General features: G+C 29.1%; 117 protein-coding genes, 1 riboswitch and 1 other annotated feature (2 of these 119 running past the window's edge). Of the genes, 6 read left to right on the forward strand and 111 right to left on the reverse strand.

Features of this window, described 5'->3' with window-relative positions; translation table 11 throughout:
• From ltrA to pta, 19 genes are all read right to left on the reverse strand, one after another.
• Window positions 1-956, reverse strand: the 5' portion of a protein-coding gene (gene ltrA / locus MTX53_RS07850; protein ID WP_244833187.1) for a group II intron reverse transcriptase/maturase. It extends 460 nt beyond the left edge of the window; the window shows 956 of its 1,416 coding nt (coding positions 1-956); the start codon lies at window positions 954-956; the stop codon falls past the left edge of the window.
• 464 nt (window positions 957-1,420) lie between these two features.
• Window positions 1,421-1,771 carry a 50S ribosomal protein L19 gene (rplS, locus tag MTX53_RS07855; RefSeq protein WP_244833188.1) on the reverse strand — a complete coding sequence of 117 codons (351 nt, stop codon included), beginning with the start codon at window positions 1,769-1,771 and terminating at the stop codon, window positions 1,421-1,423.
• A 116-nt stretch (window positions 1,772-1,887) separates the two neighbouring features.
• The gene (gene trmD / locus MTX53_RS07860) at window positions 1,888-2,604 is read right to left on the reverse strand and encodes a tRNA (guanosine(37)-N1)-methyltransferase TrmD (protein ID WP_244833189.1); all 717 of its coding nucleotides are present in this window, start codon (window positions 2,602-2,604) and stop codon (window positions 1,888-1,890) included.
• Window positions 2,594-3,091, reverse strand: a complete 498-nt coding sequence (gene rimM, locus MTX53_RS07865; RefSeq protein WP_244833190.1) for a ribosome maturation factor RimM — start codon at window positions 3,089-3,091, stop codon at window positions 2,594-2,596. The genes trmD and rimM overlap by 11 nt, the downstream gene beginning before the upstream one ends.
• A gap of 58 nt (window positions 3,092-3,149) precedes the next feature.
• Window positions 3,150-3,377: a KH domain-containing protein gene (locus tag MTX53_RS07870; protein WP_244833191.1), complete on the reverse strand. Its 228-nt coding sequence runs from the start codon at window positions 3,375-3,377 to the stop codon at window positions 3,150-3,152.
• A gap of 49 nt (window positions 3,378-3,426) precedes the next feature.
• Window positions 3,427-3,672 (reverse strand): 30S ribosomal protein S16, encoded by a 246-nt coding sequence (rpsP, locus tag MTX53_RS07875; RefSeq protein ID WP_244833192.1) that lies wholly within the window; start codon window positions 3,670-3,672, stop codon window positions 3,427-3,429.
• 34 nt (window positions 3,673-3,706) lie between these two features.
• Window positions 3,707-5,056, reverse strand: a complete 1,350-nt coding sequence (gene ffh, locus MTX53_RS07880) for a signal recognition particle protein (protein WP_244833193.1) — start codon at window positions 5,054-5,056, stop codon at window positions 3,707-3,709.
• 15 nt (window positions 5,057-5,071) lie between these two features.
• The gene (locus MTX53_RS07885) at window positions 5,072-5,404 is read right to left on the reverse strand and encodes a putative DNA-binding protein (protein ID WP_244833194.1); all 333 of its coding nucleotides are present in this window, start codon (window positions 5,402-5,404) and stop codon (window positions 5,072-5,074) included.
• A gap of 73 nt (window positions 5,405-5,477) precedes the next feature.
• On the reverse strand, window positions 5,478-6,386 hold the full coding sequence (ftsY, locus tag MTX53_RS07890; RefSeq protein ID WP_244833195.1) for a signal recognition particle-docking protein FtsY: 909 nt from the start codon (window positions 6,384-6,386) through the stop codon (window positions 5,478-5,480).
• 15 nt (window positions 6,387-6,401) lie between these two features.
• Entirely contained in the window at window positions 6,402-9,959 is a 3,558-nt protein-coding gene (gene smc / locus MTX53_RS07895; RefSeq protein WP_244833196.1) for a chromosome segregation protein SMC, read from the reverse strand.
• A 16-nt stretch (window positions 9,960-9,975) separates the two neighbouring features.
• Entirely contained in the window at window positions 9,976-10,071 is a 96-nt protein-coding gene (locus tag MTX53_RS07900; RefSeq protein ID WP_244833197.1) for a DUF4044 domain-containing protein, read from the reverse strand.
• 97 nt (window positions 10,072-10,168) lie between these two features.
• Window positions 10,169-11,200, reverse strand: a complete 1,032-nt coding sequence (locus tag MTX53_RS07905; RefSeq protein WP_244833198.1) for a radical SAM protein — start codon at window positions 11,198-11,200, stop codon at window positions 10,169-10,171.
• On the reverse strand, window positions 11,201-11,893 hold the full coding sequence (gene rnc / locus MTX53_RS07910; RefSeq protein ID WP_244833199.1) for a ribonuclease III: 693 nt from the start codon (window positions 11,891-11,893) through the stop codon (window positions 11,201-11,203).
• Window positions 11,894-11,992: 99 nt separating this feature from the next.
• A complete protein-coding gene (acpP, locus tag MTX53_RS07915; protein WP_244833200.1) occupies window positions 11,993-12,223 on the reverse strand; it encodes an acyl carrier protein in 231 nt (76 codons plus the stop codon).
• Window positions 12,224-12,311: 88 nt separating this feature from the next.
• Window positions 12,312-13,304, reverse strand: coding sequence for a phosphate acyltransferase PlsX (gene plsX, locus MTX53_RS07920; protein ID WP_244833201.1), 993 nt, complete (start codon window positions 13,302-13,304; stop codon window positions 12,312-12,314).
• Between the two features lie 103 nt (window positions 13,305-13,407).
• A complete protein-coding gene (rpmF, locus tag MTX53_RS07925; RefSeq protein ID WP_244833202.1) occupies window positions 13,408-13,590 on the reverse strand; it encodes a 50S ribosomal protein L32 in 183 nt (60 codons plus the stop codon).
• Between the two features lie 5 nt (window positions 13,591-13,595).
• Window positions 13,596-14,105 carry a DUF177 domain-containing protein gene (locus MTX53_RS07930; RefSeq protein WP_244833203.1) on the reverse strand — a complete coding sequence of 170 codons (510 nt, stop codon included), beginning with the start codon at window positions 14,103-14,105 and terminating at the stop codon, window positions 13,596-13,598.
• Between the two features lie 88 nt (window positions 14,106-14,193).
• Complete coding sequence (locus MTX53_RS07935; RefSeq protein ID WP_244833204.1) at window positions 14,194-15,396, reverse strand: acetate kinase; 1,203 nt, start codon at window positions 15,394-15,396, stop codon at window positions 14,194-14,196.
• Window positions 15,397-15,428: 32 nt separating this feature from the next.
• Window positions 15,429-16,433 (reverse strand): phosphate acetyltransferase, encoded by a 1,005-nt coding sequence (pta, locus tag MTX53_RS07940; RefSeq protein ID WP_244833205.1) that lies wholly within the window; start codon window positions 16,431-16,433, stop codon window positions 15,429-15,431.
• A 266-nt stretch (window positions 16,434-16,699) separates the two neighbouring features.
• Between pta and MTX53_RS07945 the strand changes: the two genes are divergently transcribed.
• Together MTX53_RS07945 and ylbJ are read left to right on the forward strand one after the other, a co-directional pair.
• The gene (locus tag MTX53_RS07945; protein ID WP_244835479.1) at window positions 16,700-17,896 is read left to right on the forward strand and encodes a nucleotidyltransferase; all 1,197 of its coding nucleotides are present in this window, start codon (window positions 16,700-16,702) and stop codon (window positions 17,894-17,896) included.
• A 59-nt stretch (window positions 17,897-17,955) separates the two neighbouring features.
• Window positions 17,956-19,128 (forward strand): sporulation integral membrane protein YlbJ, encoded by a 1,173-nt coding sequence (gene ylbJ / locus MTX53_RS07950; RefSeq protein WP_244833206.1) that lies wholly within the window; start codon window positions 17,956-17,958, stop codon window positions 19,126-19,128.
• Here the strand turns inward: ylbJ and MTX53_RS07955 are convergent.
• The 6 genes from MTX53_RS07955 to MTX53_RS07980 form a co-directional block, all read right to left on the reverse strand.
• Entirely contained in the window at window positions 19,108-19,650 is a 543-nt protein-coding gene (locus tag MTX53_RS07955; RefSeq protein WP_244833207.1) for an ATPase, read from the reverse strand. The genes ylbJ and MTX53_RS07955 overlap by 21 nt on opposite strands.
• 19 nt (window positions 19,651-19,669) lie before the next feature.
• Window positions 19,670-20,146, reverse strand: a complete 477-nt coding sequence (gene coaD / locus MTX53_RS07960; protein WP_244833208.1) for a pantetheine-phosphate adenylyltransferase — start codon at window positions 20,144-20,146, stop codon at window positions 19,670-19,672.
• Between the two features lie 2 nt (window positions 20,147-20,148).
• Window positions 20,149-20,706 (reverse strand): 16S rRNA (guanine(966)-N(2))-methyltransferase RsmD, encoded by a 558-nt coding sequence (gene rsmD / locus MTX53_RS07965; protein ID WP_244833209.1) that lies wholly within the window; start codon window positions 20,704-20,706, stop codon window positions 20,149-20,151.
• A 60-nt stretch (window positions 20,707-20,766) separates the two neighbouring features.
• A complete protein-coding gene (gene recG, locus MTX53_RS07970) occupies window positions 20,767-22,800 on the reverse strand; it encodes an ATP-dependent DNA helicase RecG (protein WP_244833210.1) in 2,034 nt (677 codons plus the stop codon).
• 76 nt (window positions 22,801-22,876) lie between these two features.
• Window positions 22,877-24,508 carry a DAK2 domain-containing protein gene (locus tag MTX53_RS07975; protein WP_244833211.1) on the reverse strand — a complete coding sequence of 544 codons (1,632 nt, stop codon included), beginning with the start codon at window positions 24,506-24,508 and terminating at the stop codon, window positions 22,877-22,879.
• A 14-nt stretch (window positions 24,509-24,522) separates the two neighbouring features.
• The gene (locus MTX53_RS07980) at window positions 24,523-24,873 is read right to left on the reverse strand and encodes an Asp23/Gls24 family envelope stress response protein (RefSeq protein WP_244833212.1); all 351 of its coding nucleotides are present in this window, start codon (window positions 24,871-24,873) and stop codon (window positions 24,523-24,525) included.
• Window positions 24,874-25,069: 196 nt separating this feature from the next.
• Here MTX53_RS07980 and rpmB point away from each other — a divergent pair, with 196 nt between their 5' ends.
• Entirely contained in the window at window positions 25,070-25,261 is a 192-nt protein-coding gene (rpmB, locus tag MTX53_RS07985; RefSeq protein WP_244833213.1) for a 50S ribosomal protein L28, read from the forward strand.
• 221 nt (window positions 25,262-25,482) lie between these two features.
• Here the strand turns inward: rpmB and MTX53_RS07990 are convergent, their stop codons facing one another.
• The 15 genes from MTX53_RS07990 to MTX53_RS08060 form a co-directional block, all read right to left on the reverse strand.
• Window positions 25,483-26,127: a thiamine diphosphokinase gene (locus tag MTX53_RS07990; RefSeq protein WP_244833214.1), complete on the reverse strand. Its 645-nt coding sequence runs from the start codon at window positions 26,125-26,127 to the stop codon at window positions 25,483-25,485.
• The gene (rpe, locus tag MTX53_RS07995; RefSeq protein ID WP_244833215.1) at window positions 26,127-26,777 is read right to left on the reverse strand and encodes a ribulose-phosphate 3-epimerase; all 651 of its coding nucleotides are present in this window, start codon (window positions 26,775-26,777) and stop codon (window positions 26,127-26,129) included. Before rpe ends, MTX53_RS07990 begins: the two co-directional genes overlap by 1 nt.
• Window positions 26,771-27,643 (reverse strand): ribosome small subunit-dependent GTPase A, encoded by an 873-nt coding sequence (gene rsgA / locus MTX53_RS08000; RefSeq protein ID WP_244833216.1) that lies wholly within the window; start codon window positions 27,641-27,643, stop codon window positions 26,771-26,773. Before rsgA ends, rpe begins: the two co-directional genes overlap by 7 nt.
• 72 nt (window positions 27,644-27,715) lie before the next feature.
• Complete coding sequence (gene pknB, locus MTX53_RS08005) at window positions 27,716-29,602, reverse strand: Stk1 family PASTA domain-containing Ser/Thr kinase (protein ID WP_244833217.1); 1,887 nt, start codon at window positions 29,600-29,602, stop codon at window positions 27,716-27,718.
• Window positions 29,603-29,605: 3 nt separating this feature from the next.
• The gene (locus MTX53_RS08010; RefSeq protein ID WP_244833218.1) at window positions 29,606-30,325 is read right to left on the reverse strand and encodes a Stp1/IreP family PP2C-type Ser/Thr phosphatase; all 720 of its coding nucleotides are present in this window, start codon (window positions 30,323-30,325) and stop codon (window positions 29,606-29,608) included.
• The gene (gene rlmN, locus MTX53_RS08015) at window positions 30,306-31,364 is read right to left on the reverse strand and encodes a 23S rRNA (adenine(2503)-C(2))-methyltransferase RlmN (protein ID WP_244833219.1); all 1,059 of its coding nucleotides are present in this window, start codon (window positions 31,362-31,364) and stop codon (window positions 30,306-30,308) included. The genes MTX53_RS08010 and rlmN overlap by 20 nt, the downstream gene beginning before the upstream one ends.
• Window positions 31,361-32,692 carry a 16S rRNA (cytosine(967)-C(5))-methyltransferase RsmB gene (gene rsmB, locus MTX53_RS08020; RefSeq protein ID WP_244833220.1) on the reverse strand — a complete coding sequence of 444 codons (1,332 nt, stop codon included), beginning with the start codon at window positions 32,690-32,692 and terminating at the stop codon, window positions 31,361-31,363. The genes rlmN and rsmB overlap by 4 nt, the downstream gene beginning before the upstream one ends.
• A gap of 192 nt (window positions 32,693-32,884) precedes the next feature.
• Window positions 32,885-33,814: a methionyl-tRNA formyltransferase gene (fmt, locus tag MTX53_RS08025; protein ID WP_244833221.1), complete on the reverse strand. Its 930-nt coding sequence runs from the start codon at window positions 33,812-33,814 to the stop codon at window positions 32,885-32,887.
• Between the two features lie 10 nt (window positions 33,815-33,824).
• Window positions 33,825-34,265 carry a peptide deformylase gene (gene def, locus MTX53_RS08030; RefSeq protein ID WP_244833222.1) on the reverse strand — a complete coding sequence of 147 codons (441 nt, stop codon included), beginning with the start codon at window positions 34,263-34,265 and terminating at the stop codon, window positions 33,825-33,827.
• Window positions 34,266-34,278: 13 nt separating this feature from the next.
• Window positions 34,279-36,480, reverse strand: coding sequence for a primosomal protein N' (priA, locus tag MTX53_RS08035; protein WP_244833223.1), 2,202 nt, complete (start codon window positions 36,478-36,480; stop codon window positions 34,279-34,281).
• Window positions 36,481-36,514: 34 nt separating this feature from the next.
• A complete protein-coding gene (coaBC, locus tag MTX53_RS08040) occupies window positions 36,515-37,711 on the reverse strand; it encodes a bifunctional phosphopantothenoylcysteine decarboxylase/phosphopantothenate--cysteine ligase CoaBC (protein ID WP_244833224.1) in 1,197 nt (398 codons plus the stop codon).
• A 1-nt stretch (window position 37,712) separates the two neighbouring features.
• Window positions 37,713-37,916 (reverse strand): DNA-directed RNA polymerase subunit omega, encoded by a 204-nt coding sequence (gene rpoZ / locus MTX53_RS08045; RefSeq protein ID WP_244833225.1) that lies wholly within the window; start codon window positions 37,914-37,916, stop codon window positions 37,713-37,715.
• On the reverse strand, window positions 37,897-38,535 hold the full coding sequence (gmk, locus tag MTX53_RS08050) for a guanylate kinase (RefSeq protein WP_244833226.1): 639 nt from the start codon (window positions 38,533-38,535) through the stop codon (window positions 37,897-37,899). Before gmk ends, rpoZ begins: the two co-directional genes overlap by 20 nt.
• Entirely contained in the window at window positions 38,525-38,800 is a 276-nt protein-coding gene (locus MTX53_RS08055) for a DUF370 domain-containing protein (RefSeq protein ID WP_244833227.1), read from the reverse strand. Before MTX53_RS08055 ends, gmk begins: the two co-directional genes overlap by 11 nt.
• A gap of 15 nt (window positions 38,801-38,815) precedes the next feature.
• Window positions 38,816-39,700 carry a YicC/YloC family endoribonuclease gene (locus MTX53_RS08060; RefSeq protein ID WP_244833228.1) on the reverse strand — a complete coding sequence of 295 codons (885 nt, stop codon included), beginning with the start codon at window positions 39,698-39,700 and terminating at the stop codon, window positions 38,816-38,818.
• Window positions 39,701-39,864: 164 nt separating this feature from the next.
• Here MTX53_RS08060 and MTX53_RS08065 point away from each other — a divergent pair, with 164 nt between their 5' ends.
• Window positions 39,865-40,572, forward strand: a complete 708-nt coding sequence (locus tag MTX53_RS08065) for an MgtC/SapB family protein (protein ID WP_244833229.1) — start codon at window positions 39,865-39,867, stop codon at window positions 40,570-40,572.
• Window positions 40,573-40,645: 73 nt separating this feature from the next.
• Here MTX53_RS08065 and MTX53_RS08070 read toward each other — a convergent pair whose 3' ends face one another.
• The 44 genes from MTX53_RS08070 to dnaG all read right to left on the reverse strand — a co-directional run bounded on the left by MTX53_RS08070 (window position 40,646) and on the right by dnaG (window position 86,148).
• A complete protein-coding gene (locus tag MTX53_RS08070; RefSeq protein WP_244833230.1) occupies window positions 40,646-42,016 on the reverse strand; it encodes an NCS2 family permease in 1,371 nt (456 codons plus the stop codon).
• Window positions 42,017-42,075: 59 nt separating this feature from the next.
• Window positions 42,076-42,174: riboswitch (purine riboswitch) on the reverse strand.
• Between the two features lie 98 nt (window positions 42,175-42,272).
• The gene (locus MTX53_RS08075; protein WP_244833231.1) at window positions 42,273-42,704 is read right to left on the reverse strand and encodes a PBECR2 nuclease fold domain-containing protein; all 432 of its coding nucleotides are present in this window, start codon (window positions 42,702-42,704) and stop codon (window positions 42,273-42,275) included.
• Between the two features lie 125 nt (window positions 42,705-42,829).
• Window positions 42,830-44,308: a stage IV sporulation protein A gene (gene spoIVA, locus MTX53_RS08080; RefSeq protein WP_244833232.1), complete on the reverse strand. Its 1,479-nt coding sequence runs from the start codon at window positions 44,306-44,308 to the stop codon at window positions 42,830-42,832.
• A gap of 121 nt (window positions 44,309-44,429) precedes the next feature.
• A complete protein-coding gene (locus tag MTX53_RS08085) occupies window positions 44,430-45,422 on the reverse strand; it encodes an NAD(P)H-dependent glycerol-3-phosphate dehydrogenase (RefSeq protein WP_244833233.1) in 993 nt (330 codons plus the stop codon).
• 2 nt (window positions 45,423-45,424) lie between these two features.
• Window positions 45,425-46,741, reverse strand: a complete 1,317-nt coding sequence (gene der, locus MTX53_RS08090) for a ribosome biogenesis GTPase Der (RefSeq protein ID WP_244833234.1) — start codon at window positions 46,739-46,741, stop codon at window positions 45,425-45,427.
• Window position 46,742: 1 nt separating this feature from the next.
• On the reverse strand, window positions 46,743-48,080 hold the full coding sequence (locus MTX53_RS08095) for a DUF512 domain-containing protein (RefSeq protein ID WP_244833235.1): 1,338 nt from the start codon (window positions 48,078-48,080) through the stop codon (window positions 46,743-46,745).
• A 163-nt stretch (window positions 48,081-48,243) separates the two neighbouring features.
• The gene (gene phoU, locus MTX53_RS08100) at window positions 48,244-48,909 is read right to left on the reverse strand and encodes a phosphate signaling complex protein PhoU (RefSeq protein WP_244833236.1); all 666 of its coding nucleotides are present in this window, start codon (window positions 48,907-48,909) and stop codon (window positions 48,244-48,246) included.
• 16 nt (window positions 48,910-48,925) lie between these two features.
• The gene (gene pstB, locus MTX53_RS08105; protein WP_244833237.1) at window positions 48,926-49,675 is read right to left on the reverse strand and encodes a phosphate ABC transporter ATP-binding protein PstB; all 750 of its coding nucleotides are present in this window, start codon (window positions 49,673-49,675) and stop codon (window positions 48,926-48,928) included.
• A 7-nt stretch (window positions 49,676-49,682) separates the two neighbouring features.
• Window positions 49,683-50,567: a phosphate ABC transporter permease PstA gene (gene pstA / locus MTX53_RS08110; protein ID WP_244833238.1), complete on the reverse strand. Its 885-nt coding sequence runs from the start codon at window positions 50,565-50,567 to the stop codon at window positions 49,683-49,685.
• 1 nt (window position 50,568) lies between these two features.
• Window positions 50,569-51,456 carry a phosphate ABC transporter permease subunit PstC gene (pstC, locus tag MTX53_RS08115; protein ID WP_244833239.1) on the reverse strand — a complete coding sequence of 296 codons (888 nt, stop codon included), beginning with the start codon at window positions 51,454-51,456 and terminating at the stop codon, window positions 50,569-50,571.
• A gap of 17 nt (window positions 51,457-51,473) precedes the next feature.
• The gene (locus tag MTX53_RS08120; RefSeq protein WP_244833240.1) at window positions 51,474-52,391 is read right to left on the reverse strand and encodes a phosphate ABC transporter substrate-binding protein; all 918 of its coding nucleotides are present in this window, start codon (window positions 52,389-52,391) and stop codon (window positions 51,474-51,476) included.
• A gap of 318 nt (window positions 52,392-52,709) precedes the next feature.
• Window positions 52,710-54,422 (reverse strand): HAMP domain-containing sensor histidine kinase, encoded by a 1,713-nt coding sequence (locus tag MTX53_RS08125; protein ID WP_244833241.1) that lies wholly within the window; start codon window positions 54,420-54,422, stop codon window positions 52,710-52,712.
• A gap of 5 nt (window positions 54,423-54,427) precedes the next feature.
• Complete coding sequence (locus MTX53_RS08130) at window positions 54,428-55,126, reverse strand: response regulator transcription factor (protein ID WP_244833242.1); 699 nt, start codon at window positions 55,124-55,126, stop codon at window positions 54,428-54,430.
• Between the two features lie 12 nt (window positions 55,127-55,138).
• Window positions 55,139-55,882 carry a peptidoglycan editing factor PgeF gene (gene pgeF / locus MTX53_RS08135; protein WP_244833243.1) on the reverse strand — a complete coding sequence of 248 codons (744 nt, stop codon included), beginning with the start codon at window positions 55,880-55,882 and terminating at the stop codon, window positions 55,139-55,141.
• A 109-nt stretch (window positions 55,883-55,991) separates the two neighbouring features.
• Window positions 55,992-56,447 (reverse strand): transcriptional regulator NrdR, encoded by a 456-nt coding sequence (gene nrdR / locus MTX53_RS08140; RefSeq protein ID WP_244833244.1) that lies wholly within the window; start codon window positions 56,445-56,447, stop codon window positions 55,992-55,994.
• Between the two features lie 66 nt (window positions 56,448-56,513).
• Window positions 56,514-56,780, reverse strand: a complete 267-nt coding sequence (locus MTX53_RS08145) for a YlmC/YmxH family sporulation protein (RefSeq protein WP_244833245.1) — start codon at window positions 56,778-56,780, stop codon at window positions 56,514-56,516.
• A 64-nt stretch (window positions 56,781-56,844) separates the two neighbouring features.
• Window positions 56,845-57,618 carry an RNA polymerase sporulation sigma factor SigG gene (gene sigG / locus MTX53_RS08150; protein ID WP_244833246.1) on the reverse strand — a complete coding sequence of 258 codons (774 nt, stop codon included), beginning with the start codon at window positions 57,616-57,618 and terminating at the stop codon, window positions 56,845-56,847.
• An 82-nt stretch (window positions 57,619-57,700) separates the two neighbouring features.
• Window positions 57,701-58,405 (reverse strand): RNA polymerase sporulation sigma factor SigE, encoded by a 705-nt coding sequence (gene sigE / locus MTX53_RS08155; protein WP_244833247.1) that lies wholly within the window; start codon window positions 58,403-58,405, stop codon window positions 57,701-57,703.
• Between the two features lie 9 nt (window positions 58,406-58,414).
• On the reverse strand, window positions 58,415-59,212 hold the full coding sequence (locus tag MTX53_RS08160) for a sigma-E processing peptidase SpoIIGA (protein ID WP_244833248.1): 798 nt from the start codon (window positions 59,210-59,212) through the stop codon (window positions 58,415-58,417).
• A gap of 219 nt (window positions 59,213-59,431) precedes the next feature.
• On the reverse strand, window positions 59,432-60,562 hold the full coding sequence (ftsZ, locus tag MTX53_RS08165) for a cell division protein FtsZ (RefSeq protein ID WP_244833249.1): 1,131 nt from the start codon (window positions 60,560-60,562) through the stop codon (window positions 59,432-59,434).
• 13 nt (window positions 60,563-60,575) lie between these two features.
• Window positions 60,576-61,850 carry a cell division FtsA domain-containing protein gene (locus MTX53_RS08170; protein ID WP_244833250.1) on the reverse strand — a complete coding sequence of 425 codons (1,275 nt, stop codon included), beginning with the start codon at window positions 61,848-61,850 and terminating at the stop codon, window positions 60,576-60,578.
• 44 nt (window positions 61,851-61,894) lie between these two features.
• A complete protein-coding gene (locus tag MTX53_RS08175; protein WP_244833251.1) occupies window positions 61,895-62,929 on the reverse strand; it encodes a PilT/PilU family type 4a pilus ATPase in 1,035 nt (344 codons plus the stop codon).
• A 173-nt stretch (window positions 62,930-63,102) separates the two neighbouring features.
• Window positions 63,103-63,801: an RNA polymerase sporulation sigma factor SigK gene (gene sigK, locus MTX53_RS08180; RefSeq protein ID WP_244833252.1), complete on the reverse strand. Its 699-nt coding sequence runs from the start codon at window positions 63,799-63,801 to the stop codon at window positions 63,103-63,105.
• Between the two features lie 67 nt (window positions 63,802-63,868).
• Window positions 63,869-65,476, reverse strand: a complete 1,608-nt coding sequence (locus tag MTX53_RS08185; RefSeq protein ID WP_244833253.1) for a penicillin-binding transpeptidase domain-containing protein — start codon at window positions 65,474-65,476, stop codon at window positions 63,869-63,871.
• A gap of 49 nt (window positions 65,477-65,525) precedes the next feature.
• Window positions 65,526-66,746 (reverse strand): U32 family peptidase, encoded by a 1,221-nt coding sequence (locus tag MTX53_RS08190; RefSeq protein WP_244833254.1) that lies wholly within the window; start codon window positions 66,744-66,746, stop codon window positions 65,526-65,528.
• Window positions 66,747-66,751: 5 nt separating this feature from the next.
• On the reverse strand, window positions 66,752-67,396 hold the full coding sequence (locus MTX53_RS08195) for an O-methyltransferase (protein ID WP_244833255.1): 645 nt from the start codon (window positions 67,394-67,396) through the stop codon (window positions 66,752-66,754).
• Between the two features lie 10 nt (window positions 67,397-67,406).
• Window positions 67,407-68,417: an endolytic transglycosylase MltG gene (gene mltG, locus MTX53_RS08200; RefSeq protein WP_244833256.1), complete on the reverse strand. Its 1,011-nt coding sequence runs from the start codon at window positions 68,415-68,417 to the stop codon at window positions 67,407-67,409.
• An 89-nt stretch (window positions 68,418-68,506) separates the two neighbouring features.
• Window positions 68,507-70,333, reverse strand: a complete 1,827-nt coding sequence (gene typA / locus MTX53_RS08205; protein ID WP_244833257.1) for a translational GTPase TypA — start codon at window positions 70,331-70,333, stop codon at window positions 68,507-68,509.
• Between the two features lie 172 nt (window positions 70,334-70,505).
• Entirely contained in the window at window positions 70,506-72,176 is a 1,671-nt protein-coding gene (locus tag MTX53_RS08210; protein WP_244833258.1) for a ribonuclease J, read from the reverse strand.
• A gap of 52 nt (window positions 72,177-72,228) precedes the next feature.
• A complete protein-coding gene (locus MTX53_RS08215; RefSeq protein ID WP_244833259.1) occupies window positions 72,229-72,693 on the reverse strand; it encodes a Fur family transcriptional regulator in 465 nt (154 codons plus the stop codon).
• A 37-nt stretch (window positions 72,694-72,730) separates the two neighbouring features.
• The gene (locus MTX53_RS08220; protein ID WP_244833260.1) at window positions 72,731-72,994 is read right to left on the reverse strand and encodes a DUF1292 domain-containing protein; all 264 of its coding nucleotides are present in this window, start codon (window positions 72,992-72,994) and stop codon (window positions 72,731-72,733) included.
• A gap of 21 nt (window positions 72,995-73,015) precedes the next feature.
• Entirely contained in the window at window positions 73,016-73,429 is a 414-nt protein-coding gene (gene ruvX, locus MTX53_RS08225) for a Holliday junction resolvase RuvX (RefSeq protein WP_244833261.1), read from the reverse strand.
• A 67-nt stretch (window positions 73,430-73,496) separates the two neighbouring features.
• On the reverse strand, window positions 73,497-73,754 hold the full coding sequence (locus MTX53_RS08230) for an IreB family regulatory phosphoprotein (RefSeq protein WP_244833262.1): 258 nt from the start codon (window positions 73,752-73,754) through the stop codon (window positions 73,497-73,499).
• 140 nt (window positions 73,755-73,894) lie between these two features.
• Window positions 73,895-76,534, reverse strand: coding sequence for an alanine--tRNA ligase (alaS, locus tag MTX53_RS08235; RefSeq protein WP_244833263.1), 2,640 nt, complete (start codon window positions 76,532-76,534; stop codon window positions 73,895-73,897).
• Between the two features lie 50 nt (window positions 76,535-76,584).
• Window positions 76,585-76,759, reverse strand: a binding site (T-box leader).
• A gap of 99 nt (window positions 76,760-76,858) precedes the next feature.
• Window positions 76,859-77,227, reverse strand: coding sequence for a TIGR04086 family membrane protein (locus MTX53_RS08240; protein ID WP_244833264.1), 369 nt, complete (start codon window positions 77,225-77,227; stop codon window positions 76,859-76,861).
• 62 nt (window positions 77,228-77,289) lie between these two features.
• Window positions 77,290-77,574, reverse strand: coding sequence for a preprotein translocase subunit YajC (gene yajC / locus MTX53_RS08245; protein ID WP_244833265.1), 285 nt, complete (start codon window positions 77,572-77,574; stop codon window positions 77,290-77,292).
• A 95-nt stretch (window positions 77,575-77,669) separates the two neighbouring features.
• Window positions 77,670-78,809, reverse strand: coding sequence for a tRNA guanosine(34) transglycosylase Tgt (gene tgt, locus MTX53_RS08250; protein ID WP_244833266.1), 1,140 nt, complete (start codon window positions 78,807-78,809; stop codon window positions 77,670-77,672).
• A gap of 64 nt (window positions 78,810-78,873) precedes the next feature.
• Window positions 78,874-79,899, reverse strand: coding sequence for a tRNA preQ1(34) S-adenosylmethionine ribosyltransferase-isomerase QueA (gene queA, locus MTX53_RS08255; protein WP_244833267.1), 1,026 nt, complete (start codon window positions 79,897-79,899; stop codon window positions 78,874-78,876).
• Between the two features lie 36 nt (window positions 79,900-79,935).
• The gene (ruvB, locus tag MTX53_RS08260; protein WP_244833268.1) at window positions 79,936-80,931 is read right to left on the reverse strand and encodes a Holliday junction branch migration DNA helicase RuvB; all 996 of its coding nucleotides are present in this window, start codon (window positions 80,929-80,931) and stop codon (window positions 79,936-79,938) included.
• Between the two features lie 11 nt (window positions 80,932-80,942).
• Entirely contained in the window at window positions 80,943-81,536 is a 594-nt protein-coding gene (ruvA, locus tag MTX53_RS08265; RefSeq protein WP_244833269.1) for a Holliday junction branch migration protein RuvA, read from the reverse strand.
• A 101-nt stretch (window positions 81,537-81,637) separates the two neighbouring features.
• Window positions 81,638-82,204: a hypothetical protein gene (locus MTX53_RS08270; protein ID WP_244833270.1), complete on the reverse strand. Its 567-nt coding sequence runs from the start codon at window positions 82,202-82,204 to the stop codon at window positions 81,638-81,640.
• 317 nt (window positions 82,205-82,521) lie between these two features.
• Window positions 82,522-83,154, reverse strand: coding sequence for an FAD-dependent thymidylate synthase (gene thyX, locus MTX53_RS08275; RefSeq protein ID WP_244833271.1), 633 nt, complete (start codon window positions 83,152-83,154; stop codon window positions 82,522-82,524).
• Between the two features lie 97 nt (window positions 83,155-83,251).
• Complete coding sequence (rpoD, locus tag MTX53_RS08280) at window positions 83,252-84,346, reverse strand: RNA polymerase sigma factor RpoD (protein WP_244833272.1); 1,095 nt, start codon at window positions 84,344-84,346, stop codon at window positions 83,252-83,254.
• Between the two features lie 38 nt (window positions 84,347-84,384).
• Window positions 84,385-86,148: a DNA primase gene (gene dnaG, locus MTX53_RS08285; protein WP_244833273.1), complete on the reverse strand. Its 1,764-nt coding sequence runs from the start codon at window positions 86,146-86,148 to the stop codon at window positions 84,385-84,387.
• Between the two features lie 339 nt (window positions 86,149-86,487).
• Here dnaG and MTX53_RS08290 point away from each other — a divergent pair, with 339 nt between their 5' ends.
• Window positions 86,488-87,537, forward strand: coding sequence for a CotS family spore coat protein (locus MTX53_RS08290; RefSeq protein ID WP_244833274.1), 1,050 nt, complete (start codon window positions 86,488-86,490; stop codon window positions 87,535-87,537).
• A gap of 68 nt (window positions 87,538-87,605) precedes the next feature.
• Here the strand turns inward: MTX53_RS08290 and ppdK are convergent, their stop codons facing one another.
• The 26 genes from ppdK to gpr all read right to left on the reverse strand — a co-directional run bounded on the left by ppdK (window position 87,606) and on the right by gpr (window position 113,931).
• Window positions 87,606-90,233 carry a pyruvate, phosphate dikinase gene (gene ppdK, locus MTX53_RS08295; RefSeq protein ID WP_244833275.1) on the reverse strand — a complete coding sequence of 876 codons (2,628 nt, stop codon included), beginning with the start codon at window positions 90,231-90,233 and terminating at the stop codon, window positions 87,606-87,608.
• A 68-nt stretch (window positions 90,234-90,301) separates the two neighbouring features.
• A complete protein-coding gene (locus MTX53_RS08300) occupies window positions 90,302-90,937 on the reverse strand; it encodes a helix-turn-helix transcriptional regulator (protein WP_244833276.1) in 636 nt (211 codons plus the stop codon).
• A gap of 144 nt (window positions 90,938-91,081) precedes the next feature.
• The gene (locus MTX53_RS08305; protein WP_244833277.1) at window positions 91,082-91,714 is read right to left on the reverse strand and encodes a DUF4342 domain-containing protein; all 633 of its coding nucleotides are present in this window, start codon (window positions 91,712-91,714) and stop codon (window positions 91,082-91,084) included.
• 6 nt (window positions 91,715-91,720) lie between these two features.
• Window positions 91,721-92,461 carry a DNA repair protein RecO gene (gene recO, locus MTX53_RS08310; protein WP_244835480.1) on the reverse strand — a complete coding sequence of 247 codons (741 nt, stop codon included), beginning with the start codon at window positions 92,459-92,461 and terminating at the stop codon, window positions 91,721-91,723.
• A gap of 13 nt (window positions 92,462-92,474) precedes the next feature.
• Window positions 92,475-93,365 (reverse strand): GTPase Era, encoded by an 891-nt coding sequence (era, locus tag MTX53_RS08315; protein ID WP_244833278.1) that lies wholly within the window; start codon window positions 93,363-93,365, stop codon window positions 92,475-92,477.
• 71 nt (window positions 93,366-93,436) lie between these two features.
• On the reverse strand, window positions 93,437-94,138 hold the full coding sequence (locus MTX53_RS08320; protein ID WP_244833279.1) for a diacylglycerol kinase: 702 nt from the start codon (window positions 94,136-94,138) through the stop codon (window positions 93,437-93,439).
• Window positions 94,139-94,166: 28 nt separating this feature from the next.
• Window positions 94,167-94,670: an rRNA maturation RNase YbeY gene (gene ybeY, locus MTX53_RS08325; protein WP_244833280.1), complete on the reverse strand. Its 504-nt coding sequence runs from the start codon at window positions 94,668-94,670 to the stop codon at window positions 94,167-94,169.
• A 29-nt stretch (window positions 94,671-94,699) separates the two neighbouring features.
• Window positions 94,700-96,760, reverse strand: a complete 2,061-nt coding sequence (locus MTX53_RS08330) for an HDIG domain-containing metalloprotein (RefSeq protein WP_244833281.1) — start codon at window positions 96,758-96,760, stop codon at window positions 94,700-94,702.
• Between the two features lie 27 nt (window positions 96,761-96,787).
• Entirely contained in the window at window positions 96,788-97,909 is a 1,122-nt protein-coding gene (yqfD, locus tag MTX53_RS08335) for a sporulation protein YqfD (protein WP_244833282.1), read from the reverse strand.
• Window positions 97,899-98,153, reverse strand: coding sequence for a sporulation protein YqfC (gene yqfC / locus MTX53_RS08340; protein ID WP_244833283.1), 255 nt, complete (start codon window positions 98,151-98,153; stop codon window positions 97,899-97,901). The genes yqfD and yqfC overlap by 11 nt, the downstream gene beginning before the upstream one ends.
• 99 nt (window positions 98,154-98,252) lie before the next feature.
• Window positions 98,253-98,702, reverse strand: a complete 450-nt coding sequence (locus tag MTX53_RS08345; protein WP_244833284.1) for a GatB/YqeY domain-containing protein — start codon at window positions 98,700-98,702, stop codon at window positions 98,253-98,255.
• A 31-nt stretch (window positions 98,703-98,733) separates the two neighbouring features.
• A complete protein-coding gene (rpsU, locus tag MTX53_RS08350) occupies window positions 98,734-98,910 on the reverse strand; it encodes a 30S ribosomal protein S21 (RefSeq protein WP_008429643.1) in 177 nt (58 codons plus the stop codon).
• Between the two features lie 105 nt (window positions 98,911-99,015).
• Window positions 99,016-99,360 carry a histidine triad nucleotide-binding protein gene (locus MTX53_RS08355; protein ID WP_244833285.1) on the reverse strand — a complete coding sequence of 115 codons (345 nt, stop codon included), beginning with the start codon at window positions 99,358-99,360 and terminating at the stop codon, window positions 99,016-99,018.
• Between the two features lie 36 nt (window positions 99,361-99,396).
• Complete coding sequence (gene mtaB, locus MTX53_RS08360; RefSeq protein WP_244835481.1) at window positions 99,397-100,662, reverse strand: tRNA (N(6)-L-threonylcarbamoyladenosine(37)-C(2))-methylthiotransferase MtaB; 1,266 nt, start codon at window positions 100,660-100,662, stop codon at window positions 99,397-99,399.
• A 132-nt stretch (window positions 100,663-100,794) separates the two neighbouring features.
• Window positions 100,795-101,532 (reverse strand): 16S rRNA (uracil(1498)-N(3))-methyltransferase, encoded by a 738-nt coding sequence (locus MTX53_RS08365; protein WP_244833286.1) that lies wholly within the window; start codon window positions 101,530-101,532, stop codon window positions 100,795-100,797.
• 18 nt (window positions 101,533-101,550) lie between these two features.
• Window positions 101,551-102,501 (reverse strand): 50S ribosomal protein L11 methyltransferase, encoded by a 951-nt coding sequence (prmA, locus tag MTX53_RS08370; protein ID WP_244833287.1) that lies wholly within the window; start codon window positions 102,499-102,501, stop codon window positions 101,551-101,553.
• Between the two features lie 20 nt (window positions 102,502-102,521).
• Window positions 102,522-103,184, reverse strand: coding sequence for a tRNA (guanosine(46)-N7)-methyltransferase TrmB (trmB, locus tag MTX53_RS08375; RefSeq protein ID WP_244833288.1), 663 nt, complete (start codon window positions 103,182-103,184; stop codon window positions 102,522-102,524).
• Window positions 103,185-103,320: 136 nt separating this feature from the next.
• On the reverse strand, window positions 103,321-104,457 hold the full coding sequence (dnaJ, locus tag MTX53_RS08380; RefSeq protein WP_244833289.1) for a molecular chaperone DnaJ: 1,137 nt from the start codon (window positions 104,455-104,457) through the stop codon (window positions 103,321-103,323).
• A gap of 131 nt (window positions 104,458-104,588) precedes the next feature.
• Window positions 104,589-106,451 (reverse strand): molecular chaperone DnaK, encoded by a 1,863-nt coding sequence (dnaK, locus tag MTX53_RS08385; RefSeq protein WP_244833290.1) that lies wholly within the window; start codon window positions 106,449-106,451, stop codon window positions 104,589-104,591.
• Window positions 106,452-106,519: 68 nt separating this feature from the next.
• On the reverse strand, window positions 106,520-107,110 hold the full coding sequence (gene grpE, locus MTX53_RS08390; protein WP_244833291.1) for a nucleotide exchange factor GrpE: 591 nt from the start codon (window positions 107,108-107,110) through the stop codon (window positions 106,520-106,522).
• A gap of 29 nt (window positions 107,111-107,139) precedes the next feature.
• Window positions 107,140-108,168, reverse strand: coding sequence for a heat-inducible transcriptional repressor HrcA (gene hrcA / locus MTX53_RS08395; protein WP_244833292.1), 1,029 nt, complete (start codon window positions 108,166-108,168; stop codon window positions 107,140-107,142).
• 184 nt (window positions 108,169-108,352) lie between these two features.
• Window positions 108,353-109,477, reverse strand: coding sequence for a radical SAM family heme chaperone HemW (hemW, locus tag MTX53_RS08400; RefSeq protein WP_244833293.1), 1,125 nt, complete (start codon window positions 109,475-109,477; stop codon window positions 108,353-108,355).
• Between the two features lie 96 nt (window positions 109,478-109,573).
• The gene (lepA, locus tag MTX53_RS08405) at window positions 109,574-111,379 is read right to left on the reverse strand and encodes a translation elongation factor 4 (RefSeq protein ID WP_244833294.1); all 1,806 of its coding nucleotides are present in this window, start codon (window positions 111,377-111,379) and stop codon (window positions 109,574-109,576) included.
• A gap of 91 nt (window positions 111,380-111,470) precedes the next feature.
• Window positions 111,471-111,782: a hypothetical protein gene (locus MTX53_RS08410; protein WP_244833295.1), complete on the reverse strand. Its 312-nt coding sequence runs from the start codon at window positions 111,780-111,782 to the stop codon at window positions 111,471-111,473.
• Window positions 111,783-111,849: 67 nt separating this feature from the next.
• Entirely contained in the window at window positions 111,850-112,857 is a 1,008-nt protein-coding gene (locus MTX53_RS08415) for a stage II sporulation protein P (RefSeq protein ID WP_244833296.1), read from the reverse strand.
• A 63-nt stretch (window positions 112,858-112,920) separates the two neighbouring features.
• Entirely contained in the window at window positions 112,921-113,931 is a 1,011-nt protein-coding gene (gene gpr, locus MTX53_RS08420; protein ID WP_244833297.1) for a GPR endopeptidase, read from the reverse strand.
• 171 nt (window positions 113,932-114,102) lie between these two features.
• Between gpr and rpsT the strand changes: the two genes are divergently transcribed.
• The gene (gene rpsT, locus MTX53_RS08425) at window positions 114,103-114,366 is read left to right on the forward strand and encodes a 30S ribosomal protein S20 (RefSeq protein ID WP_244833298.1); all 264 of its coding nucleotides are present in this window, start codon (window positions 114,103-114,105) and stop codon (window positions 114,364-114,366) included.
• Between the two features lie 42 nt (window positions 114,367-114,408).
• Here the strand turns inward: rpsT and holA are convergent, their stop codons facing one another.
• Window positions 114,409-115,343, reverse strand: partial view of a DNA polymerase III subunit delta gene (holA, locus tag MTX53_RS08430; protein WP_244833299.1) — the 3' portion only. Its footprint extends 91 nt past the window's final position; only the last 935 of its 1,026 coding nucleotides appear in the window; its start codon lies beyond the right edge, outside the window; the stop codon is at window positions 114,409-114,411.

Consider the following 115,343-nt stretch of genomic DNA (forward strand, 5'->3'; position numbering starts at 1 on the left):
CGTTTAGATACAAAGTCTACTGCACTTTTATCCTTATTTACTTTAAGCTTTAAATTATTTTCAATTATATTTGTCATAGATTTCATTACTCTAAGTCCTGCTCTTTTACTTTTGACATATACATTATTATCATCTGCATATCTGCAAAATTTGTGACCTCGTCTTTCAAGTTCTTTATCTAATTCATCTAACATTATATTAGCTAATAATGGACTTAACGGACCACCTTGCGGTGTTCCTTCTTCACTTGTTACTGAAACCCCATTAATGAGAATTCCGCTTTTGAGGTATTTTCTTATTAATGCTAACAATCTTTTGTCTTGTATCTTCTTTTCAAGTTTACTCATAAGAATATCATGATTAACTTTATCAAAGAATTTCTCTAAATCCATATCTACAACCCATCTATTTCCTTGATTTATATATTGTTTTGATTTTGTTATAGCATCCTTTGCTCCTCTACGAGGACGGAATCCGAAACTATTTTCAGAAAATAAAGGTTCATATATTTTAGATAAAACTTGAGCAATAGCCTGTTGAATCAATCTATCTTGTACAGTTGGTATCCCTAATAATCTAATTCCACCATCTGGCTTGGATATTTCTTTTCTCCTTACAGGTGATGGGTTATATCTATTTTCTAGTAGTTTAGCTTTAATTGTTTCCCAGTGTTTCTTGATATGCTCACGAAGTTCATCGGTCTTCATTCCATCGACACCATGGCTACCTTTATTGCTAATTACTCTTTTAAGTGCTGAAAGCATATTATTTCTTTCTAGAACTTCTTCAAGTAATCTACTAGTATCAAATGCTCCATCGTTTACGCTTTCTCTATTTGGTAAAACCATAGGATTGCTCGGCACCTTTGATTTACCTTGAAGTTCCACTTCTACTTCCATCAATTGGTCTCTATATTGAGTTTTCTGCTTTCTTTGCAATTTCTTTGATTTATCCAAAGTTGTAAACCTCCTAACGTTCAGTCCTTCATCCGCTATCGCGATTAGCGGAGTTACTATGACTTCTGCTGACTTCTGATAGTTCAGCTATATATCACTATATAGGTTGTACCTAGAAACTTAATTTCTTTAGGCACTTATCTATCAGACCTCCCCAGGTAAGAACACGTACTTTCACCTCATCTATCTGCCACATTTACTCTTTCCGTTTCGGATAGTTATTGGGCTTTACTTTGTATAGCAAGTTCACCCACGGAATTGAGCCTCAGATGTGGTTCGTATTCCTCAGACCAAGGCTTTGCCGCCGACTTCCTTCAGATTCCACCTTGCGATGGACACCCTTGTCTTAAGCTAATGGTTGGCACTATCAGCCCCCATTACGGACTTTCACCGATTAGCACGTGCCCATGCTGGGCACACTATATAAAAAAAAGGACTTTTAAAAAGTCCCCCTTTTTTTGCTACTATCTAGTTAATAATTCTTTAACCTTTGCAGCCTTACCAACTCTGTCTCTTAAGTAGTAAAGTTTAGATCTTCTAACTTTTCCTCTTCTAGAGATTTCAATCTTATCGATTATTGGTGCATTCATTGGGAATGTTCTTTCAACTCCACATCCGTAAGCAACTCTTCTTACAGTAAATGTTTCTCTTAATCCACCATTTTGTTTCTTAATTACTGTTCCTTCGAACATCTGGATTCTTTCTTTTCCACCTTCTTGAATTTTAACGTAGACTTTAACATTATCTCCTACTCTAAATTCAGGTAAATCTGTTCTTAATTGTTCAGCTTCAATAGCTTTTATTATTTCGTTCATGTGCATTCCCTCCTTAACGATAATTTGACGTTCTTAACATATAAAAAATGACAGAGGACCGCCCGTACTAGCACAAAGTTAATAATAACATATTATCTTTACTTTTTCAACATAATTTATATTTTTTTATCTTTTAAAATCTTTAAATCTTCTTTTGTCAATTTAATTTTCTCATACATATCTTTTCTTTTTTCTTTAGTAATAAGAATTGCCTTTTTTCTTCTCCATTTTCGTATATTTTCATGATGCCCTGATAAAAGAACATCTGGTACACTTTCTCCTTCAAAAATTTCAGGTCTTGTATACTGAGGATATTCCAAAAGGCCATTATAAAATGATTCTTCTTTAAAGCTTTCTTCTTTATTTAAAACTCCAGGTATCATTCTAAGCATAGAATCTATTATAGGAATAGCTGCCATTTCTCCACCTGTTAAAACAAAATCTCCAAGTGAAATTTCTTCATCTATATATTTAAAAGCTCTCTCGTCTATTCCTTCATAATGCCCACATAAAAATATAAGTTCTTTTTCTTTTGAAAGTTCTATAGCTTTTTTTTGTGTGAACTTTTTACCTTTAGGTCCTAAGAAAATAACTTTTCCAGAATTATTTTCTTTAGCTTTTTTTATAGCTGATACTATAGGCTGTGCTGCCATAACCATTCCATGACCTCCGCCATATGGATAGTCATCAACTTTTCTATGTTTATCCTCTGTATAATCTCTTATATCTATTAAATCAAATGAAACTATATTATTTTTTACAGCTCTACCAATTATGCTAACATCAAATAGAGAAAACATTTCAGGAAATAATGTAAGAATGCTAATCTTCATCCTGCCAGCTCCTTACATTAGCAATTAGAATCTTTTTATTTTTTATATCTACATCAAGAACTATATCGTTAAGAACTGGTATAAGAAGTTCTTTTGGCTCTTTAATCCAATATACATCATTATTACGTGTCTTTATAACATCAAAAACTTTTCCTAAATTATTAGAATCTTCATCGTACACATAACACTCTTTTATATCTGATATGTAATATGTATTTTCTGGAAGAGTTTTCTCATCTTTTCTCATAATTTCAACGTATTTTTGTTTTAATAATTCAGCATCATTCATAGTATGAATTTCTTCGAATTTTATAATAACCATATTTTTATGAATTCTTACTGATTCCACATTCATTTTTTTTCCTGATACTAAAAGAGTTTTTTGCTCCTTAAACTGATCAAGATTATCTGTATATGGATATACTTTTACTTCGCCTTTTATACCATGAGTATTAACTATTTTCCCAATTTTAAATGTATCATTCAAGAGTATCCCACCTCTTCTCATATATTTAAAAAGAGTTAGGAAAACCTAACTCTTAATATTAAACAATTTCTACAACTACTCGTTCATTTTGTTTAATTGCTGCAGCCATAACTACTTTTCTGATAGCTTTTGCTATCCTTCCATGTTTTCCGATAACCTTACCCATATCATCTTTAGCTACCTTCAATTCAAGGACAATAGACTGCTCGCTTTTTATTTCGTTAACAGTAACTTCTTCTGGGCTGTCAACAAGAGCTTTAGCTATAACTAAAACTAATTCTTTCATAAAGTTTCTATAATGAATTAATATTCATTATAGAATTCACCTCCAAACATTACTTAGTAATACCGGCGTTAGTGAAAAGTCTCTTTACAACATTAGTAGGCTGTGCTCCATTATTTAACCATTCGTTAACTTTTTCTTCGTTAACTTTAACTTCAACTGGTGAAGTTAAAGGATTATAATATCCTATTTCTTCGATAAATTTACCATCTCTTGGGCTTCTTGAATCTGCTACAACAACTCTATAGAAAGGTGCCTTTTTAGAACCCATTCTTCTTAATCTAATTTTTACTGCCATTTAATATTCGCTCCTTTAAATTTAAATTATTATATTAAAAAGGTAGTTTATTAAACAAACCTTTTTTAGCCTGTTTCTGAAAATTTTTCATCATTTTCATGTTTTTCTTCATTGCATCATACATCTTCATGACTTTATTTACATCTTGAAGTGTTACTCCTGAACCATCTGCAATTCTTTTCTTTCTTGATGGAGATTTTGAAATTAAAACCGGATTTCTTCTTTCTTTGATTGTCATAGATTGAACTATAACTTTTATTTTTGAAAGTTCTTTCTGACCCTTATCAAAATCATTATCACTAATTTTTAAAGAATTGGCTCCTGGAAGCATTTCCATAAGCTTATTTAAAGGTCCAAGTTTATTCATCTGTTCAACTGCTAAAAGATAATCCTCAAAGTTAAATTCAGACGATATCATTCTCTTACTTAAATTCTTTGCCTCTTCTTGATCAATATTCTCCTGAGCCTTTTCAATTAGCGAAAGAACATCTCCCATTCCAAGAATTCTTGAAGCCATTCTATCTGGATGAAATGTTTCAAAATCATTCATTTTCTCGCCTACACCAATAAACTTTATAGGCTTTTGTGTGATTGATTTTATTGAAAGTGCAGCTCCTCCTCTTGTGTCACCATCAAGCTTTGTTAAAATAATACCTGTGACATCAAGATCATTATTAAAATTCTGAGCAACATTTACAGCATCCTGTCCTGTCATAGAATCAACAACAAGAAGAGTTTCTGAAGGTTTGACTTCTTGTTTTATGTTCTTTAATTCCTGCATAAGTTCTTCATCAATATGAAGTCTTCCTGCAGTATCTATAATTATTATATTATTACCATTATCTTTTGCGTGATTTATTGACGCTTTTGCTATATCAACTGGATTTACCTTATCCCCCATTGAGAATACTGGTATATCAATCTGTTTTCCAACTACTTGAAGCTGTTTTATAGCAGCCGGTCTATATACATCGCAGGCAACTAAAAGTGGTTTCTTATTATCTTTTCTAAGCTTTAATGCAAGCTTACCACACATTGTTGTTTTTCCTGCACCTTGAAGTCCCACAAGCATAATAACTGTAAGTCCTGAACTATCAAACTCAAGTTTACTTTCTTTGCCACCCATAAGCTCTGTAAGTTCTTCATTTACTATTTTTATTACCTGTTGACCTGGTGTAAGGCTTTCTAATACTTTATCTCCTACACATTTTTCACTTATGCTTGAAATAAAATTTTTTACGACCTTATAATTTACATCTGCTTCTAAAAGTGCAAGCTTTACTTCTCTCATTGCATCTTTTATATCTTTTTCTTGAAGTTTCCCTTTTCCACGCAGTTTTTTAAAAGTCTCCTGCAACTTTTCTCCTAATCCTTCAAAAGCCATTATAAATTTCCCTCCTTACAAATTCTCCAGTCTATCCTTATATATTTTTAAATCTGAATCTTCAATAATAGGATACTTTTCTTTGAGTTCTACTAAAAAATTCATAACATTTTCTTTTCTTTTAAAATTCTTATGAAGCAGATTTAACTTTTCCTCATAAGAAAGAAGTTGTTTATAACATCTTTTTATCAGGTCGAAAATGGCCTGACGACTGGTCTTATTAATTTCTGCTATCTCTGAAAAAGATAAATCCTCATTATAATATAAGTCCATTGTATCTTTTTGTTTCTTTGTCAAAAGCTTCCCATAATAATCCATGAGCAAAGAAATTTCAACTCTTTCGTCCATTAAATCACCTTACCACATATCGAATTTTAACAGATATATTTTACTCTGTCAAGTATTTTTACTTAACACATTATTAAAATAGTGCCTTCGCAAAACTTTCAGCATCAAAATCTTGAAGATCATCAATTCCTTCACCTACACCAATATATTTTACTGGTATATTAAGACTTTGATGAATTGAAATAACAACTCCTCCTTTTGCAGTACCATCAAGCTTTGTAAGAATTATTCCATCTATCTTACACACCTTCATAAACTCTTTTGCTTGACTTATAGCATTTTGACCTGTTGTTGCATCCAAAACTAGAAGTGTTTCCTTTTCTGCATCAGGATATTCTCTTTCAATTACTCTGCTAATTTTAGATAATTCATTCATAAGATTTTTCTTATTATGAAGTCTTCCTGCTGTATCGCAAATAAGATAATCTGCATTTCTTGCCTTTGCAGCTGATACAGCATCATAAACTACAGCTGCAGGATCAGATCCTTCCTCATGTTTTATTAGATCTGTATTAGATCTTTTAGCCCATACCTCAAGCTGATCTATTGCCGCTGCTCTAAATGTATCTGCCGCTGCAAGAATTACTTTCTTACCTTCTTCTTTATATTTATTTGAAAGCTTACCTATTGAAGTAGTCTTTCCTGCTCCATTTACTCCAACTACAAGTATAACTTTTTTATTATCTGTTTTTAAAGTGCCTGAATCTATTGTCATCATATCTGTTATTATTTTCTTTAATTCAGGTTTTACCATACTTACATCATTTATTTTTTCTTTTCTTATTCTTTCTTTAAGTTTATCAATTATTTCTACTGTGGTATCCATTCCAATATCTGAAGTTATAAGTATCTCTTCAAGCTCATCGTATAAATCATCATCTATTGCTATTGCAATATTAAGAGCTTGATTTATTTTATCAGTAAAATTATCTCTTGTTTTTGTTAGTCCATTCTTTAATTTATCAAATAAATTCTTAAACATATTTATCCTCCATAATTAATATTTTGATATATCCACAGAGACAACTTTTGATATTCCTTTTTCCTGCATAGTTACTCCGTAAATTATATCTCCTGCTTCCATTGTACCTTTTCTATGTGTTATAACTATAAACTGAGTGTTTTCTGAAAATTTCTTTAAAAATTCCGCATATTTATAGACATTTGCATCATCAAGTGCGGCCTCAATTTCATCTAATATGCAAAAAGGTGTTGGTTTCATTTTCAAAATTGCAAATACAAGTGCAATAGCCGATAAAACTTTTTCCCCTCCAGACATTAAATTTATGTTCTGAAGTTTTTTGCCTGGCGGCTCAACATTTATATTTATATCACATGAAAGTTCATCGCCCTGCCCTAAAATAAGTTCAGCGCTTCCACCTTTAAAAAGTTCTATAAATGTTTCATTAAAGTTTCTATTTAATATTTTAAAATTAGCCTTAAACATTTTTTTCATAGTTGATGTCATTTCATCAATAACTTTAATAAGTTCCATTTTTGCTTTCAAAAGATCATCTGATTGATTTTTCATAAATTCATATTTTTCTTTTATTTCATCATATTCTGATATAGAAGAAAGATTAACAGTGCCTAACTTATTTATCTTAATCTTTAATGAAGAAATCTCACTTTCTATTTTGCTCTCGTCTGTTATATTTTCTGCTATATCAGATGCTTCCTTAAATGTGAGCTTAAGATCTTCATTAAGTTTCTTATATATATGTTCTTTTTCTGTTTCTTTCTTAGCTTTTATTATTTCATTTTTATTTATAATTTCAGAAAGTTTATCAGACTTATAACTTATTTCTGACATCTGTTCATCTTTCTCTTGGAATTCTTCTTTAAGCTTTGCTTTCTTTATCTCATTTTCTCTAAATAAATCATCATATTTTTCAATTTCTTTATCTGCATTTTCAATGAATATTTCACTTTCTTTTATGAGTTTATTAATATTTTCAATCTCATTTTTACTAAAGTTAAGTTCATCTGATGATTTTTCTAAATTTATATAAAGCTCAGTTAAATCATTTTCTGTTCTTATGATTCCATTATTCTTTGACTGTAATAACTCATCTGTTTTAGCTTTTTCTATTCTAAGATCAGTTATTTTATTCTCATTTTCTTTTATATCTTTTTCCTTATTTTCAATTTGCTCATTTACCAAATTAACTTCATCTAAGTTCGTAATATTTTCAGATTCAAGATCTTTAATTATTTCATTTTTCTTTTTAAGTTCAGATTCAAACTCTTCTTTTTTATTACGTACTTTTTTTATGTCAAATAGTAATTTATTTAAATTTTCTTTAAGCTTTTCATTGTAATTTTTTATTCCCTGCATTTCAGATTGTTTTTTTGTAAATTTTATGCTTATTTTATGAATTTCATCTCTTATATCTAAAATACAATCATCCTGATCTTTAATCTCAATCTGCTTATTTTTAATTTCTTCACTTATTTCAGATACTTTGTCTTTTAAATTTACAATATTTTTATCAAGTTCTTCTATTTCTCTTTTTCGTCCTAAAACATTTAATTTCTGTCCTCTTATACTTCCTCCTGTTAACGCTCCTCCTCTTCTTATTACCTCTCCATCTAATGTAACCATATTAAATCTATAGCCACACATTTTTGCAATTTTGAGTGCTGAATCCATATCACGTATAACAAGAGTTTTTCCCAAAATATAATCCATTATATTTCTATATTTAGGATCAAATGATATTATGTCACTTGCAATTCCTATATAGCCATCTTGAATTTTTATATTATCATTAACAGAAATTTTATAACTTTTTATTGTGTTTATTGGTAAAAACGTTGCTCTTCCAAGACGATTTCTTTTTAAATATTCTATAAGTACTTTTGCTGTGTTTTCATTATCAGTAACAATGTTTGACATAGACTGGCCAAGTGCTATTTCAATAGCAGTTTCATATTTTTCATCTGCTTTAAATATAGATCCTACAAGATTTATACTTTTTCTATCTACTATATGTTTTCTATCAACAGCTTCCATAAGACTTTTTGCTGATCTTGCATATCCCTCATAATGCTTTTCTAAATTAATTAAAATATCTTTATTTGTTTTTGATTTTGTAAGATCATCTGATATTTTTCTAAAAGTTTTTTCGATATTTATAAGGTTAGCCTTAGATTCAGAAATTTCTTTTTTCTTTTGATTCATTAATTTCTGATTTTCATTAATATTTTTATCCATTTCTTCACTTAAAGTAGCAAGCTCATTATAAGTTCCTCTATTAATAGAAATATTATTTTTTACAGATTCTATTGATGATGATAATTCAGAAATTTTTTCTTCATTTACTTTTATGCTATTTTCTATAAAAAGTATACCATTTTTTATATCTGAATTTTTCTTTATAAAGTCAAACTGATTACTTTTTAATAAATCTAATTTTTGCTTTAATTTTTCATATTCTTTTTCTTTAATGTCTTTTTTATCTTTAACGCTTTTAATTTTTTCATCAACTAAAAACTGATTTTTCTTTATTTCATTTAAAGCTTCATTTAATTTTTCTTTCTGCTTTAAAAGTTCTTCTTTCTTTAATTTATAATTTTCCTGTTCATTTTCATTTTTTATTATTTTCTCATTACTATTTTTTATTCTTTCATTATAAATTTCAATATTATTTTTTGATTCAGTAATCTTATCTCTTAGATTATAATATTTCTCTTTTTTATCTATATTATTTTTTTCAAGTTCATTTGTTTTCTCTTCTAATTCCTTAAGATACTGTTTTTTATTTAAATATACTTCTTTTAATTTAGAAGATTCTAAATACTTTTCTTGAAGTTTATCATCAAATGATTTAATTTCATTTTCCATGATACTAATCTTATGAACAGTAATTGATATTTCCCTATTTTTAAGTTCATTTGAAAGTTCATTAAATTTTAGTGCTTTTTCTTTTTCTATCCTTAATGGCTCAAGTCTTTCTTCATATGTTGACATTATATCATTTATTCTAATAATATTTTCGTCAGTATTTGAAAGCTTTTTTTCTGCTTCTTCTTTTCTATTTTTATATTTTACTATACCTGCAGCTTCTTCTAAAAGTGCTCTCTTATCCTCTTTTTTTCCACTTAAAATTGCTTCTATCTTTCCCTGACCTATAAGAGAATAACCTTCTTTACCTATACCAGTATCTAAAAACAAATCAGTAACATCTTTAAGTCTACATTTTAGATTATTAATCAAGTATTCCGATTCGCCTGATCTATATATTCTTCTTGATACAGTAACTTCATTATATTCAGTATCTAATTTTCCATCACTATTATCAAGTGTTAAAGATACTTGAGCAAGTCCAACTGGTTTTCTAAACTGAGTTCCAGAGAAGATCACATCTTCCATCTTCCCCCCTCTTAAAACCTTTACGCTCTGCTCTCCAAGCACCCATCTTACCGCATCTGAAATATTACTTTTTCCACTTCCATTAGGTCCTACAACTGCTGTAACACCTTTTTTAAACTTTAATTCAGTTTTATCAGCAAACGATTTAAAGCCTCTTATTTCCAAGGATTTTAAAAACAATTCCTTCACTCCTTACTTAAAATATTAATGATGGAAGAAATCCTATAACAAAAATAATAACCATAAAAATCGCCAATGCTACTGTCATATTAGTTCTTGTCTTCTTTTTCATAAAATAACACTCCTTAATATACATATTTTATAGTAAAGTAGAATAAATATCAATAATTCTTATTATATAATATTAGCGAGAGAAACTATATCCCCCGCTAATAATTTATTATACCTGTTTTTAAATTTTCAAAAATTACTTTTATACTACCTTTTAAAATATTGCTGTCTTGAACTACATTAATATTTTTAAATTTCTGTTTTACATCTAAAAAATATTTTTTCTTATCAGCATAAAGCTTGCTTATATCTTTAGGATTAATAATAATCTTTATTATATTTTCATTCTCTCCTATTTCAAGAATTTTATCTTTTATAATTGAACTAAGTACGAGTTCTCTAAACGCTGGATGAAACGGTCCTGCAACAACATCAGCATTTGAATTTATATTTTCTGTAGGTTGAAGTCCTATTCTTATTACATTTATATCATTTTGCACATATATTTTATACATCTCTTTAGCTATAAACACAGCTTGATCTAATGAATAAGGTGAATATTTCTTTTGTAAATACATCTTTTCCATAGGAGTATTCTTTACAACAAGTGCAGGATATATCCTAACTATATCAGGCTTCATAATAACTGATTTATTAACTGTCATTATGTCTTTTTCAAATGTATCACATGGAAGTCCCGGCATAATTTGATGCCCTAATATAAAGCCATATTTTTTTATAAGAGCAGATGCTTCTTCAACTTGTTCTTTTGTATGACCTCTACCGGCTTTTAATAATATATTATTATCAAGTGACTGAACTCCAAGTTCTATAATATCTACACCATATTCTTTTAGATATGTAAGTATATGATCATTTATATAATCTGGTCTTGTAGAAAGCCTTATATTATCTATAAGCTTTCTATCTTTATATGATTTTGCAACTTCTAAAAGTTCTCTTTGCTTTTTTTCTTCAATTCCTGTAAATGTACCTCCAAAGAAAGAAACTTCAACTGTAGCACTTTTACTCGGAATTGTTCTTAAATACTCATCTATTACATTTTGAGTTTTAGATGCTGTAACAATATCATCTGTTCCTGTTATTGTATTTTGATCACAAAAAACACATTTATGAGGGCATCCTTGCATAGGCACAAATATAGGAATTATATAATAATTTTTGCTCATTTATTTTTCCTCAAACTTTTTTAATGCTAATTTAGCTGCATTTTGTTCAGACTCTTTTTTACTATATCCGCTTCCATCACTTATAGCCTTTCCATCAATGCTTACCTGCGTATAAAATTTTCTTCTATGAGGTGGTCCTTCAAATCTTGTCACAGTATATTCTATAGAAGCCTCACCTTTTTTCTGGATGAGCTCCTGAAGTTTTGTCTTGAAATCTAAAATTATTTCATTATTAACTGCTTTTTTAACTATTTCCTTAAAATGAAGAAGAATAAAGTCAAAAGCAAATGCCATTCCTTTATCAAGATATACAGCTGCAATAACAGCTTCCATTGCATCAGCTTGGATAGATACTCTTTCTCTTCCTCCAGTTAATTCTTCACCTTTACTCATTCTTATATATTGACCAAGACTAAGTTTTTTCGCTATTTCATATAATGAATTCTCACATACTATGAGACTTCTTAATTTAGTAAGTTCTCCTTCACTCTTTTCCTTGAAGTTATTGAACAAATATTCTGTAATACATAACTGTAAAACTGCATCTCCTAGGAATTCTAATCTCTCATTATATTTTGCATCTTGAAACTGATTTCCAAAAGAACTATGAGTTAAAGCAGTTTTTATAAGTGTATTATTATTAAACTTAACCCCTAGATTTCTTTCTATCTCATTAATTGTAAATTTATCCATAACAAACTCCTTCAAGTTTATTCTTCAATCTGCTCATAAAAAAGCAACAGATTCAAGAATAAACTAGTAAAATTAAATCCCGCAATATGCGGGATTATCTTATTCTTCGTGATGTGCTTTAACGTAGTTAACTACATCTCCAACTGTTTTGAACTTTTCAACATCTTCATCTGGTATTTCCATATCAAGTTCATCTTCTAAAGCCATTATAAGTTCAACAATATCTAATGAATCAGCATTAAGGTCTTCTATAAAATTAGCATCCATTTTAACGCTTTCTGCATCGATACTTAACTTATCTGCTATAATTTCTTGGATTTTTTCAAACATCTGTTTCACCTCCCAAGTTCTACATTTAGATAATATTATATTATCTTTAAATCGTCAATATCGTTTAATACAATATTTCAAAAAAATTTTATTTAATTGTATTTTTTATCTCATTTATTACATCTGTTTTATAAAAAATGATTGATTGTTTTATTGCATTTTTTATTGCTTTAGCATCTGAACTTCCATGAGCTTTTATACAAATACCATCTACTCCTAAAAATGGAGCTCCTCCGACTTCTTTGTAATCAAATTTCTTTAAAATCCTTTTTAAAACAGGTTTTAAAAGTAATACTCCAAATTTAGAAATTACTGATGATTTCATTATCTCATCTTTAATCATTCCTAAAATATTAGTTGCTGCGCCTTCATACATTTTAAGTGCTGTATTTCCTACAAATCCATCACTTACTAAAATGTTAGTATTTCCTGTAGGTACTTCTCTAGGTTCAATATTACCAATAAAATTTAATTTTTCCTCTTTTCCCAAAAGTTCATATGCTGCTTTTGTAAGTTCATTTCCCTTTTCTTTTTCTTCACCTATATTAATAAGTCCTATAGAGGGATTATTGATATTAAACACGTTTTTATAATAAATCATACCCATTTTTGCAAACTGGACAAGATACTCTTTTTTACAATCCACATTTGCACCAACGTCAACTATCATAAAGCTGCCATTTCTGCCAGGAATAATAGGAGCAAGTGCAGGTCTTAAAACTCCTTTAATTCTTCCAACTATAAGAGTACAACCGGCTAAAAATGCGCCAGTACTTCCTGCTGAAATAATTGCATCGCATGTTCCATCTTTTACAAGATCCATTGCTTTTACAAGGCTTGAATCTTTTTTCTTCTTTAGCGCCATAACAGGATGATCATGTGTTGAAATAACTTCCTTGCAGTCAATAATCTTCAATCTATTTTTATCATATGATAAACTTGATAATTGCTTTAAAATAGCATCTTTATTTCCTGTTATATAAATTTCTATGTCTTTATATTCATTAAGAGCGTCAATTGCGCCATAAGCTACTGCTTTTGGTGCATTATCTCCACCCATTCCATCTATAGCAATTTTCATACTATCACCTCTTAAAAATCGGGCTACATCTTAATTTAAGAAAAATTTACTAATAAATAATAAAAGAAAGCCTTAAAGACTTTCTTTTATTAAGACCAAATGTCTATTTATCAGTAGCTACAACTTCCTTACCATCGTAATAACCACAGTTTTTGCATACTCTATGAGCAAGTTTCATTTCATGACATTGTGGGCATTCTACGATACCTGGTAAACTTGTTTTAAATGTCTGAGCTCTTCTTCTCTTAGTTCTTCCACTACATTGTTTTCTTGCTGGACATCCCATTTATACTACACCTCCTTATTGTTAAACAGACTCTTTAAAGATTCAAGACGTATATCTACATCTTCTTTCTGACAGTTACACTTATTGTAATTTAAATTACAACCACAAACTTGACAGATACCTTTACAGTCGTCTTTACATAATCTCTTGATTGGTAAGCTAGAAATAATACTTTTCTGAGCTATTTCTGTGACGTCTATTACATCATCACTCACAACAGTTACATCTTCTTCATCAAAAAGCGATTCATCTGTTGTAAACCTTTCTTCTATATCAATATCTACTGGATAGATAAAGGCTTCTAAACACCTAGAACATCTCATTTTTAAATTTGTTTTTATATTTGCTTTTAGAACTATTATATCAGATTCTGATGTTACTTCTCCAGTTATTTTGCATGGTGAATCATACTTAATAACATCACCTTCAAATTCAAAATCAGAACCGTTATATTCATAATCAACAACCTTATGTCTACTATCTTTTGAAACAAAATCTGAAATTCGAATCTCCATAACTACTCCTTAAATCAAAAAATCATAAAACAAACAACTTCATTATATAAATTAGATGTACAAAAGTCAAGTAAATTATTTTAATTTTCTACTTTACAAGTTCTAATGTTTCTTTTGCAATCATTAATTCTTCATTAGTTGGGATTACAAATGCCTTAACTTTTGATGATGGTTTTGTAATTTCCATTCCATCTCCAACTTCTTGGTTATCATTCTTCTTCTTATCTAATTCTAATCCTAAATATTCCATATCAGATAATGCTCTTACTCTTATTTCTGGAGCATGTTCTCCGATTCCTGCAGTAAATACTATTGCATCTACTCCATTCATTGCAGCAGCATAAGCACCAATCTGCTTCTTTATCTGATATCCATACATATCCATTGTAAGTTCTGCTCTTTTGTTATTATCATTATTAACTGCACTTCTTATATCTCTAAAATCTGTTCCAACTCCAGATACTCCAAGAACTCCAGATTTCTTATTTAAAAGATCATCAACTTCGTCTACTGACATATGCTTTTCTTTTTGAAGATATGTCACAATTGCAGGATCAAGGCTTCCTGATCTTGAACCCATTATGATTCCATCAAGAGGTGTAAAGCCCATTGTTGTATCGATTGACTTTCCTTTTTCTACTGCAGTAACACTTACTCCGTTTCCTAAATGACATGTTATTATCTTTAAATCCTTTATGTCTTTATTCATTCTTTCAGCTACTTTATGTGCTACATACTTATGTGATGTTCCGTGGAATCCATATTTTCTTATATGATCTTTTTCATAATATTCATATGGAAGCGCATACATAAATGCTTTTTGTGGCATTGTCTGATGAAATGCTGTATCAAAAACTGCAACCATAGGAGTTTTTTTCATAAGCTTTTGACAAGCCTTAATTCCTATTATATTAGGTGGATTATGAAGTGGTGCAAGCTTTGTAAATTCATCAAGATTTTTAATAACTGAATCATCTATAATAACTGATTTAGCATATTTTTCTCCGCCATGAACTACTCTATGTCCTACAGCTGTTATCTCATCCATAGACTTAATTACTCCGCTGTTTTCATCAACAAGACTCTTTAATACAAGTTCAATTGCATCCTGATGATTTTTAAGAGGAGTTTCAACTACATATTTATCTTTGCCTTTTACTTTTTGTGTAAGTATTGAACCTTTAATTCCAATTCTTTCAACTAAACCTTTTGCAAGTGCATCCTGAGTTTGCATATCAATAAGCTGATACTTAAGTGATGAACTTCCACAATTTATAACTAATACCTTCATTTAAACTATCCTTTCTTTCATTAAAATCTGCATTATTTAATAATATTTTGCGCCTGCACTGCTGTAAGTGCAACAACATTTACTATATCATCAGAGCTACAACCTCTTGAAAGATCATTAACAGGTTTTGCAAATCCTTGACAAATAGGTCCTATAGCATCTGCATTTGCAAATCTCTGAACCAATTTGTATCCAATGTTACCAGATTGAAGATCTGGGAAGATTAAAACGTTTGCTTTTCCTGCTACCTTGCTATTTGGTGCTTTCTGATCTGCAACTTTTTTAACGATTGCAGCATCAAGTTGAAGTTCTCCATCAATTAATAAATCAGGTCTTAGCTTTCTTGCCTTTTCTGTTGCATTTCTAACTTTATCAACTAATTCATTATCTGCACTTCCCATTGTTGAAAATGATAACATTGCGACCCTTGGCTTCATATTACACAAATTAGTTGCGGTCTCTGCCGTCTGTACTGCAATAGCAGCTAACTGATCTTCTGTCGGATTAGGATTTACTGCGCAATCTGAAAATATTAAAGTTCCATCATCGCCATAGTTTGATCCCGGTACCTTCATTATGAAGAAGCTTGATACAACTGAAGCATTTTTAGCTGTTTTTATTATTTGAAGACCTGGTCTTAATAAATCTCCTGTTGTATGAATTGCTCCAGATACCATTCCATCAGCATCATCTGATTTTACCATCATTGTACCAAAATATAACGGATCTCTTACTATTCTTTCAGCTTTTTCCATAGTAATTCCCTTTTTCTTTCTAAGTTCATAGAAAGCTTCTATATATTTAGTTAACTCAGGAGATTCTTCTGGATTAATAATTTCAATTTCTGACAAATCAATATCAAGTCTGTGTGCTTGATCTAAAATCTCATCTTTCCTTCCAATTAAAATAGGATCTGCAAGTCCTAATTTTTTTATTTTAGCTGCAGCCTCAACATTTCTCTCCTCGCTGCCTTCTGCAAGAACTATTCTTTTTTTATCTTTTTTAGCAGCGCTCCATATTTTTTTCATAAGATCCATATAAATGCATCCCCCTTTAAAATCAACATATCTCTCCTAATTAATATACTCCTTTATATATAGTATTTTCAACCTTTTAAAAGTATAAAATTAAATTCATATCAATCAGAATTTTCAGAATTCTTCTGCTATACACTGTAAATACATAATTTTTCTTAATTTTTTTTAATATTTTAATTTATTTCTTTATTTTTAATGATAAAACATTTAATAAATTATATAATATATCTTATTAGACTTTATTTTTTTATTTGGGAGTGATAATTATAATAACAGGAATAATTACCGAATACAATCCTTTTCATAAAGGTCATGAGTATCATCTTAAAATGGCAAAAAAAGACACACATGCTCAATATATAGTATGTGTAATGAGTGGAAATTTTATGCAAAGAGGCATACCTTCTATTATAGATAAATGGGAAAGAACTAAAATGGCTCTTAAAAATGGAGTTGACCTTGTAATAGAACTTCCTTGCATTTATGCAGTTTCATCTGCTGAAGCCTTTGCATTTGGAGGTATTTCGCTTTTAAACAATCTAAATATAATTGATAATATATATTTTGGAAGTGAAAACGGTAATATTAATGACCTATCTCTAGCGGCAGATGTATTTAATAATGAACCAGATGAATTTAAACATTATTTAAAAAACTTCCTTAAGGAAGGTCTTCCTTATCATACAAGTAGAACTTTAGCACTAAAAAAATATTCATCTTATGATATAGATGAATATCTTTTGTCTAAGTCAAATAACATACTGGCAATTGAATATATAAAATCAATAAAAAAGCTAAATAGTTCAATAAATTATATGACTACAAAAAGAAAAGGTGCTTCTTACAATTCTTTTAATACTAAAACCGAATTTGCATCTGCAACTTCAATACGTAATCTTATAATGAATAATGATATTAATAAAGCATCCGAATTTCTTACACCCGAGAGCTTTGAAATATTAAATAAACTTATAGATAAAAATTATAAATTTACATATGCAGAAGATATGTATAACTATATACGCTTTAAAATTTTAACTGATTCAGAAAGTTTAAAAAATATTCCAGATGTTACAGAAGGTCTTGACAAAAAGATAGAAAAAGAAATTTTAAACTCTTCATCTTTAAATGAGCTTATTTTAAATATAAAAAGCAAAAGATATACTTATACTAGAATAAGTCGAATTTTAACTCAGTTCTTCCTTGGATTTGAAAAATATCCAATTAAAGATCTCTCAAAAAAAGAAGCTTCTTATGCACGAATTTTAGGTTTTAATAAAAACGGACGTATTCTTTTAAAAGATATAAAAAACAAATCAAATATTAATCTTATAACTAAGTTTCCGAAGCACTTAGATAATGATTATTTAAAGCTTGATCTTAATTCAACCAAATGTTATTCATTAATAAATCCACAGATTCGTCCAAATGAAGATTATTTTAGATCTCCAATTATAATTTAAAATATGTATAATAAACATATAAAACATATGCATATATATAACAGATAGGAGGTGTTTTTATGCTTTTTTCTCTGTTTCTACTTTTATGCATAATAGTTTTATCTGTTCTTCTTATAAAGCTTTTAAAATTAAACAAAAATGTAATTTTGTGTATACTTATTACTATACTTATTGTTATTTTTGTATACAATATTAAAATATCTATAAACGCTGCACTTGAAGGATTTGTTTTGTGGTACAAAGCTGTTTTGCCAACTACTTTTCCATTCGTCCTTATATGTAATCTTCTTATTGCATATGGTGGAATTGAATTATATTCAAAAATTTTAGGACCTTTTTTATGTAAGCCTCTAGGGCTTTCAAAAAATTGTTCTTTTGCAATTGTAGCAAGTATGCTTTGTGGGTATCCTCTTGGAGCAAAATACTCAGCAGATTTATATAGACAAAAGTATATAGATAAAAAAGAATTTTCTCGTCTTTTAAATATTGCTTCAAACGCAGGACCTATATTTCTTATAGGATCTGTTTCAGTAGCTATGTTTTCTAATATAAAAGCATCATATGTTCTTCTATTTTCAAGTTATATTTCTGCATTTATAATAGGAATTTTAACTAGAAAAAAGAATATATCATCTGATCTTTGTATTAAAAAAGACCAAAATATAAATATAAATTTTGGAAAAGCTATAAAAGATTCTGTTTTTAATAGTCTTGTAACAACTATAATAATAGGTGGTTTTATTTCAATATTTTCAGTTATAATTACAATTATAAAAAACTCAACATTAATAACTTCACTATTTACTTATATCGAATATATTTTATCTATATCTGAAGGTACTTTATATAGTATATTTTTAGGCAGTATTGAATTTACAAATGGATGTAGCATAATATCAAAGCTAAGTACATCACTTAATATAAAACTTAGTATAGTAAGTTTTTTATGCTCTTTTTCAGGTCTCTCTGCAATTGCTCAAGTAAGTGCTTTTGTAAGTGATATAAAATTTAATTTTAAAAAATATATACTGCTTAAATTCTTTCAAGGAATTATAAGTTTTTTTATAACATATGCAGTATTAATATTTTTCCCTCTTACTATAAAAGCTTCGAATTTGAATAATATATTTTTTAGCCCTAATATTATATTTATTATTCTTCCAACTATTGCAATTACATTAATAACAGTATTATTAAAAGCAATGAATAAATTACTTTTTCATATCTTTTAATTCTTTTATGTTATTTTGTATTTCTACTCCTGCACAGTTCATTGTTTTATCAAGTTCTTCAGCCATATTCTGAAATTGAGTTTGAAGATTCTTAATAAGTTTTTCTTTTTCATTTATTATCTGCTGATCGAGCTCTGATAAAAGTTCTTCTGAATAATCTCTTGATCCAATTCTTATAGCTTTTGCATCTTTTTGTGCAGAAGCTATAATTTTTTCTCCTCTTATTTTAGCTTCTTTTACTATTAAACTATTCTCAACATTTTGTCTTAGCATATTAGATGTTTCTTTTTTAACATTATCATATTCTTTCTTCGCATCTGAAAGAATCCTATCACGTTCATTTACAATCCACTGTGCTTTCTTAAACTGATCAGGAAGATAATTAATTATTTGATCTATAATTTCAAGAGCTTCTTTTTTATCAATCATAGCTTTGCTACTCATTGGCACTTTAGGAGAATTATCAATAATATCTTGGAGATATTCCAATAATTCAATAACATTAGTATCTATATTTTCCATTTCATATACCCCCCTCTGGCTAACCTATTTTTTTTAATATTTCAGACACTATCTGTTTAGGAACAAATTTATCAATACTCCCTCCAAATTCTGCTATCTGTTTTACACATGAAGAACTTATATGTATATTTTCTGCCCTTGCCATCATACAAACCGTTTCAATTTCAGGTTCAAGCTCTGAATTTACAAGTGCCATTTGAAGTTCATAATCAAAATCTCCTGTTGTTCTAAGTCCTTTTAGTATTACGTTTATATTATTTCTTCTCATAAATTCGACTAAAAGACCGTCAAAACAGACTACTTCAACATTATCAATTCCTTTTACAACTTTTTTTATAAGTTCAACACGTTCCTCAATATTAAAAAGATGTCTTTTATCAATATTAATAAGTACTGCAACTATTACTTTATCAAATATTTTAGCTCCTCTTTTTATTATATCAAAATGTCCATTTGTAATAGGATCAAAGCTTCCTGGATAAACTGCTGTTTTCATTTTTAATTCTCCTTATTTTTATAATAGCATACAGTCGTATTTCCATACTTTCTGCTTTTAATCAGCTGTATTTTTCCATATCCTTCATATATTTCTTCTATAGTATCTATCTTAGTTACTATTATACCACCTTCTTTAAGAAGATTATTATCGTTTATTATAGAAATAGCTTCAGGAATCATTTCTTTACAGTATGGTGGATCTATAAACATTATGTTAAATGTAAGTCCATTTTTAGCTAACTTCTTTAAACCTTCATAAGCATCAATCTTTATAGGCTCACAAAAATCTTCAAATTTTAAGTTCTTAACATTTTCTTTTAAAAGAGGATACGTTTCATCACTTTTATCAAAAAGATAAACTTTTTTTGCACCTCTACTTGCACATTCAAGTCCAAGACTTCCTGTTCCTGCAAAAACATCAACGACATTTGCTCCATCTATATAAAACTGTATCGTACTAAACATGGCTTCCTTTACCCTATCAAGAGTTGGTCTTGTAATCATAGAGCTTGGAGGTATTAGTTTGTGTCCCCTTGCTTTTCCTGCTATTATTCTCATGATATTATCTCCTTTAACTTATATTAAATATATTATCATATAAATACATATTAATTCAATTTAATTAAAACAAATATACTTACTAGTTTGTTTTAATATTTTCTCTGTTTCACTTAAAAGTTTTCTATTTTCTTCTAAGCTGTTTTGAGCAAAACTATATGCTTCTTTTTTTGCACATCTTAAAATATTAAAATCATTATATATATCTGCAATTAAGAATCCATTATCCCCGCTTTGTCTACTTCCAAATATTTCTCCGGATCCTCGTAGTTTTAAATCCTGTTCAGATATATAAAATCCATCTGAAGACTCTGTCATAATCTTCATTCTTCGTTTTGTTATATCGCTTTTAGCATCTCCAATTAAAATGCAATATGATTTATCGCTTCCTCTTCCAACTCTTCCCCTTAACTGATGAAGTGTGGATAATCCAAATCTTTCAGCATTAAATATTATCATAACTGACGCATTAACTATATTTACACCAACTTCTATTACCGTAGTACTTACAAGTACTTGTATTTTATTTTCTTTAAACTGTTTTATAATAGAATTCTTCTCCTCATTTTTCATTTTACCATGAAGAATTCCTATTTTATACTTCTTAAATTCATTATTTTTTAAAGTGTCATAAACTTTCTCTACAGAATTTAAATTTCCATCCTCATTTTCTTCAATAAGTGGACATACCGCATAAACCTGCCTTCCTTTTGAAAGTTCCTCAAGAGCAATATCATATGCCTCGTACTTCTTTTTCATATCAACATATATTGTATCCACTTTTTTCCTTCCAGGAGGAAGTTCGTCTATAATAGATACATCCATATCTGAATACATAAATATTGCAAGAGTTCTTGGTATAGGAGTTGCTGTCATTACAAGGCAATCTGCATTCTCACCTTTATTTTGAAGTTCATTTCTTTGAGAAACTCCAAATCTATGCTGTTCATCAGTAATTACAAGACCAAGTTTATTTATGACTACATCATCTTGAAATAGAGCATGTGTACCCACTATAAGAAATGGTTTTTCTTTCTTAAGTTTTTCTTTTATCCTGTCTTTTTCTTTCTTTGGTGTACTACCACAGAGAAGTTCAACATCAATTCCAAAATTTTTAAATAATTTTAAAGCTTCACTATAGTGCTGAGAAGCTAAAATAGCAGTAGGTGCCATCAATGCGCACTTATACCCATTTTTTACAACATTAAATATAGCTATTAGAGCAACTATAGTTTTTCCACTTCCCACATCTCCCTGAACAAGTCTATTCATAGTACTCTTTTTCTTACCATCTCTTAAAACTTCTCTTACAACCTTTGTTTGAGCATCTGTGAGCTCATATGGTAGATTCTGTTTAAAGCTTTTCAATTCCTTTGCATAATTAAAACTTATTCCATTTTGATTGCTTCTATATTCTTTTTTTAATATCATAAGTTTAAGTGAATACATAAAAAGTTCCTGAAACTTCAATCTTATTCTTGCTTTTTCAAGTAAATCTTTACTTTGAGGAAAGTGAATATTTCTTATTGCAGTTTCAAGAGACACAAGAGAATATTTTTTAATTATTTCATCTGGTATATTTTCACGTATTTTTATATGTTCAAAAACATTTCTAACAAGTTTCTCAATAAACTTATTATTTATCTCACCTTTTAGCGGGTATACTGGCATTATATTATTTGAAGCCATATCATTATTAATTATAACTGGACATACAATGAGAAGTGAATTATTATTTTTTTGAAAAACGCCCATAAGATTATATTCTTTTCCAATCGCAAAATTTCTTTTCATATACGGCTGATTAAACCATCTTGCAACTACAATATGATTTGAATAAGTAAATATTATATCTGTTATTCTTTTACCATTCTTTGTTCTAATATCCATTTTAAATCGCTTTAATCTGCATTTTAAAATATTTTTTTTATTCTCATCTATTTTTTCAAATTTCTGATCTATTTCACAGAATATATAGTCTCTTGGAATGTACAATAAAACATCTAATAAATTAAATATGCCACATTTATTTAATCTTTCTTTAGATTTTGGTCCAATTCCTCTAAGTTCTCCTATACTGCTATAAATATCCACGATAACACCACCTGCGCTAATTTAAAAAAGAAACTGCTGCTAAAATAAGACTATTTTATGCAGCAGTTAAAAATATCTATTCTATTGATATAAGATAATAATATAAAGGCTGATTTCCTTTTAATACCTGAACATCCAATTCGTCATACTTTTCCTGTATCTCTTCTTCTATTTTTTGTGCCTCATCATCTGAAACATCTTTTCCATAGTATACGGTAATAAGTTCACTGTCCTCATCTATCATAGAATCTATTAGCTTTTCAAGAATTTGAGTCTTATTGTTTCCAACTTCGCTTATTTTTCCTTCAATAAGCCCAAGAATATTTCCTTCTTTAATTTCAAATCCATCCATCTCAGTATCTCTTACTGCAAATGTAAGTGAGGCTGTTTTTACACTTGATATTGCTTCATTCATTTCATCAATATTTTTTTGAATATCTTCTTCAGGATTAAATTTTATAAAGCATGCAATTCCTTGTGGGATTGTTTTTGTCTTTATTACATGTATATTTTTTTTACTTATTTCTGCTGCCTGGTCAGCTGCCATTATAATATTTTTATTATTTGGAAGTATAAAAATATGCTCAGCATTTAATTTTTCTGCTGCTTCTAGTATATCTTGTGTTGAAGGATTCATTGTCTGTCCGCCTTCAATTACAAAGTCACAACCAAGCTGTTTAAATGTATTTGCTATTCCGTCCCCCATTGCAACTGTAATAAATGCATATTTCTTTTCTTCATCACTAACAGCTACATTATCCTGAGCGCTCTGCATCTTTCCTATATCATCAAACATTTCTCTGTGTTCTTCACGCATATTATCTATCTTTATCTTTGAAAGTTCTCCAATTTCAACTGCATAAGACAAAACTTTTCCAGGATCATTAGTATGAATGTGAACTTTTATTACATCTTCATATCCAACTACTATCATGCAGTCTCCAAGAGATTTTATTTGTTCTTTAAATGAATCAGCTTTTTTTGCATCACCTTTAATTATAAATTCTGTACAATATCCGAATTTTATTTCTTCTTCAGATGGCATTAAAACTTTGCCTTGTGAAATTGAAGTTTTTTTATCCACTTTAGCAGTTATTCCATCACGAAGAGCATTTCTCATTCCTTCAAGTATTATATAAAGTCCCATTCCACCAGAATCTACAACTTTTGCTTTCTTTAAAGCAGGAAGAAGTTCTGGTGTTTTATCAAGCATTATCTTTGCTTCACGTATTACATCATCAAGCATAAGAACTATATCATCATTTTCTGAGCTTTCTGCACCATCTGCAGCTTTTCTTATTACTGAAAGAATTGTTCCTTCTGTAGGTCTCATTACAGCTTTATATGCTGATTTTGCACCTTCTTTTAAAGATAATGCAACTTTAGATGCATCTGCGCTTAAAGCTCCTTCAAACCCTTTAGATAATCCTCTTAATATCTGTGATAATATTACTCCTGAATTACCTCTCGCACCCATAAGTGCTCCTTTTGCAAGTTTTTTTGATACTTCAGAAATAGAATCAGTATTTAAATTCTCTATTTCCTTTACTGCTGCACTAAATGTCATAGACATATTTGTTCCAGTATCACCATCTGGAACAGGAAATACATTAAGTGAATTAACAAAATCACTCTGCTCAGCCAGCCTATTACTTGCATTTACAACCATATTATAAAAATCATGGCCATTTATTTCTTTATATTCCATTTTTTAGTATCCTCCTAGACTCTTACCGCTTGCACATTTACAGTTATTGAAGAAACTTTTACGCCAGTAAAATTTTCAACACTATATTTAACTTTCTGAATTACATTATTAGCAATAACAGATATCTTAGTTCCGTACTCAACCATTATAAATAATTCTATTTGAAGTTTTTCCTCATCTGTAAGCTTTAATTTTACACCTTTGCTTAAATTTTCTATTCTCATAAGTTCCCATAAGCCTTCTGTTGCACTTTTAGATACCATTCCTACAACACCATAGCATTCCATAGTAGAAAGGCCTATAAGATTAGATAATACTTCTTCTGAATAATTAATAACACCATTTTCATTGGAAAATCCTACCATTAATATTCCTCCTAACATAATATATCATATTCTATATTTTATATTACTACGTATTTTTATTCAAGGAATATCTTAACATTATAAATATTTTCTTTTATAAATTCAATAAATAGTTGCAAACAATACGCACTATGTGGTATAATTCAATTTGTCCTATTGAAGATGATATCTTTGGAATAAAGGGAGGTGTTTTCTAATGGCAAGAAGATGCGAATATTGTGATAAGGGCGTTGTATCAGGAGTACAATTCAGCCATTCACATCGTCAATCAAAGAGAACTTGGGCTCCTAACATAAAGAAAGTAAAAGCTTTAGTTAACGGAACACCAAAAACTGTTCATGTATGTACAAGATGTCTTAGATCTGGAAAGGTTGAAAGAGCATTATAAGTAGATAAAAAATGCAATTGTTATCCCAATTGCATTTTTTATTTTATAAAATTTTAAAAGGATATTATGTACCTTTTTATTTTTTTCTTCTAAAGAATTTTATAATGTTCGAAAAAAATTTTGGCAGCTTTATTGCAATAATTTTCATATAGATCTTCTCCTTAACTTATAAAAATATACTTATATTATATAGTATTCAGAAAATCTAAAAATGTTCCTATTTAATCAAAAGATTTTAAAATTAATAATTCTCCGCTTTCGAATTCTATTTCAATCGGAGTATCTAAAAATTCATTACATATAGCTCTTGGATCTAAAAGATGCATATCATATCCATCAAGATTATATTTTGCTCCTCTTATCTTAAAATTTTTAACTACATCAGATAATGCATGAAACCCTATATTTTCTCCAAATTTACCTTTAATGCTCATTTTTTTATTATCTGCAAGATATAATTCATTATTGTCATCTACAATTATAATTCTTATACCTTTTCTTTTATATGTAAGTATAAGTCCTATATTACCAAGCATATGATCAACTCTTGTTCCAGTTGCTCCAAATAGATAAATTTTCGAAATGCCACGTTTCATACATTCAATAACTGCTATTTCGGTGTCAGTATAGTCCTTCTCTGGAGGAAATTTTAAAATATTTTCAACTTTTTTTGACATAATATTTAAAATAGATGGATTAACAGAATCAAAATCCCCAACTATAACATCAGGCACTATATTATATTCATTCATAGCTTCCATCCCTTTATCTGCCGCTATAATAAATTCTGGTTTTATCTTTTGAATATATTTTTTAAGTCTACATTCACTAGGTTTTTTCCCCCCTGAAACTATTAATCCAGTCACTAATTTTCACCTCTAAGTAATCTTATGTTTTCCTCTATATTTCCATCATTAAATACTGCAGAACCAGCAACTAACACATTAGCACCTGCTTTTATTATCATATCTGCATTATCTTTTGTTACTCCTCCATCAACTTCAATTAGAAGATCTTTATTTGAATTTTTGCTCATCTCTCTTATCTTTTTTATCTTATCAAGTGAATAATTTATAAATTTCTGTCCTCCAAATCCTGGATTTACAGACATTATAAGTACCATATCAAGCTTTTGAATAATATTCTCCAAAACACTTACAGGTGTTGCTGGATTTAAAGCTACAGCAGCCTTTATTCCTTTTTCTTTTATGTACTCAATTGTTCTATCTATATGTCTATCTGCTTCATAATGAACTGTTATTACATCTGCTCCGCATTTTACAAACTCATCTATATATCTATCTGGTTTTTCTATCATAAGATGTACATCAAATACCTTATCTGTCTTATTTCTTATTGATTTTATTATAGGGAATCCTAAAGATATATTTGGTACAAACATTCCGTCCATTACATCTATATGTATATATTCAGCCCCCGCTTTATCTATTTTTTTTATTTCATCACCTAATTTTGAAAAATCTGCTGATAAAATTGATGGTGCTATCATTACCATTTGTTTTTTTCCTCCTCTATTATTTCCTCTAATATTCTTATATAAAAATCATATCTAAATTTATTTATAAGCTTTTCATCAACTGCTTTTTTAACCGCACAACCTGGTTCTTTATAATGTCTGCATCCTCTAAATTTACATTTATCATTATATTCATCAAACTCATGAAATGCAAATTTCAAATCATCTTTGTCCATTATATCTTTTATATGAAGTGTAGAAAAACCTGGAGTATCCACAATATATCCATCTTCAATTTCTATAAGTTCACTATGCCTTGTAGTATTTTTACCTCTCTTTAGCTTTTCACTTATGCTTCCTGTTTCCATATGAGATGATTTAGTAAGCGTATTTATTAGTGTAGACTTTCCAACACCTGATGGACCACATAAAACAGTTGTATTTCCTTTTAATTTTTTTAATATATCTTCTAATCCTTTCCCTTGTTTTGCATTTATAAAAAAGCATTCATATCCTATATTAAATATTTTTTCTTTTATTTCTTTCTTTTCAGCTTCTGTTATAAGATCAGTTTTATTAATACATACTACTGGCTTTATGTCACTATATTCACATAAGACTAGAAATTTATTTAATAGTTCAAAGCTAAAAGCTGGATTTTTAGATGCTAAAACGACAAATGCTTGTGAAACATTTGACACAGCTGGTCTTATTAAGGTATTCTTTCTTTCTTTTATATTTTCAATTGTACCTTTCCCATTTTGAACAAGTATTTCTACTTCATCTCCAACGATAGGCTTTATATCATTATGTCTAAATTTTCCTCTCGCCTTGCACTCTATTATACCTTCTTTTGATTTTATATAATAGAATCCTCCAATTCCTTTTATAATTCTTCCATCCATAAATTCACTCCATATCATTAATAAAATTATAATTAAAAATTTAAGAGAGTTTACCACCCTCTTAAATTTCTATTAATTATTTTTAATATTACTATTTGTGCTTGAATCACTTGCTTTAGGTTTATCTACACCTTTAGCAGTCGTCTTTGATGTGTCTTCTTTATCACTATCTTCTTTTTTAGTAGTATCTTCCTTATCTTGATTGTCACTAGATGTTTCCTTCGGTTCTTCTTTAGGTGCAACATATTTTCCAACTACAATATTTATTGAAGTTCCTTCTCTTACTTCAATATTGGTAGCTGATTGTTTCAATACTATTCCATTTTTTGACTCATCTTCAACATTTTCTGTTGTAACAGATGGTTTTAGTCCAATATTTTTAAGTTCATTTTCAGCTGACTCTTGATCTTTACCTTTAACATCAGGAACTCTTGTAACTTTTACTTCAGGTCCCTTACTTACTATAACTGTAATCTCTGTATCAGAAGTAATATCTGTTCCTGCTTCAGGATCTTGGCTTATTATCTTTCCAGCCGCTACAGAATTACTATATTCTTCTGTTTCAGTTGATATTTTTAGATTATCTTTCTCTAAAAGCGTATTAGCCGCCTTTACAGTCTGACCTGTAAGATCTATCATTTTTATAGTTTTCCCTGAACTTACAACAATTCTGACCTGACTGTTTTTCTTAACCTTTGTACCGCCTGTAGGATTTGTTTGTATAACAGTTCCCTTTTCTTCATCACTGTCGTCTGAATCAACTTGAACAGCTACTAGACCAATTTTATCAAGTTCAGCTTTTGCATCATCAAATGACATTCCAACTAAATTATCAGGTACTGTGACTTCTTCGGAAGGTTTTGAAAATATATTAAATGCTAAAATACCAATTAAAATTAATGCAATAAAAATTCCAGCTCCAATAAATATCTTCACAAGCTTTTTCTTTTTAAGCGATTTTTTATCATCATAATCATCGTCATCTTCATCGTCATCATAATCATCTTCATAATCATTTTCATCAGATTTATTTTCGTTATTGTTGCCATATAATTTATTATCTTTATCAGAAGAATTAACTGCCGGCATTATTATTGTATGTTCACTATCTGAATCTAATGGTTCATCAATTATAGCATCAGGATTATTTTTTATTCTTTCAAGATCTGCAATCATTTCCTTTGCAGTCTGATATCTCTTGCTTGGTTCTTTCTGCATCGCTTTTAAAATAAGCTGATTAAGACTTTCTGGTATTTTTGAATTTATATCCTTTGGTGGAACAGGTTCTTCCTGTAAATGCTTAAGTGCAATAGTAACAGCTGTATCTGCCTCAAAAGGAAGCACTCCCGTTACCATTTCATAAAGAACTACGCCTAGAGAATATAGATCTGTCCTACAGTCTATAAAAGATCCTCTAGCCTGTTCTGGAGAAAGATAATGTGCTGAGCCTATTATTTTTGTTGTATTTGTAATAGTAGATGCAGTTGCAGATTTTGCTATTCCAAAATCTGTTACTTTAATAGTTCCATCTTCAGATACAAGAATGTTCTGAGGTTTTACATCTCTATGAATAATGTTGTTTCTATGCGCACAGTCAAGTGCTTTTGCTATTTGAATTGAAACTGTAACCGCTTCTTCATAATTCATCTTGCCTAATTTTTTAATTACTTCCTTTAAAGTTGAACCTTTTACATACTCCATTACAATATAATTAAGCCCATCCTGTGTTCCTACATCAAGAATATTAACTATATTATTATCAGAGAGTGCTGCAATAGCAGTTGCTTCTCCTTTAAATTTTTCAACAATTTCTTTATTATCAGCAAATTCTTTTTTTAATATTTTTACTGCATCAAATCTATTTAATTTATGACACTTTGCCTTATAAACTACAGACATTCCGCCTTCGCCGATTTTTTCAACAAGCTCATATCTGTCACCTAAAATAATTCCTTCCATATCTTACATCTCTCCTTTAAACAACAGAACCGTTATATTATCTCTTCCACCTTTTCCTTTAGCAGTTTCAACTAATTTTTGTGTTATTTTGTCATATTCATCCTCAGAATAAATAATATCTAGAATTTCAGAATTACTTAACTCATTTGTAAGCCCATCTGAACATAAAAGAAGTATATCATAGTCATTCTGTTTTACTGGAAATACATCAACATCAACACTATCAGCAGTTCCGAGAGCTCTTGTAATAATATTTTTTTTAGGATGATTTACTGCGTCTTCTTCAGTAATACTTCCACTGTCTACAAGTTCTTGAACAAGTGAATGATCTTTTGTTATCTTTCTAATTTTTCCATCTTTAATTCCAAAACATGAACTATCTCCAACATTTGCAATATGAATAAAATCTTTTGTAATAAGACATGCTGTAACTGTAGTGCCCATACCATTAAGTGTTATAGCGGTCTTAGAATATTCAAAGATTTCTGTATTTGCAGATTTTATAGCATCTTTTAAAATATTTTCCGGATCAGATTTTAAGAAATTGCTTTTTACATAAGTAATAATTTTCTTAGAAGCAATTTCACTCGCAACTTCTCCAGCATTGTGTCCGCCCATTCCATCTGCAACAACATAAATTTTATAATTTTCATTTTCATAATATGAAGCAGAATCTTCATTTAATGACCTTTTAAGGCCTATATCAGTTAACAAGCTTGTCATAGAATTCACCTCTTTGTTTCTTTAAATAGCTTCTTCTAAGTTGCCCACATGCTGCATTTATATCGCTTCCCATTTCACGCCTTACTGTAGCATTTATCCCATAAGATGTTAATATCTCAAGAAATTCTTCTATTTGCTTTTTAGATGATCTCTTAAAACTATTTTCTCTCACTTCATTTACTGGTATAAGATTTACATTGCATAGAAGTCCCTTTAAAAGCCTTGCAAGTGATCTTGCATCTTCTTTTCCATCATTTACATCTTTAACAAGTGCATATTCAAATGTAACTCTTCTTTTAGTTTCATCAATAAAATATTTGCAGGCATCTATTATCTCTTTTATAGAATATTTATTTGCTATAGGCATTATCTCTTTCCTTTTTTCATCGCTAAACGCATGAAGAGATATTGCAAGACCTATACTCATCTTTTTATCTGCAAGATCATACATTTTAGGAACAATTCCACATGTTGAAAGAGTTATATGTCTTTGACCTATATTAAGACTATCTTCACTCGATACAATTTCTAAAAATTTAATAACATTGTCATAATTGTCAAGTGGTTCTCCACTTCCCATAAGAACAACATTTGAAATTCTTTCTCCTGCATAATCCTGTACTTTTATAATTTCTGATAATATTTCACCAGATGTAAGATTTCTTACTTTTCCATTTATTGTTGATGCACAGAATTTACATCCCATACTACATCCTATCTGAGTTGAAATACAAATTGAATATCCAAATTTATATTTCATAAGTACACTCTCTATTAGATTTCCATCGTCAAAACCTAAAAGAAATTTTTTAGTACCATCTGTTTTAGATTCATATACTTCAACAATTTCAGGAATTGCAATTTTAAAATTTTCTTTAAGCAAATCTTTAGTATTTTTAGGAATGTTATTCATATCATCAAAATTATAAACTTTTTTATATATCCATCCCATTACTTGTTTTGCTCTAAATGCCTTTTCTCCATTTTTAGACATCCAATTTTTTAGTTCTTCCAAAGAATAATCTAATATATTAATCATTTTTCACCTGCTATTTTTTGTAATTTCGCTATATAGAATCCATCCATATCACTACTTGGAAGTATAGTAAGAGCATCGTTCCTTCCATATTCCAAATTTTTTCCTCTTCCAATAAAAATCTTTACACTTTTTGAATCTTCATGACTTTTCAAAAACCAATCTATATTATCATCATTTTCTTCTTTATTTAATGTACAAGTAGAATATATCATTATTCCACCATCTTTTAAATATTTCCAAGAATTTTCAAGTATATTTTTCTGTCTAACAGCAATTTCTCTAAGATCTTTACGTTTCTTTGACCATTTTATTTCAGGTTTCTTTCGTATTATTCCTATTCCAGAACATGGAACATCAATGAGTATTCTATCAAATTTATCAACAAATTCAGGATTGAATTTTTCAGCATCATTGACTAATACTTTAATATTATCTATTCCTAATCTTTTAGCATTATCTTCGATAAGACTAAGCTTATTTTCATGATTATCACATGCAATTACTGTTCCTTTATTATTTAATATTTCTGAAATATGTGTTGTTTTAGTTCCAGGGGCTGCACATAAATCTGCAACAGTTAAATTATCCTCATCTAAATCTAAAAGAGGTGCTACTGACATTGCGCTTTCATCTTGTACTGTAATAAGACCTTCACTAAATAATGGATTCTCTTTAACTGATCTTCCATTTTTTATTTGAATAGCCTCAGGACAAATAGCGCCCTCTGAAGCATCTACTGAAGATTCAATAAGTTTATCAAGCACATCTTCAAACTCTGCCTTTAGTGAATTAACTCTTACTGTAACAGTTGGAACTTCATTTAAAGAAGCCATTATCTTTTTGGCTTTTTCTTCTCCATATTGTTTTATAAGAAGTCTTATCATCCATGGTTCAAAAGAAAATTTATATGCAATTTCGTCTATCTTATTTCCCTTTACTACTATATCATCAGGATTCTTGCTATAATTACGTAAAACTGCATTTACAAGCTTTGAGTCTTCAGCAGAAACAGCTTTTGCAGATTCAACAGCTTCATTTACAGCTGCATATTCAGGGATTTTATCTAAAAATCTCATTTGGAATATTGCAATTTCAAGAATTGCAAGAATATCTCTATTCATTATAGCAATGTCTTTTACAAAATTAGATATAATTATATCAAGTGTCTTCTTTCTTCTTAAAACTCCATATACAATTTCAGTTAAGAGAGCTTTATCATTATCTTCTAAATCTGATTTATCAAGTTCATTTGATAAAATGATATTTGAATATGCCTTCTCATATACTACTCTATTAATAATTTTTACAGCTAAATTTCTACAATTCATAAAATACCTCTTTAATAATCATTATTATCTTCTATATCATCCTTATACTTATTTTTATAAAGTAATATCAGTAAGATTTTGTTTCTCTTTAAAAAATGTCTCTACTATTATATTATCCTATTTTTATTTATTTCCTATACTGAAATTTTTTATTATTTTATTACATATAAAATATAATTCAAAAATAATTTTCTATTTTAGTAATATATTTTTTTCTATACTATGTCCATTAATATACTGTTTTACTTCAAGCGGTTTCCCATTTGGGAACTGTATTCTTTTTATAAGTAGTATACTATCTTTGCACATAACTTTTATACCTTTTTTGGAAACGTCCAAAATAGTTCCAGATTCGGCTGAAGATTTTTCATCTGTTACTTCAGTTTCATATATTTTCATTTTCTGATCGTTATATGAAGTATACGCAATTGGCCATGGATTTAATCCTCTTATAAAATTATGAATATTTTCTGCACTATCATCCCAGTTTATAACAGCATGCTCTTTATCAAGCATTTTAGCATAAAATGTATCACCATTTTGTTTTACTGGAGTGAGATTCCCTTGTGAATATTTTTCTATTGTATCAATAAGAAGTGATGAACCTTTCTCTTTTAAAACATCAGTAAGTTCTCCTGCTGTCATATTCTCATCAATTATCACTTCATCTTTAAGAAGCATATCACCTGTATCAATTCCTTCATCCATAACCATTGTGGTATTTCCAGTGACTTTTTCTCCTTTTATAATAGCCCAATTTATAGGAGCTGCCCCCCTATACATAGGAAGATGAGATCCATGAAGATTTATTGAAACATACTTTGGTATATCTAAGATCTCTTTTGTTAGAATCTGTCCATATGCAACTACTACAATAAAATCTGGATTCATTTTTTTTAGATTTTCTATAAGTTCTTTATCTTCTCTAATTTTAACAGGCTGATATACTGGAATTGAAGAATGCTTTAATGCTTCTTCTTTTACAGGTGAAAATGATATTTTCTTTCCTCTTCCTTTTCTTTTATCTGGTTGAGTAATTACTGCCAAAACATCATGTTTCTCTATAAGCGCTGCAAGTGTAGGTACTGCAAAATCAGCAGTTCCCATAAAAACTATCTTCATATTTTATCACCTATTTCTTAACTCTATCTATAAATAATGTTCCATTTAAATGATCATATTCGTGAAGTATTGCTCTTGCTAGAAGTTCTTCTGCCTCTATTTCAAATTCTTCACCATTTTCATTTAATGCTCTTGCTCTTACATAATTAGGTCTCATAACCTTAGCTGAACGTCCAGGAAGACTTAAACATCCTTCTTCATCTACTTGGCTTCCACTTGTTTCAACTATTACAGGATTTATAAATGTTAAAGGCCCCTGTCCAATATCTATTACAAATAATCTCTTTAAAATTCCTACCTGAGGACCTGCAAGACCTACTCCATCTGCATCATACATTGTTTCTCTCATATCTTTAACTAAAGTTTTTATTCTATCATCTATTTTATCTACTTCTCTACACTTTTTTCTAAGTATATTATCTCCATATGTTCTTATTTGCCTTAATGCCATTTTAAAATTCCTCCTAAGTCATATTGTTTGGATTAATGTCTATACTAACCCTTATTTTATTATATACACTCTTACTTAATATATAAAGTGTATCTTTGATTTTTTTATTAATTTCGTCTCTTAAATTTCCCTTAATTAATATCTGCCATCTATAATTTTCTTTTAATTTTGTAATTATGCAAGGAACTGGTTTTAGCATAGTATAATCATTTTTATCTATTATACTTTTTAAACTTTTATATAATGTATTCATAAAATCTTTTAAAAGATTTTCATCTTTTGATGATACTCCTATACACATAATTTTACTAAATGGCGGATTATCCATAAGTTTTCTTAAATCTATTTCTTTTTCATATAAAGATTCATAATCATTATTTTTTGCAAACTGCAAGCTGTAATTTGAAGGATCATAGCTTTGAACTATAACAAGTCCTTTATCATTATGTCTTCCTGCCCTTCCTGAAACTTGAGTTATGATTTGATATGTTCTAAATGCCGATCTATAATCTGGAATATTAAGTGACATATCAGCAGCTAAGACTCCTACAAGTGTAACATCATCAAAATCAAGTCCTTTAGAAATCATCTGTGTTCCTATTAAAATATCGGCCTCTTTATTTTTAAATGCATTATAAATAGCTTCATGAGAATTTTTAAATCTTGTAGTATCTACATCCATTCTTAAAACTCGTGCACCATTAAAATATTTTTTAACTTCATTTTCTACTCTCTCAGTTCCTGCGCCAAAATATTTTACATATTTGCTTTTACATTCTGGACATATTTTAACTGCTTTTTCAGTTCTTCCACAATAATGACATACAAGATATCCATTTCTATGATATGTCATAGGTACATCGCAATCTGGACATTTAAAGACATACCCACATTTTCTACATGATATAAATGTTGAATATCCTCTTCTATTTAAAAAGAGTATTATCTGCTTTTTATTATTTAAAGTTTTTTTCATTTCATCATATAATCTTTTACTAAATAATGAATTATTGTGATTTTTAAGTTCCTCTCTCATATCAACAAGTTCAATAGAAGGCATACTACTTCCATTTGCTCTTTTTTTTAATTCAATAAGCTCAAATTCATTTTCTTTAGCTTTATAAAAACTTTCAATACTCGGAGTTGCAGAACCAAGAACAAGCTTTGCATTTTTCAATTTACATATAAATCTTGCTGTTTCCCTCGCATCATATTTAGGATTGTGTTCAGATTTATATGTATTCTCATGCTCCTCATCAATTACTATAAGTCCAATATTCCGAACTGGAAGAAATAAAGCGCTCCTTGCTCCTACAACAAGTTTTGCTTCTCCATTTTTAACTCTCTGCCATTCATCAAATCTTTCTCCCTCAGAAAGCCTACTGTGAAAAAGCGCAACATTTTGTTTAAATCTTCCTTTAAACCTTTCTACCATCTGAGGTGTAAGAGAGATTTCAGGTACAAGTACTATAGCACCCTTTCCAATACTTAACATGTAAGATGCTAAACTTAAATATACCTCAGTTTTGCCAGAACCTGTTACACCTTTTAAAAGATATACATCTTTTTCTCCATTTATTACTCTATTTACAGCATATCTTTGTTCATCTGTAAGAACTTTTTTATTATCATCTTTATATGTTTTTTTATTATATCTGAATACAATTTTATCTTCTACTTTAAGGATGTCTTTCTCAATCATTTTATTTAAATAATATATAGAAATTTCTAATTTTTTTGTAATTTCAGCTTTATTATAAATTCCATCATTATTTTTTATAAATTGAAATATTTCTCTATATTTATCATTATTCTTATTTATAGATTCAAGTTTCTTTTCATTAGAAACTAATATAACTTTCTTCTTCTTGTTTTTAATTCCCTTAAGTATTCCATAAGGTATCATAATCCTTATTGCATCAATAAAACTGCATAAATATTTTCTTCTTAAAAATTCTATTAACTGTATATCATCATAAGTAAGGCATGGTTTTTCATCACATATACATTTTATACTTTTTAAATGAATACTACTGTCTTTTACATCTTTTGAAATTGAATATACGAAACCCTCAATAAGTCTGCTTCTAATTCCAAAAGGTATTTTAACCCTATGCCCTATTTTTATTTTTTCTTCAATATTTTGAGGAACAATATATGTAAAAGGTTTATCAACACTTGCTGCATCATTATTTACTATTACCTGAGCATACATATACATTCCTCCTTTATAAATAATAAGAAGCGCATTATAAGCGCTTCTTAGCTATAATATCAAATAATTTTTCAGCTATCTTGTCTTTTTCCATCTTTTCTAAATTAAACTCTTCATTATCATTTGAAAAAATAGTTACTTTGTTATCGTCTGAAGAAAATCCTGTATCCGCTTTAGTAATATCATTTGCTACAATAAAATCAAGATTTTTTCTTTTAAGTTTATCTTTTGCATTTTTAACTAAATTTTGACTTTCTGCTGCAAATCCCACAAGTACCTGCTTATCTTTCATTTTCCCAAGTTCTTTTAAAATGTCTGTATCTCGTACAAATTTTATACTTAAATCTGAATCTGACTTCTTTATCTTCTGAGTGCTGTATTTTTCAGGTTTATAATCTGCAACAGCTGCAGCTTTTATTACTATATCAGAGTCAGAAAATTCATCAAATACTGCTTTTTTCATTTCTTCATTTGTTTCAATATAAACTGTCTTTATTCCTTGTATAGGCTTAAGTGCCACAGGTCCTGATACTAAAACAACCTGAGCTCCTCTGTTTCTTGCTTCTTTAGCAATCCTATATCCCATCTTACCAGAAGATCTATTTGTTATAAATCTTACAGGATCAATTTTAGATATTGTAGGTCCTGCTGTAACTAAAACTTTTTTGCCTTTAAGATCTTTTTTATTAAGATTCATCATTACATAATCTGCAATAACTTCAGGGCTCTCAAGTTTTCCCATTCCGCTTGTTCCACAAGCAAGTCTTCCACTTGCAGGTGCTATGAATTTATATCCATAACTTTCTAACTTTTTAATATTGTCCTGAACAATATTATTAAAATACATATTAGTATTCATAGCAGGTGCAAAAACAACTTTACTTGAATCTGTTGCCATAATGGAAGTAGATAATAAATCATCTGCTATTCCATTTGCTACTTTACCAATTATATTTGCAGTTGCAGGAGCTACAACATATACATCTGCCCATGTTGCAAGGCTTATATGCTCTATTTCCCATGCTTTAGGTTCTTCAAACGTATCAACTGATACAACATTTTTACTTAATGACTGAAATGTAAGAGGAGCTACAAATTTAACTGCTTCATTTGTCATTACAACTTTTACGTCTATATCCTTTTTAACTAGTATACTTACTATTTCTACAGCTTTATATGCAGCAATTCCTCCTGTAACACCCAGTACAACATGTTTTTTAGTGTCTTCCATTTTAAATCACTTCATAATTAATCTTATCTTGATTAATTTCATTTATAGCTATAGTAAGTGGTTTGTTTGATGGCACCTCAACTTCTGCTTTAGCTCCTTCTATTATCTGTCTTGCCCTTTTTGATGTTAAAATTACTAATGAATATCTGTCATGTACTTTATTTAATAAATCCACAACAGATGGATTAATCATAGAGTTGTTCATGAATTAAACCCTCCTTTGAATCTAATATACTATGTTTTATTCTATCAACTCTGCATTTTTCTGCAGTAATTATTGATTCTATTTTAGATACTGCTTCATCTATTTCATCATTTACAACAGCATAATTATACTTTGAAACAAAATTAATCTCTTTATATGCTGACTTAAATCTTAGCATAAGTGATTCTTCTGTTTCACTTCCTCTTTTTATTATTCTATTTTTAAGTTCTTCCATTGATGGAGGAAGTATAAAAATAAAAATTCCTTCTTCTATATTTTCTTTTACTTTTAATGCTCCTTGAATATCTATTTCAAGAATAACATCTTTTCCATCTTCAAGTTTTTTTTCAACATTTGATTTTGGAGTTCCATAGAAATTTTTATATACTGTAGCATATTCAAGAAAATCTCCATCATCTATTCTTTGTTTAAATTCATCTTTAGTTAAAAAATAATAATTTATTCCATCTTTTTCACCAGCTCGTGGTTCTCTTGTAGTTGCTGAAACAGAAAGATTAAGATCCTTTCTCTTTTCGAGAAGTGCTTTACATATAGTTCCTTTTCCTGCTCCAGATGGTCCTGAAATTACTATTAATAGGCCTTTTTTTTTATTCATCATCCTCATCCATTTCTACATCATCTTGAATAGTTGTTAATCTATGAGCAACAGTTTCTGGCTGAACTGCAGATAATATAATATGATCACAGTCTGTTATTAAAACAGCTCTAGTTCTTCTGCCATATGTTGCATCTATAAGCATTCCCCTGTCACGTGCTTCCTGTATTATTCTTTTTATTGGTGCTGATTCAGGACTTACTATTGCGACAAGTCTATTAGCGGCTACAATATTTCCAAAGCCTATATTAATTAACTTTATTGACATGATTCGCCTCCTTGGTTATTCCAAATTCTGTATTTGTTCTCTTATTTTTTCAATAGTATTCTTAATTTCAAGAACAAGATTTGTCATATTTAAATCTACTGATTTAGAAGCGATTGTATTAGCTTCTCTATTCATTTCCTGTATTATAAAATCAAGTTTTCTTCCTGATGGCTCATCAGAATCCATTGTAAGTCTCATCTGATATATGTGACTCTTAAGTCTTGTTATTTCTTCGTCTACAGCCGCTTTATCTGCTAAAATAGCAACTTCAAGTGCTATTCTTCCTTCGTCAATTTCTGAATTTGAAAGAAGTTCTTTAAGCCTTTCTTCTAGCCTCTTTTTATAATTTTCAGAAACTTTTTCTGAATATTTTTCTATTTCTAAAACACATTTTTCTATATAATTAATTTTAGCTAATATATCTTCTTTAAGCTTTGTACCTTCTCTAAGCCTCATTTCATTCATAGCATCAAGTGCTTTATTCATTACACAAGTAACTTCCTTTAATACACTCTTTGTATCGATATCATTTTGCTGAATTGTTATAACATCAGGAAATTTTGCAATTTTAAATGGTGATATATCATCATTTAAAATGCCAAGCTCATCTTGTATATCCTTAATACAGTTATAATATTCATGTGCAAGCTTTTTATTAACTACAGGAATTCCTTGAAGTGTTTCATAATCTCTATAATTTATAAAAACATCAACCTTACCTCTTTTTATCCTGTTTCTAATTAAATTTCTAAAATTTTCTTCAAGTTCAAGCATAAATTTAGGCATTTTAATATTTATATCAAGATATCTATTATTGACGCTTTTTATCTCTACAGAATAAAATCTAGACTTACCGTCACCATCACTCTGTGACTTTCCAAAACTTGTCATACTTTTCATCTTATCTCACCTCCCGATTACTTCCTGCTATTTTATAATAATTTTTTTTCTTATAATAGTCAATTGTTTGTTTACAAATTGTTAACATTTATTTTGATAATTGAAATATTACTGATATAATATAGGGATTGATATAAATTTTAAAGACAAAAGGTGGATTTTTTATGCATTTATTTATTCAAAATATTCATTCTTATCTTCAAAGCATTAATACTCTATCTATTATAGTAAGACTTATGTTAGCTACAATATGTGGTGGAATAATTGGTGCTGAAAGAGGTAGAAAAAAACGTCCTGCAGGATTTCGTACACACATTTTAGTATGTATAGGTGCTACCATGGTAATGATTACCGGTCAATATATGTATGATGTTTTAGGTATGCAGTCTGACCCTTCAAGAATTGGAGCACAAGTAGTCAGTGGAATTGGTTTTTTAGGTGCTGGTACAATCCTTGTTGTAGGAAAAAATGAAGTTAAAGGTCTTACAACAGCAGCATGTCTTTGGTCATGTGCATGTATAGGACTTGCTATTGGAATTGGGTTTTACGAAGGCGCAGTAATCTCTTGTATATTTTTATACTTTGTCGTAACGCTTCTTCATAAGCTTGATCTTTTTGCACGAATTCATTCAAAAACTCTTGATATTTATGTTACATTAAGAGATATAAAAGGCGTCACAAATTTTTTAAATATCGTAAAAAGTGATGGAACAACAATTTCAAACATTGAAGTTATTAATAGACAGAATAACTCACAAAATACAATAAGTCTCAATATGACTCTTACATTTTTAAAAAAGCATGAGCATTCTGAATATATACTAGATCTTCATAAAATAGATGGAGTAATAAACGCAGGAGAAATAGAATAAAAATAACCCCCTATAGAATTTTTATCCTATAGGGGGGTTATTTTTATAAAAATCTTTAATATGTTACAAAATACTAAATAAGAATAACAAGTTTAACAATGAATATTATTCCTAAGAAAATCATAACAGGAGATAATTTCTTCTTTTCTCCTTTTGCAAAAAATATGTTGTAAATTAGATTAATGAATACATATGCTAAAACACCAAATGTAAGTCCATCACCTATACTTGCTGTTAAAGGCATTAAAGCTATTGTTATAAATGCTGGAACACCTTCTGTAATTTCATCAAAATCAATATTCTTAACAGCTCCAAGCATTAAATATCCTACATAAATTAGTGCTGGTGCTGTTGCACATGCTGGAATTGAAATAAATATAGGTGAGAAGAACATTGCAACTAAGAATAATACTCCTGTTGTAACTGATGTCCATCCAGTTCTTCCTCCTGCTGCAACACCTGTAGAACTCTCAACATAAGTTGTTACTGTTGAAACTCCAAGACATGCACCTGCAGTAGTTCCTACAGCATCTACTAAAAGAGCTTTTCCAACGTTTGGAACTTTTCCTTCTTCATCAAGCATTCCTGCTCTTGAAGTAACACCTACTAATGTTCCAACTGTATCAAAGAAATCAACAAATAAAAATGTAAATACTACAGTAATAAAGTTAAGTATATTACTTGGATGGAATGCATATCCTAAATCAATTTTTCCTGCAATTGGTGCTAAGCTTTCAAACTTTATAACACCTGTTGGAAGATAAATTCCAAGGCTTGCAGCATAATCAGTATACTTTAATGCAAATCCCCATGCTAAAAGAGTACTTACCACGATACCAATAAGTATAGAACCTCTTATTCCTTTTTTATCTAAAACTGCAATAATTACAATTCCAATACAAGCAATAATAACTGTAGGTAGTGTAAACTTTCCTAAAGCTAAAAGATTACTCTTATTTCCTACTACAAGATTACAACCTTTAAATCCTATAAATGCAATAAAAAGTCCTATTCCTGCTGTTACTGCATATTTCATATTCATAGGTATAGCATTTACTACAGCTTCTCTTACTTTACAAAGTGATAAAACAATAAAAATAATTCCTTCAATAAATACCGCTGTTAAAGCGACATTCCATGAAACATTTTTTCCGAGTACTACAGAATAAGCAAAATATGCATTAAGTCCCATTCCTGAAGCTAACGCAAATGGTAAATTTGCATAAAATCCCATAAGTATTGTAGCAAGTCCTGCTGATAAACAAGTTGCTGTAACAAGAGCACCCTTATCCATTCCTGTTTCCCCTAAAATATTAGGATTTACTGCAAGAATATAAGCCATTGTTAAAAATGTTGTAATACCTGCAATAATTTCTTTTTTAAAATCTACTTTTTCATTGTTGAAGATTTCAAAAAAACTACTTTTCTTTTTTGTCTGCTGCATTTTATTTCCTCCTAAAAAAAATAAAAAGCCAATTCGAATTTTAAATTCAAACTGACTCACGTAAAATAAAGCTTACCCATAGTCAGGAATTTACGGTACCTGGTAGAAACTTGTGAACCAATTATCACGATTATATGAGTATAATAACATATTTAGTATATATGTAATTTAAAAAAATGTCAATTTTTTATTTGGCAGGTCGGCGTATCCTGCATCCCTGTTTACTAAAAATAGCGTATGAGGAGCCTTTCTCACCTCAAATAAAATCCAAATATTTTTCTCTATCTGTATGACGGCTTATAAGATCGAGTCTATCACTATTTATTCTTCCAATCATTTTAGACTCTGTCATAGGATATAAAGTTGCAACAAAAATATATTTATCTTCAGTATCAATTTCAAGTCCTAAAAATAATATAATATCCATTTTTTTTACTAGCTCTATAGAACCATTTCTTCTATATTTTTTTGACATACCAACATAATCAGGCGACTCAATTATCTTTGTTATAGTTCCTAATATATCTTCGCGTATCTTTTTAGGAAATTGTCTTCCGTGCTTTTTTCTTATATGATTTATAGCACCAGGAGAAGTAAAGACATCGCCACAAAAATCAATATCTAATAAATGTAATATATATTCCTGGATTTTTCCAACTTTTTTATATGCCTTATATTCTCTTCTCATACATATCCCTCATTTACATCCTTTTTTCTATTATAATCCATCTATTATATTTTGAAAATAGTACATAGCGGATATTATCTCCTAATATTATAATATTCGCTATATACACATTTGTTCTTATTTTATTAAAGGATTATACAAATAAGGCCTCCATTGCCTTCATTTATTATTTTTTGAAGAGTCTTTTGTATCTTAATTTGAACATCTTCAGGCATTTTATACAATTTATTTTGTAGTCCTTCTTTTACAAGAACTTCTAGTGATTTTCCAAACATATTACTCTGCCACAATTTCTGAGGGTCATTTTCAAACTGGTCTAAAAGTCCTTTTATAAGCTCCTCTGATTCTTTTTCGGAACCCATTATAGGACTTATCTCTGTTTTTACATCACATTTTATAAAATGAAGACTTGGTGCACTTGCTTTAAGTTTTACCCCAAATTTATCTCCCTGTTTTACAAGTTCAGGTTCTTCAAATTTCATCTCTGAAAGCTGAGGTGCAACAAGACCATATCCTGTTTCTTTTACATCATTTAATGCATCTTTTACCTTATCATACTCACATTTTGCAAATGTTAAATCTTTTATAATACCTAAAAGATCACCTTCTGATGAAATCTCAAGATCACAGATTTCACTTAAGACTTTATAAAACACACCCTCTTTAGGCTTAAGAATAATATTAGACCTTCCAGAACCAAGATCTACTTCATTTATATTCGCATAGCCTAAATATTCTTCATCCGGAGAAAGATTTAATGAGAATTTTATATCCCTTATTTTAGATATACTATCTGCCATATTTCTTACAAATTCAATAAAAGCTTTTTTAAGCCAATGCTCTCCATCAAGTTTCTCTACCCATTCAGGAAAATCAATATTTATCTCTTTAACAGGAAATTCCATTAAAATTTGTTTAAATATATTGTCAATATCTTCAATTGTCATATTTGAGACATCCGCTACCTGAACTGTCACATTATATTTTGTTTCTAATTCTTTTTTTAAAGTCTCAGATTCTTTTGAATTTGGTTTTACAGTATTAAGTATTATAATAAATGGCTTCTTAAGTGATTTAAGTTCCTCAATTACTCTTTCTTCAGCTTCTACATAATCTTCTCTATTGATTCCTGTTATGCTCCCATCAGTTGTAACTACAATTCCTATAGTTGAGTGATCTTTTATTACTTTTCTAGTTCCAATTTCTGCTGCATCTTCAAATGGTATTTCATAATCATACCATGGTGTATTAACCATTCTAGTTTCTTCACCATCTAAATATCCTGTTGCTGCTTTTACAATATATCCAACACAATCTACCATTCTTACATTAAATTTAACTTCATCATCAATTTCAATTGTAACTGCTTCATTTGGAACAAATTTAGGCTCTGTTGTATAAATACTTTTTCCAGAACCACTTTGAGGAAGTTCATCCTGTGCTCTTTCCTTTTTGTAAGTATTGTCTATCTTTGGTATTACCATTAAATCCATGAACCTTTTAATAAAAGTTGATTTTCCTGTTCTTACAGGTCCAACAACCCCTACATATATGTCTCCATCAGTCCTTTCCGCAATATCTTTATATATGTTAAAATCATCCATGTAGTTCCCTCCTATATCTTTTTGCCAGTAATATATATATTCGGTCATGGAAAATAATATACTATTAAAAAAGATTATTTAAAAATATTCTTTTAAATAATCTTTCTTTAAAGTAAATTAATTAGTAAAATTCGTTTTTCTTGTCTCTGTTCATCAGTTCGTTTATTATTTCGCTACTTTTTTTGCCATTAAAAATTCCTCTATACAATCCATCGGTTATTGGCATTGATATTTTAAGTTTTTCTTTCAGATTATAAAAAGCCTTACACGCATCTATTCCTTCAACAACCATCTTAACTTCTGAAACAGCTTCATCAACAGTTTTACCTTTTCCTATAAGATAACCTGCCATCCTATTTCGTGAATGCTTTGATGTGCATGTTACTATAAGATCACCCATACCGGTAAGACCATAAAATGTTTTCGCTTTTCCTCCAAGAGCAATTCCTATTCTTGCAATTTCACTCATTCCTCTTGTTATAAGCGCAGCTTTTGTATTGTCTCCAAATCCAAGTCCATCAATTATTCCAGCCGCAAGAGCGATAATATTTTTAACCGCTCCACCTATTTCTACACCTATTATATCATCGTTTGTATATACCCTGAAATATGAATTCATAAATAAATCTTGAACATCTTTTGCATATTTTATATCAGTTGAAGTCGTAACTACTGTTGTTGGAAGTTTAAGTGCCACTTCCTCTGCATGACTTGGTCCTGAAAGAATTACTACAGGATTTTCAAGTTCCTCGCCTATTACAACTGACATTCTCTTGTTTGTTCCTTTTTCAATTCCTTTTGCAATAGAGATAATAACTGCATCTTCTCTTATATACTTTTTCACCTGTTTTGAAACAGATCTTATAACCTGAGACGGTACAGCAAGAATAACATAATCAGCTTCTTTCACTGCTTCATCCATAGTATTTACTGCTGTAACATTTTCTGGAATGCATAGCTTTTTCATATATCTTATGTTTCTCTTCTCATTATTTATATCATCTACTATTTCTTTATTTCTATCATAGATATAAACCTGATTTCCCTTTTCAGCAAGAAGAACAGCTAATGCAGTTCCAAAACTTCCAGCACCGATAAATGTAACCTTTCTCAATATTATTCCTTCCTTTGCCTATATTCTATCTGAATTCCTGTACCTTTAAAGTCAAAACTTTCTCTTAACTGATTTTCTATATATCTTTCATATGAAAAATGTTTAGCTCCTATATCATTTACAAAGAATACAAATTTAGGAGGTCTTGTTGCAGCCTGAACAGCATAATATATCTTCATTCTCTTAAGTCCTACTATTGGAGGCTCTTTCATTAATACTGCTCTATTTATAACATCATTCAAGACACCTGTAGGTACTCTTTTAGTATAATTGTCATAGCATTTTTTGGCAAGTTTTAAAACTCTTGGAACTCTCTGTCCTGTTAATGCAGATATAAATAAATATTCAGCATAACCCATGAACTTAAGTTTACTTTGAAGATCTCTTTTAAAATTATCTAAAGTCTTATTATCTTTTTCTATAAGATCCCATTTATTTACTATAACAATAATAGCCTTTCTCATATCATGTGCATATCCTATAATCTTTTCATCCTGCTCTGAAATTCCTTCACCTGCATCGATCATAAGTATACATACATCAGCTCTCTCTATTGCCGCATAAGTTCTTACAACACTATATCTTTCAATTTCTTCTTTAACTTTACTCTTTCTTCTAAGTCCTGCTGTATCAATTAATATAAATTTTCCTTCTTCAGTTTCAAGATAGCTATCTATTGCATCTCTTGTAGTACCTGGTTTATCTGATACTATAACTCTTTCTTCGCCTAAAAGCTTATTTATAAGAGACGATTTTCCAACATTAGGCTTTCCTATCATTGCTATTCTTATATACTCGTCTTCTTCATCAATAAGTGCTTCAGGATCAAAGTTTTCTACTACTTTATCAAGCATATCTCCAAGTCCAAGTCCCTGAGAAGCTGAAATTGTTATAGGATCTCCAATACCTAAATTATAAAATTCATATGCATTATCTTCTTCTTTTAAAGAATCAATCTTATTTACAACTAATACAACTGGTTTTTTGCTCTTTCTAAGCATTGATGCAACTTCTTCGTCTGAAGAAGTAAGACCTTCTTTACCATCAACTATAAATACAATTACATCTGCTGTTTCAATTGCAATATTTGCCTGTCTTCTCATCTGCTTTACTATTATGTCATCTCTATAAGGTTCTATACCACCTGTATCTATAATTGTAAAATTGTAATTAAGCCACTCTGCATCAGCGTATACTCTATCTCTTGTAACTCCAGGAGTATCCTCAACTATAGATATTCTCCTTCCTGCAAGTTTATTAAATAATGTTGATTTTCCTACGTTAGGTCTTCCAACCATCGCAACTATTGGTTTTGCCATTTTAATTGTCCTCCTTAATACGTTCATTTATTTTTTTTACTAAGTCTTCACCCGTAAAGTTTACAACTATCACTTGTACATCTAAAGCTTCTTCTATGTCTTTTATTCTTGTATCATCGAGCATTATAAGTTCATCACTATCTGAAAATTCATATCCTCGTCTGAACATATTTTCAGGCATAATAAGATATTTTGATTTTATTTTTCCTTTTAATTGTTCTATTATATCTTTTCCAGTAAGAAGACCTGCTACTGTTATTGTCTCTCCAAAAAAATAATTAATTATTTTATAAACATCTATTTTTATATTTTCATTATAAGACATTATCTTACTTGCAGCTTCTTTTATACTATCATAAGCAAGTACTCCAGTCGCAATTGAAAAACTTCCTTTTAAATTCTTTTCTACAGAAGATGCTGATGAATCTATTTCACTTTTAAAGCATCTAACCATTCCTATTCCATCTTCAATCTGATTATACCCATCATAGAATTCTTCATCTGGAATATTATGACCTGCAACAATATAAAACTCATCAGAAAGCCTAACAAATGGTCCATTTCCATCACTTATAAATTTGTTTTGAAGTCTTTTTATACTATTTATTTCTTTTTCTGCAAGTTCCTTAGTATATGTATCGACTTTTGCAAGTCCTTCTCTGAATTTAGTAACTCCTATTGGAACAACAGCAACTTCTGAAACATATGGGTATAAAGAATATAAATCATTTATAGTCTTTAAAAGTTCCTCTCCATTATTTATATTCGGAATCGAAACAATTTGAGCATTCATTACTATCCCTGCATCAGCAAGTTTTTTCATTCTCTCCATTATGTTTCCTGCGAACCTATTACTTAGCATTTTTTTTCTAAGTTCTTTATTAGTTGTATGGACAGAAACATTTATAGGACTTATATGATACCTTATAATTCTATCTATATCTTCATCTTTCATATTTGTAAGTGTTACAAAGTTTCCTTGAAGGAATGAAAGTCTTGAATCATCATCTTTAAAATAAAGAGTTTGCCTTAATCCTTTTGGAAGCTGATCTATAAAACAAAACATACATTTATTACTACAGCTTTTTGCTTTATCCATTATTCCGCCGCCAAATTCTAATCCTAAATCTTCTCCATATTCTTTTTCAATATCAATATCCCAAACTTCGCCATTGCATTTTTCAATTTCTATTGTAATTTCTTCATCTGCAGATAAAAATTTATAATCAATAATATCATCTATATTATTACCATCTATCGATAAAAGTATATCATTAACTTCTATCCCTACTTCTTCTCCTATACTGCCTTTATCTACTTTTGTTATAATATTTTTCATATATATCACTCCTATTATAACATACCTTATTTTATTCAAGCATTTCTAATTATATATTAACTATTATTCTATTGCAAATAAAAAAAATTTAATAGATAATATAGCTTTATGCTTTATATCCATTAAATTTTTAAAAAACAGATATTAAATTTTAAAAATAATTTTATTCATTTAAATCGACGTAATTTCCACTATTTAAGAATATAGTCCATTCACATATATTTGTTACATGGTCAGCTATTCTCTCTAAATATTTAATTACAAATAGAAGCTGAGTTCCATTATCAGAAAATGATACATTATTATCTTTTATTTTTTGAACAAGTGCAGAAAATAACTCCTTATAATCTTTATCTACAGAATCATCTAATGAACATATTCTATATGCCTCATCTTTATTTTCATCAAGATAGGCGTCTACAGACATTTTTACCATATCTCTTACTTTTTCTGCCATATCCCATAGTAAGGTAAATGTCTGATCTTTTTCATTTATTTTGCAGTTTATTCTTTTTACGACCTTACATATATCAACTGCATGATCTGCCATTCTTTCAAGATCAGTTACAATTTTAGATGCTGTAAAAACTCTTCTTAAATCTGTTGCAAGTGGCTGCTCTGCTGCAATATATTTAATACATGCATCTTCAAGTTCCTTTTGAAGATTATCTACCTTGTCATCATCTTTTATTATTTTATTAGCGATTTCAATATCGCATAATTTTAAAGATACAATACTCTTATATATCTGTTTTTCTACAAGATTTGTCATAGTCATTAATTTATCATTAATAACTTTGACTCTTGCATCATTTGAACCTCTTGTCATATTATTAACACTCCTTTTAACCAAATCTTCCTGTTATATAATCCTCTGTCCTTTTATCTCTTGGTTTATAAAAAATATCTTCAGTTTTACCAAATTCAACTACTTCACCATTTAAGAAAAATGCTGTCTTGTCAGCAATTCTTCCAGCCTGCTGCATATTATGAGTTACTATTATTACAGTATATTCTTTCTTTAATTCATCCATAAGATTTTCAACTTTGCTTGTTGAAATAGGATCAAGGGCAGATGTAGGTTCATCCATTAATATAACCTCAGGTGATACTGCAAGTGTTCTCGCAATACAAAGTCTCTGTTGCTGTCCTCCTGAAAGTCTCATTGCACTATCTTTTAATCTGTCTTTTGTTTCATCAAAAAGAGCAGCCTTTCTTAAACTCTTCTCTACTATCTCGTCAAGAGATACTTTATTTTTATTTCCATGTATTCTTGGTCCATAAGCTATATTATCATATATAGACATTGGGAAAGGATTCGGTCTTTGAAACACCATTCCTATACGCTTTCTAAGTGTTATCTCATCATAATCTTTATAAATGTCTTTTCCTTCAAATAATACCTTTCCTTCAATTCTTACACATTCAATTAAATCATTCATTCTATTTAATGTTCTTAAAAATGTAGATTTTCCACATCCCGATGGACCTATAAGTGCTGTAACTTCATTTTTGTTTATATCTAAATTTATTTCTTTAAGGGCTTTATTGTCTCCATAATAAAGAGATAAATCATTAGTTGTTATAATTCCCATAATAATCCTACTTTCCTTGATAAACTTTGATTATCCTATTCCCAATGAGTCTTGCAGATAAATTAAAAATTAATACTATAATCATTAATACTGCTGCAGTTCCATTTGCTATAGCAACTGCATCTGGAACTATTCCTTCAGAATTTAGTTTCCAAATATGAACTGCTAAAGTTTCTGCTGGTCTAAATAACGAAAATGCTGATTTGCTTCCTGTAAAACTTAGCATATCAAATTTAAAATTTGCAGAAGATAGTCCTGCTGTGTATAGAAAAGCTGCTGCTTCTCCAAATATTCTTCCTGATGCTAAAATAATTCCTGTAATTATTTCTCCAATTGCTGATTTAATTGTTATTTTACATAATGTCTGCCATCTTGTGGCTCCAAGCCCAAGTGATGCTTCCTTTACTTTAAGTGAAGCTGCTCTTATAGCATTTTCTGAAACTCTTGTCATTGCTGGAATATTTAATATACTTACTGATAATGCACCTGCAAGTATTGAATATCCCATATCCATAAAGTTAACAAATATAAGAAGTCCAAACATACCTATTACTATAGAAGGAAGAGATGACATTGTTTCAAGTGACATTGATATAAAATTAAGTATTTTACCTTCTTTTGCATATTCTGCAAGATATATTCCTGCACCGATTCCTATCGGAATAGTAATTAAAAGAGATATAAATAACATATAGAAAGAGTTAAAAAGCTGTATTCCAATACCTCCGCCTGCTCCTGTAAGCTTAGTTTTCCCAAAGATAAATGAAAATTTCAGCATTGGATAACCTTTATATAAAATGTATGCAATAAATGCTACTAGTATGAAAATTACAAATGCACTTATAACATAGAAAAAGTATGTCATTAATTTATCCATTTTTTTTGCATTCATGTTATTTTCCTCCCTTATCAATTCTTCTTACAATAACTATAAATCCAAACGATATAATAAGAAGAATCATTGCAAGAGACCATAATGCATCATTCCATACTGTTCCTCCAACTGTATTTGACATATCCATTGTAAGAATACTTGTAAGAGTTGACATAGATGATGTAAGGCTATTTGGAATTTTTATTGTATTTCCTATAACCATCTGTACTGCAAGTGCCTCTCCAAAAGCTCTTGCTATACCTAAAATTACTCCTGTTAAAATACCTCTTCTTGAGCCAGGGACTATAACTTTATATATTGTCTGCCATCTTGTAGCTCCAAGTCCATATGATGCTTCAATATGATCTTTTGGTATTGTTTTTACAGCATCTATAGAAAGTGTTGCTATTGTGGGAAGAATCATAAGTGCAAGTACGAGTATTCCTGAAAGTAGTGAAAACCCAGTACCACTAAAATGATTTTTCACAAAAGGAACTAAAACTGATATTCCAACCCATCCATATACTACAGATGGAATTCCAACTAAAATCTCAAGAGCCGGTTTCATTATTACTCTTCCAAATCTCTTTGATATTATATTTACAAACACAGCAAGTGAAATTGCAACAGGTGCACTAAGTATTACTGCACCTGCTGAAACAAATACTGAACCTATAATGAAAGAGAGAGCTCCAAAGGAAGGTGTCTCATCTCCTGGATTCCAATTATTTTTAAATATAAAATTTATAAAGCTGTATTTATCTGCAATAAATAGATTTAATCCTTTAATAAAAATGAATACTATGATTGCAATTGTAATTCCTATTATTAGAAAGGCACAAGCTATTGAAAATAACTTTCCTATATATTCATTTTTAAACTTTTCCTTTAAGCTTCTTTTTTCCATTATTTATCATCCTTTATTTATTCTTTAACTTTCATATCACTTATAGAAACAAATCCTAAATTGTCTACAATTTCCTTTACTTCACTACTTGAAATGTAATCAATAAACTGTTTAGAAAGTCCTTTTGCTTCACCTTTTGTATACATATGTCCCCATGACCAGAACTTATATGATCCGTCTGCAATACTGTTTTTCTCAGCACTAACACCATCAATCTTAGTTGCTACAATTCCAGCATTTTTAGCATCATCACCATTTAAATATGCAAGTCCTAAGTAACTAATTGCACCTTCATTTTGTTTCATAGCTGATAAAACAGCTCCATTTGAATCTTGCATAATTCCTATAGCATCATTTTCTTTAGTTCCATCTAATAATTTCTTTTCAAATGTTGCTCTAGTTCCTGATCCGTCTTTTCTATGGATAACAAAGATTTCTTGATCTTTTCCTCCAACTTCCTTCCAGTTTTTAATTTCTCCAAGGAATATTTTCTTTATCTGATCTTTTGTTAAGTTATCTACTCCAACTGATTTATTTACTGCAATTGCAAAGCTTTCAGCAACAACTTGATGATCAACTAATGTAGAAGCTTTATCTTTATCTAATTTCTCTTCTGCAAAAATATCTGAGTTTCCTATGTCTACTGTTCCATCCATTACCTGAGTAAGTCCTGTACCAGATCCACCTGCCTGAGCACTTATTGAAGCATCAGGATATTTAGCATTAAATTTTTCTATTGCTTGTTCCATTAGTGGAAGTAATGCTGAAGATCCGCTTACTGTAATAGATCCTGCTATCTCTTCACTTGTTTCTTCACTTTTTGTAGAAGTACTATCGTTAGATCCTCCATTAAGTGAACCACAGCCTGCCATTGCAAAGCCCATTGACATTGTAAGTAAAGTACTCATACAAATTTTTAACATTTTCTTTTTCATAAAAAACCTCCAAAGTTTTTACTAAAATTTTTATTTTTTTCACTTTAATTTTCTGTACAAGTTTATAATACTCATTTTTTATTAAATCACTATTAACTTAATGTTAAGTTATATTATGCCTTTGTTAAATACTTGTTAAGCCATATTGCTACTTTGCATAATATTAATCTAAAAAACAAATACTATGATACTTATTCATTAAATATGTTTCCCCATAAGCTTTGAAAATATTATAAATAATTATAATATAATAATAAAAAAAGCTGCATAAGATTGAATTTTTTAATCAATCTTATGCGGCTTTTTTATAATTTTCAATTAATTTACAGGTATAATAACTGTAAATGTACTTCCTTTAGTAATCTCACTTTTAACATCAAGATTACCATTAAATGTCTTTACAATGTGTTTAACAATAGCAAGGCCTAATCCTGTGCCTCCTGTTCCTCCCTTTTTACGTGATTTATCAACACGATAGAATCTTTCAAATATTCTTGATATGTCTTCCTCTGGTATTCCAATACCATTATCTGAAACTATAAAATAATAAAATCTATTTTTACTATAGCTTTTAACATCTATAGTTTTTTCATCTTTTTGAGGGTCAGAATACTTTATTGCATTTTCAATTAAATTTAATGTCATTTGATAAAACTTATCTTTATCTCCTAGTATAAGTTCACTATTATCACTTTCATAATTAATCTTAACATTTTTCTTAATAGCCATATCCTTTACCATATCAAATACCGTGTCCAAAACAGTATCTGGAAGAAATTCATCTACATCACAAACTAGATTGCTTTCAATATTAGATAGGACAAGAATATCATTTATAAGTCTTGTGAGTCTTTCAGCTTCATTATTTATAATATCTAAAAATTTATTTCTTGTTTTATCATCGTTAACTATCCTTAAAGTCTCCGCAAATCCTTTAATTGATGTAAGTGGAGTTTTAAGTTCATGAGATACGTTGGCAACAAATTGTGATCTCATAAGTTCAACTCTCTTCATGTCAGTTATATCCTGAAAGTTTATTACAAGTCCTATTTTCTGATCAAAACTCAAAAGTTCAGATTTGCTTACTCTTAAATCACGTTCAATTGGATGGAGCACTTTTATTTCTTCTGTAGTCTTTGAATCATCTTCAAGAAAACTTTTTATATCATAATCACTAAGACATGATAAGATATTTTTATTCTGAACATTCTTTTTTATGCCTAAAAGCCTATATGCAGAAGGATTAATCGATATAATATTATTTTCATTATCGACTGCAATAATACCTCCAACCATACTTTTTAAAATTGATTCTAATTTTTCCTGCTTATCAACTACTTCTTTAATCTTAAGCTGAAGTTCATCTGCCATATCATTAAAACTTTCAGCTAGTACCCCAAGTTCATCATTAGTTTTAACATCAGCACGAATCTTATAGTTTCCATTTTTCATTTTAAGTGTTGCCTCTTCAAGATTTTTTATAGGCTGCACTATTCTCTTAATAAATCTTAATGAAATAACTAATCCAAATATAAGTATCACAGCTAAAATCAAAATATAATACTGTACATTTTCTTTTTGAAATACTTTCATCATTTTTATAGGCACAGAAGTTCTTATTATAAGATTGTCATCTATCCTAGTTGCACAATACATATAACTAGCTTTCATAGTACTGCTATACCTTATTGAATATGCACTTCCATTTTCTATAGCATCTTGAACTTCAAGTCTTGATAAATGATTTTCTAACGTATTTACTTGATTGTCAAAAAGAACTTCTCCACTAATATCAATAAGCGTAATTCTGACATTCACATCATTTATTTTTATATCTAAATTTGAAAGTCCATTAAATTCTTCATCATCTTTTAAATAATTAGTCTGTTCTATTAAATAATTATAATTTTTTAACTGCTGTTTAGTATTTTCTATTTCATCAAGATTAGTTAATAAAATAAAGAATGAACCTGCAATTAGTGCACAAAATAATATTATTGTAAATACAAAAATTAAAATTTTATTTTTCATAATCATTACGCGTTAAATCTATAACCTACTCCTCTTATAGTTTCTATAAATTTAGGATTTTTATCATCCTTTTCAATCTTCTTTCTTAAATATCTAATATGGACATCTACTGTTCTTGTCTCGCCTATATATTCATATCCCCATATTTTATCTAAAAGAACTTCTCTTTTTAAAATTTTCCCCTTATTTCTTATAAGCATTGCTAGTAGCTCAAACTCTTTTAAAGTAAGATCAATCTTCTTTCCATCTTTAAACACTTCATGTCTTTCAAAATCAACTTTAAGATATGAATTTTCAAAAATTCCATTTATATCACTTTTTTGAATCGGTGATTTTCTTCTAAGAACTGCCTTAACTCTTGCTAAAAGTTCTCTTACTGAAAATGGCTTTGTTATATAATCATCAGCTCCAAGTTCAAGACCAAGAACTTTGTCTAGTTCTTCACTCTTCGCTGTAATCATTATTATTCCAGTATTTATTGTATCTGGATTCTTCTTTATTTCCTTGCATACATCTAAACCATCTATACCAGGAAGCATAAGATCAAGCAGAATCAAATCTGGTTTCTCTTGATTTGCTATTTTTAATGCTTCTATTCCATCTCCTGCTGAAAATACATTATATTCTGAATTTTCAAGATTAAATCTTAAAAGTTCAACTATATTTTCTTCATCATCAACTATTAGAATTTTTTCTTTTGCCATAATTACTCCCCTTTACTTTAAATATACAAAGGCAAACATTCTTCCATATGAACCTTCGCTCTTTCTATATGAATAAAGTTTAATTTTGCTGCTACAATATGTGCATAAATCTATAGAATTTATATTACTTTCTAATATACCAGCTTTATTTAAATCACTTTCTATACAGGTTTCCATAGATAAGTTATTTTTAAATATTAACTTGTCCTTTTTTATATAATTCTTCTTTTCTATAAATTTTTCTCTAAGGTCTTTAGAAACTTCATAACAGCATTTTCTTATATGTGGTCCAATATATGCTTTAATATTTTCAGGATTAACATTATATTTTTTTTTCATACATTCTACTGTCTTTAAAGTAATTGACTCATATGTTCCTCTCCATCCACTATGGATCGCTGCACATACTCCATCTTTTTTAGAAATTAAAATAATAGGAACACAATCTGCTGTGAAAACTCCTATAATAGTATTTTTTAAATTTGTAATAAGTGCATCTGCTTCAGAGTCTTTAACTTCATATTTATTTTCAGAATTAACTTCTAAAACTTTATCACTATGTATTTGTTTTAAATATATAATATCGTTAACTTTAAATTCTTCTTTAAGTGAATTTAAATTATTAACTCCAATATCTGTTGCTCTGTTAAAACTTCTACCACATTCTGCATTTGTAAAAACTATTTTATACATACTATCATCTGCAATTAAATAGTCCTTTTTCATTATCATAGAATCTGCTTTTATTATATTCACAAAATTCCTCCTAATTTAATATTAACATTTATTCAAATATAAATTTTATTTTTAACTAAATTTTAACCTATATATAACATCTATAGATAAAAATAGGGACTAATAGTCCCTATTTTTTTGGTATAAGATTTTTTATTTCCTCTAAAAAAGTATTTATATCTTTAAACTGTCTATATACAGATGCAAATCTTACATATGAGATTTCATCTAGTTCTTTTAATCTTATCATAACCATTTCTCCTATTTGTTTTGATGCAATTTCTGTAACCATAGTATTTGAAATGGTTTTTTCTATATCATCTGCAATACATTCAATTTGTTTTCTAGATACAGGCCTTTTTTGACATGCAATAATAAGGCCTTTTATAATCTTATCCTTATTAAAATTTTCTCTTGTTTGATCTTTTTTGACAACTAAAATAGGAAAATCTTCTATCTTTTCATATGTAGTAAACCTTTTTGAACACTTTAAGCATTCTCTTCTTCTCCTAATTGTAGTATTATCATCTGTAGATCTTGTATCTATTACTTTACTTTCTCCATATGCACAAAATGGACACTTCATTGTTTCACCCACCAAACTAAGTATTATAGCTTTATTATACATATTTTATGTTTTTTTTTCTACATCTTATTCATTTTCTTTAGTAGAAACATTAGAATTATTATTCACTAATATTACATCTAAACCAATTTTAACAATGTTTTTCCATAAAACTTCCTTTTCATCTTCTTTTGAAAACCATCCACTATTTTCTTCTTGTATAATTAATGATACTACTTTATTTTCTCTGCAGTCGAATTTAAAGTCTCTCGGAAATCCTAATTTTGATCCTGTATCAATATCTATGATTTCCATATTTCTTATTGCGTTTAACGAATGCATATTAATCTCCATATAAATCACTCCTAAACTTTATTCTGACTATACTATATGATTAATATGATTCTTATATTACATATTAGACTTGTTTTTTCATATGCTTAAGTGCTGTTTTTTCAAGTCTTGAAACCTGCGCTTGAGATATACCTATCTCATTTGCTACCTCCATTTGTGTTTTTCCACTAAAAAATCTTAAATTTAAAATAAGCTTTTCCCTTCTATTTAATTTTTTCATTGCTTCTTTTATAGCAATATTTTGGAGCCAGCTTTCATCAGTATTTTTTGAATCACTTATCTGATCCATTACATATATAGCATCTCCTCCATCATGATAAATAGGTTCAAAAAGCGAAACAGGATCCTGTATTGCATCAAGTGCAAAAACGACTTCCTCTCTTGGAAGATTAAGATCTCTAGCAATTTGAGAAATCGTAGGTTCCTTGCTATGTTCCTTTAAATATTTTTCTCTTGATAAAAGAGCTTTATATGCTATATCTCTTAAAGATCTGCTTACCCTTATTGAATTATTATCACGCAGATATCTTCTTATTTCACCTATTATCATAGGAACTGCATATGTAGAAAATTTTACATTCTGTGAAAGATCAAAATTGTCTATAGACTTCATAAGACCTATACAGCCGACTTGAAATAAATCATCTACATTCTCCCCACGATTATTAAATCTCTGAATAACACTTAATACAAGACGTAAATTTCCTTTTATAAAGGTCTCCCTTGCTTTCTTATCACCTTCCCTCATCTGCAGAAGAAGTTGTTTTTTTTCCTTTTCCTTTAATATTGGAAGTTTTGAAGTATTAACACCACAAATTTCTACTTTGTTTATTGCCAAAAGTATCAACCCCTTCGAAGTTATAATGTATCTTGCATTAAACATTATCTCCGTTAGTTAATACTTTTATACTAAAGACAACCTAAATCATCTTATTAATTTCTTTTTTAAGTCTTTTAATAATTCTCTTTTCTAACCTTGAAATATACGATTGAGATATTCCAAGCATATCTGCAACCTCTTTCTGAGTCTTTTCTCTCGTTCCATTTAAACCAAATCTTAACCTTACAATTTCTTTTTCTCGATCATTTAAATTTTTAAGTGCTGTAAATAATAGCTGTTTATCGACTTCATCTTCAATAAGGCTATATACTGTATCATTATCTGTTCCTAATATATCAGAAAGTAAAAGTTCATTTCCATCCCAATCTATATTAAGTGGTTCATAAAATGATATTTCTGCTTTTATCTTACTATTTCTTCTTAAATACATGAGTATTTCATTTTCTATACACCTTGATGCATATGTTGCAAGTTTAATTTTCTTCTCTGGATTAAATGTATTGACTGCTTTTATAAGTCCAATTGTCCCAACTGAAATTAAATCTTCAACATTAACACCAGTATTTTCAAATTTTCTTGCTATATAAACTACAAGTCTTAAATTTCTTTCTATAAGGGTACTTCTTACTGTATCGTCATCCTTAATTTTTTTTACAAGTTCTTCTTCCTCATTTTTTGATAATGGAGGAGGAAGTGCATCGCTTCCTCCAATATAGTGAAGCTTTTCTCTAAACAGATCTATATGACTTACAATTCTGTTTATTAATATACTTAATTGTTCCATAATATCCCCCTATAAAATACCTCTTGATAGCAATGCATTAAAGTCATTGCACTTACTAAATTTTTGTCTACATGGACATAAAATAACATCTATTACAGTGTTTCTATTTTTACTATCTGTAAGTACCATGTTATTTACTTTAAACCCTTTTATTTTCCCATTATTATCTATAGTACTGTATGAAATATAATAAAATTTTTTTCCTTCCATTTCTTCATTTAGAATATCATCTTCAATTAAAACACATGGAAGATTTGTTACTGGTTCTGTAAGTTCATTACCTGTATCTAAAAAAGCTTTAACAATATATTTTTTATTTAGCTGAAATTTTATAGTGTAGATACAATTTTGAACTACCATCCTATTTTTTATATAGTAATAAATTCTGTCTGTTAAAATATATATTATTAAAACACTTAAAAGCAAAAGTTTTATGCTAAATTTTGTAATAGTTAATTTATCACCTATTTTATAGCTAACAAAAGTAAAATATAATGCTAATGAAAAACCACTTATCAAAAACGATACCATAAAAAATACAATAGTCATTTTAATAATCTGAGAAATTCTCTTTATTCCAGATGCAATATATACAATAAAACAGGTCATTAAAATTCTAAAAGGAGGATGTGAGAAAATATTAATGATTTCAAATAAGAGTGTGCATGTATATAATCCCCCAATAAGCGAAGAAGCTAATATTCTTTTCATATTTATGTTTATTCCAGAAAGTCTAAGTGTTATATAAATTACAGCTAAATCAACAATAAAATTTTCTAAAAACAGAACGTCAACATAAACAATCACTTAATATCTATCCTCCTTTAAGTAATATTATAGTATTTTTATCTTCAAAATTTTGTCATAAGATAAGGTATGTTATTGTTTTTTTATTTTTATTAATTCTTGTTATTCTAATATTTTAGACATCAAATAAATTTTTCCAACAAAAAAAATGTTCCGATATTAACATTTAATATCAGAACATTTTTAAAATTCTTATATATTTTGTTTTTATAAATTTAATTAGTGCTTTCTTGCTATTCTTAAGAATGCTGGAATATCAAGTTCATCTGAATCATCTGATGCTTCAGGTTCATTTTGAACTTTCTTTTCTTGAACCTTTTTCTCTTCCTTCTTAGGTTCAGCTTTAGCATCTTTTCCGTTTTCTGAAGAAACTTCTTCTTCATCTTCTTCATCACAGGCTCCAAAGCCTGTAGCTATAACTGTAATTCTAATTTCTTCTTTTAAATTTTGATCAATTACAGCACCGACTATTATATTAGCATCTGGATCAACAGCTTCTCTTACTATATCTGCAGCATCATACACTTCAAGTGCACCTAAATCTTCTCCACCTGTAAAGTTTATTATAACATCAGTTGCTCCATCTATAGATGTCTCTAAAAGTGGTGATGATATAGCTTGCTTTACAGCTTCTTGAGTTCTGTTATCTCCTTTTCCAAATCCAACTCCCATATGTGCAAGACCTTTATCAAGCATAACAGCTTTAATATCAGCAAAATCAGCATTTATTACACCTGTTATTGTAATTAAATCTGATATTGCTTGGACACCTTGTCTTAATACATCATCTGCTAACTTGAAAGAATCAAGTAAAGTTGTTTTCTTATCTGCCATTGTAAGAAGTCTCTCGTTTGGAATTATTACTAGAGTATCAACCTTCTCTTTAAGATTAGTTATTCCCATCTCTGCATGTCTCATTCTTCTTTTTCCTTCAAAAGGGAATGGTTTTGTAACAACACCTACTGTAAGAATATCCATTGATTTAGCTATTTCAGCGACTACAGGTGCAGCACCTGTTCCTGTTCCTCCGCCCATTCCTGCAGTAATGAAAACCATATTGGCACCCTTAATTGCAGAAGTTATTTCTTCTTTGCTTTCTTCCGCTGCTTTTTTACCTATCTCAGGATTAGCTCCTGCTCCAAGTCCTTTTGTAAGTTTTTCTCCAATTTGAATTTTCTGATCTGCATTTGAGAGCATCAAAGCCTGCTTATCAGTATTTATTGCGATAAATTCGACGTTCTTTAATCCTTCAACAATCATTCTGTTAACAGCATTACTTCCACCGCCACCGCAACCGATTACCTTTATTTTAATGAAATCTTCCTGAGTTTCATTATCAAAGTCTAACAAAATAACTCCCCCTTTAAATTATCTTTCTAAAGAAATTTTTAACCTTTGTTAAAATAGTGTCTTCTTCATTTTTTTCATTATCTTGATTTAATGTTTCTGCGTCAATAGGTTTTATATTATTTAAAGCTTCATTATCTATTGAAACTTTTTTTAAAATTCCAATTACATTAATAAGTTCTTCAGTATCCTTAAGAACTGCCATAGAAGTAATATTTTCAGAACTTCTAAGTCCAAGCTCTTTATTAGTAATAACTTTTACATTTTTTTTTAAAATGCTCTTTGAAAATTCACCTACTTTTTCAAAGTAACTTAAACCATTTCCAAATAGAATTATACTACAAATATTATCATAATGGCTAGTCTTTTTCAACTGATTATTTACATAATTTAATATATCTTCTATTCTAGCATTCGTAACCTTATAAAATATCTCTTTTGAAATAGAAACAGTTCCAACATTTATATTTTCATTCACAGAATTATCATTAAACAAAGTTATGTAATTTCCAGAATAAATCTTTTTAAAATTATCACACTCTGTATAAGATAAATTTGTTGCTACAGAAAGATCCTTTGATATATTACTGCCGCCAGCAGGTACACTTGAAACAAATTCCACAATTCCATTATTAAATACTGCTAAATCTGATACTTCAGCACCAATATCAATAAGTACAATCTCCCCAATAGAATTCTTTTTATTCAAAAATATCTGCTTTGCTGAGAAAATATTTAATTTTATAAACTTAATATTAAATTTAGTATTCTCAAATATGTTATAATATTTGTCAATTACATCTTTGTCAATAATCGCAAGTGTAAAATTAATTTCTAAACTATTTGCTTTCCAGTTTAAAACATTTTTATCGAAAACTTTTCCATCTACGATATAAAAATTTATAATGGCATCAATAACTCTTTCATTTTCACTAACAGATTTCTTATAAGAAAGTGCTTTTTTATAAAGTTTTCTTATATCACTTTTTTTTATGCTTTCATTGATTTCTGTTTTTAAATTTATTTCAGTTATTCTAACTTTTCTTGATGATATTCCTATTGATACATCTGAAACTTTTTTATTAGTTCTTTTTTCAAGCTCTAAAAGTAATGACAAAACAGACTCTCTAACTTTAGCTTCATCATCTATTATTCCCTTTTTCATTCCTAAAGATGTGCATGATTCCACTGCAAAAATATCCATATCATCATTTTCATCAGATACTTTGCCAATTGAAGCTGATATTTTTCTGCTTCCAAAATCTATAGCCGCAATTATTTCTTCCTGCATATAAATTCTACCTCTCTTTTTGTAATACTTTATCTTTCGCTAAATTAACTTTTATTATTCTTTATCCATTTCTCATACGTATTTCTAGATATGATACCATTACTAGCAAGCCTTTTAATATCCATATCCATTGTCTGCATTCCAAATTTAGATCCAATCTGTATAAAGGTATCTATCTGCTCATAATTACCTTCACGTATAAGATTTTTTATTCCAGAAGTGCAAACCATTATCTCCATAGCAGCAGTTCTTCCTATGCCACTTGCATTTTTAAAGAGTATCTGAGATACAACACCTCTTAATAATGATGCTAACTGAATTTGAATTTCTTTTTGATGCCCACTCTCAAATGAATTTACAATTCTATAGATACTTTCAGATGCACCCATATTATGTAAAGTAGAAAAGACCAAATGACCTGTCTGTGCAGCTCTTAAAGTGCTTTCTATAGTCTCTCTATCTCTCATTTCACCTACACATATAATATCAGGATCTTCTCTTAACGCAGCTTTCAATCCTGTTTCATAATTTAATGTATCTTCTCCAACTTCTCTTTGGTTAATCATCGACTTATTTGATTTATACATATATTCTATAGGATCTTCAAGCGTAATAATATGTTTTTTCATACTATTATTAATCTCATTAATCATTGCTGCAAGTGTTGTGCTTTTTCCTGATCCTGTTGGCCCTGTAACAAGAACAAGTCCATCATGATATTTTATAAAGTCATATAAAATAGCATGCGGTGCTATATCAGTTAATTTAGGAATATGTTCTCTTATTACTCTTAATGTTATTGAAAAATTTCCTCCGCTTTTAAAGATATTAACTCTAAAGTTTGAAAAACCTGGTAAATAGTATTTAAAATCTAGCTCTCCATATTTTAAAAATTTATCATATTTATCACTTATTAGTTCTTTAATATATTCTTCAACAACTTTATGAGGAATGGAATCCTCAGACGCAGTTATAAGTAAACCATCAACCCTTATCATTGGCGGTAGATCCGATGTAATATGAATATCAGAAACTTTCTGAACATCAATACTTTTCAAAAATCTATCAATTTTAGCCACATTATTACCCCTTTATAATAATATCATTGCAGACTAAAGATTTGATAAAAACGTTTTACAAATATCAGCCTGCAACTAAACATACCATTTGCTATAACTAATCTCCCACTTCATTAATGTATCACTTTTTTCCTACTTTTGTCAATAAACTAATTAATTTTTTTAAATATAATTTAATATTTTGATGTTAGCTCTTTCTTTAACTTTTTTAATGCTTTTTTTTCTATTCTTGAAACATAAGATCTTGATATTCCAAGACTTGCTGCTATTTCTCTTTGAGTCTTACATTTTCCATCTATAAGTCCATATCTTAATATTATTATTGTGCTTTCTCTCTTATTAAGTGATTCTGTCAGTTTTCTATATAATGCTTTTATTTCAAGATTATTTTCAACCTTTTCAAGTACCGAATCTTTTTCACTACTTAATATGTCTAACAAACAGAATTCATTTCCTTCTTTATCTACCCCTATAGGATCTTGAAGATATACTTCACCTTTTTGCTTTTTATTATTTCTAAATAGCATTAATATTTCATTTTCAATACATCTTGAAGCATAAGTTGCTAACCTTGTTCCTTTTTTATAATCAAAAGAATCTATTGCCTTTATAAGACCTACTGTTCCTATAGATATAAGTTCATCTATATCTTTATTAGGAAATGAATATTTCTTTACTATATGTGCAACTAATCGTAAATTTTTTTCTATTAATATGCTCTTTGCAAGAGTGTCACCATCTCTTAATTTTTTTAAATATATCTTTTCTTCTGCTTCTGTTAGAGGCTGTGGAAATGTATTTCCATTTGTTAAATAACCAGATAAGAAAAACGAATTACAAAATAAGTCTATCAGATTATTAAATACAAACACTTTTATCCCCCATAGTAATGCTTAATATTATAATATGATTTGCTTTTGTAAAAGTTTCCTTATTATTTTATTTATTTAATTTTTCAACAATATCTTTAAATATAGGTGCAGCCGTATCTCCACCTCCTAAATCTGTATTGTCTCCTTCTTTAGAATTTAAATTTGGTGTAAATACTATCATAGAATACTTTTTATTATTTATATTAAAATATCCTCCAAACCAACCATGAGTATAACCTTCAGAAGATGTTGCAGAACCGGTCTTTCCTCCAATATCAACTCCGTTTACATTAGCTTTTTTTCCTGTTCCATTTATAACAACATCTTTCATAAAATCTTTAACTATTTTACTTGTTGTCTCTGTAAATATCCTCTTTTGATCTGTCTCAAATGTTTTTATGCATTTATCATTACTATCTAATATTTTTTCTACCAGATACGGTTTTACATATATTCCCTCATTATTTATAGTATTAATAGCACCAAGTATCTGAAGTGGCGTTACATTCATGCACTGACCTATAGATATATTACTTAATCCATACTCTTCTTTAGGTTCTAGACCTTCTGATTCATTTTTCGAATCTCCACTTACATTTAAAACTTTATTGTAAAGTCCTAAAGATTTTGAAGTTTTCATAAGATTGTCATACCCAATTTTTTTACCTATATCAGCAAATATATCATTACATGATTTTTTAAATGCTTCTCTAACTGTAAGTGTTCCATGGCATGTTCTACATATAGCTCCTCTGCAAACAAATTTATCATTAATATTTATTAATCCTCTATCAATTGCAGTTGCTAATGTTATTATTTTATATACAGATCCAGGTTCATATCCAATTGAATCTATACACATATTAAGGTCAGGCTCACTTTCATCTTTTTGTATCATAGCTCTTATTTTCCCTGTATCTGATTCCATTATTGCAACTGATGCATTTTTTAAATATGAGTATTTATCATCCGATAAAACTTCTGCAATTTTATCCTCCATATCCATATCAATTGTTAAAGCTATATTATTATTCTGTTCACTAGTTTCCATATTTTTAATACTATATTCAGATTTATCATCAAGATAAAAGTACTCTCTTATATTTTGATTATTTTTAAGATAATTTGAAAGTCCATCAAAAAGAGATCCATCAGGCCATTTTTCATCTAAAATATCAGAAAAAATACTACCTATACTCCAAGCCTTTTTTATATCAGCTTCATCATATATATAGGTGTAAATTCCTTTTATATTTTTTAATTTACTTATTTTATTAAATGTATCTTCAGAAATATCATAATAAATTTTCCCTTTATTTTTCATAATATCTATATAGTTGAAATCTTCTTCTTCAGACTTCATTATGTAATTAAATGACATAAGATCTTTTAAATTTTCTTCGTAATTATTAAGAGTAAATGGTCTTACATCTATTACGAGAACATATTTTTTATCATATCTCATTAAATCTTTACCATTTGTATCATATATTTTATATTTCATACTGCTTATATTTTCTTCTTGGTGATTTTGATAAGATGATAAAACATTTAAAGAAGGCTTCATCTGAAGAAAATAAAGTCTTACACCTAAAAATATAAAAATAACAATAAAAGCAGCTAAAATTCCTAAAAATCTTTCTTTTTTATATATAAAAGATAAAATAAAAAACACCTCTTTTCAGCTAAATTCTAGCCAAAAAAGAGATGTTTTATACATATTTTTAATTTTTTGCTTTAATTAAAAGATCTTTAATTTTAAGTTTTTTATCTACAGTTACTTTATAAATCATCTGAGCTCTAGGTGCTGAATCTATAGGAGTTCCATTTTTCTCGCACATATCATTTAATTTTATTTTAAAATTATCTCCTTCAGGTCTTAGAACTTCTACTTCATCACCATTTAAGACTTTATTTTTTTGCTCTATTGTAGCTATCATATTCTTTTCATCAAAATCTCTTACTATACCTATGATATCTGCAGATCTTATATATGATGAGCTTTCATATATCTGTTTGTCCTCAGCTCCATAATAAAATCCTGTTGTATATTTTCTATGACTTACTCTATTTAAATTTTCCATCCATTTTGGATCAAATTTATAATTGTCTGGATCTTTAAGATATGCATCTACAGCCTGTCTATATGATTTTACAACAGCTGCTACATAATATGCACTCTTCATTCTTCCTTCTATTTTTAATGAATACACTCCAGCTTTTATAACATCATCAATATGTTCTATCATGCATAAGTCTTTTGAGTTCATAATATATGCTCCGTTTTCATCTTCAACGATAGGATAATATTCTCCCTGACGTTTTTCTTCAACAAGTGCATATTTATATCTACATGCTTGAGCACATGCACCTCTATTTGCATCTCTTCCTGTCATATAATTTGAAAGAAGGCATCTTCCAGAATAACTTATACACATAGATCCATGTACAAAAGCTTCAAGATCACACTTATCATCAAGCTTTTCTCTTATCTCTTTAATTTCAGTAAGTGATAATTCTCTTGCAAGAACTATTCTTTTTGCTCCAAGTTTATACCAAAATTGTGCTGATTTATAATTTACATTATTAGCTTGAGTGCTTATATGTATCTCAAGATCAGGAGCAGCTTCTTTTACAGCCATAAAAATTGCAGGATCAGATACTAACACAGCATCCACATTCATATCATTAAGTTCTTTAATATATGAATCTATTCCTTTTAAATCATTATTATGAGGAAATACATTTAAAGTTACATATACTTTTCTGCCTCTCTCATGAGCATATTTTACACCTTCTATTAAATCCTCATTTGAAAAATTATCAGCAAATGCTCTTAAATTAAGTCTGCTTCCTCCGAGATATACGGCATCTGCACCAAAGTCTATAGCGACTTTTAATTTGTCAAGATTACCCGCTGGTGCTAAAATTTCTGGTTTTTTCATAATAATTACCTCCTCTTTGTGACAGCAATACCATCGCCCATAGGTATTACACTTGTAATAAGATTTTTATCACTATTTACCATCTGTAAATACGTTCTCATCCTTTTTACTATTGTTATCTTTCTTCTTTTGACAAGTTCATCAGATGCAACCATTCCTCTAAATAATACATTATCTGCAACGATTACCCCATCATCAGATAAAAGTCTTAAACATTCAGGTAGAAAATGATTATAATGTCCCTTACCCGCATCCATAAATATAAGATCAAATTTATCATCAAGTTTTTTTAGAATTTCGAGGCAGTCTCCTTCTTCTATCTTTATTTTATCCTGAAGATTAAATTTTCTTATATTTTCATTAGCCTTCTCTATCATATCTTTATCTCTATCAATTGTAATTATAGAAGGTTTAGTTTTAGCAGCTTCATACATAAGTATAGCAGAGAAACCTACAGCTGTCCCAAGCTCTAATATTTTCATAGGCTTAACCATACTTGTAATAAGCTCTAAAAATTTTCCAGTTTCCTCTTTTACAATAGGAACACCATTTTCTCTTGCATCTTCTTCAATTTCTTTTAATTTTCCTTCTTTTTCATCTATAAGGCTCTTAATATATTGTTCCATATAGTCATATGTAATATTACTCATTTTTCTTCTCCTAATAACCTAATTCTTTTTTCTTATTCAAAAAATCATCATAACTTGCTGTAAAATAATGAGCGTCATCCTTATCAAGAATATAGTAAAGATAATCTGTATTTTCAGGTTTAAGTGCTGCAATTATAGATTTTTTGCCTGGATTCGCTATAGGACCTTCTGGAAGACCATCATATTTATATGTATTGTATGGTGAAGTACTTCTCAAGTGACTATTTAAAACTGTATCTACATGATATCCAATTCCATATATTACAGTTGCATCTATCTGAAGTTTCATATTTTTCTCTAATCTGTTATATATTACAGAAGAAATAAATGCTCTATCCTTATCTACCTTTGCTTCTTTCTCAATCATAGAAGCCACTATTATAGTCTTCTCATAATCTTCTGATGATATGTTAAGGCCAGTTTCATTTTCTATTTCAGTTAATATATCTGAAAATCTCTTAAGCATCAAATCAATTAACTGATCAGGAGTTATAGATTTTTTAAATATATATGTATCAGGATATAAATATCCTTCCAAATTATAGCGTTTTTCAGAATCTTGTTTCACAAATTCAGGAATAGAATGATTTTTTACCGCACTTATAAAATCATCTTTTGTAAATATTCCTTCTTTCTCCACAAGTTCAGCTATTTGATTGACTGTATACCCTTCAGGTATTGTAAGTTTTAGAATATCTTTATTGTCTCCACTTTCTAATGTATTTAAAAAACTTTTAAAATCAGTATTTTTATCTATTTCATACATTCCTTCTTTTAAATTAACTTTTCTCCTATTTAAAATCATGTTAATTTTCAAAAGTAATTCATTTCTGACTAATTTCTGATCATTAAGTTTATTAAGAACATCATTTACTCCATCACCACTTTCTACATTTATCACTAAAGTATCTTGAGAGAGTATAAATGGCTTTTTTATAGCATTGTTATATTGGACAATAAAAATTGAAATAAATATCAAAAATAAAGAAAAAATAATTACTGCTATTCTATTTTTCTTCATAAATTCCTCCAATAATAATTAAAAGTAAACAGTCCTAAGACCATTTACTTTTAATTATACATATTTCAGCATATTTTTAAAGACTTTTATTAATTCTTACTTCTGCTTACCATTCTTCTTCTTTCAGCACTATCTAAAATTTTCTTTCTCATTCTTATGCTCTTTGGAGTAACTTCAACAAGTTCATCTGAATTTACATACTCTAAAGATTGTTCAAGTGAAAATTGAGTTGGAGGTGTAAGTTTTAATGAATCATCAGCTCCTGATGATCTTGTATTTGTAAGTTTCTTACCTTTACATACATTTATATCAATGTCATCAGGTCTTGAACATTCTCCAACAATCATTCCCTGATATACTTCAACTCCAGCGCCTATAAATAGTTCTCCTCTTTCTTGTGCATTATAAAGTCCATAAGTTATTGAAACTCCGTTTTCAAATGAAACTAATGAACCTCTTGTTCTTCCAGGAATATCCCCTTTATATTTCTCATATCCATCAAACACATGGTTCATTATACCATTTCCTTTTGTATCAGTCATGAATTCATTTCTAAATCCTATAAGTCCTCTTGCTGGGATTCTGAATTCAATTCTTGTATAACCATTTACTGCTGATGTCATATTAACCATTTCTGCTTTTCTAGGTCCAAGCTTTTCCATAACTGGTCCCATGAATTCTTCTGGAACATCTATTGTTAAATATTCCATTGGTTCTTCAACATGACCATCTACTTCTCTTGTAATAACATTTGCTTTTGAAACCTGGAATTCATATCCTTGTCTTCTCATTTCTTCAATAAGAATTGATAAATGAAGTTCTCCTCTTCCTGATACTTCAAAACAGTCTGGGCTTAATTCTTTAACTCTTAAACTTACATTAGTTTCAAGTTCTTTATTTAATCTATCTCTTAAATGTCTTGATGTTACAAAGTCACCTTCCTGACCTGCAAATGGTGAATCATTAACCATGAAATTCATGCTTAATGTTGGTTCATCAATATTTACAAATGGAAGTGCTTCTGGTTTTTGAGAATCTGCAATTGTTTCTCCGATATTAGCATCAACTATACCACTTAATGCAACTATTTCTCCCATTGAAGCTTCTTCAACATCTTGCTTTTTTAATCCTTCATATGTAAATATACTTGTTACTTTGTAATTAGAAGTTGTTCCATCTGATCTTACTAATGCAACAGTCTGATTTCTCTTAACTTTTCCTCTCTGTATCTTTCCTATTGCTATCTTACCAACATACTCATTAGTATCAAGTGTAGTAACTAGCATCTGGAATGGTTCATCAATATATCCTTCAGGAGGTGTAACATGCTTTAATATAGTTTCAAATAAAGGAGTCATATCCTTTGATTCATCATCCATATTATATTTAGAGATTCCATCTCTTGCAGATGCATATATTATTGGGAAGTCAAGTTGTTCATCATTTGCACCAAGTTCAACAAATAAATCAAATACTTCATCAATAACTTCATCTGGTCTTGCATCTTTTTTATCAATCTTATTTATTACAACAATCGGTCTTAATCCTAATTCAAGAGATTTCTTAAGAACGAATTTAGTTTGTGGCATAGGTCCTTCATATGAATCGACTACAAGTAAAACTGAATCAACCATCTTAAGTACTCGTTCAACTTCTCCACCGAAATCAGCATGTCCTGGAGTATCAACAATATTTATTTTTACTCCGTTATGCATAACAGATGTATTTTTTGAAAGAATAGTAATTCCTCTTTCTCTTTCTATATCATTGGAATCCATTACTCTCTCTTCTACTTTTTCATTGCTTCTAAATACATGACTCTGCCTAAGTAATGCATCAACCAAAGTAGTCTTACCATGGTCAACGTGGGCAATAATAGCAACATTTCTAATATCTTCTCTTTTTGTTAATTCCATTTCTATTCCTCCAAACAGTATAAAACTGCAGTATAAACATTTATTTGAAAATGTAAACCTATAAATAAAGTTTTCCAAAATAAAATTGGATACAATAAAGTATCCAATCTATACGAAACTTCTTTTAGTATAATATGTTTTTTTATAGAAGTCAAGTTTTAAATTTCTATTATTAAAATTCCATAATTATAGGAAGAATCATAGGTTTTCTCTTTGTCTTTTCATAAAGGAATTCCCTTAATTCATCTCTCATTCCAGATTTTAATGTTGACCAATCTGTAATCTTATTTTCTTCGCATTTTCTTAATACATTTTTAACAATATCTTTTGCTTCTTCCATAAGACTTTCTGATTCTCTAACATATACAAATCCTCTTGAAATTATGTCAGGACCTGAAACAACTTTTCCTGTACTTTTTTCAATTGTAACAACAACAGTTAAAATACCATCCTGCGAAAGATGTTTTCTATCTCTTAAAACTATATTTCCAACATCTCCAACACCTAATCCATCAACAAATACTTGACCAGATGTAACTGTTCCTGCTCGTTTTATATAATTTCGTGTAACTTCTATTACATTACCATTATCTTGTGGTATAAGAAGATTCTTTTCAGGGAGTCCTAAATTAATAGCAAGTTCTCCATGCTTCTTTAAATGTCTATATTCTCCATGTACTGGTATAAAGAATCTTGGTCTTACTAATGAATGCATAAGTTTCAATTCTTCCTGACAAGCATGACCGGAAACATGAATCTTTTCTAATTTATCATATATAACTTCTGCACCCTTTTGGAAAAGCTGATTTACAACTTTTGAAACAAATTTTTCATTTCCTGGTATTGGTGTTGCCGAAATTATAACGGTATCTCCTGGTATAATATTTACTTTTCTATGCTCTGATGCTGCCATTCTCGCTAATGCAGACATAGGCTCGCCCTGACTTCCTGTAGTTATTATAACTATTTTTTCAGGTGGATATTTTGAAATTTGATCTATAGGTACTAAAATATCATTTTCAGCCTTAATATAACCAAGTTCTATTGCTACTTGAGCAATATTCTCCATGCTTCTTCCTGATACTGCTACCTTTTTATCATATTCTGCCGCTGCATCTATAATCTGTTGTATTCTATGAACATTAGAAGCAAATGTTGCAACTATAATTCTTCCTTTTGCTTTTCCAAAAAGCCTTATAAATGTTTCACCTACAACCTTTTCTGATTGTGTATAACCTGGTCTTTCTACGTTTGTAGAGTCAGCAAGCATAACAAGTACGCCTTTTCTGCCTAATTCTGCAAATCTTCCAAAGTCCATAATTTTCCCATCAATAGGTGTATAGTCCACCTTAAAGTCTCCTGTGTGTAAAACGACTCCAAGTGGTGTATGAATTGCAATAGCTACAGAATCAGCTATTGAGTGATTCGTTTTAATAAATTCTACTGAAACATTATCTAATTTAACTATGTCTCTTGGCTTAACTCTTACAAGCTTAGTAGTACTTAATAAACCATGTTCTTTAAGTTTTGTTTCTACAATACCAAGTGTAAGTTTTGTTCCATAAACAGGAACATTTAATTGTTTTAAAACATATGGGAGTGCTCCTATATGGTCTTCATGACCGTGTGTAAGGAAAATTCCTTTAACTCTTTCAGCATTTTTAATAAGATATGATACATCTGGTATTACTACATCTATTCCATACATATCTTCATCCGGAAATTTCAAGCCACAATCGATGACTACAATATCATTTTTATACTCTATAGCAGTAATATTTTTACCGATTTCATTTATTCCGCCAAGAGGTATAATTCTTATTTTAGCTCTCTCGTTTTTCATATTTTCCCTCCTTCATATTTTGTTAATTTATAAACAAAGGTCTTTTTACCTTTTATTCATCTTTCATTTTCTTTTGGCAATTACTGCATATTCCATAAAATTGAACAGCATGATCTACTATTTTAAAATTGTATTTTTCCTTAATATCATTTTCAAGTTGTTCTAGTAAATCATCCTGAACTTCAAAAACTTTTCCGCATACATTACAAATGAGATGATGATGTCTATGGACTTCATTTTTGTGAACAAGCTCATATCTTGTACATCCATCATTAAGTTCAAGTCTTGAAACTACATTCAATTGCAAAAGAAGCAAAATTGTCCTATAAACTGTTGCAAGCCCAATTTCAGGACAGATTTTCTTAACTTTATCATAAATCTGTTCTATAGTAAGATGCTTTCCCTCATTATCAATTATAGTATCAACTATAGCTCTTCTCTGCGGTGTCAGTTTATATCCTTTTTTTCTTAATTTATCTTTAAGGACATCAATATCTATAATAGTAGAATTACCCAATTTAAAAACCTCAATTCCTAAGTAAAAATAATTACTTTTACTGCTCTTCCATTGTCAATTCATAAGCTTCAGAAACCATTTTAAATTCATCATCGTCTTCTTCAAGTGCTACAAATATAGTACTTCCGTCTTCATCATCATATAATTTAAACGCATAAGCATCTGAAGTATCCTCATTAGTAGGAAATGCAACTATATACTTTCCTTTTAATTTTTCTATTTCAAAGTAAGCTATAACTTCAAACTTTACATCATTTCCATCTTGATCTGGTATATATACAAATTTTGTATTTTTATCCATTTTGTCATTCCTCTCTGAATTCTATTTTGATATACTATCTAAATAACCCTGCAAAATATATGTTGAAGCAATTTTATCGACTATCTTCTTTCTTTTATTTCTAGATAAATCCGCTTCAAGCATTGCTCTTTGTGCTGCAACAGTTGTAAGCCTTTCATCCCACATGATTACTTCAAGATTAGTTTCTTCTTCTAAAATTTTAGAAAATCTAATTGCGATTTGACCAGATTCTCCAATTGTTCCGTTCATATTTTTAGGAAGTCCCAAAACTATTTTTTCAACATTATATTCTTCTATGATTTTTTTTAACGATTGCATATCCTTTTCTGCATTTTTTCTTCTTATCGTAGTTATTCCTTGTGCTGTATAACCTAGCGGATCACAAACTGCAACTCCAATCGTTTTCTGTCCTAAATCAAGTCCCAAGATTCTCAAATACTCTACACTCCCTATATAAAAATAATTATCTATAAAAATAAAAGCGCCCGTTAAACGGGCACTTTTATTTTATCTCTAAATAAGATTTTATAACTTCCTCTAGTATCTCGTCTCTTTCAAGTTTTCTTACTAAAGCTCTTGCTCCGTTATAATTTGTAATGTAAGTAGGGTCTCCTGAAATCAAATAGCCTACCAATTGATTAATTGGATTATATCCTTTTTCTCTTAATGAATCATAGACTTCTGATAATATTGTTTTTGTAAGAGCCTCTTTGTTTTTACTCATATCAAACTGCATTGTATTCTCAATATTACTACTCATTTAATACGCTACTTATTAAAGTAAGCAGCTCACCCCCTTACTCTATTGTCTAAGGATTTCTTAATATATATTATCTCCTAAGAAATAATATATATACTAATTCTTAATCTTATTATACATTAATTTTATCAAATTGTATACTATTTTACTAAAGTTTCAACTATTTTATACGATTCTCCAATAGCTTCAGCAATATTTTCAGGCTTCTTTCCTCCAGCTTGAGCCATATCAGGTCTTCCACCTCCGCCGCCGCCGAGTATTTTTGAAATTTGCTTTATAAGCTTTCCACAATGTGCCCCTACTTTAACAGCTTCTTTATCAGCCATAGCACAAATTATAACTTTTCCATCTATTGTACTCATCAATAAAACTATTGATTTACTAACCTTATCTCTTACTTTTTCGCATAATTCTCTTAAAGTTTCTGAATCAACATCATTAATACTATATGATATTACTTTAATACCATTAACCTCTTTAGCTGATTCTATTATATCATCAATTCCCATAGATGCAAATTTTGCTTTAAGAAGCTGAATCTCTTTATCTTTATCTTTTAATTCTTTTAATACTTGTTCTGCTTTTGAAATAAGTTCTTTTTCTGAGCATTTGAATTTAGATGAAACTTCTTTTAAAACATTGTTCTTTTCTTCAATATATTTTATAGCTTCAGTTCCTGTAACTGCTTCAATTCTTCTTGTTCCTGCTGCAATACCGCTTTCTGATATTATCTTAAATAATCCTATCTTACCAGTATTATCTATATGAGTTCCTCCGCATAATTCTCTTGAATATATTCCTGTAGAGACAACTCTTACTAAATCTTCATACTTATCATCGAATATTCCATATGCGCCACTCTTTTTAGCATCTTCAAGCTTCATTACTTCAGTAGTAACTTCTGATGCAGACATAATTTCTTCATTAACTATTTTTTCGACTTTTTCTATTTGCTCTTTTGTCATAGCTTCAAAATGTGAAAAATCAAATCTTAATCTTTCATCATTAACATAAGATCCTGCCTGATGTACATGAGATCCTAAAACTTTTGTAAGTGTACAATCTAAAAGATGTGTAGCTGTATGATTTTTTCTTATATTATTTCTTCTTTGAACATCTATTTCAAGTATAACAGTATCATTTATAGATACACTTCCATTAATTACTTTTACAAAATGAACTATTTTTCCACCAATATTGCTTTTAGTGTCAACAACTTCAGCCTTAAAGCTTTCATTATATATTAAGCCTGTATCTCCTACTTGGCCTCCCATTTCAGCATAAAATGGAGTTTTATCTGTAACTATTATTGCATTTTCACCTTCAGATATAGAATCTTTAAATTCATTATCAGAAATAAGCACTTTTACAGAAGCTTTAAGTTTATCATTTTCATATCCATCAAAATCTGTTTTTACGCTAGAATCAATTATGTCTAATGTCTTTACATCAGCTCCCATATAATTCTGCTTTTTTCTTGCTCCTCTTGCTGTTTCTTTTTGGATCTGCATTTCCTTTTTGAATTCATCCATATCTATGCTAAATCCATAATCAGCTAATATTTCTTCAGTAAGTTCTACTGGGAATCCAAATGTATCATATAACTTAAATGCATTTTTTCCTTCTAGAACCTTTTTATTATTTTCTTTTAACACTTCAATGAATCCATTAAGTATATCAGTTCCTGCGTCTAATGTTTCTCTAAACTTATCTTCTTCTATTTTTATAACTTTCTTTATGTAATCTTTCTTTTCTCCAAGCTCAGTATATGCATCTTTTGAATCTTCTATAACTACATCACATAAATCACATAAAAATGCATCTTTAATTCCAAGAGTTTTTCCATGTCTTGCAGCTCTTCTTAAAAGTCTTCTAAGAACATAACCTCTTCCTTCATTTGAAGGCATTATGTCATCAGCAATCATAAATGTTATAGATCTTATATGATCTGTTATTATTCTTAATGACACATCAGTTTTATAGTCTTTTCCATATACTACATTAGCTTTTTTACCTACTGCATTTAATATATTCTGAATAGTATCTATTTCAAAAATACTTTCTTTTTCTTGCATTATTGTTGCAACTCTTTCAAGTCCCATCCCTGTATCTATATTGGGATTCTTAAGTTTATCATATCCACCTTTGCCATCGCCTTCAAACTGAGTAAATACAAGGTTCCAAAATTCTATTATTTTATCTTCATCAGAATATTTAGTGAATTCCTCTGCTGTTTTAGGATCCACACCAGTTTTGTTAAAATGTATTTCTGTACATGGACCACATGGACCTTCACCATGTTCCCAGAAATTATCTTCTTTTCCAAGTCTAAAAATATGTTCTGGTATTACATCTGTAAAAGTAGTCCAGTATTTATAAGCTTCATCATCATCTAAATATATAGTTACATAAAGTTTTTCCTTTGGAAGCTTTAAAACCTGTGTGATAAATTCCCATGCCCATGGAATAACTTCTTTCTTAAAGTAATCTCCAAAAGAAAAGTTTCCAAGCATTTCAAAGAATGTACCATGTCTGCTTGTAATTCCTACATTCTCAATATCTCCAGTTCTTACACATTTCTGACATGTAGTAACTCTTGTTCTTGGTGGTTTCTCAAGTCCTGTAAAATATGGCTTTAAAGGTGCCATTCCTGCATTTATAAGTAATAAGCTTTTGTCATTTTTAGGAACTAACGAAAAGCTTTTTAAACGCAAATGTCCTTTAGATTCAAAAAATTTTAAATAAGCCTCTCTTATATCATTAGTTTTCATATAATTCATAATTTTACCTCCGTAAATAAATAATTCTGCAAAAAAAAATCCTCCCCTGTAAAAGGGACGAAATTAAAAACATATTCCGCGGTACCACCCTTGATTATGTACAATACATCACTCAAAAGGAAAGACTCCAGGGCAGCTTCAACAAAAAGAAGTATGATACTTTCACCAACCGTATCATCTCTAAATACTTAATTTAAGTTTACTATTCCCATTCAACGCCTAATATTAACTTATATAGAAATTATATTTCATATAATTAATTATGTCAATTAGTTTTAACTTTTATCTGGTTTTACTTAAATTAGAAAACCAGACACTTCTTAATTATTTTGTATTTATTCCAAGCATTCCTGCAAGTATTCCGACTGCAATACTTCCAAATAATTTTATTATTTCCATGGATCCAAATTCTATAGAACGATACAAAAATGCTGAAATCAAAAAAATCATTATATAATACCCAATAGCAACTACAAGCCCTGTCATCCAGCCTTTATTGTTATTATTTCTAGCCGCAATAACAGCTCCAAGAGTTAAACTAAGTAATGAAATTATGACATAAACCGCATTTAATATACCTACTTTTATAGTAAATTTAGACATAACTGCTGAAAGAAAAAAAATAGATATAGCACATATAAATATAGAACTTGCAATTCCTTTAGAAACTGATATTATAAATTTATTTTTCATCTAAATATACCCCCTTGTTATTCTATATATATGTTAGAATTCAAGAGGGTATGTTTAAAAAATTATTCTTCTTTTGCTAATATATGTGCAATTCCATTTTTTTGAACTTTAATTTTTGTTTTAGCAGGACTAGTTTCTAGTGTAACAGTTTTATCATCAACGTATGTTATTTTACCAATAATTCCGCCTCTTGTTACTACATTACTATCTACTTTTAAAGAAGATAGCATTTCATCATATTTTTTTCTTCTCTTTTTATCTGGTAGCATTACTAAAAAATAGAATACCGCAAATACTAATGCTAGTGGTAATACATAGCTCATAAGTATAGCTGAAATATTTTGCATTATTTTTCCTCCTTAATAATAAATAAAAAATAATATTTGTTTATGTTAAGTAGTTTACATTTCTTTTGTTTTATTGTCAATACATAGAAAACTTACTATTCTCCTCTATGCCAGTTTTCAAGGCATTCTGCTTTATAATCAGAGAATGTTCCATTATCAATAGCATCTCTAATTTCTTTCATCATATTATTATAAAAATATAAATTATGAAGAACACATAATCTCATTGCAAGCATTTCTTTTGCTTTAAATAAATGTCTTATATATGCTCGTGAATAATTTCTGCATGCTGGGCAGTTACATTTCTCATCTATTGGTCTTGAATCAAGTTCAAACTTAGCGTTCATAAGATTTAGTTTTCCCTTACTTGTATATACATTTCCATGTCTTCCATTACGTGCAGGAAGAACACAATCAAAGAAATCTACTCCTCTTTCTACAGCTTCTAGTATATTTTCAGGGATTCCTACTCCCATAAGATATATAGGCTTATCTTCAGGAAGATTTGGCACAACTTCTTCTATTATTCTATACATTTCTTCATGACTTTCGCCTACCGCAAGTCCTCCTATAGCATATCCATCAAGATCCATTTTTGCTATTTCTTTTGCATGCTTTACTCTTATATCTGCATAAGTACCACCTTGATTTATACCAAATAACATTTGATTTTTGTTAATTGTCGTATCAAGAGAATTAAGCCTATCCATTTCAATTTTACATCTTTCAAGCCATCTTGTTGTTCTTTGAACAGATCTTATAACGTAATCTCTTGGTGATGGATTTTCTATACATTCATCAAATGCCATAGCAATTGTTGATGCAAGATTACTCTGAATCTGCATAGATTCTTCAGGTCCCATAAATATCTTTCTTCCATCTATATGTGAGCGAAAATATACTCCCTCTTCTTTTATTTTTCTCATGCTTGCTAATGAAAAGACTTGAAATCCACCCGAATCTGTTAGTATTGGTCTATCCCAGTTCATAAATTTATGAAGTCCACCAAGTTTATATATAACTTTATCAGATGGTCTTAAATGAAGATGATATGTATTTGAAAGTTCAACTTGACATTCTATTTCTTTTAAATCAACTGATGATACTGCTCCTTTTATTGCAGCTTGTGTACCAACATTCATAAATACTGGTGTTTCAATAACTCCATGTGGTGTTACAAGTCTTCCTCGTCTTGCATTTTTATCTTTCTTTAGCAAAGTATAGTTCTTACTCATAGTTTCTCTCCTTAACTTGTATATTGAAGCAATAACTATGTCACCTCATTAATGCTTTTTATAATTATTTTATAAACATTGCATCTCCAAATGAGAAAAATCTGTATTTTTCATTAACAGCTTCTTTATATGCATTCATTATTTTATCTTTCCCTGCAAGTGCTGAAACAAGCATTACAAGTGTAGATTGTGGAAGATGGAAATTCGTAATAAGTCTATCAACAACTTTATATTTGTATCCAGGATAAATAAATATACTAGTCCATCCACCTTGCTCTTTTAAATGTCCATTTTCATCTGCAACACTTTCAAGTGTTCTTACAGAAGTAGTTCCAACAGCTACAACTTTATTTCCTCTTTCTTTTGTCTTGTTTACTATATCTGCTGTTTCCTGACTTAAATGATAATATTCAGAATGCATTTGATGATCTTCTACATTCTCTACTTTAACTGGTCTAAATGTACCAAGTCCTACATGAAGTGTAAGATATGTAACATTAACGCCTTTATCTTTTATTTTCTGCAAAAGTTCTTTTGTGAAATGAAGTCCTGCAGTAGGTGCTGCAGCAGATCCCTTTTCTTTTGAGTAAACTGTCTGATACATCTCTTTATCTTCTAACTTTTCATGTATATATGGTGGAAGAGGCATTTCTCCAAGCTTATCTAAAACTTCTTCAAATATACCTTTATAATAAAATCTTACAGTTCTATTTCCATCAGGTTTTACTTTTATAACTTCAGCTTCTAAAAGTCCGTCTCCAAATGTAAATTTCTTTCCTTCTTTAGCGTATTTACCTGGTTTAGCTAGGCAGTCCCAATCATCACCATTTTCCCTTTTTAGTAGAAGAAATTCTATTTTCCCTCCAGTTACCTCTTTATGTCCTATAAGTCTTGCAGGCATTACTCTTGTATTATTTAAAACTAAAGTATCATTAGGATTTAAATAATCTATTATATCATGAAATATTTTATGTTCAATATTTCCTGTATCTTTGTCTAATACCATAAGTCTAGAAGCATCTCTTTCTTTTAAAGGATGTTGTGCTATAAGTTCCTCTGGTAAATAATAATCAAATTCTTTTACATCCATGTTATCTTTCTCCAATCATTTGTAAATTTTAAAATGTCACTTTTTATCATAAGGCTTTTTTAAATGTTCATATGCCTTTTTAGTTGCAGCTCTACCTCTCGGAGTTCTAAGTATATATCCTTTTTGGAGAAGATATGGTTCATATACATCTTCTATTGTTCCAAGTTCTTCACCAATGAAATATGAAAGTGTTTCTATTCCCACAGGTCCCCCGTTAAAATTATCAATTATTGCACTTAAAATTTTATTATCAACTTTATCAAGACCTTCATCATCTATTTCTAAAAGTTCAAGTGCAGCTTTAGACTCCTTAAGGGATATTATGTCACTACCATTTACCTCTGAATAATCACGTACTCTTTTTAATAGCCTGTTTGCTATTCTTGGTGTTCCTCGCGATCTTCGTGCAATTTCAAGTGCCGATTCCTTTGTAATTTTAACATCAAGAACAGATGAACTTCTAATTACTATTTCTTCTAACTCATCATCTGTGTAATATTCCATAGAACAAAGCACTCCAAATCTATCTCTTAATGGAGCTGTAAGCATACCAACTCTTGTTGTTGCACCTATTAGTGTAAATTTAGGAAGATCAAGCCTTATAGATTTTGCCTGAGCTCCTTTTCCAATTACAAGATCAAGAACATAATCTTCCATTGCAGGATATAAAATTTCTTCAACGCTTCTATTTAATCTATGAATTTCATCAATGAAAAGCACATCATAATCTTTAAGCGTAGTTAAAATAGCAGCAAGATCTCCTGCACGTTCTATAGCAGGTCCTGAAGTGACTTTTAGATTTCCACCCATTTCATTTGCTATTATATTAGCCATTGTAGTCTTTCCAAGTCCTGGGGCACCATATAAAAGCACATGATCAAGAGCTTCTTTTCTCTGTTTTGCAGCCTCTATGAATATTTTAAGTCTTTTTTTAACTTTTTTTTGACCTATATACTCATTAATTCTCTGAGGTCTTAAACTAAACTCTGAACTATCTTCACTTATACAATCCGGAGTTATTATTCTCTCCAAAATTTACCCCCCTATCCGACTAAAGCTCTTAACGCATTTTTTATAATATTCTCTAATATATCATCTGTATTAACAGCTTTAAGAGCATTTTTAGCTTCTTTTTCACTATATCCCAAAGATAATAATGCTCCTAATGCTTCTTTAATCTTCGTATCATCATTTATTTTACTTGTATCATCTTTTGATAACCTTAAAACATCTTTTGTATCTATTTTATCTTTAAGTTCAAGAACAATTCTTGCAGCTATTTTTTTTCCTATACCAGTTGCTTTTAACAGATATTTAGAATCACTACATACTATTGCAGACTTTAAGCTGTCTACTTTATTTATAGATAAGAGAGATAATGCCGCTTTAGCACCAACTCCATTTATTGATCTTAAAAGATTAAACATATTAAGTTCTTCTTTTGTCAAAAATCCATAAAGACCTATAAAATCTTCACGAACAATCTGTTCAACATATAATACTATCTGACTATTTAAATCAGGAAGATTTGATATTGTAATCCCTGATGTATATATCCTATATCCTATATTATTACACTCAATTATTACATAATCTTCATTTATTCCTGCATAAATGCCTTTTATATACTCATACATACTTTGCATTCTCCAAATTCTAATAAAAAATGAATATAAAATGTTAATTTCTCTTTATATACTTTAACATTTTATATTCAATCTTTCAACTATCTAAAATATTATGACAAGAATTCAGAGAGACCTTCTTCAGCTTTTTCCTTACTGTCGTACTTAAGTTCATAATTTTCTATTCTATATCGGTCATTCTCTCCTAAAGTATCTACTGTCTTATAATTTTTATAAACATCATTTTGATTTTCTAAAACAAGCTCTCCATTCTGATCACATTTACAAATTGCAAAAAATGAATCTTTAGATACAATATAATATTTTCCTTTTTCTAAATTATCTTTACTATCCTTTTTAAACATAATTTCATCTGATGATAAGCCGTCAAGACTATATCCCTGATTTTCAAAAGTTTCTTTGACCTTTTCTTCAGATAAATCATCTTCAGAAAGTCCAAGTTCTTCTCTTAATTCTTTTACAGTAAGTTCTTTTTCTTTTTTTTCTCCTGAAAACAATGAAATTTTAACTCTATCATTAAGTCCTTGTGTCTTTTCTATGCTCTTACTAATCTCATTATTTCTAGTACTTAAAAATCTCTCTGTAAAATAAAATGTTCCTGAAAAAATAGCAAGAAAAAATATAGCCAATGATACAAAAATAACTTTTCTTTTTTTCATATAAATCACTTCCTAATTAGAAGTTTTTCCAATATTATTATTTTTATACAAATTTTTATACAAAAAATAGCAGGTGAAAAAACACCTGCTATTACTTAGCTACTGATTTTTACGTTGTCCGCCAACAGTATGCGCCTTAAAATCGCACTTTACTTTAAAGATAAAAATCTTTAGCAACACACATTACTTTACGTATGCACTTCCGCCGGATTAAAGTGTCAGTACACTAAGATAAATAAAAACCTTTATCTTAGTTATATTATACATCTTTCAGATTAAATTTCAATATATTTTTTAAATTTTCTGAATATTTTGTTTTATTCTTCTGAATAAGTTATATCATCAAATAAAATTGGAAGTTTCTCTTTAAATACTTTTAAAATCATATCAGATACTTCTCTCATTTGAGGATGTGCAGCTTTGTCAGATCTTAACCTGAAAAAATGTCTCCATTCTCTTAAATTCATTGTCATAACAATTTCAGTCTTTATAGAATTTGGAAGAATACTTCTTGCTTCTTGAGCAGTTGCTCCATTTTCAATCATTTTATTGTATGTACTTTCTACATTTTCCATGCTTTGCATCCATAATTTGTAATTTTCATCATTTTCATTAAAAAAACATGGCTTTATAAATTTCATTTCTCCGCCAAATTTATCACTTGAATAATTACAATATCTTGTACTTTCCTGGCTATAGCTTGCCACTCTATGTCTTACTATTTCATGAGTAACACCTCTATCACATATAACTCTCATAGAAATACTTATATGTTCTATAACTGATTCATGTCCTCTTTTTATTATTGCTTTAATAAATTTTTCTGCAGAATCATCATTTATTCTGTTTTCACTTTTATAACATACTCTTCCTATTCTCTCAAGTTTCTTTAAAATTTTATCTTGATTTACTTCATCTTCAAGAATAACTTCTGGTTTTATAATTTTCATAAAGTCCTCCTAAAATCAAACATCGCTATTGCTGTAAAATAATTTTATAACACTAATTTTCTTACTTTAAATAAAGCAAGATTAGTACACTATGGTACTAATCTAAATAATCCTTTAACTTTTTACTTCTTGAAGGATGTCTGAGCTTTCGTAATGCTTTTGCTTCTATCTGTCTTATTCTTTCTCTTGTTACATTAAATTCTTTTCCTACTTCTTCAAGTGTTCTAGCTCTTCCATCATCTAATCCAAATCTTAATCTCAATACTTTTTCTTCTCTTGGAGTTAATGTGTCTAAAACATTTATAAGCTGTTCTTTAAGCATTGTAAATGCAGCAGCTTCAGCTGGTGCTGGTGCTTCATCATCTGGTATAAAATCTCCCAAATGAGAATCTTCTTCCTCTCCTATAGGAGTTTCTAAAGATACTGGCTCTTGTGCAATTTTTTGTATTTCACGAACTTTATCTACTGGAAGGTCCATAATTTTTGATATTTCTTCTGGAAATGGATCTCTTCCAAGCTCTTGAAGAAGTTGACGTTGAACTCTTATAAGTTTATTTATTGTTTCAACCATATGAACAGGTATTCTTATAGTTCTTGCCTGATCTGCTATGGCTCTTGTTATTGCTTGCCTTATCCACCATGTTGCATAAGTTGAAAATTTATATCCTTTTCTATAATCAAACTTTTCTACTGCTTTTATAAGTCCTAAATTACCTTCTTGAATTAAATCTAAGAAAAGCATTCCTCTTCCAACATATCTTTTTGCAATACTTACAACAAGTCTTAAATTAGCTTCTGCAAGTTTTTTCTTTGATCGTTCACTACCATCTTCTATTTCTTTAGCATATTTTATTTCCTCTTCAGATGATAATAATGGCACTTTTCCTATTTCTTTAAGATACATTCTTACAGGATCATCTATCGCAACTCCTTCTGGCACAGAAAGATCAATTTCTTCCTCTTCTTGATGTTCCTGATTTTCACCCACTATTTCTACCTCGGCTGCTTCAAGTACTTCATAAATTTTTTCAATCTGCTCAGCAGTTAAATCTATATGATCAAGTGCTTCCATTATTTCTTTATATGTTAAAGATCCTTGCTTCTTACCTTTACTAATTAGCTCTCTTATCATATTCATTTTTTTATTTTTATCCATTTTACTATTTGCTTTAGATTTTGTTTTTTGTTCCATTTACTTATATCCTCCTTCCGTTATAAACCAGATAACCTCTATAACTTTCTTCTTAGCTCAACAAGTTCTCTTGTAATTTCAATCAAATCATCAATTTTCCCTTCTCTTTGCAGTTCTTTCTGCTTTTTTATCAAAGAATCTGCCTTTGATTTAATTTTATAATTATTAATTTCCTTTAGAAAATCAGATAAAAGCCTCTCAAAATCCTGTTCTTTATAATAAGTATCCTTTATCTTTACCCACTCTTTAGATGTTTCTATATCTGTACATCTATTTTCAATATATTTGTAAACATCATCTTCTTCACTTTTTAACGCCTTTTTTGCTAATTCAAAAATCTTTTGATGGATATTTGATATTAAAGTATTACCATATATTTTTCGAATTACAGACTCTGTATCTATTTTATGGTCTAAAATTAATTTTATTATTCCTCTTTCAGCTTTTATGTATGCTGGCTCTATATATAATTTTGTTCCATAATATTCCTCTTTATTCATCGAATTATTACTTTTTAATTTTTTTTTCATAACCTGTGATAAAAGATCATAAAGTGCCTGTTCTTTTATAGATGTTTTTTCGGAGATTTTTTTAACATATACATCTTTTTCTACCGGATTTAAGTCAGCGAGTATTTCCGTAATTCTTTCTCCATATTTTATAAGGTCTCTGTCATTTTTAAGATTAAGATCATAAGATGCCTTATTAATTCTGTACTCAATTAAAGAGACTGCATTTTTAGCAAGTTTTAAGAATGCATCTCTTCCATTTTTTCTTACAAACTCATCAGGATCTTTGCCCTCTGGTACTTTTAGGACTCTTACATCAAAACCAGAATTTCTTAAAATTTCAAGACCTCTAAGTGTTGCTTTTTGCCCTGCTGCATCAGCATCATATGAAATAATAACTTTTGAAACATATCTTTTTAAAAGCTTAGATTGGTTTTCTGTAAGTGCAGTTCCTAAAGAGGCTACTGAATTTGTTATGCCTGCCTGATGGAGTGAAATTAAATCCATATACCCTTCAACAATAATAATATAATCGTCTTTAAGTCCATTTTTTATTGAAAAATTAAGTCCATATAAATTAACGCCTTTATCAAATACTATTGTTTCTGGTGAATTTAAATATTTAGGTTTAGAATTATCAAATACTCTTCCACCAAACCCTATAACCTGACCTTTTACATTAAAAACTGGGAAAATAACTCTATCTCTAAATCGATCGTATATTGTTTTCTTTTCTGGATTATTAGAAATAACTCCCGACTCTATAAGAATGTCATTCTTATAGCCTTTTCTTCTCAAATAATTTAAAAGAGCATTAAAGCTCATTGGTGCATATCCGAGTCCAAATCGTCTTATAGTTTCCTCTCTTATGCCCCTATTCAAAAAATAATCTTTTGCTTTTTTAAATTTTTGAAGATTTCTAAAATAAAATCGTGCCGATTCAACATTAATTTTAAGAATTGTATTTTTCTTATTTATAAGTTCTTTATCTTCTTTATATCCTAAATCAAATGATATTCCTACCTTGTCAGCAAGATATTTTAAAGCCTCAATAAAAGACATCTTTTTATATTTCATTATAAATGTAATAACATTTCCAGCTTCACCACACGAAAAACATTTATAAATCTGTTTATCTTCCGAAACGCTTAAAGATGGGCTTTTGTCATTATGAAATGGACATAATCCAAAATAATTTTTCCCTGTCTTTTTAAGATGTATATCTTCCGAAATAATATCAACTATATTATTTTGTTCTTTGATTTGTTCTATTAATTCTTCTGGTATTTGCAAGGAGTCACCTCCCTCACAATTTTTTTAGCAACAGATATATATTATTCGACATTTTTTCTTATTTCCTCTTTTTTATTTTTTTCTGCATAATGTATTTATTCTCTTTTTTATTTTAAAATCCTTTTTTATTTTAAGTTTATGTAAAAAAATATTATGCTTAAACTTTTTTATACAAATTATTAACATTTCTCTTTATTAATGTATACCCTAAAAAAATATTTTTAAACATACTTTATAAAATGCGCCTTTGTAATTATAGTCATTTTCTTTACTTTTTATGTATATTTAAAATATTATAATAATATTATTAATATGAATTAATTTTATGGATAAATGTATATGGATAATGCTTTTCTTAATTCAGATATAATAAATAATATCTTAAAAGACTATGGAATAATTAATAGCAAAATATCAGTAATAAAATTTAAAAATACTGATAAGCAGAGAATAATTTATAAAATTAGTGATGAACAAAAGAATAAAGTATACTGTTTAAAAAAAGTTTATTATGGACTTCCTGACCTTCTATATGTATATTCAGCTTGTGAATGGCTTAATAAAAATAAATTCAGAGTTCCTGTTTTTATAAAGCAATGTAATAACAGACGATTTGTAAATTATAACAATATGTACTTTTTCTTAACTGAATGGTTTAGTGGTTCAAAATGTTCGTTTGATAACTTTACTCATATAATAATATCGTCAAAAACCCTTGCCAAAATTCATAAAATGTCTAAAAACTTTTCTGCAATCAAAGGAAGTTCAGAAAGAAATGGTTTTGAAAATGTTTATATTTCATCTTTAAAGCATTTTTCTGATTTAAAAAAGGCCCTCTCTATTTCAAAAGAAAATGCTGGACTATTTTCTGAATCATATAAAAAATCTTACAAAATCAATGAAACGTTAGCAATGCTTTCAGTTAAAATAGCATCAACTATTAATTTTAATAATCTTTCATCTTCACTATGTCATGGGGATTATGTAAATAAAAACATTCTTTTTCCAAAAGACTTGAATCCGTGTATTATAGATTTTGACAAATGTAAAAAAGATTACTGTTCAAAAGATCTAGGATATTTTATGAGAAGACTTTTAAGGCGTGACAAATCGTTATGGGATCCTCTTCTTGCATTTGAAACAATCATTGCATATACAGATATAAACATACTAAACTCAGATGATCTAAAATATCTTATATCATATTTAGCTTTTCCACAAAAATTTTGGAGAATAACTAAAAATTTTTACGCAAATAAAAGTGATATTGAAGAAACAAGAGCTGCTGCATATATTCTAGAGGAATCTTTCAAAGCTAAAAAAGCTATAGAATTTATTGTTTCCATAATAACATTAATTAAAAATGAATATAACATATCTATATTATAAAATATAAGGCAGATGACAATTAAAAATTGTCATCTGCCTTATTTTAATAAAATCTTAAATAAAAAATTCTATCTTTTATTTTTAACCTGTGCTTGTGCAGCTGCAAGTCTTGCAAGTGGAACTCTAAATGGTGAACATGATACATAATCAAGTCCTATATTGTGACAGAACTCAATTGATGATGGATCTCCACCATGTTCTCCACATATTCCAAGATGAATATCAGGTCTTACGCTTCTTCCTTTTTTAGATGCAATCTTAATAAGTTCTCCAACACCTATCTGATCAAGCTTTGCAAATGGATCCTGTTCATAAATTTTCTTATCATAATATGAAGCTAGGAACTTAGCAGCATCATCTCTTGAGAATCCAAATGTCATCTGAGTTAAATCATTAGTACCAAATGAGAAAAATTCTGCTTCTTCTGCAATCTTATCTGCAGTAATTGCTGCTCTTGGTATTTCTATCATAGTACCAATCTTATATTTCATATCCGAATTCTTTTCTTTCTTAACTTTCTCAATTGTTTCTACAATAATTTCCTTAACATATCTTAATTCTTTAATCTCACCAACTAAAGGAATCATTATTTCTGGAACTATATCATAGCCTTTTTCTTCTTTAATTTCAATAGCTGCTTCCATAATGGCTCTTGTCTGCATCTGTGCAATTTCAGGATAAGTTACAGCAAGTCTACAGCCTCTATGACCCATCATAGGATTAAATTCATGAAGTTCAGCAACTGTAGCTTTAAGTTCTGCAAAACTTATATTCATTTCCTCTGAAAGTGCTTTTATATCTTCATCTTCAGATGGTAAAAATTCATGTAATGGTGGATCAAGAAGTCTTATAGTTACAGGTTTTCCTTCAAGTGCCTCATATATACCTTTAAAGTCACTCTTTTGCATTGGAAGAATCTTTTCTAATGCTTTCTTTCTATGATCCTCATCTTTTGATACAATCATTTCTCTTACAGCTTTTATTCTGTCTTCTGCAAAGAACATATGCTCTGTTCTGCAAAGTCCTACACCTTCAGCTCCAAATTCTACTGCCTGTTTTGCATCTCTTGGAGTATCTGCATTAGTTCTAACTTTTAACTTCCTAATTTCATCAGCCCATTTCATAAATGTTGCAAAATTTCCTGTGATTTCAGGAGTAACAGTCTTTATCTTTTCTCCATATACATTTCCTGTAGTTCCATCTATTGAAATTGAATCTTCACAGCTATAAGTCTTTCCCTCAACTGTAACTGTTTTACTCTTTTCATCTACTCTTATACTTCCACATCCTGCTACACAGCAAGTTCCCATACCTCTTGCTACAACTGCTGCATGAGATGTCATACCTCCTCTTACAGTCAAAATACCTTTTGCTGCAATCATTCCTTCGATATCTTCTGGTGAAGTTTCAAGTCTTACAAGAACAACATCCTCTCCAAGAGATGCCCTCTCTTTAGCTTCATCAGCTGTGAATGCTATTTTACCACATGCAGCCCCTGGTGATGCAGGAAGTCCTGTTGCTATTGGCTTTGCTTTCTTTAAATCTTCAGTATAGAATGCTGGATGTAATAATGTATCAAGTTGTTTAGGCTCAACTTTTAGTATTGCTTCTTCTTCAGTTAACATACCTTCTGCAACTAAATCAACCGCAATCTTAAGTGCAGCCTGAGCTGTTCTTTTTCCATTTCTTGTTTGCAAGAAATATAATTTTCCTTCTTCAATAGTTATTTCCATATCCTGCATATCTTTATAATGAGATTCAAGTTTATTAATTATATCAAGAAGTTCATTATAAATTTCTTGATTCTGTTCTTCAAGTTTTCTTATTGGAAGTGGTGTTCTTATTCCTGCAACAACGTCTTCACCTTGTGCATTCATTAAATATTCACCAAAAATTCCTTTTTCTCCTGTTGCTGGATTTCTTGAGAATACAACACCAGTTCCTGAAGTCTCTCCTTTATTACCAAATACCATTTGTTGTACGTTTACTGCAGTACCCCACTCACTTGGTATATCATTTAATCTTCTATAAACAATTGCTCTTGGATTTTCCCATGAACTAAATACTGCTTTAATAGCTTCAATTAACTGTGCTTTAGGTTCTTGAGGGAAATCTTCTTTCTTTTCTTTCTTATAAATCTCTTTAAATTTTGATGCAAGTTCTTTTAAATCGTTTGCATCAAGCTCAGTATCGTATTTAACGCCTCTTTTAGATTTCATCTTATCTATTTCATCTTCAAATAATCTTTTTTCAATGCCCATTACAACATCTGAAAACATCTGAATAAATCTTCTATATGAATCATAAGCAAATCTTAGATTATTAGTAAGTTTAGCTAAAGCTTCAACTGCTACATCATTTAATCCTAAGTTTAAGATTGTATCCATCATGCCAGGCATAGAAACTCTTGCTCCTGATCTTACGGATACTAATAATGGATTAGCATTATCTCCAAATTTTTTGCCTACCTGCTCTTCTAAAGTTGCTAAATTTTTATAAATTTCATTTAAAATATCGTCTGAAATTTTTTTGCCATCCTCATGATATCTTGTGCAAGCTTCAGTAGTAACAGTAAAACCATATGGTACGGGAATATTAAGGTTTGTCATTTCTGCCAAATTAGCGCCCTTACCACCCAATAAATTTCTCATATTAGCATTACCTTCCTTAAAAAGGTATACATACTTGTTTGCCATTTTCAATACTCCTCCATTCACATAACACGTTTCTTAATGCATTTAAATTTGGAATATATTAAATATTATCACTTTTTCTGTCCTATCTTTACAAATAATTTAGTAATATTAGTTTTGGACACTTTACCTATAACCTTTACCTTCTCTTTATTATCTTTTGTCTCAAGTTTTTCAACTACAGGTATACTATCTATTTCATGTTCAATTATTTTTTTGGCTAAGTCATATGCACTATCATCTTTTTTTGCACAAATTATATTTGGCATTCTTGTCATTATTACACCAACTGGAACTCTATGAATATCTGTTCCTCCTATTGATATTTTAAGAAAATCTTTTCTTGATACTGCACCTGTCAACGTCCCATCATTCTCAATAAACAGTGTTCCAACATCATTTAAGAACAAATAAACAATCGCATCATATACTGTAGTATCTTCTGAAACTGTTACAGGTCTTGACATTATCTCTGAAACCTTTATTTTAGTAATATCTCTATAGATAAAATCATTGAATGTACTACCTACATAAACATAACCCACTTTAGGTCTTGCATCTAACATATCTATCATAGTAAGTACTGCTAAATCTGCTCTTATTGCTGCTCTTGTAACTCCAAGCTTTTCTGCAAGGATTTCACTTGTTATAGGCTGATTCTCTTTTACTAAACAGATTATTTCTTCTTGTCTAGGTGATAATTTCAAATTTATCCCTCTTTCTATACATACAAGAAATATTTTATATTATTATTTCTTCCCTTCTATTATATCAGAAAATCAATAATTTACTATACTAAATTTTCAGAAAAATCAAAAATTTAGTGATATTCCCTGTTTATCATTTTCATTTTATTTCTCATCGTTATCGTTTTTTTTATCATCATCAAAGTTTACTGTATAACTATAAATTGTCTCATCGCCTGTATATACATTTTCTTTTACATTTTTCTTTTCTGTATTTTTAGCGTTAAATTCATCAACTTTTCCTTTTATATTTTCCTTTATTCCTGAAGCCATATCTTTAACATCATCAGCTACTTTTTTTATATATTTATTCACTACTTCAGTTGTTCCATCACATTTTGTAATCTCTATTGTAACCTTTGTTGTAACTGCTGCAATTATAAGTGCTGCAAGAATCTGAGGAATCATAACTGCAATTACTCCTGCTGCAACTCCTGCATTTACTGGAATATTAACTATTACTTTTTCATCTTTTTTTATTTTTATTCTTGATATATTTCCTTTTTCAATAAGATCTTTTAAATATTCTTTAAGTTCTTTTACTGACATCTCTTTCTTTTCTTTACTTCCATCACATTCTGAACTTATAGAAACTTTTTCAGGCTCATTTTTTTCAAGATAAACAATTGCATCAACAACATTTCCATCACAAACTTCAAGAGCATTTTTAGCCTCTTCATAAGTTACGTTTATTCTATTTCTTACTAAGTCAACTTTTTCAAGTGTAATTTTTTCCATAAATAATCACTCCTTTATATAATTAAGCATTTCAAGACTTTTTGGTTTTCTTGAATAATTGTTTTTTATAAGATATGTAGTTACTTTTTCAAGTTCAGTTTTAATTTCTTTAGATAGATTTAATCTATATAATTTATTCATACTAAACTTATTTAAAAATTTTAATGCATTATACGCAGCTCTAGATACGTGTATACCATTTATTCTTGTGCAATCTTTGCATACTCCTCCAAAAAACTCTAAGCTTATATAATCTGTCGTATTTATCTTCTTACCACATTTTACACAATTATCTAAAGAAAGGTTATATCCTGTAGCTTTTAATATTCTTATTTCAAAAGTTCTTATCAAAAGTTCATAGTCAATTGCATCTGTATTTAATAAGTATAGTGCACTAATAAGTTCTTTAAATATATATTGATTTGTTTCCTCATCATTTATACATATATCTATAAGTTCACAAAGATAAGATGAATATATAAGCTTATTAAAATTTTCTAAAAGAGTTTGAAATGAATTTATGATTTTGCCTTCTTGAAGAGTATATAAGTTTCTGCCTTTATAAAACATATAATTACCATAACATAATGGAAGTGTTATTGAAAGGAACCTACTTCTACTCTTTTTAGCACCTTTAACTACCGCTGTAATTTTTCCATACTTTTCAGAATAAAACCAGACTAATTTATCATTTTCTCTATAATCTCTTGTTTTTATTACTACAGCTCTTGTTTCAACTACTGCCAGCTAAAACCATCTCCTAACTTTTCTTTTTATAACCAAGTTCTTTTAAAAGAATGTTATTGTCTCTCCATTCTTTTCTTACCTTAACCCATATCTTAAGTTTAACTCTTCTTCTAAGAAATTTTTTCATTTCATATTCAGCTGTTTCAGTAATTTTTTTAAGTTTCTGACCATTTTTTCCTATAATTATTCCTTTATGTGATGTTTTTTCACATAGAAGGTCAGCTTCAATATTATAATTACCTTTTTCATCCTGCTTCATCTGAATTATATCTACTGCAATTCCATGAGGTACTTCTTCTCGTAAATTTCTAAGAGCTTTTTCTCTTATTATTTCTGATACTACAAATCTTTCCTGGACATCTGTAATCATATCTTCAGGATAATATTTAGGTCCTTCTTTAAGATATTCTTTCATAAGCGAAATAAGAGTATCAACATTTTTGCCTTTTCTTGCACTCATTGGTATTATTTCAGCAAATTCAAACTTATCAGAAAACATTTTTAAAGATTTAGCAACTCTCTCATTTGTATTCTCATCAGTTTTATTTAATAAAAGAAATATTGGACATTTTTTGCCCCTTAATTCTTCTAAAATCATACTGTCGCCTTTTCCAATCTCATCACACGGATTAGTAACGAATAATATTATATCAACATCATTTGTTGAATCTTTTGCAGCATCTACCATATATTCTCCAAGCTTATGTTTAGGCTTGTGAATACCAGGAGTATCTACAAAAACAATTTGAGATGTTTCATCTGTAAGTATAGTTTGTATATTATTTCTTGTTGTCTGCGGTTTACTTGAGACAATAGATAATTTTTCTCCCATTATATAATTAAGTAATGTTGACTTACCAACATTTGGTCTTCCAACAATTGAAACGAATCCTGATTTAAACATAAATCCTCCATTAAATATAATTTTTTATATTTATAGTATATATTATTTGAAATAAACTGTATACTATTTTTCTATAATCTGAATATTGTAAATATAAAAAGAGTTAAAAGTATTCCAAAAATAGCTCCAACAACAACTTCAAAAACTGTATGTACTTCAGAATCAACTCTACTTTGTGCTGTTATAAATGCCATTAAAAAGCTTAGCATAATACATACAGGCTGCTCAGTTATAAGAGATATTGCTGTTGCTATTGAAAATGAAATAGCACTATGACCGCTTGGCATTCCTCCTTTTAGTGGAGTTCCTTCTCCATATATAGCTTTTACTATAACTGTTACAATACATACTATAATAAGAACTATTAATATTGTATACGGCTGCGAATTTTTCACTCTTGTAATCATAGAATAAGAAATATAACTTAACTTATCAAAAAAGATTACATAACCTACAATAAGCGCATTTACTGCCGTTACAAATACTCCACCTGCCGCTGCATTTTTTGCAACCTTTGCAAGTGGATGATAATAGTTTGTAGTCATATCTATAGCGGCTTCAATAGCTGTATTAATAAGCTCTGCTGATATTACCATCGTTATAGTAATTGCAAGTGTTAAAAATTCAAATTTACTTATATCAAGTAAAAAACATAATATAAGAACCATAAGTGCTGCTACAAGATGTATTTTCATATTTCTTTCAGTTCTTACAGTATCAATAATCCCAGTAATTGCGTTATTAAAACTATCTAAAATTTTTTTAACTTTCATATTATACCCCTCATGTAAAAAAACAATACTATTCTCTCTTTATATTAAGTGTATTTAAAATTTCTTCTTCTCTTTTTCTCATAATAACTTTTTCATCATCTTTCATATGATCATATCCTAAAAGATGAAGAACTGAGTGAACTACAAGATAAGATGCTTCACGCAAAAAAGAATGATTAAATTCTACGCTCTGCGTTTTAGCTTTTTCAAGAGATAAAACTATATCTCCAAGGACAAGACTTTCTCCATCACAATCTTTAGGTGAAAATTCACAATTTTTATACTGATCTTTAAAAACATTTCCATTTTCATACTCAAGCATAGGAAATGACAATACATCTGTTTCTCTATCAATATTTCTATTTTCTCTATTAATTCTTCTTATAATATCATTATCTACATATACAAGAGAAACTTCAGTCTTTTGAGTAACTTCTTCTTCTTTTAACGCAAACTCAATTACTTTTTTTAAAGTATCATTTAAATTTTCATTAACCTCAATTTTTTCTTGTCTATTATCTATATATATCATAAAATATCTCCCAACTTTATCTTTTAAATTTATTTTTTGTTTTTATCTTTAGGATACTCAATTCTTTGATGGTAAATCCCATTTAATACAGTAAGAAAGCTATTTTTTATTCTTTGTATATCTTTAAGTGTAAGGTCACAGTTATTAAGCTGACCTGTTTCCAATTTATCTTTTATTATATTATCTATCATTTCACTTATTTTATCTAAAGTAGGTTTCTTAATTGATCTTACTGCTGCCTCAACACCATCTGATAGCATAACTATTCCTGCCTCTTTACTTGATGGAATAGGCCCTTTATACCTATAGTCATTATCATTTATCTCCTCAGGATGTTCCATACTGTTTTTCTTTGTATAATAAAAATATTTTACAAATGTAGTACCATGATGCTGGGCTATTATATCGATTATAACCTCAGGAAGTTTATATTTTTTTGCAAGTTCAATACCATCTTTTACATGTGATGTTATAATCATTGCACTAACATCAGGTTCAATATTATTATGTGGATTTTCTATCCCCATCTGATTTTCTGCAAAAAAGTATGGTCTTTCAATCTTTCCAATATCATGAAAATATGATCCTATTCTTACAACTACAGAATCTGCTCCTACTTCCTCTGCAGCCATTTCTGCAAGATTTGCAACAAGCATACTGTGATGATATGTTCCAGGAGCTGTAATTAATAGCTTTCTTAAAAGCTCATTATTAGGGTTTGCAAGTTCTAGAAGTTTTAATGTTGTAATTTCATTAAAAGTACCTTCAAGAAATGGTGAAAGCCCAAGGCATAATATTCCAGATAATATTGCGCCGATAACTGCCATAAGTGTTTTTATTAAAACATCCTTTATATCACTTGATACAAGCATTCCACTCGTAATCGTAACAATTCCACTAATTAAAGAAATATAAAATGTTGAATATAAAAGATCGCTTCTCTGCTGCATTTTCTTTAAAAAAATTGCACCTACTACTGCGTTAACTAATGCAACTATAAAAATCTGAATATCAAATCCTGTTATTACACATAAAAGTAAGGAATTTAATACACTTATTACAACTGACACTTTGTAATCAATTAAAAGTGAAATAAGCATTGGTGCGCATGCAAACGGAATAAGCATTGGAAAAGCCATCCCTATTATTCTTGCAAAAATTAAAGAAATAATATTAATAACACCTATAAGTAAAATTCTTTTATTATTTTTAAATATTTCTTTAAAATTAGACCTTATATATGAATATTGAATATGCATAATTATAAAAATGAATAAAGCTGCCATAATATAAATATACATATACGCATCAGAATTTCCATCATCTATAAGTCCAAGATCAGATAATATGGTAATTTGATCCTGTGTTACCGGTTCTCCTTCCTTTACAATCGTCTGATTTTTCTTTATAGTTACCTTAGTAACTGATTTTTTAGCTTCTTTTACTAATTCATCAGTTTTTTCTTCATCGTAAATAAGATTTGGCTTTATTGTACTACCGCAAAAACTTATTAATGCTTTTGATACATCATTTTCAAGTTTAAATTCTTTTATCTTATCTGAAACACTCTCTTTTGCAAGATTTAAATTTTCATCATTATTTTCAACAATACCATTTTGATATATCTTATCTACTTCTAAAATAATAGATGAATTTAAAATATCCATTTTTTCAGATGAAACAGATACTAATCCTTTTGCTTGTGAATCAGTAAGTCCAAATTTCTTTACTAATTCAGAAGCTTTCTCCTCATCAGTCTTTGATGAATCTACTTTTAAATCTTTAATTTCTTTAAAAAAGTTATTTATATTGTCTTCAGCTTCAGCCTTTATCTTTTCATCAGTAGTGTACTGTTTGCCTACTTTATCAATTGCCTGTTGTTCTTTTTCCTTTGTTGCTTTTTCATCTACAATATCTCTTGGAGCTTTTATATCTGTTCTTGCAATTTCTCCTTCGCTTAGCTTTATCTGCTTTGTAGATAATGAACTTATAATAATCACATATGATATCAAAAATATAAATGCAATTATGAAAACTTTTTTTATCTTCTTTTCCGTAAATCGATAACTCTTTCCCTTATTTTCCTTCATGTATACCACCTTCTAATCACTTTTTGATTACTGTATATATGATGCTATGTTCTGTTCAACTGTAAATACTACTTTTACATACGTTTTATTTTCTGAAATATCTTCCGTTTCAGTTTTTATATCTATAATTCGTGCCGTACTTGGGATACTCTTTTTAAGAGTACTTTTTAATTTTTCTACTGATTCTTCTATAATCATATCTTTACTCTTATTAGTATCAGTTTCCTTTTTTTCAACATAAATTACTCTATTAATAAAAGGATCTCTTTTTTCTATTTTATCATACGAATCAAACTTATTTATAACTTTTTTTAAATATATTTTTTTTCCAAATATATTTAAAAATATATCTTCTGCTGTTTTCCCTGTTTTTACAAGTTTCTTTCCTGATGTATCAACCTCCATAAATTTTTGATAAAATGTATTAGCTATAACAGTTCCTTTAGGGTTTACTGTCTTTAACATTTCTTCTCTGCCTTCAGAATCTGAGATTAACACATCACCTTTTTTTACTATGTCACCCGGTTTTACATTTGAATTTCCTGCAGATGTATAAACTCTTTTTATTTCTCCATCCATTGATGCTACAATAGCATTTGCATTTTCTTTTTTAACAATAGGAGGATTTACTTTTTCATATACATAAACTTTTAATGAAGCTCCTTCAACTCTTATCCTTATCCACATTATTTCAGAATCTATATTTTCAATTTTCTTTTCTATATCATAAACATTTATATCAGATTTTTTTGTACCTTCTATAATTCCTATGTTTTTTAATTCTTTTCTTATTTCATACGATGTTAAATTGTTTTGCGTCTTTATATCTATTCTCCATATACATAAAGATAATAGATACATAGTAATAAAAAATAATACTATTCCTATAATAATCCATATATTACTTCTTATTATTGCAACAACCTTAATTATATCACTTTTTGATACAATTTCTATTTTTCCACCAAGCTTTTTAACTGTTGATACTGTTTTTCTATATAACTTTAATGGTATATCAAATTCTATAGTTACAAGATCCACTCTTATCATATTTGACATTACTATTTTCTTATTCCATAAAACGTTTATCAGTTTTAGTATCTCTTTAGAACTTACTCGTACTCGTATTATATTCATTTTACTTTTCATATGAAATACCTTTAAACTTTCCACTTATTGTTATAGTGTTTTCACCAATAAATATTATTTCAAATTCTTCACCGTCTATAGAAACAGTACCTATCTTTGAATTAATCTTTACATTATTTCTTTCAAAGCTCATAATTCCCTTATGATTTTCAATTGTAATTTGATTATTGCCTAAGATAATAACTTTAGGAATATCCATTGATACATCTTCAGGGAAATCAAATTTAGTAAATATCTTTTCCATACTTATCCTCCTTATAGTGACTACTTTAATCTATGCACTATAAGAATATAAATAGAACAAAAAAAGAACCCGTACTATTTTACGGGTTCTTTTTTTGTTCTATTTATTTAAATAATCTTTAACAATCTGACTAACAAGTTTGCCATCGGCTTTTCCTACAATTTGAGGTCTAACCTTTGCCATAACTTTTCCCATGTCTTTAATGCTATTTGCACCCACTTCTTCAGCTGATTCTTTAATTATCTTTTTAATTTCATCTTCACTTAACTGCTGAGGAAGGTACTTAAGCAGGATTTCAATTTCTTTTTTGTTCTGATCCACTAAATCCTGTCTGTTTCCTTTTTGGAACTCAACTATAGCTTCTCTTCTCTGCTTAACTTCTTTAGCCAATATCTTAATTGCTTCATCATCAGTAACAGTTTTATTATCAGTCTTTTCAACTAAAAGAACTGCTGCTTTTGCAGTACTTAAGACATTTGCTGTGAATTTGTCTTTTGACTTTAATGCATTCTTCCAATCTTCCTGCAATCTTTCTTTTATTGCTGGCATCTATATTACCTTCTTTCAAAAGATACAAGTTCTATTTGAACTTTCTCTTTCTAGCAGCTTCTGATTTCTTCTTTTTCTTTACGCTTGGCTTTTCGTAATGTTCTCTCTTCCTAACTTCAGAAAGAACCCCAGCTCTAGCACATTTTCTCTTAAATCTTCTTAACGCACTTTCTAGTGTTTCGTTTTCTCCAACTTTAATTTCTGACATAAATATCCCTCCCTCCGCTAGCTTAAATTAACTCAGCTATGGGCTTAATAACACAGGCTATATTATACAATATTTAATCAGCCTCTGTCAAGATTTTATTTAAATCTAATTTAATGCAACTCTAAGTTTTTTCCCACCTAGAATATGAAAATGCATATGTTTTACAGTCTGGCCTGCGTCATCTCCACAGTTTGATAAAACTCTATATCCAGACTCTGCTATGCCTAAATCTAATACCAATTTTTTAATAACCTTAAAAATATGAGTAACTATTTCTATATTCTCATCATTTAATGCATTTATACTTTCAATATGTTCTTTAGGAATAACTAAAACATGGGTAGGTGCTTCTGGATTAATGTCATAAAAAGCATATACTTTTTCATCTTCATATACTTTTTTGCTTGGGATTTCTCCTTTAACTATTTTGCAGAATATACATTCTTCCATCTATTTTTCACCTCCTTATCTTATATTATAACTCAATTAAACATATTTTCCAACAAGATATTCATTTTCTGCAGATTCAATTTTACAATTTATTATTTTTCCAATCATACCACTATCTATATTATGCACTTTAACCTTAATATAATTTACAGTATATCCTTCAAAAGTTCCTTTTTCTTTTTCCATTTCCTGTTCAACTAAAACAGTCATTTCTCTTTGAACAAATTTTTTTGCAAAATTATGTTCGTTTATATTATTTAGGTTAATTAGCTTCTCACTTCTCTCATCTTTAATCATAGGATCAACTTGATCTTTCATAGATGCTGCTTTTGTACCTTTTCTTTTACTATATTTAAAGATATGTGTTTTGGTGAGTTTTAATCTTTTTAGATATTCGTATGTAGTATCAAATTCCTCATCTGTTTCTCCAGGGAAACCTACAATAACGTCTGTTGTTATCGATACATCTTTTATATTTTCTCTTAACTTATATACAGTTTCTTCATATTCGGCTGATGTATATCTTCTATTCATTCTCTTTAAAACTGTATCACATCCACTTTGAAGTGAAAGATGAAATTGCGGACATAATTTTTTCATATTTTTAATTCTTTTTATAACATGGTCTGTAAAAAATGAAGGTTCTATAGAACCTATTCTTACTCGCTCTATTCCATCTATCTTCTCTATTTTTTCTATTATATCAACAAGAGATATATTAGAATCTAGATCCACCCCATACGATGCTGTATGAATTCCTGATAAAACTACTTCTTTGAAACCATGCTGCGCTAGTTTATTTATTTCAGATATTACTACTTCAGGATTTTTTGAACATACACTTCCTCTTGCATAAGGTATAAGACAATATGTACAAAATCTATTGCATCCATCTTGTATCTTTAAAAAAGCACGACATTTATCTTGATATTCTTCAATGTTAAGTTCTTCAAAATGTTTATTTTTAAGTACCTCCCCTACTGCTATCTGTTTCTTTCCTTCATCTTTTGCCTTGTTTACATAATAAACTATTTCGCCTTTATTTCTGGTTCCAAGAACTACATCTATTCCTTCAATTTTTGAAACCTCGTCTGGAGCAACCTGTGAGTAACATCCAACTGCAGCAATTATAGCATCTTTATTTTTTCTTCTTGCTCTATGTATTATCTGCCTTGATTTTTTATCTCCCATATTTGTAACTGTGCAAGTATTTATTACATATACATCACAAATATCAGAAAAATCTGAAACTTCATAGCCTTCTTTAACAAATTTTTCAATCATAGCTTCAGTTTCATACATATTTACCCTGCATCCTAAAGTTCTAAATCCAACTTTAGGTTTATTTTTTGAAAATTCATTTTTAGGTGTTTCTTTTTTTAATTCTAACTTGTATATATTATCTTCCGACATAAATTCCTCCATATTTATTCATCAGCCTAAATCACCAAATACATATTGAATGATTCCACATGTTGTTATGGCTGCTGTTTCAGTTCTTAAAATTCTATTTCCAAGCGTAACTATCTTTGAGTTAATCTCTTTAAGATATTCTATTTCACTTTCTTCAAATCCGCCTTCAGGTCCTATTATAACTGCAATATCTTTTATGTCTAAAGATACATTATCTGCAATTTTTTTTATTCCGTATTTCTCTTCATTTTCATACGGAACTACTATAAGATCCATATTTTTTAAATACTCATTCGCCGATTTAAAATCAATTGCATCAAATACTTTAGGAATAACACTTCTTTTACATTGTTTTGAAGCTTCAAGTGCAATTCTATTTAGTCTATCAATTTTTTTATACTCACCCTTTAGCTTTATATCAGTTCTTTCAGTTATAAGCGGATAGAAAAAATTCACTCCAAGTTCTGTACATTTTTGAATAATAAGCTCCATCTTCTGTCCTTTGGGCATTCCCTGAAAAAGGTGTATTCTTATTTTACTTTCATTATTTATATCAAGCTTCTTTATAAGTTTTACTATAACTTCTTTTTTATTTATTTCAGAAATCTCTGCTTCATATTCTGTACCTTCTGTATCATTTATTATTACAGTATCATTTTCCTGAAGTCTTAAAACTTTATATATATGTTTTACATCATCGCCTGTAATTACAGCATTATAATCATCTATATTTTGTTTAGAAACAAAAAATTTATGCATTAAAAAATTTCCCTTCTTTTACTTTAATCTTGAAACTATAGCGTTCCATTCTCCGTCTTCATCAACTTTAATTATGTCAAAGTTGCATTCTTTTAATTTTTCTTTAACCATATTAAGTTTTTCATGAATAATTCCTGAGCATATAAAATATCCACCACTTTTTAATGTCTTTTTAACATCTTCTACAAATGAGACGATAACTTGAGCTATTATATTAGCAACAATTATATCAGCTTTTTCAGATACTACATCTAAAAGATTTCCTTCTAGTATTTCTATTCCTGTAAGATTATTTAATTTAGCATTCCCTTTTGCAGAGTCTACTGCAATCGGATCAAGATCAACGCCTATTGCCTTGTTTGCTCCAAGCATTTTAGCTGCAATAGTTAATATCCCAGATCCGCATCCTACGTCTATTACAGTATCGCTATTATCATCATTTATATATTCATCAAGAGCCTTTAAACACATTCTTGTTGTTTCATGTGTACCTGTTCCAAAAGCCATTCCAGGATCAAGTTCTATAACATGCTCTCCATCTTTTTTCTCATATTTTTCCCATTCAGGTTTAATAACGATTCTATCTGTAACCTTTACAGGTTTATAATATTTTTTCCAATTATTTGCCCAATCCTGCTCATGCATCTTTTTTAAGCAAACTTTAGCATTTCCAATATCGAGTCCAGACTTTTCAATTTCTAAAAGCTTTTTCTCAATCTTTTCTTTAATTTCATTTATATCCACATCGTCTTCAAAATATCCTTTGCATACAGCTTTTTTCCCTTTATGCTCTAATATATTTATATCTGCAAAGTCCCAAGTTAAAGGTCCCTGATCTCTTGATAATAAATCATTAGGATCCTCCATAGCAACATTTGGACATCCTAGATCGTAAAATATTGATGATATTATTTCAAGACACTCCGTTTTGTCTGTAATTACACTTATTTCATTCCAAATACCTTCCAAAATAAAAAGCCTTCTTTCTTTTATTTTTCTTTTTTAGCAATTAAGAATTTAATATTTATATTCTTTTCTGAAAACATTTTTTCATGTTCAGTTACAATATTATCCTCATATCCACTTTTATGAAGATCATAAGTTATGTATTCTATGCTAAATTTACATTCACTAAAATAGTCAAGTGATTCTTTAAAAAGATCATCATCATCAGTTTTAAAATATATTTTGCCACCATCTTTTAAAAAGTTTCTATACTTTAGTAACTGATTTGTATGTGTAAGACGTCTTTTTTTATGTCTTTTTTTAGGCCAAGGATTACAAAAATTAATATAAATTCTGTCAACAATATCTTCTTTTGAAAATATCTCATCTATGAGACATATCTCCTGAGGCATAATAAAAACATTATCTATTTTATCTATGTTCTTTTCTTTATAAACTTTTTCAATGTTTCTTTTTGCAAGCACTAAAACTTCATCTTTTATATCTATCGCAATATGATTAACATCTAAGTTTCTCGATGCTGATTCAGAAACAAAATTTCCTTTTCCACATCCTAATTCTAAGAAAATCGGTTTATCATTTAAAAAAAGCTGATGCCATTTTCCTTTATATTTTTTAGGATCTGCTATAAAAAAGTCGCAGCTTAAAAGTTCTGGTCTTGCCCATGGCTTTCTTCTCATTCTCACTAAAATCCACTCCAATTTTTAATTTCTTATTCATTATACATATAAAAAGCTTATCTTAGCAAATCTAATTGATAATTTATTAAAAAAACTACTAGACTTGGAAAACATATTTCCAAATATAGTAGTTAAAAAATACTTATTTTCTTCTTTTTTTATGAAAAAATCCTTCAGATTCTTTTGGATGTTCTCCTTCTCCAAATGCTTCCATAAGATCATATAAAGCTTTTTTCTGAGCCTCATTAACAGTCTTTGGTATATCTACAATGACTCTTACGTATTGGTCTCCTCTTAAAGTGGAATTTACTCTTTGAATTCCTTTGCCTTTTAATCTGAATAATGTTCCTGACTGAGTTCCATGTGGCACTGTATATTTAACATTTCCATCAACTGTCTTTACAGTGATTTCAGATCCAAGCACAGCCTTTGCAAAAGAAATATGCGCATCTATATAGACATCGCAGCCTTTTCTTGTAAATATACTTGATGGAGATACATTTATCTTTACATATAAATCTCCTGCACTTCCACCTCTTAGTCCTTGTTCTCCTTGTCCTTTTAATGGAATAATGTTTCCAGTATCAACACCTGCTGGTATATTTATCTTAATCTTTCTATTCTTTCTTACTGTACCTTTACCATGACATTTACTACATGGTTTTTCAATTACTTTTCCTTGTCCATGGCACTCATCACATGTAGAAGTTGAAACAAAATTTCCAAGAGGAGTTTGTCTCTGAACTCTTATTTGACCTGTTCCATGACATTTTGGACAAGTTTTTACACTACTTCCAGGTTCAGCACCTGTTCCATTACAATGATCACAGTTTTCACTTCTATTTATAGATATTTCCTTTTCGGCACCAAATACTGCCTCTTCAAATGTAAGTCTTACTGTACACTCAACATCGCTTCCTCTTACAGGACCATTTCTTCTTGAAGAAGTTCTGCCTCCTCCTCCAAAAAAAGAATCAAAAATATCTCCAAAGCCGCCCATATCAAATCCATCAAAACCACCAAAGCCGCCTGCTCCACTAAATCCGCCACTTCCATCAAATGCAGCAGAACCAAATTGATCATATTTGGCTCTCTTATCTTTATCTGATAAAACTTGATAAGCTTCATTAACTTCCTTAAATTTTTCTTCAGCCTCTTTGTTTCCCTGGTTTCTATCTGGATGATATTTTACAGCGAGTTTTCTAAAGGCTCTTTTTATTTCATCATCACTAGCATTTTTATCAACGCCAAGCACTTCATAATAGTCTTTACTTGCCATATACTTTCACCGCCTAAAATTTTATTCTCTGTTTTTTACTTTACCAAAAAACAATGAATATTACAAATTTTTTTACTTTAGAAAAGGGAAGACGAGACTGCCTTCCCTTTTTTAATCAATTTATTTTCAGTCTATTTATCGTCGTCTACTTTAAAATCAGCATCAACTACATTATCGTCTTTGCCTGCATCAGCTTTAGCACCATTATCTGCTGTTCCTGTTGCAGCGCCTTGTTGTCCTGCTGCACCATTTGCTTGAGCTGTCTGTTGATACATCTTTGTAGCTATTGGATAGAATGACTGATTTAATTCTTCAGTTGCCTTCTTTATAGCTTCTATATCGTCTCCGTCTTTAACTTTCTTTAAAGCTTCGATTTTTTCTTCAACCTTTGCTTTTTCGTCTGCAGTTGCTTTATCTGCATTTTCTTTTAATGTTTTTTCTATCTGATATACTGTCTGTTCTGCAGTATTCTTAACTTCAATTTTTTCTTTTCTCTTCTTATCTTCTTCAGAATACTTTTCTGCTTCTTTAACAGCCTTATCAACTTCATCATCAGAAAGATTTGTTGATGCTGTAATTGTTATATTAGCTTCTTTTCCAGTTCCCTTATCAAGAGCTGATACCTTAACAATACCATTTGCATCTATATCAAAAGTAACTTCGATTTGAGGAATTCCTCTTGGGGCTGGAGCAATACCTGATAAAGTAAATCTTCCAAGAGATTTATTATCAGCTGCCATCTGTCTTTCACCCTGTACTACATTAATTTCAACTGAAGTCTGATTATCTGCTGCTGTTGAGAAAACCTGACTCTTCTTAGTTGGAATTGTAGTATTTCTTTCGATTAACTTAGTTGCAATTCCACCGGCAGTTTCAATTCCAAGTGTAAGAGGTGTAACATCAAGAAGAACTACATCCTTAACATCTCCTGTTAAAACTCCACCTTGTATAGCTGCACCTACTGCAACACATTCATCAGGGTTAACTCCCTTTGAAGGTTCTTTTCCTGTAAAGTTCTTAACAGCTTCAACAACTGCTGGAATTCTTGTAGAACCTCCTACTAATATTATCTTATTTATATCGCTTAAGCTTAACTTAGCATCTGCTAATGCTTTCTTCATAGGTTCTATTGTTCTATCTACAAGGTCCTGAGTGATTTCATTGAACTTAGCTCTTGTAAGGTTCATATCGATATGTTTTGGACCTGTTTGATCAGCTGTGATAAATGGAAGATTTATATTTGTTTGAGTTGAAGCAGATAATTCTATTTTAGCTTTTTCAGCTGCTTCTTTTAATCTCTGTGATGCCATCTTATCTTGAAGAAGGTCTATATTGTTTTTAGCTTTAAAATCATCAGCTATATACTTCATGATTTTTTCATCAAAATCATCTCCACCAAGATGTGTATCTCCATTAGTTGCAAGTACTTCGAATACTCCGTCTCCTAAATCAAGAATAGATACATCAAAAGTACCACCACCTAAGTCGTATACTAATATCTTCTGGTTAGAATCCATCTTATCAAGACCATAAGCAAGTGATGCTGCTGTTGGTTCATTTATAATTCTCTTAACATCAAGTCCTGCAATCTTACCTGCATCTTTAGTTGCCTGTCTCTGGCTATCATTAAAATATGCTGGAACAGTAATTACAGCTTCTGTAACTGGTTCACCAAGATAAGCTTCTGCATCTTTCTTTATTTTCTGAAGAACCATTGCTGAAACCTGCTGTGGTGAGAATTCCTTTCCATCAATATTTACTTTATAATCAGTTCCCATATGTCTTTTAATTGAGATTACTGTCTTATCAGGATTTGTTATTGACTGTCTTTTAGCAACCTGACCTACTAATCTTTCTCCGTCAGCTTGGAAAGAAACTACTGAAGGAGTTGTTCTTGCTCCCTCTGAATTAGCTATAACAACTGGATCTCCGCCTTCCATAACTGCAACACATGAGTTTGTTGTTCCTAAATCAATTCCTATAATTTTTCCCATAATATATTCCTCCTAAAACTTAATTTAAGTCTATTTGCTTATTTAATTAATTTATTTATATTAATATATTAATTTGCAACTTTAACCATTGAATATCTTATAACCTTGTCATCCTTCTTATATCCTTTTTGAAGAACTTCAGCTATAACATTTTTACCTAAATTTTCATCTTCTATATGCATTACTGCATTGTGATAATTAGGATCAAATTCTCCTGAAGCATCAATTTCCTCTACTCCAAGCTTGTTAAATGCATCAGTGCATCCTTTAAGTGTCATTTCTATTCCTTTTTTTAAATCATCGACACTTCCTTCTGCCTGTGCTGCTCTTTCAAGATTATCAATAACAGGAAGTATTTCTTTTAATACATCACTATATGCATCTGCATATATGCCTTCTTTTTCTTTTACTGTTCTTTTTCTGAAATTATCATATTCAGCCATTGTACGTAAAAGTTTATCCTTTGTATTATCAAGTTCTATCTTTATTTTTTCTGCTTCCTCTTTATATTTCTTAGTCATAGAAAGCTCATCACTTCCTTGCTCTTTATTTTCAGAAGCTTCATCTTTTGATTCTGCTTTAGTTTCTTCTACATTTTCTGCATTATCTTCAATTTTAACTTCTTCATTTTTGTTTTTATTATCATTTTCATTACTCATACTATTTAAATACACCTCATTTCAAGTTTTCATATCTTTGGATTTTTTAGTATATTGTTCAGTTCTTTAATAACCTGAGACATTATTGCTATTACTTTTGAATAATTTATCCTCTTAGGCCCTATAAGTCCTATTGTTCCTATAGGTCTATTTTTATACTGATACTCTGCTGAAATAATACTGCAGTCCTTTGCCTGTTTTTTATAATTTTCATCACCAATACTTACTGTAATATAGTCTTGAGGCTTTATAAGCTCCATAAGAGATTCCTTATCATTTAGAAGTGAAATCATTTCTTTTGCCTTGTCTATATTATTGTACTCTGGGTAATTAAATATATTGTTTGCACCATTTAAAAAGACTTCAGAGGAGTCTGATGCATTAAGTGTTTCATATAATACAGGTAAGATTGCGTTAAAAAGTTCATCATAACCTGTAAGATCCATCTTAAGATTATTAATTACTTCAAGATTAATATCTTTTATTGAAAGATTCTGAAGTCTTTTATTAATAATTTCATTTATTTTATTTATAACCTCAATCTGAGGAATATTTTTAAGATGAATTATATGATTTTTTATAAGTCCTGTATCAGTTAAAATTACTACTACAAGATTTCTTTGATCAACTCTTACAAGCTGTATAGATTTTAAAAGACTTCTCTTTACAGATGGTGCTTCAATAATACAAGTAAGGTTTGTAAGATTAGACAAAAGCACACTTGTTTGTTTTATTATCTGATCTATTTCACCCATTGCAGTTTCAAGCATATATTCTCTTATATTAACTTTTTCTCCAGCAGTCAGTGTTGAGTTTTCCATAAGCTCATCAACATAAAATCTGTATCCTTTGCTTGATGGAACTCTTCCAGATGATGCATGAGGCTGTTCAAGATAGCCCATTTCTTCTAAATCTGCCATTTCATTTCTTATTGTGGCAGATCCAATTCCTAAATCATAGTTTTTAGCAATTGTTCTTGAACCGACAGGTTCTCCATAATTAATATAATCATTAATAATAGCTTGAAGTATTCTTAATTTTCTATCATCAGAAGCCATAATCTCACCTCTTTTATTAGCACTCATCACTATCGAGTGCTAATGACTATGCTTTAATAGTATGCTTTAATACGATTTTTGTCAATTCTTCTTATTATTATTTTTTCTCATTTAAAGGCTTTTATTGAAAATAGAGTGATTAAATCTCTGTTTTTCTTCTATTTTCTTTGATTTTCTATATGATTCATAAAATAAAATCGCTCATAACATAATTTGATACTTCAATGCCCTTCTTACTTAAATATATTCTGCCATTATTTCTTGCAAGAAGTCCCTCACTAATATGTTTTATTAAAACACTGCTATATACATCATCTATTTTTTTATTAAATTTTCTAAAAAATTCATCTTCACTTATTCCTTCTATCATTCGAAGTCCCATAAACATAAATTCTTCCATATCATCATTTATAGTATTTTTATATTTACAATCTGATGCATCTTCATCATTTTGAATTCTCTTTATATATGTATCTATATCATCTATATTTTTAAAACGGGTATCATTTATAAACGAACTTGCAGATACGCCAAGTCCAAGATACTCATTACATTTCCAATATGCTTCATTATGTATGCATTCCTTGCTAGCCTTAGCATAATTTGAAATTTCATATTGATTATATCCACTCTGCTCTAAAATCTTTTTTGCATTATGATACATATTTATTTCATCTTCCTCTGACGAAATATTAAGTTTACCCTCACTATACAATTTATAAAATGGAGTTTTTTCTTCGATTATAAGACTATAACATGATATATGCTCAGGATTTAGACTTGTAATCTTATTTAAAGTATCATCAAAATCTGAAAAACTCTGATCTGGAAGATTAAACATAATATCTATATTTATATTTGAAAATCCTAAATTTCTTGCTAAGAAATAACTTTCAAGAAATTTTTCATATGTATGTATTCTTCCTATTTCTTTTAATATTCTATTATCTGTTGACTGAAGCCCAAGGCTTAGTCTATTCACCTTATATTTTTTTAGTATTTTAAGCTTATTTACTGTAAGAGTTCCAGGGTTACATTCTACTGTAAATTCATATTCATTCTCTATTTTCAATTTATTTATTGTATATAGAAGTCTTTCAAGGTTTTTATCATTAAGATATGTTGGAGTACCGCCTCCTATATAAATACTTTTTATTTTATACTCTGATGCTTTTTTTAATATTTCCATGTTAAGACTTTTTATATATTCATCTATAAGTTTATCTTTGCCTGCATAAGAAGGAAAATCACAATATCTGCATTTTTGAGCACAAAACGGAATATGAATATATATAGATATATCTTTCATATTTGCACCTCACAATTAAAGGGACTATCGTACTTATGCACGAAGCCCCCTTTAGTTTAAATTTATTAAGCCAAAAATATTTAGGCTTATAATTTTTTAATCAACTTTAAGTACTGACATGAATGCCTCTTGCGGAATTTCAACAGAACCTACCTGTCTCATTCTCTTTTTTCCTTCTTTTTGCTTTGAAAGAAGTTTTTTCTTTCTTGAAATATCTCCGCCATAACATTTTGCAAGTACATCTTTTCTCATAGCCTTAACTGTCTCTCTTGCTATAATCTTTGCACCTATAGTAGCCTGTATTGGAATCTCAAATAATTGTCTTGGAATAAGTTCTTTTAATTTTTCAGCTATTGCTCTTCCTTTATTATAAGCTCTTTCTTCAGGAACTATCATTGAAAGTGCATCTACTATATCCCCATTAAGAAGAATATCAAGTTTTACAAGTTTTGTCTGTTTATATCCTTTAAACTCATAATCAAGTGATGCATATCCTCTAGTTCTTGATTTTAATGTATCAAAAAAATCATATATTACTTCATTAAGCGGAATATCATAATGAAGTACTGCTCTTGTTTCTTCTATATACTCTAAATCTATATATGTTCCTCTTCTATCCTGACATAATTCCATAACAGGTCCAACATAATCTTTAGGAGTTATTATAGACACCTTAACTATTGGCTCTTCCATATACGAAACTTCTGCCATAGGAGGAAGATTTGTAGGATTTGTAAGTTGCATCATTGTCCCATCTGTCTTTTTTACTTTATAGATTACAGATGGCGCTGTTGTAATAATTTCAAGATTAAATTCTCTTTCAATTCTTTCTTGAATTATTTCCATATGAAGAAGTCCTAAAAATCCACATCTAAATCCAAACCCAAGTGCTATTGATGTTTCTTTTTCAAAACTTAATGCCGCATCATTTATTTGAAGTTTCTCTAATGCTTCTTTAAGTTCATCATACTTTGCACCATCAACAGGATAAATACCTGTAAATACCATAGGAATTGCTGGCTTATATCCATGAAGTGCTTTTTTTGTAGGATTTTCTGCATAAGTTATAGTATCTCCAACTCTTGCATCTCTTACATTTTTAATTGAAGCGGCAATATAGCCAACATCTCCAGCTGAAAGTTCTTTTGTAGGAAGTACACTTGGAGTAAATACTCCAACTTCTGTAACATCATAAACTGTATTAGTTGCCATAAGTTTAATTTTTGTTCCAACTTTTACTTCTCCATCAAATATTCTTACAATACATACAACACCTTTATAGCTGTCATAATATGAATCAAAAATAAGTGCCTTAAGAGGTGCATTTACATCTCCTTCTGGTGATGGTATGTTCTCTACAATTGATTCTAAAACCTTATCTACGTTAAGTCCTGTTTTAGCTGAAATAAGTGGTGCATCCTCAGCATCTATACCTATTACATCTTCTATTTCCTTTTTTATTTCATCAGGTCTTGCTGATGGAAGATCTATTTTATTTATTACAGGTGTAATTTCAAGGTCGTTATCAAGTGCAAGATACGTATTTGCAAGCGTTTGAGCTTGAATTCCTTGAGTTGCATCAACTACTAAAAGTGCACCCTCACAAGCAGCAAGACTCCTTGATACTTCATAATTGAAATCTACATGTCCTGGAGTATCTATTAAATTTAAAATATACTCGTTTCCATCTTTTCTCTTATAAATAAGTCTTGCCGCTTGAGACTTAATTGTAATTCCTCTTTCTTTTTCAATTTCCATATTATCGAGTACCTGCTCATCCATTTCTCTTTTTGTAAGAGTACCTGTAAGCTCAAGTAGTCTATCTGCAAGGGTTGACTTACCATGATCTATATGTGCTACGATTGAAAAATTTCTAATAAACTGTTGTCTGTCATTTTTCATATATTAAACTGTTTTTAACAGTCTTTCACCCCCTGTTTTAGTATAATCAGATTGATTATATCATAAAACTATAAAAGCGTACAACGCAACTTTATTTAATCTTGTTTTCTATAAACTCTTTTATGTCTTTAAGTTTACTCTTTATTAAAAAATCTTTGTTTCCTATTTTAATAAAAACCTGACCATCTTTTTCAGGATATATTTTTATATAAGAATTGTCTATAATAAAGTTTTCAAAATCTCCTCCGAATTCACTTTTTGCCATATCATAATTTTCTTCAGCATTTCCAAGAGGAGAAAGTGCTCTAGTATTTATTACATTTATCTTTACTATGTTCCATAACATAAACATTAATACAACTAATACGGGGATTATCTTAATAAATAAATATCTCTTTTTCATAATATCACCTAATCTATAAATATAATTATTATTATTTACAAATTAGATGCTTTTTATTCATTTATTTCTATTTTTTATTTAATACTTCAGCAATTACTCTAGCAAGACATTTAGCAGTTAATTTTGCTTCATCTGGTGTGTTCATAATAGAACCAAGTTCAAATAATGCAGCCCCATCGTTTTTTCCCTGATGAAATGCATCAATCCCATGATGATAAGTAAGAATTCCTCTAGAAATTCCAGGGAAAAGTTCCTCTGCTTTTTTATTTAAAAGTTCTGTAAATTCTCTATTTTTTTGATACCTTGAACTATTTTCAGAATTTACAAACATAACTTTTGCAGCATTTTGCCCAAAAACACTAAATGTACACGCACTTTTATTTTTAATAGAATCTCTATGAAGGTCTATTATCATCTTAAAAGTATTATATTTCTTTATATATTTATCAACAGTTTCACCAGAACGTGTATAGCAGCCATTATATGAAACACAATGGTCAGTTTTATCATGAATTGTAGCTATTCCATAATTATTTTCAAGTTCATCACATAAAACATCTCCAACTCCAACTACATTTGTTTCTTCATTTTGACTATCTGTTTGAGATTCCGAATAATTTTCATGTGTATGTGTATGGTACACAAGAACTTCTACATTAGATTTTTGAAGCTCTTTTTTAAGAGACGAATCATATATATTGGTATTATCAGTTTTCTCATCTGATGTATTTTTTTCAAATTTTGAAATACTGCTGTCATTTATCTCAAACTCATCATATTCCCCATTTTTCAAAAGTGGAACATTTAAGATACTCATTTCACCGCATGTTATATCTCTATATGAAAGATCTGATATTCCTGCAAATTTCATTAAAATTTTTTTAGGAATAATTTTTTTACCATCTTCTTTATCAATTAAATAAGGATTTTCTAATTTTATAAGATTAGTATAATATATACCATTTTCTTTCATTTCGCTTTTTATAGCCGAAAACATTTTTATAGTGATTAAAAATATAACTGCTATGAATATAAATTCTTTGAAAAAATTTTCTTTCGATGTTCCCCTTTTCATAAAGATCCCCCTCTTTCCATAATTAATATATTAGTGATTTAACATAATTATTATAGAAAGATTTTATTTTAAGAATTTTTTAATTTCATCATAAGTCATATCTTGTTGAATAGATAAATTTATTCCATCTGATATTATTTCAGAAAGAGAATCTATTATAAGATCTATTTCTTTTGGTGTTACTATCATATCTTTTAGAACATTAGACGATATTGCATCGTTTATAAGTGCCATCTTTTCATTTCTATTTATATTATTAAGCATCTTAAAAAATTCACTTCCATTTGGGGAATTTTTTATAAGATAATCAATAACACAATCTAAAGTATCATTTGTTATAGTAAGTGCATCAACAACTGTTGGAACTCCAATTGCAATCACGTCACATCCAAGACTTTTTTTATTAATCTCAGTTCTATTATTTTTAACTCCTGCACCAGGTGATATTCCTGTATCACATATCTGTATAGTATTATTTACTCTTTCAGTTCTCCTTGCTGCTAATGCATCAATGCATATTACTATATCAGGTTTTACTTTATTAACTACAGCTTTTATAATTTCAGCTGTTTCAATTCCAGTAACTCCAAGAACTCCTGGTGCTATTGCACATACATCTCTTACATCTTCAAGTGAAGACTTATCCATAAGATTTTTTAAATGTCTTGTAACCATAATTTTCTTAATAACTTTAGGGCCTAATGCATCAGGAGTAATATCTATATTACCGAGTCCAACAACAAGTGCAGTCTGATTTTTTTTAAGATCAAACAACTTTTTAAGACTCATATTCAAAACTTTTGCTACATTTTCCATACATGTTCCATCATAATGAGTATAAGATGGTATTTCTATAGTTATATATGTACCTTTATCTTTTCCCATTTTAATAGCAGCATCATCATTTTTTATATTTACTGTTATAACATTAATATCATCATTTTTTTCTTCTGTAACTTCTATTCCATCTATATCTTTCTCATGATGTTTTTCTTTGTAAATCTCTCTTGCTTCTACAGCAAGATCAGTTCTTACACTATACTCAGAATTAACTATTTTTTTATTTTTATCCATAATATTCACCTCAAAATACTCTATTTAATTCTATTTTTCCTTTTTCTTTTATTTTAATACTTGAATTACGTATTCTGCGATGATATAATAAAGTTTGTTGAATATAAACTCGTACGCAGATTTCCCCAAAAACTGCGAAACCCTATAAAAAATTAAGGGGGTGAATTAAGAATGGCAAATATAAAATCAGCAAAGAAAAGAATTCTAGTTACTAGAACAAAAACTGCTAATAACAGAATGATTAAATCTGGATTAAAGACTGTTATTAAAAAGTTTGAAACTGCAGTAGACGCAAAGAACGTTGAAGAAGCTAAAACTTTATATACATCAGTTGTAAAGACTTTAGATATGGCTGCTACAAAAAATGTTATCCATAAGAACATGGCTGCCAGAAAGAAATCAAGATTAGCTGCTAAATTAAACATTTTAGCATAATCTTTAAACCCGTCAGAATTTTTCTGACGGGTGTTTTCGTTTCTATGCTTTTATTGTTACCGTACTAAGAAGCAAAAACTCAAGTTCCATATCTTTATCTAAAGTAGTACTCTTTATTCTCTTCTCAGTTTCTAAAGTGAGATTTAAAATCTTTTCAATTTTCTTTTTTGAAAATCTTTTTGAAAGCGAAATTAATTTTAATATTACAAAGTTTGAAAGTCTAAACTCTTTTTCAAAATATCCTACGTTTTTTCCATTTAAAAGTCCTATTTTTATTTCATAAAGTCTCTGAAACTGTCTTTCTATTGCAGATAAAATTAGCATATGGCTATCTCTTTTAAAAAGTATTTCTTTCAAAACATCTTCAGCCATTTCAATTTTACCTTGAGATACTAAATCTACAAGATCAAATATATCATCCTCTTCTGAAGAAGATACTATCTTATCAATATCATTTTTTTTAATTTCTCTATTAAGACAGTATGATACAATTTTATCTGATTCACTTTTTATTATAGTAAAATTAGTTCCACATTTATTTATAAAATACATAAGTTCTGTTCTTCCAATTAAAGCATGTTTTTCTTTAAATATGTCACTAACCTTTTTTATAAATCTATCCTTTCTTATTTTATCGCAGTAAACAAGTTCTAAGCTTTTATCGAAAGTCATTATGTTTTTATTTTTGGGAATCTTATCTCTTTTATCTTTTAGTAATGTATACATAATAAATATTGTAAATGAAGGTAAATTCTTTACATAATCTTTTAATTTTTGAATCATTTTAATATCTTGTTTTTCATTTAAGAATACAGATCTATAAACAATTACTACTTTTTTATCTGACATGAACGGCATGGTCTCACATGCATTAAAAATTTCATCAAACGTAACACTCATTCCATCAAACTTTATTACATTAAGTTCTCTAAAATTTTGATCTATATTTTTGTTTATAATCTTATTTATACATTCTT

Source organism: Clostridium sp. BJN0001 (assembly GCF_022869825.1).
Taxonomy (GTDB): domain Bacteria; phylum Bacillota; class Clostridia; order Clostridiales; family Clostridiaceae; genus Clostridium.

Bases quoted from the DNA above. Each gene is read 5' to 3' on its own strand.
- pknB (WP_244833217.1), bottom strand. From the start codon at position 29,602: ATGGAAGGAATTATTTTAGGTGACAGATATGAGCTTGTTGAAAAAATC.
- MTX53_RS07870 (WP_244833191.1), bottom strand. From the start codon at position 3,377: ATGAAAGAATTAGTTTTAGTTATAGCTAAAGCTCTTGTTGACAGCCCA.
- sigE (WP_244833247.1), bottom strand. From the start codon at position 58,405: ATGGAACAATTAAGTATATTAATAAACAGAATTGTAAGTCATATAGAT.
- MTX53_RS08345 (WP_244833284.1), bottom strand. From the start codon at position 98,702: ATGCCAGCAATAAAAGAAAGATTGCAGGAAGATTGGAAGAATGCATTA.
- spoIVA (WP_244833232.1), bottom strand. From the start codon at position 44,308: ATGGATGATTTTAACATATATAAAGATATTGCGGAAAGGACTGATGGA.
- MTX53_RS08220 (WP_244833260.1), bottom strand. From the start codon at position 72,994: ATGGATAAAAATACAAAATTTGTATATATACCAGATCAAGATGGAAAT.
- rpmF (WP_244833202.1), bottom strand. From the start codon at position 13,590: ATGGGATGTCCAGCAAGAAAACAATGTAGTGGAAGAACTAAGAGAAGA.
- ylbJ (WP_244833206.1), top strand. From the start codon at position 17,956: ATGCTTTTTTCTCTGTTTCTACTTTTATGCATAATAGTTTTATCTGTT.
- MTX53_RS08170 (WP_244833250.1), bottom strand. From the start codon at position 61,850: ATGCAGGAAGAAATAATTGCGGCTATAGATTTTGGAAGCAGAAAAATA.
- rlmN (WP_244833219.1), bottom strand. From the start codon at position 31,364: ATGATTAATATATTAGATTATTCTTTGGAAGAACTAAAAAATTGGATG.
- nrdR (WP_244833244.1), bottom strand. From the start codon at position 56,447: ATGAAGTGTCCATTTTGTGCATATGGAGAAAGTAAAGTAATAGATACA.
- yajC (WP_244833265.1), bottom strand. From the start codon at position 77,574: ATGCAAAATATTTCAGCTATACTTATGAGCTATGTATTACCACTAGCA.
- MTX53_RS08075 (WP_244833231.1), bottom strand. From the start codon at position 42,704: ATGAGAAGAGAATATAAGGCATATAAAAAAGTTGGAAAAATCCAGGAA.
- MTX53_RS08195 (WP_244833255.1), bottom strand. From the start codon at position 67,396: ATGAGTAATATTACATATGACTATATGGAACAATATATTAAGAGCCTT.
- rsmD (WP_244833209.1), bottom strand. From the start codon at position 20,706: ATGAGAATAATAGCAGGAAAAGCAAGGGGACACAAACTAATACCTCCA.
- rplS (WP_244833188.1), bottom strand. From the start codon at position 1,771: ATGAACGAAATAATAAAAGCTATTGAAGCTGAACAATTAAGAACAGAT.
- MTX53_RS07905 (WP_244833198.1), bottom strand. From the start codon at position 11,200: ATGAGCAAAAATTATTATATAATTCCTATATTTGTGCCTATGCAAGGA.
- rpoD (WP_244833272.1), bottom strand. From the start codon at position 84,346: ATGGAACAAAAAACAAAATCTAAAGCAAATAGTAAAATGGATAAAAAT.
- MTX53_RS08120 (WP_244833240.1), bottom strand. From the start codon at position 52,391: ATGAAAAAGAAAATGTTAAAAATTTGTATGAGTACTTTACTTACAATG.
- rsgA (WP_244833216.1), bottom strand. From the start codon at position 27,643: ATGGATGGAAGAATTATAAAAGGAATTGGAGGATTCTATTATATAAAA.
- mtaB (WP_244835481.1), bottom strand. From the start codon at position 100,662: ATGTATGAAACTGAAGCTATGATTGAAAAATTTGTTAAAGAAGGCTAT.
- MTX53_RS08010 (WP_244833218.1), bottom strand. From the start codon at position 30,325: ATGACAAGCTTGTTAACTGATATAGGCCTTAAAAGGTCATTAAATGAA.
- der (WP_244833234.1), bottom strand. From the start codon at position 46,741: ATGGCAAAACCAATAGTTGCGATGGTTGGAAGACCTAACGTAGGAAAA.
- MTX53_RS08415 (WP_244833296.1), bottom strand. From the start codon at position 112,857: ATGAAAAGGGGAACATCGAAAGAAAATTTTTTCAAAGAATTTATATTC.
- queA (WP_244833267.1), bottom strand. From the start codon at position 79,899: ATGGATGTAAAAGAATTTGATTATTATTTACCAGAGGAACTTATAGCA.
- MTX53_RS07885 (WP_244833194.1), bottom strand. From the start codon at position 5,404: ATGGACGAAAGAGTTGAAATTTCTTTGCTCATGGATTATTATGGGAAG.
- phoU (WP_244833236.1), bottom strand. From the start codon at position 48,909: ATGACAAGAGGTTCAAATGATGCAAGAGTCAAAGTTATTAATGATAAA.
- rsmB (WP_244833220.1), bottom strand. From the start codon at position 32,692: ATGAATTGTAGAAATTTAGCTGTAAAAATTATTAATAGAGTAGTATAT.
- MTX53_RS08270 (WP_244833270.1), bottom strand. From the start codon at position 82,204: ATGAAAAAAAGAAAAGTTATTTTTGTATCATTGGCTATATTTTTTCTT.
- coaBC (WP_244833224.1), bottom strand. From the start codon at position 37,711: ATGGAAGACACTAAAAAACATGTTGTACTGGGTGTTACAGGAGGAATT.
- MTX53_RS08125 (WP_244833241.1), bottom strand. From the start codon at position 54,422: ATGAAAAATAAAATTTTAATTTTTGTATTTACAATAATATTATTTTGT.
- MTX53_RS07955 (WP_244833207.1), bottom strand. From the start codon at position 19,650: ATGGAAAATATAGATACTAATGTTATTGAATTATTGGAATATCTCCAA.
- yqfD (WP_244833282.1), bottom strand. From the start codon at position 97,909: ATGAAAAGTAAAATGAATATAATACGAGTACGAGTAAGTTCTAAAGAG.
- hrcA (WP_244833292.1), bottom strand. From the start codon at position 108,168: ATGGCTTCTGATGATAGAAAATTAAGAATACTTCAAGCTATTATTAAT.
- pstB (WP_244833237.1), bottom strand. From the start codon at position 49,675: ATGGGAATTATAACAACTAATGATTTATCTCTTTATTATGGAGACAAT.
- typA (WP_244833257.1), bottom strand. From the start codon at position 70,333: ATGGAATTAACAAAAAGAGAAGATATTAGAAATGTTGCTATTATTGCC.
- MTX53_RS08190 (WP_244833254.1), bottom strand. From the start codon at position 66,746: ATGAAAAAACCAGAAATTTTAGCACCAGCGGGTAATCTTGACAAATTA.
- acpP (WP_244833200.1), bottom strand. From the start codon at position 12,223: ATGTTTGAAAAAATCCAAGAAATTATAGCAGATAAGTTAAGTATCGAT.
- MTX53_RS08305 (WP_244833277.1), bottom strand. From the start codon at position 91,714: ATGGAAAAAATTACACTTGAAAAAGTTGACTTAGTAAGAAATAGAATA.
- MTX53_RS07930 (WP_244833203.1), bottom strand. From the start codon at position 14,105: ATGGAGATTCGAATTTCAGATTTTGTTTCAAAAGATAGTAGACATAAG.
- ppdK (WP_244833275.1), bottom strand. From the start codon at position 90,233: ATGGCAAACAAGTATGTATACCTTTTTAAGGAAGGTAATGCTAATATG.
- hemW (WP_244833293.1), bottom strand. From the start codon at position 109,477: ATGAAAGATATATCTATATATATTCATATTCCGTTTTGTGCTCAAAAA.
- MTX53_RS08320 (WP_244833279.1), bottom strand. From the start codon at position 94,138: ATGAAAGTTAAAAAAATTTTAGATAGTTTTAATAACGCAATTACTGGG.
- gmk (WP_244833226.1), bottom strand. From the start codon at position 38,535: ATGATGAATAAAAAAAAAGGCCTATTAATAGTAATTTCAGGACCATCT.
- coaD (WP_244833208.1), bottom strand. From the start codon at position 20,146: ATGAAAACAGCAGTTTATCCAGGAAGCTTTGATCCTATTACAAATGGA.
- alaS (WP_244833263.1), bottom strand. From the start codon at position 76,534: ATGAATTATATGAAAACTAATGATATAAGAGAGGCTTATTTAAAATTT.
- rpsP (WP_244833192.1), bottom strand. From the start codon at position 3,672: ATGGCAGTAAAAATTAGATTAAGAAGAATGGGTTCTAAAAAGGCACCT.
- MTX53_RS08055 (WP_244833227.1), bottom strand. From the start codon at position 38,800: ATGTCAATAAAGTTAATTAATATAGGCTTTGGAAATATTGTAGCCGCT.
- MTX53_RS08070 (WP_244833230.1), bottom strand. From the start codon at position 42,016: ATGCAGCAGACAAAAAAGAAAAGTAGTTTTTTTGAAATCTTCAACAAT.
- gpr (WP_244833297.1), bottom strand. From the start codon at position 113,931: ATGGATAAAAATAAAAAAATAGTTAATTCTGAGTATAGTGTAAGAACT.
- MTX53_RS08145 (WP_244833245.1), bottom strand. From the start codon at position 56,780: ATGGAGATTAATATGCATTCGTTAAACGCAATAAGAAATATGGAAATC.
- lepA (WP_244833294.1), bottom strand. From the start codon at position 111,379: ATGAAAAATGACAGACAACAGTTTATTAGAAATTTTTCAATCGTAGCA.
- tgt (WP_244833266.1), bottom strand. From the start codon at position 78,809: ATGAGTAAGAACTATACTTTGCTAAAGAAAGATAAAAATGCAAGACGA.
- MTX53_RS08095 (WP_244833235.1), bottom strand. From the start codon at position 48,080: ATGAAAAATATTATAACAAAAGTAGATAAAGGCAGTATAGGAGAAGAA.
- dnaK (WP_244833290.1), bottom strand. From the start codon at position 106,451: ATGGGAAAAATTATAGGAATTGATTTAGGAACAACAAACTCATGTGTT.
- rpsU (WP_008429643.1), bottom strand. From the start codon at position 98,910: ATGTCAGAAATTAAAGTTGGAGAAAACGAAACACTAGAAAGTGCGTTA.
- MTX53_RS08330 (WP_244833281.1), bottom strand. From the start codon at position 96,760: ATGAAGGAAAATAAGGGAAAGAGTTATCGATTTACGGAAAAGAAGATA.
- yqfC (WP_244833283.1), bottom strand. From the start codon at position 98,153: ATGGAAAAGATATTTACTAAATTTGATTTCCCTGAAGATGTATCAATG.
- MTX53_RS08355 (WP_244833285.1), bottom strand. From the start codon at position 99,360: ATGGAAGAATGTATATTCTGCAAAATAGTTAAAGGAGAAATCCCAAGC.
- MTX53_RS08060 (WP_244833228.1), bottom strand. From the start codon at position 39,700: ATGAAAAGTATGACAAGTTTTGGAAAGTCACAGAGTGATGGTGACGGT.
- MTX53_RS07975 (WP_244833211.1), bottom strand. From the start codon at position 24,508: ATGGAATATAAAGAAATAAATGGCCATGATTTTTATAATATGGTTGTA.
- trmD (WP_244833189.1), bottom strand. From the start codon at position 2,604: ATGAAGATTAGCATTCTTACATTATTTCCTGAAATGTTTTCTCTATTT.
- ffh (WP_244833193.1), bottom strand. From the start codon at position 5,056: ATGGCTTTTGAAGGATTAGGAGAAAAGTTGCAGGAGACTTTTAAAAAA.
- ftsY (WP_244833195.1), bottom strand. From the start codon at position 6,386: ATGTTTAAGAATTTATTTGATAAATTAAAGAATGGACTAACAAAAACA.
- rpmB (WP_244833213.1), top strand. From the start codon at position 25,070: ATGGCAAGAAGATGCGAATATTGTGATAAGGGCGTTGTATCAGGAGTA.
- MTX53_RS08230 (WP_244833262.1), bottom strand. From the start codon at position 73,754: ATGAGTAGTAATATTGAGAATACAATGCAGTTTGATATGAGTAAAAAC.
- ruvA (WP_244833269.1), bottom strand. From the start codon at position 81,536: ATGTATGAGTATATAAAAGGCATTTATGCAGGAATAAATGAAGATTAT.
- MTX53_RS08240 (WP_244833264.1), bottom strand. From the start codon at position 77,227: ATGAAAAATAAATTTATAATATCAGTTTCTAAAGGAATTGCAAGTTCT.
- ybeY (WP_244833280.1), bottom strand. From the start codon at position 94,670: ATGATATATATAGATAATAGACAAGAAAAAATTGAGGTTAATGAAAAT.
- priA (WP_244833223.1), bottom strand. From the start codon at position 36,480: ATGTATGCTCAGGTAATAGTAAATAATGATGCAGCAAGTGTTGATAAA.
- MTX53_RS08290 (WP_244833274.1), top strand. From the start codon at position 86,488: ATGGATAATGCTTTTCTTAATTCAGATATAATAAATAATATCTTAAAA.
- MTX53_RS07980 (WP_244833212.1), bottom strand. From the start codon at position 24,873: ATGGTAGGATTTTCCAATGAAAATGGTGTTATTAATTATTCAGAAGAA.
- MTX53_RS07900 (WP_244833197.1), bottom strand. From the start codon at position 10,071: ATGAAAAAGAAGACAAGAACTAATATGACAGTAGCATTGGCGATTTTT.
- pstC (WP_244833239.1), bottom strand. From the start codon at position 51,456: ATGGAAAAAAGAAGCTTAAAGGAAAAGTTTAAAAATGAATATATAGGA.
- MTX53_RS08065 (WP_244833229.1), top strand. From the start codon at position 39,865: ATGCATTTATTTATTCAAAATATTCATTCTTATCTTCAAAGCATTAAT.
- rpe (WP_244833215.1), bottom strand. From the start codon at position 26,777: ATGGTAATGATAGCACCATCAATTTTATCAGCAGATTTTTCAAAATTA.
- MTX53_RS08365 (WP_244833286.1), bottom strand. From the start codon at position 101,532: ATGCATAAATTTTTTGTTTCTAAACAAAATATAGATGATTATAATGCT.
- grpE (WP_244833291.1), bottom strand. From the start codon at position 107,110: ATGAGTAATGAAAATGATAATAAAAACAAAAATGAAGAAGTTAAAATT.
- thyX (WP_244833271.1), bottom strand. From the start codon at position 83,154: ATGAAAATTATAAAACCAGAAGTTATTCTTGAAGATGAAGTAAATCAA.
- plsX (WP_244833201.1), bottom strand. From the start codon at position 13,304: ATGAAAATTGCTATAGATGGAATGGGTGGAGATAATGCACCAAAAGCA.
- dnaJ (WP_244833289.1), bottom strand. From the start codon at position 104,457: ATGGCAAGTAAAGACTATTATGAAGTGCTTGGCGTTGATAAAAATGCT.
- MTX53_RS08130 (WP_244833242.1), bottom strand. From the start codon at position 55,126: ATGGCAAAAGAAAAAATTCTAATAGTTGATGATGAAGAAAATATAGTT.
- MTX53_RS07935 (WP_244833204.1), bottom strand. From the start codon at position 15,396: ATGAAGGTATTAGTTATAAATTGTGGAAGTTCATCACTTAAGTATCAG.
- rnc (WP_244833199.1), bottom strand. From the start codon at position 11,893: ATGGATAAATTTACAATTAATGAGATAGAAAGAAATCTAGGGGTTAAG.
- def (WP_244833222.1), bottom strand. From the start codon at position 34,265: ATGGCATTAAGGCAAATAAGAACATATGGAGATAATATACTTAGAAAA.
- pta (WP_244833205.1), bottom strand. From the start codon at position 16,433: ATGGATCTTATGAAAAAAATATGGAGCGCTGCTAAAAAAGATAAAAAA.
- MTX53_RS08410 (WP_244833295.1), bottom strand. From the start codon at position 111,782: ATGAAAAAGAGATATTTATTTATTAAGATAATCCCCGTATTAGTTGTA.
- rpsT (WP_244833298.1), top strand. From the start codon at position 114,103: ATGGCAAATATAAAATCAGCAAAGAAAAGAATTCTAGTTACTAGAACA.
- rpoZ (WP_244833225.1), bottom strand. From the start codon at position 37,916: ATGAACAACTCTATGATTAATCCATCTGTTGTGGATTTATTAAATAAA.
- pstA (WP_244833238.1), bottom strand. From the start codon at position 50,567: ATGAATGCAAAAAAAATGGATAAATTAATGACATACTTTTTCTATGTT.
- era (WP_244833278.1), bottom strand. From the start codon at position 93,365: ATGTTTAAATCAGGATTCGTTTCAATTGTTGGAAGACCAAATGTTGGT.
- mltG (WP_244833256.1), bottom strand. From the start codon at position 68,417: ATGAAGAAAAATAGAATAGCAGTAATTATTTTTTCTTTATTTTTGATA.
- MTX53_RS08210 (WP_244833258.1), bottom strand. From the start codon at position 72,176: ATGAAAAACGAGAGAGCTAAAATAAGAATTATACCTCTTGGCGGAATA.
- fmt (WP_244833221.1), bottom strand. From the start codon at position 33,814: ATGAAGATAGTTTTTATGGGAACTGCTGATTTTGCAGTACCTACACTT.